This is a genomic window from Niveispirillum sp. (genome assembly GCF_052437035.1).
Classification (GTDB): Bacteria; Pseudomonadota; Alphaproteobacteria; order Azospirillales; family Azospirillaceae; genus Niveispirillum.
In genome coordinates, this window is sequence record NZ_JBQVOH010000015.1 from 1 (window position 1) to 93,507 (window position 93,507).

90 protein-coding genes, 1 pseudogene and 1 riboswitch are annotated in these 93,507 nt (G+C 68.3%); of the genes and pseudogenes, 41 read left to right on the forward strand and 50 right to left on the reverse strand.

Features of this window, described 5'->3' with window-relative positions; genetic code table 11:
- Both ACT6Q8_RS23660 and lpdA read left to right on the forward strand, forming a co-directional pair.
- Positions 1-658: hypothetical protein (locus ACT6Q8_RS23660; protein WP_444739437.1), on the forward strand; the 658-nt coding region annotated here is incomplete at its 5' end.
- A 190-nt stretch (positions 659-848) separates the two neighbouring features.
- On the forward strand, positions 849-2,252 hold the full coding sequence (gene lpdA / locus ACT6Q8_RS23665; protein WP_444739438.1) for a dihydrolipoyl dehydrogenase: 1,404 nt from the start codon (positions 849-851) through the stop codon (positions 2,250-2,252).
- Positions 2,253-2,340: 88 nt separating this feature from the next.
- On the opposite strand, the gene ACT6Q8_RS23670 is transcribed toward lpdA, so the two are convergent.
- Both ACT6Q8_RS23670 and mutS read right to left on the reverse strand, forming a co-directional pair.
- Positions 2,341-4,167, reverse strand: coding sequence for a methyl-accepting chemotaxis protein (locus tag ACT6Q8_RS23670; RefSeq protein ID WP_191558417.1), 1,827 nt, complete (start codon positions 4,165-4,167; stop codon positions 2,341-2,343).
- A gap of 86 nt (positions 4,168-4,253) precedes the next feature.
- Positions 4,254-6,875, reverse strand: a complete 2,622-nt coding sequence (gene mutS / locus ACT6Q8_RS23675) for a DNA mismatch repair protein MutS (RefSeq protein WP_444739439.1) — start codon at positions 6,873-6,875, stop codon at positions 4,254-4,256.
- Between the two features lie 161 nt (positions 6,876-7,036).
- Positions 7,037-7,177: riboswitch (cobalamin riboswitch) on the forward strand.
- 165 nt (positions 7,178-7,342) lie between these two features.
- Here mutS and ACT6Q8_RS23680 point away from each other — a divergent pair.
- Complete coding sequence (locus ACT6Q8_RS23680; RefSeq protein WP_444571599.1) at positions 7,343-9,166, forward strand: TonB-dependent receptor plug domain-containing protein; 1,824 nt, start codon at positions 7,343-7,345, stop codon at positions 9,164-9,166.
- On the opposite strand, the gene ACT6Q8_RS23685 is transcribed toward ACT6Q8_RS23680, so the two are convergent.
- The 3 genes from ACT6Q8_RS23685 to ACT6Q8_RS23695 all read right to left on the reverse strand — a co-directional run bounded on the left by ACT6Q8_RS23685 (position 9,150) and on the right by ACT6Q8_RS23695 (position 11,449).
- Positions 9,150-10,070 (reverse strand): aldo/keto reductase, encoded by a 921-nt coding sequence (locus tag ACT6Q8_RS23685; RefSeq protein ID WP_054764355.1) that lies wholly within the window; start codon positions 10,068-10,070, stop codon positions 9,150-9,152. The two genes, ACT6Q8_RS23680 and ACT6Q8_RS23685, sit on opposite strands and share 17 nt — an antisense overlap.
- A gap of 90 nt (positions 10,071-10,160) precedes the next feature.
- Positions 10,161-10,796: a maleylacetoacetate isomerase gene (gene maiA, locus ACT6Q8_RS23690; RefSeq protein WP_444571598.1), complete on the reverse strand. Its 636-nt coding sequence runs from the start codon at positions 10,794-10,796 to the stop codon at positions 10,161-10,163.
- Positions 10,796-11,449: a fumarylacetoacetate hydrolase family protein gene (locus ACT6Q8_RS23695; RefSeq protein WP_152949214.1), complete on the reverse strand. Its 654-nt coding sequence runs from the start codon at positions 11,447-11,449 to the stop codon at positions 10,796-10,798. Before ACT6Q8_RS23695 ends, maiA begins: the two co-directional genes overlap by 1 nt.
- 137 nt (positions 11,450-11,586) lie before the next feature.
- On the opposite strand from ACT6Q8_RS23695, the gene ACT6Q8_RS23700 reads away from it, so the two are divergent.
- From ACT6Q8_RS23700 to ACT6Q8_RS23710, 3 genes are all read left to right on the forward strand, one after another.
- Entirely contained in the window at positions 11,587-11,931 is a 345-nt protein-coding gene (locus tag ACT6Q8_RS23700) for a DUF883 family protein (protein ID WP_054764358.1), read from the forward strand.
- Positions 11,931-12,341 (forward strand): hypothetical protein, encoded by a 411-nt coding sequence (locus ACT6Q8_RS23705; RefSeq protein WP_054764359.1) that lies wholly within the window; start codon positions 11,931-11,933, stop codon positions 12,339-12,341. Before ACT6Q8_RS23700 ends, ACT6Q8_RS23705 begins: the two co-directional genes overlap by 1 nt.
- A 114-nt stretch (positions 12,342-12,455) precedes the next feature.
- Positions 12,456-12,635 carry a DUF1328 domain-containing protein gene (locus ACT6Q8_RS23710; RefSeq protein WP_008262305.1) on the forward strand — a complete coding sequence of 60 codons (180 nt, stop codon included), beginning with the start codon at positions 12,456-12,458 and terminating at the stop codon, positions 12,633-12,635.
- A gap of 100 nt (positions 12,636-12,735) precedes the next feature.
- Here ACT6Q8_RS23710 and ACT6Q8_RS23715 read toward each other — a convergent pair whose 3' ends face one another.
- Genes ACT6Q8_RS23715 through ACT6Q8_RS23725 form a run of 3 tightly spaced genes read right to left on the reverse strand, consistent with a single transcriptional unit; the run spans position 12,736 to position 14,876 of the window.
- Positions 12,736-13,587 (reverse strand): metallophosphoesterase family protein, encoded by an 852-nt coding sequence (locus ACT6Q8_RS23715; RefSeq protein WP_182713767.1) that lies wholly within the window; start codon positions 13,585-13,587, stop codon positions 12,736-12,738.
- Positions 13,587-14,564, reverse strand: a complete 978-nt coding sequence (locus ACT6Q8_RS23720; RefSeq protein ID WP_444739440.1) for a diacylglycerol/lipid kinase family protein — start codon at positions 14,562-14,564, stop codon at positions 13,587-13,589. Before ACT6Q8_RS23720 ends, ACT6Q8_RS23715 begins: the two co-directional genes overlap by 1 nt.
- Positions 14,565-14,609: 45 nt before the next feature.
- Complete coding sequence (locus tag ACT6Q8_RS23725; protein ID WP_183216454.1) at positions 14,610-14,876, reverse strand: hypothetical protein; 267 nt, start codon at positions 14,874-14,876, stop codon at positions 14,610-14,612.
- Positions 14,877-15,009: 133 nt separating this feature from the next.
- On the opposite strand from ACT6Q8_RS23725, the gene ACT6Q8_RS23730 reads away from it, so the two are divergent.
- The 3 genes from ACT6Q8_RS23730 (at position 15,010) to ACT6Q8_RS23740 (ending at position 18,184) form a co-directional block, all read left to right on the forward strand.
- Positions 15,010-15,351 carry a YMGG-like glycine zipper-containing protein gene (locus tag ACT6Q8_RS23730; RefSeq protein ID WP_054764362.1) on the forward strand — a complete coding sequence of 114 codons (342 nt, stop codon included), beginning with the start codon at positions 15,010-15,012 and terminating at the stop codon, positions 15,349-15,351.
- 112 nt (positions 15,352-15,463) lie between these two features.
- Positions 15,464-15,904: an OmpA family protein gene (locus ACT6Q8_RS23735; RefSeq protein ID WP_054764363.1), complete on the forward strand. Its 441-nt coding sequence runs from the start codon at positions 15,464-15,466 to the stop codon at positions 15,902-15,904.
- A 51-nt stretch (positions 15,905-15,955) separates the two neighbouring features.
- Complete coding sequence (locus ACT6Q8_RS23740) at positions 15,956-18,184, forward strand: protein-disulfide reductase DsbD family protein (RefSeq protein WP_444571595.1); 2,229 nt, start codon at positions 15,956-15,958, stop codon at positions 18,182-18,184.
- Positions 18,185-18,212: 28 nt separating this feature from the next.
- Here ACT6Q8_RS23740 and ACT6Q8_RS23745 read toward each other — a convergent pair whose 3' ends face one another.
- Together ACT6Q8_RS23745 and ACT6Q8_RS23750 are read right to left on the reverse strand one after the other, a co-directional pair.
- On the reverse strand, positions 18,213-19,016 hold the full coding sequence (locus tag ACT6Q8_RS23745; RefSeq protein ID WP_444571593.1) for a hypothetical protein: 804 nt from the start codon (positions 19,014-19,016) through the stop codon (positions 18,213-18,215).
- Between the two features lie 79 nt (positions 19,017-19,095).
- Entirely contained in the window at positions 19,096-19,572 is a 477-nt protein-coding gene (locus tag ACT6Q8_RS23750) for a hypothetical protein (protein ID WP_444571592.1), read from the reverse strand.
- 128 nt (positions 19,573-19,700) lie between these two features.
- Here ACT6Q8_RS23750 and pgi point away from each other — a divergent pair, with 128 nt between their 5' ends.
- Entirely contained in the window at positions 19,701-21,308 is a 1,608-nt protein-coding gene (gene pgi / locus ACT6Q8_RS23755) for a glucose-6-phosphate isomerase (protein WP_444571591.1), read from the forward strand.
- Positions 21,309-21,311: 3 nt separating this feature from the next.
- Here the strand turns inward: pgi and ACT6Q8_RS23760 are convergent, their stop codons facing one another.
- The gene (locus ACT6Q8_RS23760) at positions 21,312-21,881 is read right to left on the reverse strand and encodes a DUF1826 domain-containing protein (RefSeq protein ID WP_444571590.1); all 570 of its coding nucleotides are present in this window, start codon (positions 21,879-21,881) and stop codon (positions 21,312-21,314) included.
- A 96-nt stretch (positions 21,882-21,977) separates the two neighbouring features.
- On the opposite strand from ACT6Q8_RS23760, the gene zigA reads away from it, so the two are divergent.
- Positions 21,978-23,198 (forward strand): zinc metallochaperone GTPase ZigA, encoded by a 1,221-nt coding sequence (zigA, locus tag ACT6Q8_RS23765; RefSeq protein ID WP_444571589.1) that lies wholly within the window; start codon positions 21,978-21,980, stop codon positions 23,196-23,198.
- Positions 23,199-23,248: 50 nt separating this feature from the next.
- Here zigA and ACT6Q8_RS23770 read toward each other — a convergent pair whose 3' ends face one another.
- Positions 23,249-23,674: a hypothetical protein gene (locus ACT6Q8_RS23770; RefSeq protein WP_183216438.1), complete on the reverse strand. Its 426-nt coding sequence runs from the start codon at positions 23,672-23,674 to the stop codon at positions 23,249-23,251.
- A 275-nt stretch (positions 23,675-23,949) separates the two neighbouring features.
- Here ACT6Q8_RS23770 and groES point away from each other — a divergent pair, with 275 nt between their 5' ends.
- Both groES and groL read left to right on the forward strand, forming a co-directional pair.
- Positions 23,950-24,237: a co-chaperone GroES gene (gene groES / locus ACT6Q8_RS23775; protein WP_152949225.1), complete on the forward strand. Its 288-nt coding sequence runs from the start codon at positions 23,950-23,952 to the stop codon at positions 24,235-24,237.
- Between the two features lie 137 nt (positions 24,238-24,374).
- A complete protein-coding gene (groL, locus tag ACT6Q8_RS23780; RefSeq protein WP_054764371.1) occupies positions 24,375-26,021 on the forward strand; it encodes a chaperonin GroEL in 1,647 nt (548 codons plus the stop codon).
- Positions 26,022-26,120: 99 nt separating this feature from the next.
- Here the strand turns inward: groL and ACT6Q8_RS23785 are convergent, their stop codons facing one another.
- Entirely contained in the window at positions 26,121-26,861 is a 741-nt protein-coding gene (locus ACT6Q8_RS23785; protein ID WP_054764372.1) for a glycosyltransferase family 2 protein, read from the reverse strand.
- A gap of 75 nt (positions 26,862-26,936) precedes the next feature.
- Here ACT6Q8_RS23785 and ACT6Q8_RS23790 point away from each other — a divergent pair, with 75 nt between their 5' ends.
- The 3 genes from ACT6Q8_RS23790 to ACT6Q8_RS23800 all read left to right on the forward strand — a co-directional run bounded on the left by ACT6Q8_RS23790 (position 26,937) and on the right by ACT6Q8_RS23800 (position 30,041).
- Positions 26,937-28,640 carry an ArnT family glycosyltransferase gene (locus ACT6Q8_RS23790; RefSeq protein ID WP_054764373.1) on the forward strand — a complete coding sequence of 568 codons (1,704 nt, stop codon included), beginning with the start codon at positions 26,937-26,939 and terminating at the stop codon, positions 28,638-28,640.
- The gene (locus ACT6Q8_RS23795) at positions 28,637-29,551 is read left to right on the forward strand and encodes a hydroxymethylglutaryl-CoA lyase (protein ID WP_054764374.1); all 915 of its coding nucleotides are present in this window, start codon (positions 28,637-28,639) and stop codon (positions 29,549-29,551) included. The genes ACT6Q8_RS23790 and ACT6Q8_RS23795 overlap by 4 nt, the downstream gene beginning before the upstream one ends.
- A gap of 67 nt (positions 29,552-29,618) precedes the next feature.
- The gene (locus ACT6Q8_RS23800) at positions 29,619-30,041 is read left to right on the forward strand and encodes a hypothetical protein (protein ID WP_054764375.1); all 423 of its coding nucleotides are present in this window, start codon (positions 29,619-29,621) and stop codon (positions 30,039-30,041) included.
- A gap of 179 nt (positions 30,042-30,220) precedes the next feature.
- Here ACT6Q8_RS23800 and ACT6Q8_RS23805 read toward each other — a convergent pair whose 3' ends face one another.
- From ACT6Q8_RS23805 to trhA, 3 genes are all read right to left on the reverse strand, one after another.
- Complete coding sequence (locus tag ACT6Q8_RS23805; RefSeq protein ID WP_054764376.1) at positions 30,221-30,583, reverse strand: hypothetical protein; 363 nt, start codon at positions 30,581-30,583, stop codon at positions 30,221-30,223.
- Positions 30,580-31,197, reverse strand: a complete 618-nt coding sequence (gene phaR, locus ACT6Q8_RS23810) for a polyhydroxyalkanoate synthesis repressor PhaR (RefSeq protein ID WP_409613000.1) — start codon at positions 31,195-31,197, stop codon at positions 30,580-30,582. Before phaR ends, ACT6Q8_RS23805 begins: the two co-directional genes overlap by 4 nt.
- 86 nt (positions 31,198-31,283) lie before the next feature.
- The gene (gene trhA / locus ACT6Q8_RS23815) at positions 31,284-31,997 is read right to left on the reverse strand and encodes a PAQR family membrane homeostasis protein TrhA (RefSeq protein WP_054764378.1); all 714 of its coding nucleotides are present in this window, start codon (positions 31,995-31,997) and stop codon (positions 31,284-31,286) included.
- A 157-nt stretch (positions 31,998-32,154) separates the two neighbouring features.
- Here trhA and ACT6Q8_RS23820 point away from each other — a divergent pair, with 157 nt between their 5' ends.
- Complete coding sequence (locus tag ACT6Q8_RS23820; RefSeq protein ID WP_182713780.1) at positions 32,155-33,330, forward strand: acetyl-CoA C-acetyltransferase; 1,176 nt, start codon at positions 32,155-32,157, stop codon at positions 33,328-33,330.
- A 191-nt stretch (positions 33,331-33,521) separates the two neighbouring features.
- On the opposite strand, the gene ACT6Q8_RS23825 is transcribed toward ACT6Q8_RS23820, so the two are convergent.
- Positions 33,522-35,126: a M20/M25/M40 family metallo-hydrolase gene (locus ACT6Q8_RS23825; RefSeq protein ID WP_054764380.1), complete on the reverse strand. Its 1,605-nt coding sequence runs from the start codon at positions 35,124-35,126 to the stop codon at positions 33,522-33,524.
- Positions 35,127-35,273: 147 nt separating this feature from the next.
- Complete coding sequence (gene htpX, locus ACT6Q8_RS23830; protein WP_444571588.1) at positions 35,274-36,260, reverse strand: zinc metalloprotease HtpX; 987 nt, start codon at positions 36,258-36,260, stop codon at positions 35,274-35,276.
- A 93-nt stretch (positions 36,261-36,353) separates the two neighbouring features.
- Between htpX and ACT6Q8_RS23835 the strand changes: the two genes are divergently transcribed.
- The gene (locus ACT6Q8_RS23835; protein ID WP_444571587.1) at positions 36,354-36,611 is read left to right on the forward strand and encodes a DUF1674 domain-containing protein; all 258 of its coding nucleotides are present in this window, start codon (positions 36,354-36,356) and stop codon (positions 36,609-36,611) included.
- Between the two features lie 60 nt (positions 36,612-36,671).
- Positions 36,672-37,511 carry a hypothetical protein gene (locus ACT6Q8_RS23840; RefSeq protein WP_444571585.1) on the forward strand — a complete coding sequence of 280 codons (840 nt, stop codon included), beginning with the start codon at positions 36,672-36,674 and terminating at the stop codon, positions 37,509-37,511.
- Here the strand turns inward: ACT6Q8_RS23840 and pyrF are convergent, their stop codons facing one another.
- Positions 37,512-38,243 (reverse strand): orotidine-5'-phosphate decarboxylase, encoded by a 732-nt coding sequence (gene pyrF, locus ACT6Q8_RS23845; RefSeq protein ID WP_444571584.1) that lies wholly within the window; start codon positions 38,241-38,243, stop codon positions 37,512-37,514. It lies immediately after the preceding gene.
- 88 nt (positions 38,244-38,331) lie between these two features.
- Between pyrF and ACT6Q8_RS23850 the strand changes: the two genes are divergently transcribed.
- A complete protein-coding gene (locus ACT6Q8_RS23850) occupies positions 38,332-39,027 on the forward strand; it encodes a MarC family protein (RefSeq protein ID WP_054766783.1) in 696 nt (231 codons plus the stop codon).
- A gap of 4 nt (positions 39,028-39,031) precedes the next feature.
- Here the strand turns inward: ACT6Q8_RS23850 and ACT6Q8_RS23855 are convergent, their stop codons facing one another.
- Entirely contained in the window at positions 39,032-39,442 is a 411-nt protein-coding gene (locus ACT6Q8_RS23855; RefSeq protein ID WP_152949231.1) for a metallopeptidase family protein, read from the reverse strand.
- A gap of 128 nt (positions 39,443-39,570) precedes the next feature.
- Here ACT6Q8_RS23855 and ACT6Q8_RS23860 point away from each other — a divergent pair, with 128 nt between their 5' ends.
- Positions 39,571-41,943, forward strand: coding sequence for an ATP-binding protein (locus ACT6Q8_RS23860; protein WP_444571583.1), 2,373 nt, complete (start codon positions 39,571-39,573; stop codon positions 41,941-41,943).
- Between the two features lie 14 nt (positions 41,944-41,957).
- On the opposite strand, the gene ACT6Q8_RS23865 is transcribed toward ACT6Q8_RS23860, so the two are convergent.
- Entirely contained in the window at positions 41,958-43,184 is a 1,227-nt protein-coding gene (locus ACT6Q8_RS23865) for an NAD(P)/FAD-dependent oxidoreductase (protein ID WP_444571581.1), read from the reverse strand.
- Positions 43,185-43,247: 63 nt separating this feature from the next.
- Between ACT6Q8_RS23865 and greA the strand changes: the two genes are divergently transcribed.
- A complete protein-coding gene (greA, locus tag ACT6Q8_RS23870) occupies positions 43,248-43,727 on the forward strand; it encodes a transcription elongation factor GreA (RefSeq protein WP_152949234.1) in 480 nt (159 codons plus the stop codon).
- A gap of 6 nt (positions 43,728-43,733) precedes the next feature.
- Here the strand turns inward: greA and ACT6Q8_RS23875 are convergent, their stop codons facing one another.
- The 12 genes and pseudogenes from ACT6Q8_RS23875 to ACT6Q8_RS23930 form a co-directional block, all read right to left on the reverse strand.
- Positions 43,734-44,147, reverse strand: a complete 414-nt coding sequence (locus tag ACT6Q8_RS23875) for a helix-turn-helix domain-containing protein (RefSeq protein WP_444571580.1) — start codon at positions 44,145-44,147, stop codon at positions 43,734-43,736.
- Positions 44,148-44,169: 22 nt separating this feature from the next.
- Complete coding sequence (gene lnt, locus ACT6Q8_RS23880) at positions 44,170-45,822, reverse strand: apolipoprotein N-acyltransferase (RefSeq protein WP_444571579.1); 1,653 nt, start codon at positions 45,820-45,822, stop codon at positions 44,170-44,172.
- A 4-nt stretch (positions 45,823-45,826) separates the two neighbouring features.
- Entirely contained in the window at positions 45,827-46,288 is a 462-nt protein-coding gene (gene ybeY, locus ACT6Q8_RS23885; RefSeq protein WP_444571577.1) for an rRNA maturation RNase YbeY, read from the reverse strand.
- Positions 46,285-47,271 carry a PhoH family protein gene (locus ACT6Q8_RS23890; RefSeq protein WP_444571576.1) on the reverse strand — a complete coding sequence of 329 codons (987 nt, stop codon included), beginning with the start codon at positions 47,269-47,271 and terminating at the stop codon, positions 46,285-46,287. Before ACT6Q8_RS23890 ends, ybeY begins: the two co-directional genes overlap by 4 nt.
- Complete coding sequence (gene miaB / locus ACT6Q8_RS23895; protein ID WP_444571574.1) at positions 47,271-48,689, reverse strand: tRNA (N6-isopentenyl adenosine(37)-C2)-methylthiotransferase MiaB; 1,419 nt, start codon at positions 48,687-48,689, stop codon at positions 47,271-47,273. The genes ACT6Q8_RS23890 and miaB overlap by 1 nt, the downstream gene beginning before the upstream one ends.
- Positions 48,690-48,808: 119 nt before the next feature.
- A pseudogene (locus tag ACT6Q8_RS23900) lies at positions 48,809-49,219 on the reverse strand (Fur family transcriptional regulator); the annotation flags it as partial.
- A 27-nt stretch (positions 49,220-49,246) separates the two neighbouring features.
- Positions 49,247-49,690, reverse strand: coding sequence for a ribosomal protein S18-alanine N-acetyltransferase (rimI, locus tag ACT6Q8_RS23905; RefSeq protein WP_444571572.1), 444 nt, complete (start codon positions 49,688-49,690; stop codon positions 49,247-49,249).
- The gene (gene tsaB / locus ACT6Q8_RS23910; protein ID WP_444571570.1) at positions 49,687-50,367 is read right to left on the reverse strand and encodes a tRNA (adenosine(37)-N6)-threonylcarbamoyltransferase complex dimerization subunit type 1 TsaB; all 681 of its coding nucleotides are present in this window, start codon (positions 50,365-50,367) and stop codon (positions 49,687-49,689) included. The genes rimI and tsaB overlap by 4 nt, the downstream gene beginning before the upstream one ends.
- Before the next feature lie 82 nt (positions 50,368-50,449).
- Positions 50,450-50,857, reverse strand: coding sequence for a helix-turn-helix domain-containing protein (locus ACT6Q8_RS23915; RefSeq protein WP_054764395.1), 408 nt, complete (start codon positions 50,855-50,857; stop codon positions 50,450-50,452).
- Positions 50,858-50,902: 45 nt separating this feature from the next.
- Complete coding sequence (locus tag ACT6Q8_RS23920; RefSeq protein WP_444571569.1) at positions 50,903-51,484, reverse strand: helix-turn-helix domain-containing protein; 582 nt, start codon at positions 51,482-51,484, stop codon at positions 50,903-50,905.
- A 58-nt stretch (positions 51,485-51,542) separates the two neighbouring features.
- Complete coding sequence (locus ACT6Q8_RS23925) at positions 51,543-52,103, reverse strand: NifU family protein (protein ID WP_444571567.1); 561 nt, start codon at positions 52,101-52,103, stop codon at positions 51,543-51,545.
- A gap of 45 nt (positions 52,104-52,148) precedes the next feature.
- Positions 52,149-53,678: a helicase HerA-like domain-containing protein gene (locus ACT6Q8_RS23930; RefSeq protein ID WP_444571566.1), complete on the reverse strand. Its 1,530-nt coding sequence runs from the start codon at positions 53,676-53,678 to the stop codon at positions 52,149-52,151.
- 110 nt (positions 53,679-53,788) lie between these two features.
- Here ACT6Q8_RS23930 and ACT6Q8_RS23935 point away from each other — a divergent pair, with 110 nt between their 5' ends.
- The 3 genes from ACT6Q8_RS23935 (at position 53,789) to ACT6Q8_RS23945 (ending at position 60,670) form a co-directional block, all read left to right on the forward strand.
- A complete protein-coding gene (locus ACT6Q8_RS23935; RefSeq protein WP_054764399.1) occupies positions 53,789-54,913 on the forward strand; it encodes an AI-2E family transporter in 1,125 nt (374 codons plus the stop codon).
- A gap of 354 nt (positions 54,914-55,267) precedes the next feature.
- Positions 55,268-60,124 (forward strand): NAD-glutamate dehydrogenase, encoded by a 4,857-nt coding sequence (locus tag ACT6Q8_RS23940; RefSeq protein WP_444571564.1) that lies wholly within the window; start codon positions 55,268-55,270, stop codon positions 60,122-60,124.
- Between the two features lie 78 nt (positions 60,125-60,202).
- The gene (locus ACT6Q8_RS23945; RefSeq protein ID WP_152949247.1) at positions 60,203-60,670 is read left to right on the forward strand and encodes a universal stress protein; all 468 of its coding nucleotides are present in this window, start codon (positions 60,203-60,205) and stop codon (positions 60,668-60,670) included.
- A gap of 515 nt (positions 60,671-61,185) precedes the next feature.
- On the opposite strand, the gene ACT6Q8_RS23950 is transcribed toward ACT6Q8_RS23945, so the two are convergent.
- Together ACT6Q8_RS23950 and timA are read right to left on the reverse strand one after the other, a co-directional pair.
- On the reverse strand, positions 61,186-62,148 hold the full coding sequence (locus tag ACT6Q8_RS23950) for an MltA domain-containing protein (protein WP_444739441.1): 963 nt from the start codon (positions 62,146-62,148) through the stop codon (positions 61,186-61,188).
- A gap of 161 nt (positions 62,149-62,309) precedes the next feature.
- Positions 62,310-62,951, reverse strand: a complete 642-nt coding sequence (timA, locus tag ACT6Q8_RS23955) for a TIM44-related membrane protein TimA (RefSeq protein WP_152949249.1) — start codon at positions 62,949-62,951, stop codon at positions 62,310-62,312.
- A 188-nt stretch (positions 62,952-63,139) separates the two neighbouring features.
- Between timA and secB the strand changes: the two genes are divergently transcribed.
- Entirely contained in the window at positions 63,140-63,652 is a 513-nt protein-coding gene (gene secB, locus ACT6Q8_RS23960; RefSeq protein ID WP_152949250.1) for a protein-export chaperone SecB, read from the forward strand.
- Between the two features lie 75 nt (positions 63,653-63,727).
- Here the strand turns inward: secB and dnaQ are convergent, their stop codons facing one another.
- From dnaQ to ACT6Q8_RS23985, 5 genes are read right to left on the reverse strand one after another with little or no spacing between them, the layout of a single operon-like run.
- On the reverse strand, positions 63,728-64,456 hold the full coding sequence (gene dnaQ / locus ACT6Q8_RS23965) for a DNA polymerase III subunit epsilon (RefSeq protein ID WP_054764405.1): 729 nt from the start codon (positions 64,454-64,456) through the stop codon (positions 63,728-63,730).
- Positions 64,457-64,462: 6 nt separating this feature from the next.
- The gene (gene coaE / locus ACT6Q8_RS23970; RefSeq protein ID WP_444571562.1) at positions 64,463-65,113 is read right to left on the reverse strand and encodes a dephospho-CoA kinase; all 651 of its coding nucleotides are present in this window, start codon (positions 65,111-65,113) and stop codon (positions 64,463-64,465) included.
- Complete coding sequence (locus ACT6Q8_RS23975) at positions 65,110-65,940, reverse strand: shikimate dehydrogenase family protein (RefSeq protein ID WP_444571560.1); 831 nt, start codon at positions 65,938-65,940, stop codon at positions 65,110-65,112. Before ACT6Q8_RS23975 ends, coaE begins: the two co-directional genes overlap by 4 nt.
- On the reverse strand, positions 65,937-66,533 hold the full coding sequence (locus tag ACT6Q8_RS23980) for a Maf family protein (RefSeq protein ID WP_444571558.1): 597 nt from the start codon (positions 66,531-66,533) through the stop codon (positions 65,937-65,939). The genes ACT6Q8_RS23975 and ACT6Q8_RS23980 overlap by 4 nt, the downstream gene beginning before the upstream one ends.
- Positions 66,530-67,414: a pyruvate, water dikinase regulatory protein gene (locus ACT6Q8_RS23985; protein WP_054764409.1), complete on the reverse strand. Its 885-nt coding sequence runs from the start codon at positions 67,412-67,414 to the stop codon at positions 66,530-66,532. The genes ACT6Q8_RS23980 and ACT6Q8_RS23985 overlap by 4 nt, the downstream gene beginning before the upstream one ends.
- Before the next feature lie 508 nt (positions 67,415-67,922).
- Between ACT6Q8_RS23985 and hemE the strand changes: the two genes are divergently transcribed.
- The 11 genes from hemE to ACT6Q8_RS24040 all read left to right on the forward strand — a co-directional run bounded on the left by hemE (position 67,923) and on the right by ACT6Q8_RS24040 (position 78,298).
- Positions 67,923-68,945, forward strand: a complete 1,023-nt coding sequence (gene hemE / locus ACT6Q8_RS23990) for a uroporphyrinogen decarboxylase (RefSeq protein ID WP_444739442.1) — start codon at positions 67,923-67,925, stop codon at positions 68,943-68,945.
- Positions 68,942-70,003, forward strand: a complete 1,062-nt coding sequence (gene hemH, locus ACT6Q8_RS23995; RefSeq protein ID WP_444571554.1) for a ferrochelatase — start codon at positions 68,942-68,944, stop codon at positions 70,001-70,003. The genes hemE and hemH overlap by 4 nt, the downstream gene beginning before the upstream one ends.
- Positions 70,000-70,467, forward strand: a complete 468-nt coding sequence (locus ACT6Q8_RS24000) for a CopD family protein (RefSeq protein WP_054764412.1) — start codon at positions 70,000-70,002, stop codon at positions 70,465-70,467. The genes hemH and ACT6Q8_RS24000 overlap by 4 nt, the downstream gene beginning before the upstream one ends.
- A 362-nt stretch (positions 70,468-70,829) precedes the next feature.
- Entirely contained in the window at positions 70,830-72,086 is a 1,257-nt protein-coding gene (gene rho / locus ACT6Q8_RS24005; RefSeq protein WP_321208085.1) for a transcription termination factor Rho, read from the forward strand.
- A 43-nt stretch (positions 72,087-72,129) separates the two neighbouring features.
- Entirely contained in the window at positions 72,130-72,354 is a 225-nt protein-coding gene (locus ACT6Q8_RS24010; protein ID WP_152949258.1) for a DUF6489 family protein, read from the forward strand.
- Between the two features lie 39 nt (positions 72,355-72,393).
- Positions 72,394-73,707 (forward strand): tRNA uridine-5-carboxymethylaminomethyl(34) synthesis GTPase MnmE, encoded by a 1,314-nt coding sequence (mnmE, locus tag ACT6Q8_RS24015; protein ID WP_444571553.1) that lies wholly within the window; start codon positions 72,394-72,396, stop codon positions 73,705-73,707.
- A 120-nt stretch (positions 73,708-73,827) separates the two neighbouring features.
- Positions 73,828-75,708 (forward strand): tRNA uridine-5-carboxymethylaminomethyl(34) synthesis enzyme MnmG, encoded by a 1,881-nt coding sequence (gene mnmG, locus ACT6Q8_RS24020; RefSeq protein ID WP_444571551.1) that lies wholly within the window; start codon positions 73,828-73,830, stop codon positions 75,706-75,708.
- Between the two features lie 14 nt (positions 75,709-75,722).
- The gene (gene rsmG, locus ACT6Q8_RS24025; protein WP_444571549.1) at positions 75,723-76,340 is read left to right on the forward strand and encodes a 16S rRNA (guanine(527)-N(7))-methyltransferase RsmG; all 618 of its coding nucleotides are present in this window, start codon (positions 75,723-75,725) and stop codon (positions 76,338-76,340) included.
- Positions 76,321-77,142 carry a ParA family protein gene (locus ACT6Q8_RS24030; RefSeq protein WP_156314139.1) on the forward strand — a complete coding sequence of 274 codons (822 nt, stop codon included), beginning with the start codon at positions 76,321-76,323 and terminating at the stop codon, positions 77,140-77,142. Before rsmG ends, ACT6Q8_RS24030 begins: the two co-directional genes overlap by 20 nt.
- 89 nt (positions 77,143-77,231) lie before the next feature.
- On the forward strand, positions 77,232-78,068 hold the full coding sequence (locus ACT6Q8_RS24035; protein ID WP_444739443.1) for a ParB/RepB/Spo0J family partition protein: 837 nt from the start codon (positions 77,232-77,234) through the stop codon (positions 78,066-78,068).
- 26 nt (positions 78,069-78,094) lie between these two features.
- Positions 78,095-78,298: a hypothetical protein gene (locus ACT6Q8_RS24040; protein ID WP_444571546.1), complete on the forward strand. Its 204-nt coding sequence runs from the start codon at positions 78,095-78,097 to the stop codon at positions 78,296-78,298.
- Positions 78,299-78,313: 15 nt separating this feature from the next.
- Here ACT6Q8_RS24040 and holA read toward each other — a convergent pair whose 3' ends face one another.
- From holA to ACT6Q8_RS24060, 4 genes are all read right to left on the reverse strand, one after another.
- Positions 78,314-79,366, reverse strand: coding sequence for a DNA polymerase III subunit delta (holA, locus tag ACT6Q8_RS24045; RefSeq protein WP_444571545.1), 1,053 nt, complete (start codon positions 79,364-79,366; stop codon positions 78,314-78,316).
- Positions 79,363-79,842: an LPS assembly lipoprotein LptE gene (gene lptE, locus ACT6Q8_RS24050; RefSeq protein WP_444571543.1), complete on the reverse strand. Its 480-nt coding sequence runs from the start codon at positions 79,840-79,842 to the stop codon at positions 79,363-79,365. Before lptE ends, holA begins: the two co-directional genes overlap by 4 nt.
- Positions 79,842-82,406, reverse strand: coding sequence for a leucine--tRNA ligase (leuS, locus tag ACT6Q8_RS24055; RefSeq protein ID WP_444571542.1), 2,565 nt, complete (start codon positions 82,404-82,406; stop codon positions 79,842-79,844). Before leuS ends, lptE begins: the two co-directional genes overlap by 1 nt.
- Before the next feature lie 99 nt (positions 82,407-82,505).
- Positions 82,506-82,958 carry a DUF3576 domain-containing protein gene (locus ACT6Q8_RS24060; protein WP_183216381.1) on the reverse strand — a complete coding sequence of 151 codons (453 nt, stop codon included), beginning with the start codon at positions 82,956-82,958 and terminating at the stop codon, positions 82,506-82,508.
- A gap of 319 nt (positions 82,959-83,277) precedes the next feature.
- Between ACT6Q8_RS24060 and ACT6Q8_RS24065 the strand changes: the two genes are divergently transcribed.
- On the forward strand, positions 83,278-83,709 hold the full coding sequence (locus tag ACT6Q8_RS24065; protein ID WP_444739444.1) for an NtrZ family periplasmic regulatory protein: 432 nt from the start codon (positions 83,278-83,280) through the stop codon (positions 83,707-83,709).
- Here ACT6Q8_RS24065 and ACT6Q8_RS24070 read toward each other — a convergent pair.
- Positions 83,699-84,355, reverse strand: coding sequence for a thiamine phosphate synthase (locus tag ACT6Q8_RS24070; protein WP_444571541.1), 657 nt, complete (start codon positions 84,353-84,355; stop codon positions 83,699-83,701). The two genes, ACT6Q8_RS24065 and ACT6Q8_RS24070, sit on opposite strands and share 11 nt — an antisense overlap.
- Here ACT6Q8_RS24070 and ACT6Q8_RS24075 point away from each other — a divergent pair.
- Both ACT6Q8_RS24075 and ACT6Q8_RS24080 read left to right on the forward strand, forming a co-directional pair.
- Positions 84,354-85,094, forward strand: a complete 741-nt coding sequence (locus tag ACT6Q8_RS24075; protein ID WP_409613066.1) for a YggS family pyridoxal phosphate-dependent enzyme — start codon at positions 84,354-84,356, stop codon at positions 85,092-85,094. The genes ACT6Q8_RS24070 and ACT6Q8_RS24075 overlap by 2 nt on opposite strands.
- Positions 85,095-85,156: 62 nt before the next feature.
- Entirely contained in the window at positions 85,157-85,843 is a 687-nt protein-coding gene (locus tag ACT6Q8_RS24080; RefSeq protein ID WP_054764424.1) for a response regulator transcription factor, read from the forward strand.
- Positions 85,844-85,864: 21 nt separating this feature from the next.
- Here the strand turns inward: ACT6Q8_RS24080 and yczE are convergent, their stop codons facing one another.
- Positions 85,865-86,551 (reverse strand): membrane protein YczE, encoded by a 687-nt coding sequence (yczE, locus tag ACT6Q8_RS24085; RefSeq protein ID WP_444739445.1) that lies wholly within the window; start codon positions 86,549-86,551, stop codon positions 85,865-85,867.
- A 9-nt stretch (positions 86,552-86,560) separates the two neighbouring features.
- On the opposite strand from yczE, the gene yczR reads away from it, so the two are divergent.
- A complete protein-coding gene (gene yczR / locus ACT6Q8_RS24090) occupies positions 86,561-88,045 on the forward strand; it encodes a MocR-like transcription factor YczR (RefSeq protein ID WP_444571539.1) in 1,485 nt (494 codons plus the stop codon).
- Positions 88,046-88,132: 87 nt separating this feature from the next.
- On the opposite strand, the gene ACT6Q8_RS24095 is transcribed toward yczR, so the two are convergent.
- From ACT6Q8_RS24095 to ACT6Q8_RS24110, 4 genes are all read right to left on the reverse strand, one after another.
- Positions 88,133-90,850, reverse strand: coding sequence for a TonB-dependent receptor (locus ACT6Q8_RS24095; RefSeq protein ID WP_444571537.1), 2,718 nt, complete (start codon positions 90,848-90,850; stop codon positions 88,133-88,135).
- A gap of 132 nt (positions 90,851-90,982) precedes the next feature.
- Positions 90,983-91,780 carry an exodeoxyribonuclease III gene (locus ACT6Q8_RS24100; protein ID WP_152949271.1) on the reverse strand — a complete coding sequence of 266 codons (798 nt, stop codon included), beginning with the start codon at positions 91,778-91,780 and terminating at the stop codon, positions 90,983-90,985.
- Between the two features lie 256 nt (positions 91,781-92,036).
- Positions 92,037-92,735, reverse strand: a complete 699-nt coding sequence (locus tag ACT6Q8_RS24105; protein ID WP_287396833.1) for a LolA family protein — start codon at positions 92,733-92,735, stop codon at positions 92,037-92,039.
- Positions 92,736-92,922: 187 nt separating this feature from the next.
- Positions 92,923-93,507: DNA translocase FtsK (locus ACT6Q8_RS24110; protein WP_444739446.1), on the reverse strand; the 585-nt coding region annotated here is incomplete at its 5' end.

The following is a 93,507-nucleotide window of genomic DNA, read 5'->3' on the forward strand; positions in this document are numbered from 1 at the left end:
GTCGAACAACATCGACGCGGGTCTGGAATACTATCTGAAGCCTCTGGGCGTGATCTCAGTCAACGCCTTCTACAAGGACCTGTCGGACTACCGGTTCACCCTGAACACGGCGACGCCCTACACGGACCCGACCGCCCCGACGATCACCCAGGCCGTCTACACCGAGGCCCTCAACGCCCCCGACGGCCACCTGGCGGGGGTGGAGTTCAACTGGCAGCAGACCTTCGACTTCCTGCCGGGCTGGGCGTCGGGCTTCGGCGTATTCGCCAACTACACGATGACGGATGCGGAGATCAAAACCGCCGCCAGCTACGCCGGGCGCAACACCTTCACCCTGCCGGGCCAGTCGGACACGATCTACAACGCCGCCCTCTTCTACGAGAAGGCCGGGTTCAGCGCCCGCGTCTCCTACACCCACCGGTCTGACTTCCTGGAAGCCATCGACGCGACCCGTCCGGGCCTGGACCTGTGGGTCGAGGGCCGCGGCCAGCTGGACTTCACCTCCAGCTATGACTTCGGCAACGGGGTGGAGGTGTTCGGCGAGGCCAAGAACCTGACCGACAGCGCCGGCGTTCGCTACTACGGCTCCAAGGAGCGGACCTACGAGTACGAGAAGTTCGGCTACAACGTCTTCGTCGGCGTCCGCTTCAAGCTCTGATCGACCGAGAGCGTTGGACAGGAGAGGGCCGGGCGGCGACACCCGGCCCTTTTTGTTGCCGAAGGCCAAACCCGACAGGCGAGCGCGCAACGGGTTTCTGGCGATCGACGGTTGACCCCGGCGGGCCAGGGCTTAGGTATCGGCCGCGCCTTCATCTCCCGCGCGCGCGATCCATCCCGAGGACACTCCCATGGCTGAAGCTTCCTACGATGTCGTCATCATCGGCGGCGGGCCGGGCGGCTATAATGCCGCGATCCGCGCGGGCCAGCTGGGCCTGAAGGTCGCCTGCGTCGAGATGCGCGACACCCTGGGCGGCACCTGCCTGAACGTCGGCTGCATGCCGTCCAAGGCCCTGCTGCACGCCTCGGAGCTGTTCGAGGTGGCTAACAAGGAGTTCGGCACGCTGGGCATCGACGTGGGGACTCCCAAGGTCAACCTGCCGCAGATGATGAAGCAGAAGGCCGAAAGCGTCACCGCCCTGACCAAGGGGATCGAGTTCCTGTTCAAGAAGAACAAGGCCGACTGGATCAAGGGCAAGGGCAAGATCGTCGGAAAGGGCAAGGTCGAGGTGACCGCCGCCGACGGCTCGGTCCAGACGGTGGAGGCCAAGAACATCGTGATCGCCACCGGCTCGGAGCCCACTCCGCTGCCGGGCGTCGCCTTTGAAGCGGGCAAGGTGATCGATTCCACCGGCGCCCTGTCCCTGCCGGCCGTGCCCAAGAAGCTGATTGTGGTCGGCGCCGGCATCATCGGCCTGGAGCTGGGTTCGGTCTGGCGCCGCCTGGGCGCCGAGGTGACGGTGGTCGAGTTCCTGGACCGCATCACCCCCGGCATGGACACCGAGGTCGCCACCGCCTTCCAGCGCACCCTGACCAAACAGGGCATGGCGTTCAAACTGGGCGCCAAGGTCACGGCCGCCAAGTCGGGCAAGGACGGGGTCGAGCTGACGGTCGAGCCCTCGGCCGGCGGCGCCGCCGAAACCCTGAAGGGCGACGTCGTCCTGGTCGCCATCGGCCGCCGGCCCTATACGGACGGCCTGGGTCTGGAGACCATCGGCGTCACGCCGGACAAGCGCGGCTTCATCGACCATGATCACTTCAAGGTCGCCGACGGCGTCTGGGTGATCGGCGACGTGACCCATGGCCCGATGCTGGCGCACAAGGCGGAGGAAGACGCGGTCGCCGTGATCGACACCATCGCCGGCAAATACGGCCACGTCGATTACGCTCTGGTCCCCAGCGTGGTCTACACCTTCCCCGAAGTGGCCTGGGTCGGTCAGACCGAGGATCAGCTGAAGGCCGCCGGCGTCGCCTACAAGAAGGGCAAATTCCCCTTCACCGCCAACAGCCGCGCCAAGATCAACCACGAGACCGACGGCTTCGTTAAGGTTCTGGCCGACGCCGCGACGGACAAGGTGCTGGGCGTCCACATCATGGGCCCCCAGGCCGGCGAAATGATCCACGAAGCCGCCGTCACCATGAGCTTCGGCGGCGCCTCGGAAGACATCGCCCGCACCTGCCACGCCCACCCCACCCGTTCGGAAGCCGTCCGTCAGGCGGCCATGGACGTCGAAGGCTGGATGATGCAGGCCTGATCCGGCTCCGATCGACCTCTCAGTCGATGCGACGAGGCCCGCCCGGAGGCTCCGGGCGGGCCTTTCATTTGCGCCTGTTCGATCCCGCTCAGGCGGCCCAGACCGTCCGTTCGTCCTGAGCGTCGCCGTATGGCGCCCCGTCGCCCAGACGGAAGCGCGACACCAGTTCGGCCAGCCGTTCCGCATCCTGGCTGAGCGCCTGGTTGGCGGCGGTGGTCTGTTGGACCATGGCGGCGTTCTGCTGGGTGGTTTGGTCCATCTGGTTGACGGCCGTATTGACCTCGGCCAGCCCCTCGGCCTGCGCCTTGGCCGAGGCGGCGATCTCGCCGGCCAGCTGGTTGATTTCGGCCACCTGGCCGATCAGGGCGGTCAGGGCCGCACCGGTCTGGGACACCAGTCGGGCGCCTTCGCCGACGCTGGCGCTGGAGGCGGCGATCAGGTCTTTGATCTCCCGCGCGGCCTCCGCCGACCTTTGGGCCAGGGCGCGAACCTCTGAAGCCACCACCGCGAAACCGCGACCGGCCTCGCCCGCCCGCGCCGCCTCGACCCCGGCGTTAAGCGCCAGAAGGTTGGTCTGGAAGGCGATTTCGTCGATCACCCCAATGATCTGCCCGATCCGACCCGAGGTCGCCTCGATCTCGCCCATGGCGGTTGTGGTCTCGGCGATGATCTGCTCTCGCGTCGCGGCGCCGCTCCGGGCCTCGGCGGTGATGTCGGCGGCGGACCGGGCGCCTTGCGCAGTCTTGCGCACCGTGACCGTGATCTGGTCCAGAGCGGCGGCGGTCTGTTCCAGGGCGGCGGCCTGTCTTTCGGTGCGGCGCGACAGGTCGTCGGTCGCGGTCGTCACCTCCGATGTTCCCGCCCGCATCGCCTCAACCAGGTCGATGATGTCGGCCATGGTCGCCGCCAGGGTGTCCACGGCGGCGTTGTAGTCGTCCTTCAGCTGGCGGCTGCGCTCAGCGAAGTCTGCGGTGATCCGGTGGCTCAGATCGCCGCGCGCCAGGGCGGACAGGCCCTCCCCGAGGGCTGCGGCGACCCGGGCGTCTTCCTCGGCCAGACGATCCCGCTCCGCCTCTCCCGCCTCTCGCGTCGCGCGGGCGGCCTCACGCATGGCCTCGGTCTCGGCTTCCGTGGCCTTCTGGCGCACGGCGGCCTCGCGGAAGGCGACCACCGCCCGGGCGATTTGGCCGATGTCGTCCTGACGGGCCGCCCAGGGCGCGTCGAAGTCGGTCCGGCCCTGTCGCAGGGCCTCCATCCGATCGCAAAGCGCCTTCAGGGGCGAGAACATGCGGCGAGAGGCGAGCAGGCAGAGCGCCACCCCTATCAGGGCGGCGATCAGGCCGCATAGGACGAGGGCCGAGATGACCTGGTTTACCGGGGCCATGAAGTCGGCCTTGGGGATGCCGACGTACAGCACGCCGATGGTCTGACCCGAAGCGGTCTTGATCGGGTCGTAGGCGACGAAATAAGGCTTGCCCAGAATGTCCGCCTGACCGCGATAGGGTTCGCCCGCCTTCAGCACCGCGTCATAGACGGGGCCGGGCTTCAGCCGAGTGCCCACGGCGCGGGAGCCGTCATCCTTGACCACATTGGTCGTCACCCGCAGATCGTTCAGGAAGACGGTCGCGGTTCCCCCGACCAGGGCCTTGATCCGGTCCACGGGCTCGACGAAGTCGTTCATCGGAGTCGATCCGACATACAGCCTGCCGTCGCGCGCCGTGAAGCCGTCGCCGTAATCGGCCAGCACGTCCCAGGCGACCCGCATATTGGCCTCCTGACGCTCGGCGGCCTGGGCCTCAGCGTCGCGGGTCAGCAGGACCGCAGCGACGGCCGTCAGCACCAGGGTCAGGACGCCGAGGGCCGTAATGACCATCAAGGCCGTCTTGCCGGAAAGGGAAAGCGCGCTGGGCTTCATGGCCGATCCTCAGCGATTCGGTCTGGCGGACCACGACTGTTACCGAACAGGGTCTAGATTTCTATCCCTGGCAAGGGCCGACCTTCTCAATCAGCCAGGCTCTTCAACCTGTAGAGCGTCTCCAGAGCCTCGCGCGGCGTCAGGGCGTCGGGGTCCACCGCCTGCAAGGCCGCCTCCAGCTTGGAAGGCGCGCGCGGCGGCTCCGGCTCGGCCACGGCGAACAGCGGCAGATCGTCCAGGCGGGCCGCTGCCGCCTTCTCCCCTTCCAGCCGCTCCAGCACCGCCTTGGCCCGCGCCACCACCGCGGCCGGCGCCCCGGCCAGCTTGGCCACCTGAACGCCGTAGGACCGGTCCGCCGCCCCCGGCGCCGCCTCGTGCAGAAAGACCAGGTCGCCGTTCCACTCCTTGGCCGTCATGGACAGGTTGCAGACGTGGTCCAGCCGCGTCTCCAGCTGGGCCAGCTCGTGATAGTGGGTGGCGAACAGGGTGCGGGCGCGGTTGACGTCGTGCAGGGCCTCGGCCGTGGCCCAGGCGATGGCCAGGCCGTCATAGGTCGCCGTGCCCCGGCCGATCTCGTCCAGAACCACGAAACTGCGCGGCGTGGCCTGGGTCAGGATGGCGGCGGTCTCGACCATCTCCATCATGAAGGTCGACCGCCCCCGCGCCAGGTCGTCGCCGGCGCCGACGCGGCTGAACAGCCGGTCGACCACGCCCAGACGCATGGCGCGCGCGGGCACGAAGGCCCCGGCCTGGGCCAGGATCACCAGAAGGGCGTTCTGGCGCAGGAAGGTCGATTTACCGGCCATGTTCGGCCCGGTGACGATGGCCAGCCGGGCGCAGTCCGATCCAGACCCGTCCAGCCGCGCATTGTTGGGCGTATAGGGATCGCCGGCCGCCTTGACCGCCGCCTCGACCACCGGATGCCGCCCGGCCTCGACCGAAAAGACCAGACTGTCGTCCACCACCGGCCGGGTCGCCCCGGCCTCCTGGGCCCATTCCGCCAGGGCCGCATGGGCGTCCAGCTCCGCCAGGGCTTCGGCGACTGCTTGCAGCGGCTGGGCCAGGCGGGCGACCTCGCGCCGCCAGCCCTCGAAGGTCTCGGCCTCGATGGCCAGGGCGCGGTGACCGGCCTGGCTGATCCTGGCGTCCAGTTCCGACAGTTCGACGGTGGTGAACCGCACCTGGCTGGCCAGGGTCTGGCGGTGGATGAAGGGACTGTCCGGCCCGGCCCGCAACAGGCCCTCCGCCGCCTTGGCCGAGGTTTCCAGGAAATAGCCCAGGACGGCGTTGTGCTTGACCTTGAAGGGTACGCCGGACTCGGCGACCGCCCGCGCCTCCAGATCGGCGACCACCCGGCGGCTGTCGTCGCGCAGGGTGCGGGCGGCGTCCAGTTCGGGCCGATAGTCGGGGCGCACGAAACCGCCGTCGCGGGCCAGATGCGACGGCTCGTCCACCAGGCCGTCGATCAGATCGGCCTTCAGCCGCGACACCTCGGGCGACAGGCTCAGACGATCCAGGGCCAGGGCGATGCGGCGCGGCCGGCCGGTGAGCGGGTCCACCTGACCGATGAACAGGCCCGCGATCCCCTCGGCGACGGACAGGCCCACGCGCACCGCCGCCAGATCGCGCGGACCGCCGCGCCCCAGGGCCAGCCGTCCGACCGCCCGCGCCACATCGGCCGAGGCCTTCAGCCCGTCGCGAAGGGCGCGCCGCAGATCGCGCCGCTCCAGCAGCCATTCGACCGCGTCGAGCTGTTCATTGATCGCCAGGGGGTCGCGCAGCGGCCGGGCGATCCGTTCCGCCAGGGCCCGGGCCCCGCCCGAGGTGACGGTGCGGTCGATACAGGCCAACAGCGAGCCTTCGCGTTCGCCCCTCTGCGTCCGGTCGATCTCCAGACTGGCCCGGGTCGCCGGGTCGATGGCCAGAAACCCGCTCTCGCCCAGACGGCGGGGCGGGGCCAGGGCCGGAACCTTGCCGGCCTGGGTCGTCTCCAGATAGGCGGCGATCAGGCCGAGCGCCGAGACCTCGGCCTCCTCGAAGGCGCCGAATCCGTCCAGGGCCGCAACCCCGTACAGCCGCTCGACCCGCGTCCGCGCCGCCTGGGGCTCGGCGATGGCCGAGGCCAGGGCCTGAACCACGCCGCCGGACCCGTCCAGGGCGTCCCGCGTCGTCGGGTCGGAATAGATGCGGTCAGTGACCAGGACCTCGGACGGGCGGAAGGCGGCGAGCGTCGCCCCGAGATCCTCCAGCGCACAGGCGACGCTGTCCACCGCGCCGGAAGACAGTTCGACCACCGCCACGGCCGCGCGACCCTTGCGCACCGCTGCGGCGGCCAGCCGGTTGGCGCCGCGCGCATCCAGCAGACTGTCCTCGGTCAGGGTGCCGGGCGTCACCACCCGCACCACGCCGCGCTGGACCACGGCCTTGCCGCCGCGCTTCTTGGCCTCGGCCGGGTCTTCCAGCTGTTCGCAGATGGCCACCTTGTGACCCAGGCGGATCAGCCGGGCCAGATAGCCCTCCATGGCGTGGACCGGCACCCCGGCCATGGGGATGTCCTCGCCCTGGTGCTTGCCCCGCTTGGTCAGGGTGATGCCCAGAGCCGCCGCCGCCACCTCGGCGTCCTTGAAGAACAGCTCGTAGAAGTCGCCCATGCGGAAGAACAGGATGGCGTCCGGCTGTCCGGCCTTGGCCGTCAGATATTGCGCCATAAAGGGCGTCGCGCCCTCAAGCGAGGCGGCGATGTCAGGCGGGTGAGAGACAGGGGCGTTCATGTTGCGACAGGGTGACGGATCGCGTCCTGGCGCTCAAGCCCGTTGACCGGCTCTTGCACAGGCTTGTCGCCCCTGCGATAGGCCGGATCAGGCGGTTAAGGGAACACGGTGTGACGCCGTGGCTGTGCCCGCAACTGTAGGCGGCGAGAGCGTCGTCCGTCCGGGGTTCTTCACCTCGGCGCCACTGGGTGACTGGGAAGGCGAGGACGGCGGTTTATGACCCGCAAGCCAGGAGACCTGGCCGCCGACGTCGCTCGCTCCTGTCCGGGACCAGACAGAGGCGCGGTTTCTCCGTGGAAGCGACCCGATCTTGCGTCGTCCCGACCTCGCGGCCGGGCGGATCGGCTCGCTGGTCACGACCCTGCGCGCGCATTCGCCGGGCCGATACGGGGACATCGCTCACAATGAAGCGCTCCATTCTTCTGTCGACGGCGGCCATGGCCGCCGTCATCGCCGCACCTGCTCTCGCCGATGAGGCGACCCAGCTGGACGAGGTCGTGGTCACCGCCACCCGCCTGCCCGCCATCGTCGCCGAGACGCCCGGCGCCCGGGTCATCGATTCCAGGATCATCGAGCAACGCGGCGCCGTCTTCGCCGCCGACATCCTGTCCGACGTGCCTGGCCTGTCGGTGACGCGAACAGGGGCCTTCGGCGGGATCGCCCAGGTCCGCATGCGCGGCGCGACGCCGGGCAAGACCCTGGTGCTGGTGGACGACGCGCCGGTCAATGATGCGGCCGAACCGAACGGCGCCTATGACTTCTCCAGCTTCGAACTGGCCGACATCGACCGGATCGAGGTGCTCAGCGGTCCGCAGTCGTCCCTGTGGGGATCGGACGCCATCGGCGGGGTGATTTCCTTCACCACGCGTGAAATCGACGGCGTTCGCGCCGAGGCCGAGGCCGGCAGCTTCGACACGGCGCGCGGTCGTCTGTCGGCCGGCGTCGCCAATGAGACCTACGCCTTCAGCGCCTATGTCTCGCGCTTCCAGACCGACGGGATTTCGGCGGCGGACAAGGCGGACGGCAATCCCGAGACCGACGGCTTTCGCAGCACGACCCTGGGCGCCAAGGGCCGCTATGTCCTGTCCGACGCGGTCAAGGTCGAAGGCGCGGCGCGCTGGAACGACAGCCACGCCGACATCGACGGCTTCCCCGCGCCTGACTATGTGCTGGCCGACACCGGCGACGCCCAGGACAGCGAACAGTGGTCGGGCTTCGGTCGGGTGACGGCCCAGGCTTTCGGTCTTGATCATCAGTTCAGCATCTCGGCGTCCGATCTGGAGCGCACCTCCTACAGCGACGGCTTCGGCTCGACCTTCAGCGGCGACCGTCAGGCCTACCGCTGGCAGGCGGACGGTCAGGCGCAAGGCGTGGACTACGCCTTCGGCGTCGAACGCAACGAGGCCTCGGCGGCCCTGTCGTCAGGTCTGTCGCGCGACCTGTCGATAACCTCGGTGTTCGGCGTGGCCCGGTATGACGCCGGCCCGCTGAACCTGAGCGGCGGATTGCGGTACGACGACACGGACGATTTCGGCTCAAAGACCACGGGGCGGATTTCGGCGGCCTATGATCTGGCCGGCGGCTTCATCCTGTCGGGCGCCTATGGCACAGGCTTCAAGGCCCCGACCGTCAGCCAGGCGGTGTGCGACTATTGTTTCGCGCCCCAGCCGTGGCCCGCGCTGAAGCCGGAGACGGCCGACAGCGTCGAGATCGCCCTGGGCTGGGCCTCCGCCGGCGGTCGGTTCGAGGGACGCGCGACCCTGTATCGGCTGAACGTCGAGGACCAAATCACCTATTCCGCCGGCCGCTACGTCAACGTCGCCAAGACGCGGTCGGACGGGCTCGAGCTGGAAGGCCGCGCGCGCCTCGGCGCCGGTTTCGACCTGACCTTGGCCTACGCCTGGACCGACGCTGCGGACCGCACCACGGGCGCCCGGCTGCTCCGCGTGCCCGAACACGCCGGTTCGGCGACCCTGGGCTGGACGGGGGATCGCCTGTCCGGCGCCCTGACCGTGCGGGCGGAAGGCGATCAGGACGACTCTGGCGGCTTTTCCACAGTGGTCCGCGAGAGCTTCGTCACGGCCAATCTGAACGCGGCCTACGCTTTGACGGACAAGGTCGCCCTGACGGCGCGGATCGAGAACCTGGGCGACGAACACTATCAGCAGGTGTTCGGCTATGGAGAGCCCGGCCGGTCGGCCTATGTCGGGGTCAGGCTGCGCTACTGATCAGGTTGCGGGCGTCGGCGGCGAAGGCCGCCGGCGCCTCCAGCGCCAGTTCCGACCAGTCCAGGTCGGGACCGGGCGCATGGGCGGCCGCCAATATGGCGCGCAGCTCGGCGGCGGAGGCCACGCTGGCCACCACCCGGTCCACCGCCTCCAGAGAAAAGGCGTAGGCCAGGGCGGCCTGCATCGGATCGCAGCGCCGTTCCGCCAGGCGCCGTCGGATGCGCGACAGGGCCTGATCATAGCCGGTCAAATGGGCCGGAAGATCGTCGCCGGGGGCGAACAACAGGCCGCCGGCGAAGACCGAAGACAGGTGGACCTGGGCCCCCAGGGCCTTGATCTCATCCAGAATTCCCTCGGCCGCCGCGCGCTGATCCAGAAGATTGCAGGCGACCTGAACCACATCGGCCTCCAGGCGCCGGGCTAGGAGGACGGGTCCGTCCTCGACCGTGGCGCAAAAGCCGATGCTGCGAAACAGGCCGCGGGCCTTCAAGGCCTGCAGCCGGTCCCAAAGGGCCCGCCCCTCGGCGCCGGCCAGGTCGGCGGGATTGTTGACCAGCAGGGCCTCGCCCCGCGGCAGGCCCAGACGTTCCAAGGAGCGGCGCGCCCGCGCCTCAACCCGATCCAGTCCTTCGCCCAGGCCGACGGTGCGAACCGTGACGCGGAAGGGGGAGGGGAAGGGCCAGGCCTGGCCCAACAGCCGTTCGCCGTCGCCGGTCGGCTTGGTCGCGATCACCTTGACCCCCGCGTCCGCTCCCGTCTGCAACAGGAAACGCATCGCGTCCTCGCGGGCGCCCGACGGGGCGGCCATGAGGGGCTTGGCGGCGCGCTCGGGCTCGGTCACCACGGCCAGGGCCAGGCGATCGACCGGCGATGGCGCCGAGGGAGAGGGTGGGGACTGCGTCACCCCCCGATCATGCCCCCCAAAGCTTAAGGGAGGTTGATCAAGACCTTACGCGAGTCTTACTCATCGACCGCCGATATGGGTCGGGCGCGCTCAGCCGTCGGCGTCGGGCTGCCGGTCCGGGTGGGCCGCCTGAAAGGCCGGATGGGCCTGGGCGGCGGCCTCGACCGCCACAAGGCGCGGCCAGGGCGTCAGGGCCAGATTGAACCGCCGCGCCGAATAGAGCTGTGGAATCAGATAGCAGTCCGCCAGTCCGGGACGATCGCCGAAACTCCAACCCGCACCGTGGCGCGCGACCAGGACCTCCAGAGCGTCGAAGCCCGGCGTAATCCAGCGCCCCGCCCAGGCGTCGACCGTCGCCTGATCGGCGCCGAACTCCTGACGCAGGGCGGTCAGGACGCGAAGATTGTTCAGCGGATGGATGTCGCAGCCGATCAGGGCCGCCATGGCCCGGACCTGGGCGCGGTCCTGGGCGTCCTTCGGCAACAGGGGCGGCTCGGGATGGGTCTCCTCCAGCCATTCCAGGATCGCCGGGCTTTGGGTCAGGACCGTCTCCCCCTGCTGCAAGGCGGGGGTCATGCCCTGGGGATTGATCGCCAGAAAGGCGGGGGCCTTCTGTTCGCCCTTGCGCAGATCAAGGGCCGCAGTCTGATAAGCCAGTCCCTTCAGCCCCAGGCCGATGCGGACCCGATAGCTGGCGCCGGACCGCCAATAGCCGTGCAGGATCATCAGACGATCTCGAAGCTCAGGGGCGCCAGACCCTCGATGGCGACCGCCACCTTGTCGCCGCGCACGATCGGCCCGACGCCGGACGGGGTTCCGGTGAAGATCAGGTCGCCCGGCTGAAGCGTCCAGAGCCCGCCCGCCGCCGCGACGATCTGGTCCGGGTTCAGGATCATGTCGCTGAGGACGCTGGATTGGCGGGTTTCGCCATTGACGGTCAGGACGATGGACCCGTCCGGGTTCGGCAGGGCGCCAAGGGTTATGGCGCCGCAGGGCGCCGACTGATCAAACCCCTTGGCGGCGTCCCAAGGGCGACCGGCCGCCTTGGCCTGGGCCTGCAGATCGCGTCGGGTCAGATCGCACCCGGCGGCCCAGCCGACGATCCGCCCGCCTTCGCCGATGGCCGCCACCAGCTCGGCCTCATAGTGCAGCTGGGCCGTCGCGGACGGGTAGGCCGGATCGGCGCTGTCGGTCACCACGGCGTCGGCCGGCTTCGAAAAGAAGAAGGGCGTCTGCTTCTCCGGATCCGACCCCATTTCTCGCGCATGGGCGGCGTAGTTCTGGCCCACGCACAGAATCCGCCGCACGGGAAACCGTCGCGCATCGCCGATGATCGGCAGGCTGGGCTGGGGTCGGGGCTCGAACAGAAAGGCGGTCATGGCGCCAATCTAAGGCGCCGGGACGGAGGTGACGAGGCCTTCACCGACATTGGCGACGACGGAACCTCGACAGGGGTGTGGCGTTGGCAGACGGGGTTCCCTATTCTAATGCCAAGCTTGAAACTGGAGCGCGCATCATGGCCACCACCAAGGCTCGAGAAGACATCAAGGCCGATCTGAAGACCCTGAAGGAGGATCTGAAGGCCGGCGCTCGTGAAGAAACCCAGCGCCTGCGCGAAAAGGCCGAGGAGGCCGAGGCCCGCCTGCGCGCCAAGAGCGAGGAAGTGCGCGAACAGGCCCGCACCTATTACGACGCCGCCCGCGTTCGGGGCCGCGAATATTACGACGACGCCGCCGAGCGCCTGGACGAAGCCCAGCGCTATGTCGTCGAACGGGTGCAGGAACGTCCGCTCCAGTCCACGGCCATCGCCCTGGGCGTCGGTCTGGTGCTGGGCATGCTGCTGGCCGGTCGCCGCCGCTGATGTTCAAGGGCATCCTCAAGCGCGCCGTGGCGACCGCCGTGGTCGCCGCCAGCGTCTTTTTGGCCGTCATCTTCCTGGGCGTCGCTGTGTTCTACGCCCTCCAATTGATGACCACGCCCTTGGGCGCGGCCGCCATCACCTTCGGCCTGTTCGCCTTGACGGCCCTGATCGTCGCCCTCGTCTTCCTGAAGCGCGCCGAAGGGGACGATGAGGACGAGGAGGAGGAGCCGGAGGGTCTGGCCGGCAAGATCCTGCATATGGTGCGCGAGCGCCCTGTCATCGGGGTGGTCGGCGGACTGGGGGCCGCCTTCCTGCTGCTGCGCAATCCCGCCCTGGCCGCGATCGTGGCCGGCATGGTGGCGGACCGCAAGATGGAGCATCGCGGCTACGGCCGTCGCCGGCGGCGATAGTCTTTCCTTTCTCTGTCGCGGGCGGAACGCCCCGCGACCGGGAACGTTGATCCACCGACGGACGAACGGCTGCGAGGCCGCCGTCGGAAACATCAACGCAGGAGAGCTAAACCCATGATTCGCTGGGCAATTATCTTCCTGGTCGTGGCTTTGATCGCAGCCGTTCTCGGCTTCGGCGGCATCGCGAACTTCTCGTTCGAGATCGCCAAATTCATCGCCGTGATCGCCATCATCCTGTTCGTCATCGCCCTTGTGGCCGGCGGACTTCGCGGACGCGGCGCGCCTCGATTGTAAAGGGCGTCGAGCTTCAAAACGGAAAGGGCCGGAACGCGAGTTCCGGCCCTTTCTTCATGCCGAGGTCCTTATGGGCCGTGGCCGAGATGGAAGGGCGGCGTCAGACCGCCGCCTTTTCCAGCATGCCCGGCGCGTTCGGATCGGGCGCCGTCGCCGCGCGGCGGGTGTCCTGCCGACGCGGAAGCCTCCACACCTGATGCGGCCTGTAGGCCGCGCCGTCCCAGGCCAGGGCGGTGACCGTGATGGTCTTGGCGTCCCAATCCACCTGATTGAAGCCGGGCGGCGATCCCCGCTCCCGATGCGACAAGGTTCCGCAACCCACCGCATAGGAACAGCGATCCGCCAGGTCGATCGCCAGGGCGAAGGGCACATGGACATGGCCCGTCATGATCAGATCCACGCCCGCCTCGGCGAAGATCAGCGCCGCCTCGTCCCCGCGCTTGACCTCACCGGTCATCGGCGCCCCGATCATCTCGATCAGCGGATGGTGACAGGCGAGGATGCGCAGCGCCCCGATCGGCGCCTGCCGCAGGGCCTCGGCCGCGCGCCGGGTCTGGTCCAGATCGATGACCCCCTTTGACCAGTTGGGCCGGGCCTGCCAGCCGCGTGCGGTGACGACGCCGCGCACCATGACGGTCTCATTGCAGAACTGGCCGTCGTGGGCGGGAAACCCGGTCGCCGTCTCGAACGCTTTCCAGGGATGGAACAGCCTTGCGACCGCGTCCCAGTAGGGGACGTCGTGGTTGCCGACGATGACGAAGCGCGGCTCGGGCATGGCGCGCATCCAACGACCCGCCGCCGCGAACTCCTTGGGATAGCCCTTCTGGGTGATGTCGCCTGTGATCAGGACCAGGTCGTTGGGCGTGGCGTGGGCGTATTCCAGGGCGGCGGCGACCGCCCCCTTGTGCTCACATCCGAAATGAACATCGGAAAACTGGAGAATACGCCCCATTACAGACTGTCCTCGGCGGCGGGGGGTTTGGGCGCCAGGGCGCGAAACGCCTTGGGAATGAACCGCACCGTCGCCTCGGGGCTCAGAAGAAGGGGTTCGCCGTCGATCACGGCGGGAATCTTGGACCGGGCGCGGACGTCGATCCGCTTGGCGGGGCGGGTCGAGACCGCGGGATCATGGCGCCAGTCGCTGAACAGGGCCGTCGCCGCCAGACGGAAGGCCTGGGTGGCGTCCGACGGATCCAGCGCCGCCGCCTCCAGCCCCGTCGGCTCCTCCATCGCCTTGGAGATCATCGGACTGATCAACACCAGGGCTTCGGCGCGGCGACGGCCGCCGCCGTCCAGGCTGAACCTCAATCGGCCGGAAAAGGCTCGCTTCAGCGCCCGTCGAGCATAGGCCCAGGCCAGTCTCAGCTTTCCGGTCCGCATCGCCTCCCGCGCCGGGGCCCACAGGGCCGGCGACCCCAGGATGGCCGCGCAGTAGAAATATTCCCCGCCGACCTCGCCGCCGGACACCGTCTGGGGCTCGCCCTCCTCCAGGGCGTGGCGCAAGGCCGCCTTCCAATCGCCGGTGCCGTAAAGCGCCTTGGGCAACATGTTCATGGTGCCGCCGGGCAGGGGGGCGATCATCGGACCGTCCGGCCTGGCCTTGGCCGCCACCGAACGGGCCGTGCCGTCCCCGGCAAGAACGAAGATGACGTCGGGCGTTGCGGCGAAGGCGTCGGCGATGGCCTGGTCGAAGCCGCCGCCTTGCAACAGCACGACCTGGCTCTCCACCTCATAGTCGGTCAGGATCGCCTCGACCTCTGCGACGGCGCGCGGTCCGACGCCGCCTGACAGCGGATTCACCAGAATGACCAACCGCTTCAGCGACGCATGAGGCGTCAGGACGCGGCCCGCGCCCGGGCGCTGCCCGCCCGCCCCTGTGTCGGGCTCAGAGCTCAGGATGTCGGTCATGTCGGGCCGAACGCCTGCCAAGCCGAGCCGTTCCCCTCAGTGTGGTGCGGACGTCGCTTTGACGCTTCAGCGGCTGGGGCTGGGCGTTCGGTCGATCAAGGCCTGCCCGTGGGCCCAGGCCGTCGCGATCCATCCGTCCATGGTCCGGCCGGCGGTCTCGACTGAACCCGCCCTGATCGACAGAACCAGCGTCAGGGCGCCGATCAGGGCCAGCAGAACCAGAAGGGTGTTGACCAGGGACGCCGCCGAGACTCTGCGTTTGCGTTTGCGAGGCCGCGACCAGATCGGTCCCTCGGCGCCGGTCGAAGCCCGCGTGAGTGTGGAAAATCGCATCGTCCTGCCCCCATAAGCTTGACTGCCGTGCGGCGATTTTAGCCGCTTCAGCGGAACAGTGATAGACAAGGGAACCGGTGCGGGAGTCCAGCGTTCTCGTATTCGGGGCGAACCCAGGATAAAGGAATTCACCATGAACAAGGCCATCATCGCCATAGCCGGCGCCGGTCTTCTGGCTTCGGCCTGCGCCAGCGATCCTTACGGCGGCACCAACCAGACGGTGCGCCAGGGCGCCATCGGCGCGGGCCTCGGCGCCGTGGCGGGCGCGGTCATCGGCAACAATGTCGGCGGCGGCAATGCGGCCACCGGCGCCCTGATCGGCGGCGCCCTGGGCGGTGCGGCCGGCGCGGTGCGCGGCTCTCAGGCGGACCGCAACAACCAGCAGCGTTATCGCGACAGCCAGGGTCGCTACTACTACTGCTACGACAACCGCCAGGACGAATGCTACTGGGACAATGGCCAACGGCGCTATTGAGCCTCAGGGTTTCTGAACGGACGTGAGACGGTTCGCGTCCGTTCAACCGGGCGGCTCGTCGGCGACGGGCCGCCCTTTTTGCGTCTGCAGACGCACAACCGAGGGGGACGGTATGAGATATCTGACGATTTCGGCATTGGGTTTGGCTGCGGCCGTGTCGGCCTGCGCCACCGCGCCTTCGCGAGACGCAATCGTGACGGGGGAATCTCCGTGCGCGCCGGTGCGGTTCGACATCTATTTCCGTGAAGGCGAGGCTCGGCTTACGCCTGCGGCCGATCAGGCGATCACGGCGGCGGCGAATGTGCTGAAGACCTGCGACGTTCGGCGGGTCCAGGTGCTGGGCCTCGCGGACGCCACGGGCGGGTCTGCGGCCAACCTCAGCCTCTCTCAACAGAGGGCGCGGTCCGTGGCCCAGGCCTTGAACACCGCCGGCCTGCCCGCCCCCGTCTTCGACGTGGCCGCCGCCGGGGACGTCGGCGCAGTCACGACCGAGGGCGCTGCCGAGCCGTTGCGCCGCCGCACCGAGGTGGCGATCGACGCCCATCCTCGCTGATCCCGTAAAGGCGCCCTGACAGGGGCGGTCTCCCGGCCTAAAAGGCCGATCATGCGCCTTCTTTTCTCCATCCTGTTCAAGGCCGGCGAGCCCCGCGACGGCTCCAGATTCGGGGTGCGCCTGCTGCTGGTCTTGAACCTGGGCCTGCTGCTGGGCCTGGCCTGTCCGGCCCTGGCCCAGGTCCGAAGCCAAGCCCCCGTCGAGACGGGCGCTCAGGGCGCGCAGAACATCCGGGCGGAACTCATTCCTCTGACGCGCTGGGCGGCGCCGGGCTCCACCGCCGTGGTGGCGGTGCGACAGCAGATCGCCGAGGGGTGGCACACCTATTGGCGCAACCCCGGCGATTCCGGGGGCCCCACCACCCTGAACTGGCGCCTTCCGCCGGGGGTCGAGGCCGGCGACATCGTCTGGCCCCTGCCGACCCGCCAGCGGCTGATGAGCCTGGTCAACTACGGCTATTCGGGCGAGGTCTATCTGCCCGTGCCGATCGAGATCCCGGCCTCGGCCCGACCCGGCACCACCCTGCCCCTGGTCGCCGACGCCCTGCTTCTGGTGTGCAGCGACCAGATGTGCGTGCCGGTGCAGATGAGCCTGAGGCTGGACCTGCCGATCCGGGAGGGGGCGCCGCCGCTGGACCCGGATCACGGCCGGGCGCTCCAGGCCGTGCTCGAGGCCGCGCCACGCCCTGCGGGGATCGAGGCGCGCGCCGCGCTCGAGAACGGCGTCCTGACCCTGTCGGCGGCGGGCGGACCGCTGGCGGAGATCATGGGCCGCGCGCCGGGCGTGACCCAGGCCTATTTCTATCCCTACGACAGCAGCGTGATCGACCATGCGGCGGCCCAGTCGGGCCAGGCCGGCCCCCGGGGGCTGAGCCTGACCCTGACTCCCGGGGCCGATCTGAAGGCTCAGGGCCTGACCCGGCCGGTGTCCGGCGTCCTGGCCACCGACGCCGGCGCCTGGGAGATCACGGCCCAGCCCGGTCCCCCCCTGCCCGGAACGGCCGGCGGCGCGGCCCTCAGCGGCGAGGCCGCCCCCCCCGCCGAAGGGGCCGGCGCGGGCTTGATCCTGCAGTCGATCCTGTTCGCCTTCGTCGGCGGACTGATCCTGAACCTGATGCCCTGCGTCTTCCCCATACTGGCGATGAAGGCCGCCGCCCTGGCCGTCTCGGCCCATCAGGCCGGCGAGGCGCGGCGCGACGGCCTGCTGTTCCTGGCCGGGGTCCTGTCCAGCTTCCTGGTCCTGGCGGGCGTCCTGCTGATCCTGCGCGCGGGCGGCGAGGCCATAGGCTGGGGCTTCCAGCTTCAGTCGCCGGCGGTGATCGCGGGCCTGGCCCTGCTGATGCTGGGCGTCGGCCTGAACCTGTCGGGCGTCTTCCATGTCGGGGCAGGACTGCAGGGGGCCGGCGCCGGTCCCCTGTCGCGGCTGCCCGGCGGCGTGGGGGCCTTCTTCACCGGGGTGCTGGCCGTGGTCGTCGCCGCCCCCTGCACCGCCCCCTTCATGGCCGCCGCCCTGGGCGCAGCCCTGCTGGCGCCCTGGCCCGCGGCCCTGGCGATCTTCCTGATGCTGGGCCTGGGCCTGGCCCTGCCCTATGTGGCGATCAGCCTGTCGCCCGGCCTGTTGCGACGCTTCCCCCGGCCGGGGCCGTGGATGGAGCGGCTGAAGGCCCTGCTGGCCTTCCCCATGTACGGCGCGGCCCTGTGGCTGGTCTGGGTCTTTTCGCGCCAGACGGGGCCCGACGCCCTGGCCCTGGTCCTCGCTGCGGGCCTGACGCTGGCCTTCGGTCTGTGGCTGTCCGGTATGAACCAGGCGCGCCGGGCCCAGGGCGGGACCGCCGTGGTCAGCGCCGTCGCCGCCGCCCTGGCCCTGCTCCTCGCCGTCGGTTTCGCCGCTCTGGCCGCCACCCGGCCGCCTTCAGCGGCGGCGGCCGAGACCGGTTCCCTCACAGCCGCCCCCTGGTCGGCCGAGGCCGTCCGCGCCGCCCAGGCGGCCGGCCGGCCGGTCCTGGTGAACTTCACCGCCGACTGGTGCGTCACCTGCAAGATCAACGAGCGCGCCGCCCTGTCCTCGCCCCGCGTCGCCGAGGCCCTGAAGGCGTCGAACGCCCTCTATCTGGTCGGCGACTGGACCCGCCGCGACGACGCCATCAGCCGTGAACTGGAGCGTCACGGCCGCTCGGGCGTGCCCCTGTATCTGTTCTATCCCGCCGCCGGCGGCGAACCCCGCATCCTGCCGCAGTTGTTGACCGAGGGTGTGGTGGTCGAAGCGCTGACGGGACGGTGAAGACGCGGCGAGCGTCGGATGCGGCGGCTCAGTGGCGGATGACCAGCGTCCTCCGGATCTCGACCGCCTCCAGGCGGTCGATGCCCTTCAGCACCACGATCCACGACTGGCCGTCCGGAGGCGTGCTGTCGAAATGGACCTCGGCCTCGGGCCAGCGGTCGTCGACGACCGGCTGCATCTTTCGAACCCGCACCCGGCCCTCGGTCGGCTCTTCCTGATAGACGGTGTTCTTCAGCCGAACGCCCAGCAGCCGATCCAGCGGCAGGTCGGCCAGGGCGCGTCGCGGATCAGCGCAATCTTCCGGCTTGTCCGAACGACACGACAGGGCGAACCCCAGTTCGTCGGGGCCGGCGGCCCGCGCCATCGCCCGCGTCAGCCGGTCGAGCATTCGCAGGGTCGGTTCAAGCTCGCGCTCCGGGGCGCCGATCCAGCCGCCCTCTGACAGACACCCCGCATCAGAGGCGAGGTTCGGATAGGTCGGGGCGTAGAAGACGACGGTCTGAAAAGGCGTCAGCGCCAGCGGCGTGTCGTCGGCCGCCTCCTCGCCCACGCGCGGCGCCCCGGCCGAGGCGACGTGGGAGGTGCGGCGGCACAGGCCGTCCGAATGGACGCTCGGGCGCTCGTCGAAGCGAATGAAATAGCTCTGACCCGGAAGCCACTGTCGCCGGACGAGGCCGCCCTCGATCCGCGCCGCCGTCTCCGGCGGCAGTATCCGCTGCGCCAGGGCGACCGGCTCGGCCCCGCGCACTGCGCCGAGCGGAACGGTCGCGGATTCGACCATTGACGCGGCCATTGATGCGGCAACGGCGATCAGGGGCGCAAGACCAGCCATGGGGACTCCGGAAACGGTTTCCCCCAGCCTGCACCCGCACCGTCACCCCCGCAACCCGCAGAGGTCGGGGTTTCGCTCGCTAGACTTCAGGCTGAGGCGGGGCGGTGATCACTTCGACATTGTCGTTCAGCAGATAGGACAGGTCCGACAGGGCTTCGGCGCGGGCGGCGGGGGTGGCGGCGGCCTGAACCGCCTCAACCTTTTTCGGCATGTCCTCGGAAATGCCGCGCAGGATGCATTTCAGGTCCCCGTCCGTGCCGCGTTCCTTCAGGATCAGATGGCCCTGCATGTCCAGGGCCGCCAGCTGTTCGGCCTGGGCCTTGAAGCCGGCGAAGGCCTGGCTGGTGAAGAAGCCGGCCTCGTCCGCAGCCTTTGACGCCGCCCAGCCGTCGACCATCGCCTTCAGCCTCCCGGACCGGGCCACGATGTCGGCGAACAGGGGCTCGGCCGCCACGGACACGGGGGCGCCGGCGGCCGCAGCGGGCTGATCGGCCGCCAGGGCCACGGCGGGATTGGACAGGGTCAGGGCGATCGTGAGAGCAAGGCCGCAGGACATGGGTGACTTCCTGTTTCAGCGTCGGCTAGGACGTTGAACCGGCATACGCTCGACCCGTAAACGAGTGTTTACCTTCCTTGTCTTCCCAAGACTTCCGCTCCCCAGACTTCGCCTCCCGAGGACGACCGATGACCCGCAAAGACGCCTGGACCGCCTTCGACGCCGCCGCCGAAACGGCGGGCAAGACCCGTATCGTGGACCAGTTCGCCGCCGATCCCGGTCGTCTGGCGCGAATGTCGGTCGAGGCGGCGGGTCTCTATCTGGATCTGTCGAAACAGAGCTGGACCCGGGACGCCTTCGAGGCCTGTCTGGACCTGGCCCACGCCTGCGACGTCGAGGGCCGTCGCGCCGCCCTGTTCGCTGGCGAGGCCGTCAACCTGACCGAGGGGCGGGCCGTGCTGCATCCGGCCCTGCGGGCCCCGGCCGGCGCCGACTTCAAGGCCCTGGGCGAGCCGGTCTCGGCCGAGGTGGACGCCGTGCGGGCCGATATGAAGGCTTACGCCGAAGCTGTCCGCTTTGGCGCCGAGGCGGGGGCGACGGGCAAACGGTTCAAAGCCATCGTCCATGTCGGCATCGGCGGCTCGGACCTGGGGCCGCGCCTGGTCTGGGACGCCCTGCGGCCGCTGGAGCCGTCCATCGACCTGCGTTTCGTCGCCAATATCGACCCGCGCGACATGGCCGAGGCCCTGACCGGCCTCGATCCCGAAACCACCCTGGTCGTGGTGGTGTCCAAGACCTTCACGACCCAAGAGACCCTGGCCAACGCCGAGGCCGCCAAGGCCTGGCTGACCGCGTCCCTGCCCGCCGAGGGCATGACCAAACATTTCATCGGGGTGACGGCGGCGCCGGACAAGGCGGCGGCCTTCGGCTGCGGCCGCACCTTCGCGTTCCGGGACTGGGTCGGCGGGCGCTATTCGCTGTGGTCGGCGGTCAGCCTGTCGTGCGCCATCGCCCTGGGCTGGGAGGTGTTCGAGGCCATGCTGGCCGGGGCTGCGGCCATGGACGATCACTTCGTCTCGGCCCCGCTGGAGCAGAACGCCCCGATCCTTCTGGCCCTGGCCCAGGTGTTCAACGTCGACGGCCTGAACCGGCCCGCCCGCACCGTGGCCCCCTACGCCCACGCCCTGCGCCGCCTGCCCGCCTTCCTGCAACAGCTGGAGATGGAGTCGAACGGCAAGCGGGTGCATCGCGACGGCGCGCCCGTGACGCGCCAGACCTGCCCCGTCGTCTTCGGCGAGCCCGGCACCAACGGCCAGCACGCCTTCTTCCAACAGATCCACCAGGGCCCCAAGATCGTCCCGGCCGAGTTCGTCATCGTGGCCAAGACCCACGGAGACGCGCCGGAATCCCCCCTCTGGTCAAACGCCCTGGCCCAGGGTCAGGCCCTGATGCTGGGCAAGACCACCGAAGCCGCCAAGGCGGAAGGCCTGGCCCAGGGCCTGTCGGAGGAAGAGGCGACGCGTCTCGCGACCCACCGCACCTTCACCGGAAACCGCCCCTCGACCGCCATACTGATGGACCGTCTGACGCCCCAGACCCTGGGCGCCCTTCTGGCCCTCTATGAGCACAAGACCTTCGTCGAGGGCGTGATCTGGGACATCAACAGCTTCGACCAATGGGGCGTGGAGCTGGGCAAGGTCCTGGCCAAGGCGATCCTGAAGGATGTCCACGCCGGCGGCCCCTCCGCCGATCTGGACCCTTCGACGGCCGGCCTGATGACGCGGTTGATGGGCTGACGCTCAGGCCGGCGCGGCGTCGATCGTCAGGACGCGCCGGGGGGTGCGTCTCCCGGCCGGCGGCGAGCGGTGCAGGACCACCGGCAAGTCCGGCCAGGCCTCCCAGCCCGGCGCCGTGCCCTTCATGACGGCGACGTCGCCGGGATGAAGCGTGCGGACCCGGCGGCGCGTGCCGATCTTGCGTCCGTCCAGATCCTCGCCGATCTCGCCGGCGAAGGCCCATTCGGGCCCCGGCCCCTCATAGGCGACGATCAGGCGCACCGGAACGGCGTCCTGGTGGAACCGCGGGCAGGCGCGCCGGGTCACGGTCTCCCACCGCGCGCGCCAGGCGTCGTATCCGCTGATCGCCGCCACAATCTCCGCCAATCCCTCAATATCCTGCAGCAACCATTCGGGCGCCGGGCCGGACGTGGCGATCCAGCGCCCGTCACAGTCGGCGGTGAAGTCCGCCGGGGGTAAGGCGTCCGGCGGCATGGGACTGGGCCGCGACCAGATCGCCATCCGCACCTGCGGCTCGAACAGGGTGGTGAAGACCGTGGGCGCCTGCCCCTGGACGACTGCGCCGACCGCCATGGAAAACCTTGCTGACTGTGCATGTTATAATATAACGTAACTCTCACAGTCGCCGGGCTGTGGTCAAGCTCGGCGCAGCAGCCGTGGAGCGCCGTCATGTCCGAGTTCAAGACCCTGCCCGTCACCGTCCTGTCCGGCTTCCTCGGAGCCGGCAAGACGACCCTGCTGAACCACGTCCTGGCGAACCGCGACGGGCTGCGGGTCGCGGTCATCGTCAACGACATGAGCGAGGTGAACATCGACGCCGCCCTGGTGCGCGACGGCGGCGGGGCGGACCTGTCGCGGACCGAGGAACGGCTGGTTGAGATGTCCAACGGCTGTATCTGCTGCACCCTGCGCGAGGACCTGCTGATCGAGGTCGGCAAGCTGGCGCGCGAGGGTCGGTTCGACTGCCTGCTGATCGAATCCACCGGGATATCCGAACCCATGCCGGTCGCCGCCACCTTCGACTTTCGCGACGAGGACGGTTTCAGCCTGTCGGACCTGGCCCGGATCGACACCATGGTGACGGTGGTGGACGCCTTCAACTTCCACCGCGACTATCCCTCGACCGACCGGCTGAAGACTCGCGGCGAACATCTGGGCGAGGACGACGAACGCACGATCGCCAATCTGCTGATCGACCAGATCGAGTTCGCCGACGTCATCGTGCTGAACAAGTGCGATCTGCTCGATGCGACCCAACTCGGGACGCTGAAGGCGATGATGGCCCAGTTCAATCCGCGTGCCCGGATCATCCAGGCAGTGCGCGGCGCCGTGCCCCTGGATCAGGTCGTCGGCACGGGCCTGTTCGACATGGAAAGGGCGGAACAGGCGGCCGGCTGGTCCCAGGCCCTGCGCGGCGAGGTGACGCCCGAGACCGAGGAATACGGCGTCTCAACCTTCGTCTACAGGGCGCGCAGACCCTTTCATCCCCGGCGCTTCTATGACCTGCTGAACCGTGAATGGCCCGGCGTCTGGCGCTCCAAGGGCTTCTTCTGGCTGGCCAGCCGGATGGACTATGTCGGTTCCTGGAGCCAGGCCGGGGCGGTGACCGAACATGAATGGGGCGGACTGTGGTGGGCCTCGGCGCCGCGCGAGCGCTGGCCCGACGACAACGCCGAATGGCTGAAGGCGATCGAGGCCGTCTGGCGACAACCCTATGGCGACCGTCGTCAGGAGATCGTCCTGATCGGCAAGGACATGAACCGCGATCTGCTGACCTCCCTGTTCGACGCCGCCCTTTTGAGCCGGTTCGAGATGGAACGCGGACCCAAGGGCTGGGCCAGGCTGGAGGATCCCTTCCCGCATTGGGACCCGCGTCGGGACGCGGCATGACAAAAGGGGCGTCTTGATAAGGCGCCCCTTCTGAATTTCACGTCCGCAGTCTACCAGCGGCGATCGTAGCGATAGTCGCGGCGCTCGTCGCGCCGGTCATAGCGCTGGTCGCGGCGCCAGTCGCGATAATCACGGCGCTGCTCCCAGCGCGGATCGCGGCTGTTGATGCCGTGTTCGCGCTCCCAGTGACCCTGGTTCCGGTAGCAGCGGCCGCCGCGGTAATAGCCGCAGTCCGATCCGCGATTGGACGAGGCTGCCGCGCCCAAGGCCGCGCCGGCCAAGGCGCCGCCCGCAATATAGGTTCCGTCGCCATTGCCGTAGACGGCGCCCGCCAGTCCGCCGACGGCGGCGCCGATCAGGGCGTTGCGGGCGGTGTCGTCGCGGTCACGCGACTGGGCCGAAGCCGGGGCGGCGGTCAAGGCCAGGGCGGCGGCGGGGGCGACGACGGCGGCGGTGATTTTCAACAGCTTGGACATGGTCCGTCTCCTCTGAATCGCCTCGCGTCTTCCGGGGATCGCGAGCGTTGAGGTGGTTTTAGCGCGCGCCGTTTGAACGGGTTCGGAGGCCGTGGTTCATCGCGCGTTCATCCGTCGCGGAAGTTTCACACGCGGCGGCGCTTGACGCCCCGCCGCCCTCTGACTAACTCCCGCTCGCGTTAGCACTCTCCGTGGTCGGCTGCTAAAACGGCGGTCGCGGAGAGGCTGACCCATTGTTCAAATCGCCCCATTCGGGGGATCAAGGGAGACAACCGATGGCGTTTCGTCCGCTCGGCGACCGCGTGCTGGTCAAGCGCGTTGAAGAAGAATCCAAGACCAAGGGCGGGATCATCATCCCCGACACCGCCAAGGAAAAGCCCCAGGAAGGCGAAGTCGTCGCCGTCGGCCCCGGCGCCCGCGACGACTCGGGCAAGGTCAACGCCCTGGAGCTGAAGACCGGCGACCGCATCCTGTTCGGCAAGTGGTCGGGCACGGAAGTGAAGATCGACGGCGAAGACCTGATCATCATGAAAGAGTCGGACGTGCTTGGAGTGCTGAGCTAAGGCTCAGCCCTCAGTGGCGAGTGATCAGTGGCGAGTGGCGAGCAGGTTTCCGGACGAAACCGCCGCCGTCGCCCCAATCTCAGATCCTCGCCACTCGCCACTAACCACTCGCCACTCACACAAAAGGAGCTGCCCGCATGGCCGCTAAAATCGTACAGTTCAACACCGACGCGCGCGACAAGATGCTGCGCGGCGTCAACGTCCTCGCCAACGCCGTCAAGGTGACCCTGGGTCCGAAGGGTCGCAACGTCGTGATCCAGAAGTCCTTCGGCGCCCCGCGCTCGACCAAGGACGGCGTCTCGGTCGCCAAGGAAATCGAGCTGGAAGACGCCTTCGAGAACATGGGCGCCCAGATGATCCGCGAAGTCGCTTCGAAGACGAACGACAAGGCGGGCGACGGCACCACCACCGCGACCGTTCTGGCTCAAGCCATCGTGCAAGAGGGCCTCAAGGCCGTCGCCGCCGGCATGAACCCGATGGATCTGAAGCGCGGCATCGACAAGGCCGTCGGCCTGGTCCTGGAAGAGGTCAAGACCAACTCCAAGCCCGTTTCCAACAACTCGGAAATCGCCCAGGTCGGCACCATTTCGGCCAACGGCGACTCCGAAATCGGCGAGCTGATCGCCCAGGCCATGGCCAAGGTCGGCAATGAGGGCGTGATCACCGTCGAGGAAGCCAAGACCGCCGACACCACCGTCGACGTCGTCGAAGGCATGCAGTTCGACCGCGGCTATCTGAGCCCCTACTTCATCACCAACGCCGACAAGATGGAGGCCGTTCTCGAAGAGCCGCTGATCCTGCTGTTCGAGAAGAAGCTGACCTCGCTGCAGGCCATGCTGCCGATCCTGGAAGCCGTGGTGCAGTCGGGCCGTCCGCTGCTGATCATCGCCGAGGACATCGAAGGCGAAGCCCTGGCCACCCTGGTGGTCAACAAGCTGCGCGGCGGCCTGCGCGTCGCCGCCGTCAAGGCGCCGGGCTTCGGCGACCGCCGCAAGGCCATGCTGGAAGACATCGCCATCCTGACGGGCGGCCAGGTCATCTCGGAAGACCTGGGCATCAAGCTGGAGAGCGTCACGCTCGACATGCTCGGCAAGGCCAAGAAGGTCTCGATCACCAAGGACGACACCACCATCGTCGAAGGCGTGGGTGAGAAGGCCGACATCGAAGCCCGCGTGGCCCAGATCAAGCGCCAGATCGAAGACACCACCTCCGACTACGACAAGGAAAAGCTGCAGGAACGTCTGGCCAAGCTGGCCGGCGGCGTCGCGGTTCTCCGCGTCGGCGGCTCGACCGAAGTCGAAGTGAAGGAAAAGAAGGACCGCGTCGACGACGCCCTGAACGCCACCCGCGCTGCGGCTGACGAAGGCATCGTTCCCGGCGGCGGCATCGCCCTGTTGAAGGCCTCCAAGATCCTGGCCGACGTCAAGGGCGACAACGCCGACCAGAACGCCGGCATCGCCATCATCCGTCGCGCCCTGCAGGCCCCGATCCGTCAGATCGCCGAAAACGCCGGCGTCGAAGGCTCGATCGTGGTCGGCAAGGTGCTGGAGAACAACGACGCCTCCTTCGGCTTCAACGCCCAGACGGAAGAGTACGGCGACCTGGTCAAGATGGGCGTCATCGACCCCGCCAAGGTCGTCCGCACGGCCCTGCAAGACGCCGCTTCGGTGGCCGGCATCCTGATCACCACGGAAGCCGCCGTCGCCGACGCCCCCAAGAAGTCGGGCGGCGCCGCCGCTCCTGACATGGGCGGCATGGGCGGCATGGGTGGCATGGACTTCTAAGTCCAAGCCTTCCGACGCTGAAATGCAGAAGGGCGGGACCGCGAGGTCCCGCCCTTTTCTATTGTCGCGCCCGTTCTGTGAGCGTCTGGATTATCGCGCTCAAAATTCGGAGATCGCCCCCGGCCGGCGCGACCGGCTCTTCAGCCACATGACGCCCAAGAGATCGGCGAAGGCGACCTTCAGCCGGCCCCAGTTGGTGTATTTCGACCGGCCGGTTTCGCGGTGGCGGTGATCGACGTCCAGATACTGGTTTCGGTAACCCTCGCGGATCATCAGGGCCGGCAGATAGCGGTGGATGTGATCGAAATAGGGAAGCCGCAGGAAGACGTCGCGGCGAAAGGCCTTCAGCCCGCAGCCGGTGTCGTCGGCGTCGTCGCCCAGCAGTCGACGACGGATGCGGTTCGCCCAGACCGAGGCTTGGCGTTTGGCGGCGCTGTCCTGGCGCTTGGCCCGTCGCCCGCCGATCAGACCGACGTCTGCGGGGGCCGCAAGCAGGGCGTCCACCAGCCGGGGCGCATCGGCCGGCGGGTTCTGACCGTCGCCGTCCATCGTCACCACCACCGATCCCCGCGCCGCCAGCACCCCGGTGCGCACCGCCCGGCTCTGGCCCGCATTGGTTCCGTGGGCCAGAACCCGCAAGGTCGGCAGTTCGGCCATGGCCGCCTTCAGCTCGGCCAAGGTCGCGTCCCTGGAGGCGTCGTCGACGAAGATCATTTCATAGGACCGGCCGGCGAAGGCGGCCGCGATTTCACGCGCCAGGGGCACGGCGGCGCCGGCCTCGTCGTGAACGGGAACCACGACGGAGATCTGGGGCGCGTCAGGAGCGATTTGGGCGGTCATGCCGCTCCATAGACGAGATCGACGGCTTAGGGGAGACGGCTGACGCCGGCCCGGTCCCCGTGTAAGGAGTCTCTCATGAAGAGCTTCGATCTGGATCGCCGCATCGCCGGCTGGAGAGGCCCCCTGCTGGCGGCCCTGTTGACGCTGGTCGCCGGCCTGCCGGGCCTGCTGCTCCTGCCGCCGCTGGATCGGGACGAAAGCCGCTTCGCCCAGGCCACCGTCCAGATGCTGGAGAGCGGCGACTATGTGGACATCCGCTTCCAGGACGAGCCGCGCTGGAAGAAGCCGGTCGGCATCTATTGGCTGCAGGCCGCCGCCGTCGCCCTGACCTCGGACCCCGAGGATCGCGAGATCGCCCCCTATCGGATCCCCTCTCTCCTGGGGGCCATGCTGGCCGCCTGGGCTGTCGCCTGGGCGGGTTCGGCCCTGCTGGGCGCGCGCGTCGGCTTCTTCGGCGGCGCGATCATGGGGGCGACCTTCCTTCTGTCCACCGAGGCCGGGATCGCCAAGACGGACGCCATGCTGTGCGGCGCCACCACCCTGGCCATGGCCGCCCTGGCGCGAATCTATATGGCGACCCGAGCCGGGGAACGACCGATCCGGCCCCACAAGCTTCTGTTCTGGCTGGGCCTGGGGCTGTCGATCCTGATCAAGGGGCCGATCGGCCTTCTGGTCGTGGCCCTGGCGATCCTGGCCCTGTCGATCTGGGACCGCGACGTCCGCTGGCTGGGCCGGCTGGGCTGGGGCTGGGGCCTGCCGCTGGTGGCCCTGATGGTCGGCCCCTGGGCGATCGCCATCACCATCGCCACCGACGGGGGCTTCTGGCGCGAAGCCATCGGCGGCGACCTGGCGCCCAAGATCGCCGGGGCCCATGAAAGCCATTCCGGCTTCCCGGGAATGTATGTGCTTCTCGCGCCCCTGCTGTTCTTCCCCTCGACCCTGCTGCTGCCGGCCGCGGTCGCGACCGGCTGGTCCCGTCGGGCCGAGCCGGCCATTCGCTTCCTGGTCTGCTGGCTGGTTCCCGGCTGGCTGATGTTCGAACTGGCCCCGACCAAGCTGTGGCACTACACCCTGCCGACCTTCGGCGCCCTGGCCCTGTTGGCCGCCGCCGCCCTGGCCCGGCCGATCGGCAAGGTCTCGCGGATCACCGGCGCGGTCCTGGCGGTGTTCGCCGCCGTCCTGATCTGCGGCATCACCGTCTATGGCTTGACCGTCTACGGCACCTCGACGGCCCAGACCTGGGCGGCCCTGACGGTCGGTTCGGCCCTGGCGGCCGCAGCCGTCGGCGGTTTTCTGCTGCTGAACCGGGCGCCGGCGGCGGCGCTCGTCGCCTCCCTGGCCTTTGGGATCGTGGCCCACGCCGCCCTGTCGGGCACGATCCGGCAGCTGCGTCCCCTGGCCATCGCACCTCGGCTGGAAAAGACCCTGGAGGCGGCCGACCTGCATCCCCGCCAGGGCCGCACGCCCGGACCGGTCGCCATCACCGGCTTCCATGAGCCCAGCTTCGTCTTCCTGACCGGTCGGGACACGGATCTGACGGACGCCCAAGGCGCCGCCCGCGCCCTGGCCGAAGGGCGGCCGGCCATCGTCGAAGGGCGAGACGCCGACGCCTTCCGCGCCGCCGCCGGGCGGCTGGGTGTGGCGGGCCGGGCGGTCGGCGTGGTGCGGGGCTACAACTATTCCGCCGGAGACGAGGTGAGCCTGACCGTCTATGCGCCTCCGCCCCGCACGGCGGAGCCTGCGACGCAAGCCGCCCCCGCGACGGCGGCGACGCGATGAGCCGCCTCATCCAGATCGTCGAGGTCGGGCCCCGTGACGGGCTTCAAAACGAAAAGGCCGTGCTGGACCCCGCCGTCCGCGCCGAGCTGGTGCGGCGGCTGGAGGCGGCCGGAGCCCGGCGGATCGAGGCCGTCTCCTTCGTCCATCCTAAATATGTGCCGCAGATGGCCGGGGCGGAAACGGTGATGGCGGCCCTGCCTCACGAAGCCGGACGCAGCCGCATCGGTCTGGTGCTGAACGGCCGAGGCTATGATCGCGCCCTGACCACGGCCGTGGACGAGGTCAATGTCTCGCTTTCCGCCACCGACGGCTTCGGCCTGAAGAACCAGGGCCTGGCCGTCAAGGACCAGCTGGCTATGCTGGGCGAGATCGTCGCCCGCCGTCACAACAGCCAGACGTCCGACGTTGTCCCCTCTCTGTCGGCGACCCTGTCATGCGTCTGGGGCTGTCCGTTTGACGGAGAAGTCTCGGTTCAGCAGGTCGGCGACCTTGTGGGGGCGATCGGCGCCTTGGGCGTCGGTGAAATCGCCCTGGCCGACACCATCGGCGCCGGAGATCCCTGGGCGGTGACGCGCAAGGTCGAGGCCGCCCGCCGGGCGGCGCCGGAGGCGCGCCTGCGCCTGCATTTCCACGACACGCGCAACACCGGCCTGGCCAACGCCTATGCCGGCGTGGAGGCGGGGGTGGACGTGTTGGACGCCTCGGTCGGCGGCATCGGCGGCTGTCCCTTCGCGCCCGGCGCCACCGGAAACATCGCCACCGAAGATCTGGTCTATATGCTGGAGCGCGCGGGTTTTCAGACCGGCTATGATCTGGACGCCCTGATCGAAACGGCGCGCTGGATCGGTGCGGTGCTCGGCCGCCCCGCCCCGTCCGCCCTTAGCCGGGCAGGCGGCTTTCCCCGCAGGTGACGAACGGACGCAATAGGGTTAATCAGACTTAAGAAGCGCAGCCGTTGCGCCGGGGAGAGGAGCCGCCATGCTGATCGCCATACCCCTGCTGCTGATCCCGGTGGTCCTCTACAATATCGTCGTGCTGTTCGGCGCAGACGGAAACGGCGGCATGAGCCAGGCCGACGCCCTGCTGCGTGATCCGCTGTTCTCCATTCCCATGGCGTCAGGGGCCCAGTGGAATGTGGGCTCGGGCGACCTGATCCTGTTCGTCGGCCTGATCCTGCTGTTCTTCGAACTGGTGAAATCGACGTCGAGCCAGAGGGTGGCCATCGTCAATCACGCCCTGTCGATGGTCCTGTTCATCATCGTCCTGGTCGAATTCCTGCTGATCCGCGGCTTCGCCACCTCGACCTTCTTTCTGATCGTGGTGATGATCCTGCTGGACGTGCTGGCCGGCTTCATCGTGACCATCATCGCGTCGCGCAAGGATTTCGACCTAGCCAACTGACGGCCGGTGCGCGGGGCGGCGAAAAGACGATTTAGGAAAAGGCGGTGAAGATCAGCGCCACGACGGCGACGTCGAAGACCTTGGCGGCGAGGCTGAGGGCGGCGGGCATGGCGTGTCCTGGCGGAGGCGTTTCGATACGCCTTCAGCAAGTTCCGTGCCGCCCGACGCCTAACGCCCGATCAGACGTCGGTCTTGGACGCGCGCCCGACCGGCGGCCGTCGCTCGGCCTCGCCCGAATACTCAGCCCCCAAATAGGCGGCGCGCGCGGCGTTCAGAACCGGAGGACCGCCCTTCAGGCCGCGCCTTTGCCCCTTCTGGCCCATCTGCTGGGCCACAAAGGCCGCCGCGCCGGGTTCGCCGGCCGTATGGACGGCAGGTCTTGCCGAGGACCCCGTTGCAGCCTCGGCCTCAGCCTCGGTCAGCGGCGCCGGGACCAGGGCCTTGGCCGCCGCCTGCTGAGCGCGCCGTTCGCGCTCGCGCCTTTCACCTTCGCGGCGATCCACGCGCTCAGGTCCGCTGACCGCCTGGATCCGATCGGTCATTTCGGCTTGGACTCGGCGAGACGGTCGATCTGGGCGCGCATTTCGTCCATCTGGCGGCGCATCTCCTCCAGGGCGTCGCTGTCTGCGGCCGCCTTGGTTTCCGCCGCCGGCGGGGCGGCCGGCTCGCTTCGGCCATAGCCGAAGCCGGGGAACATCTGCATCGCCCGTTCGAACACGGCCATATTGGTCTTGGCCGCCTCCTCGATCAGGGTCGCGCCGGCGCCGGCGCCGAAGGCCCGGCTCATCTGACTGGCGAACTGCTCCTGCTGACGGCTGAAGTTGGTCAGGGACATTTCCAGATAGGAGGGCAGAACGCCCTGCATCGAGCCGCCGTAGAAGCCGATCAGCTGACGCAGGAACTGGACCGGCAGCAGGGCCTCGCCCCGGCTTTCCTCTTCGAAGATGATCTGCGTCAGGATCTGGCGCGTCAGGTCGTCGTTGGTCTTGGCGTCATAGACGACGAACTCGGTCCCCTCGCGCACCATGGCGGCAAGGTCGTCCAAGGTCACATAGGTGCTGCTGCGCGTGTTGTAGAGACGCCGGTTCGCATACTTCTTGATGACGACCTGATCGCCTTCGCCGGTCTTTCCGCCCTTGATGTTTTCGTCAGCCACGCTTGTTCTCGCGATTTTGCAACGCGCCACTATCGTCCGTTGCGGCGCGAAGCGCTAGAGGCTGATCCCAAGCGCGCCGTAAGGCCTCAGTGGCTCATCGCCGGAGCCAGGACGACCCCGACCAGGACGGCCGTCCAATGCACCGTCGCCCCGGTGACGACGAAACCGTGCCAGATGGCGCGGCGGAACGGCACCTTCGGGCTGATGAAGACCAGCACCCCGGCCGTATAGATCAGCCCGCCCAGAACCAGCAGGGCCAGGGCGACGGGGTGGACCGTCTCCACCATTGGCTTCAGAGCTGCGACGGCCAGCCAGCCGAAAACGACATAGACCGCGCTCCAGAACCGGTCGGATATGCGCGGCGCGAACAGCTTCACCCCGGCGCCCACGAAGGCCAGGGTCCAGATCAGGGCGGTGAAGCCGATCGACCAGAGACCTTCGAACCTCTGGGTGGTGAAGGGGGTGTAGCTGCCGGCGATCATCAGGAAGATGGCCGCCTCATCCAGGCGGCGAAGCACCGGACGGGCCGCGCACGGGTTGGTCCAGTTATACAGGGTCGAGGCGGTCAGCATGCCGATCAGGCACAGGGCGTAGATGGCCGTGGCCAGAACGCCTCCGACCCCCGTATAGACCCCTGCCAAGCCCGCCAGAACGACGCCGCCGACGGCCGCCAGCATCAGACCCACCGCATGGACCCAGAGGTCCGCCAGCCTTTCGGCCCGGGTCTGATAGTGCTCGATCATGTCCAGCTCGTCCGGCGTGCAGACATGGGTGACAAGGCGTTTCAGCGTTCCCAGCATGGCCAATCAAATCCAAGATCGCCCCTATCGTTCCGACAGAATGCGCCGTCAGGATGACGAAGGACTGAATCCGGCGCGGTGTTTCGTCCGCTAGGTGACGAAGCCGCCCATATGCGGCAAAAGAGCCACTCGATAATTCCGCAGAGAGTGAAATCCCATGACCGAGGTCGTCATCGTCTCCGCCGCCCGCACCCCCGTCGGGTCGTTCCTCGGCGCCCTGTCGTCCTTGCCCGCCTCCAAGCTGGGCGAGATCGCCATCAAGGCGGCGCTGGAGCGGGCCGGGGTCGCGGGTGATGAGGTGGACGAGGTGATCCTGGGCCATGTGCTTCAGGCTGCGGCCGGCCAGGGCCCGGCGCGTCAGGCGGCGGTCGGCGCCGGCGTGCGCCAGTCCGCCCCGGCCTGGAGCCTGAACCAGATCTGCGGTTCCGGCCTGCGGGCCGTCGCCGTCGCCGCCCAACAGATCGCCCTGGGCGACGCCGGGATCGTGGTCGCCGGCGGACAGGAGAGCATGAGCCAGGCGCCCCACGCCCAGCAGCTGCGCACGGGCCACAAGATGGGCGACGTCGCCCTGATCGACACCATGATCAAGGACGGGCTGTGGGACGCCTTCAACGGCTATCACATGGGCCAGACCGCCGAGAACATCGCCGACAAATGGGGCATCACCCGCGAGGCCCAGGACGAGTTCGCCCTGGCCAGCCAGCACAAGGCCGAGGCGGCGCAGAAGGCCGGCAGATTCGCCGAGGAGATCGCCCCGGTGGTCATCCCCGGCAAAAAGGGCGACGTGGTCGTGGACCAGGACGAATACATCCGCCACGGCGCCACCCTGGAGCTGATGCAGAAGCTGCGTCCGGCCTTCGCCAAGGAGGGCAGCGTCACCGCCGCCAACGCCTCGGGCCTGAACGACGGCGCCGCCGCCCTGGTGCTGATGAGCGCCGAAGAGGCGAAGGCGCGCGGGCTTGAGCCCCTGGCCCGCATCGCCGCCTCCGCCACCGCCGGGGTCGATCCGTCGATCATGGGCACGGGGCCGATCCCCGCCTCGAAGAAGGCGCTGGAAAAGGCGGGTTGGACGGTCGCGGATTTGGACCTGATCGAATCCAACGAGGCCTTCGCCGCCCAGAGCCTGTGCGTGGTCAAGGAGCTGGGCCTCGACCCGGCCAAGGTCAACGTCAACGGCGGCGCCATCGCCATCGGCCACCCCATCGGCGCCTCGGGCGCGCGCATCCTGACCACGCTTCTGTTCGAGATGAAGCGGTCCGGCGCGAAGAAGGGCCTCGCCACCCTGTGCATCGGCGGGGGAATGGGCGTGGCCATGTGCGTGGAGCGGGGGTGACCTGAAACTTCCTTCTCCCTTTGGGAGAAGGTGGCCGCGAAGCGGACGGATGAGGGACAGGCGGTGCGCCAAGTCGCACCCACCGAACCCTCACCCTTCGGCTGCTTCGCGCCGCCCTTCGGATCGCACAAAGACGACGGCTCCGCCGCCGTGTGCTCAAGCCCTCTCCCGCCGGGAGAGGGAGTCCAACTTCAGTCCGCCGGATATTCGAAGGGATCGGTCGGCGTCGGCTCGGTCGGCAGGGGCATGCGCGGCAGGGGCTCGTCGCGGTTGGCCGCGTTCAGCAGGAAGCTGGCCAGGATAATCGCCGCCTGACGCATGTCCTCCGGCTTCAGGTGGTCATAGCTGTCGATACTGGTGTGGTGCAGGCGACTGGAATAGTCGAGCGGGTCCTGAATGAACTGATACCCCGGCACGCCGACCGTCTGCATATAGACGTGGTCGGTGCCGCCCGAAGGGCGCAGGGACACGGTGGTCGCCCCCATGCTGGCGAAGGGCGCAAGCCATTCCTGGAAGATCGGGACTGCGGCCACATTGCCCTCGGCGTTGATGCCCCGAATCTTGCCCGAGCCGTTGTCCAGGTTGAAATAGGCGACCAGATCCCGATAGCCTTCGCGCGGCTCGATCGGCCAGCGGCTGCGCCAGGTTCGGTTGTTCGGCAGGTTCGCCAACGCTGGATCGTTCGAGGGCGCGCGAGTGGCCAGATGCCTGTCGACATAGGCCAAAGAGCCCAGGATGCCCTGTTCCTCGCCGCTCCATAGGGCGAAACGGATGGTGCGTTTGGGCCTCACGTTCAGGGTCTTAAGGATGCGTGCGGCCTCCATGACCACTGCGCTGCCGGCGGCGTTGTCCACCGCTCCGTCCGAAGCGACCCAGCTGTCCAGATGGGCGCCCGCCATGACGTATTCGCTGGTTCCCCCGCTGCCGGGGATGTCGGCCAGGATGTTGTAGGCGTTGACGTCCTCGTCATGGAACTGGACCTCGCTCATCAGTTCCAGCGTGGGCGGCGTATCGGTCAGGGCCAGTCGGGCCAGACGACGATAGTCCTCAGCCGCCAGCTCCATGCCCGCCAGCTTGGGCGTCGCGCCGACCTGATAGGTATAGCCCGTGCCGTGCAGCAGGCCGCCGTCCCGCTGGGAAATCCTCACCCAGGCCAGGGCGCCCTGTTCGACCAGGAAGGCGTCGAGCCGCGCCGCGAAATCGGCCGTCTTCAGCTGACGCTCGATCGCAGCGGGCGAATACTGGGGTTGGACATAGGTGTTGCGCTCGGCCAGCTCGGCGCTGGTCCAGCGTTTGAAGGCCGGCTCGGTCGGTTCGGACCCCGTGCCGGGCTGGGACAGCATGACGATCTTGCCCGACAGCTTGCCCCGCCATTTGTCGAAATCCTCGACCTTGGAGATCGGCGCCACGATGACGCCGCCGCTGATCACCCCGTTGGTCGAAGGCGTCCAGGCCACCGGAATGGCCCTCAGGTCCAGCGGCCGCGGGGCCGTCATGCGGGCGCTGGAGCGGACGATGGACCAGCCCCGCCCGAACTCGAACCCCTCGGCCCGGACGTTCGACAGGCCCCAGTCGCGGAACTGCTGCTGGGTCCAGCGTTCCGCCTCTCGCATCTGCGGCGAATTGGTCATTCGCCCGCCGATCCGGTCCGTCAGATAGGCGGCCGTCTGCATCACCTGGCTGTGGTTCAGCCCCTGGTCGATGATGCCGTTGACGGTGGTCCGGTTGACGGACTGGGCCGCGACCGGCGTGGCCAGAAGAGCGGCGGCGGAAACGAAGGCGAGCAGACGCGACATAGGACCCCCTGATTGGCTTAGAGCATGATCGTTTCGGACGGAACCGCTTCGCGGTTCCGACAGAAGCGTGAATCATGCTCTCGCTTCAATCTGCTATCTGACGGAATCCTCGACTGAAGTGCAAATCCAAAAGGCCCGGCGCGACGCTCAACCCCAGGGACCGCGCGGCTCGGCCGGGGTGGCGGGCACGCCGGTGGTCAGGCGCCGGGGCGTCGCGGGGACGGCCGAGAGCGGAACCGCCGGGGCGGACGCGGGCGCCGTCTGGCGCGGCCGCATCCCCATCTTCGCGCCCAGCTCCACCAGAGCCCGAACGCGATTGCCGGTCGCCGGGTGGGTCGAGAACAGATTGTCCGCCCCGCGCCCGGCCAGGGGATTGATGATGAACAGCTGTCCGGAGGCGGGATTGCGCTCGGCCGTCGGATTGTGGATCCGCTTGGCGTAGGCCTCGATCTTTTGCAGGGCCGAGGCCAGGGCGTGAGGGTCATTGGCGATCTCCGCCCCGACGCGATCGGCCTCATATTCGCGGCTGCGCGAAATCGCCATCTGCACCAGGCCGGCCGCCATGGGCGCCAGGATCATCAGGGCCAGGGTTCCGATCAGACCACCCGGCCGCTCGCGGTCGTCGCCGCCCTGGAAGAACAGGGCGAAGTTGGCCAGGGCGGCGATGGCCCCGGCGATGGTGGCCGTCACCGTCATGATCAGGGTGTCGCGGTTCTTCACATGGGCCAGCTCGTGCGCCATCACGCCGCGCACCTCGTCGCGGGTCAGCATGTCCAGAAGACCGGTGGTGGCGCAGACGGCCGCGCGCTCCGGATTGCGGCCGGTGGCGAAGGCGTTGGGCTGGTCGCTGGGGATGATGGCGACCTGGGGCTGGGGCAGGCCGGCGTCGCGCGCCATCTGGCGCACGTCGGCGACATAGTTGCGGACCACCGCATTGGGATGCTGCTCATCGACCGGCTGGGCCCGGTACATCTTCATGACGATCTTGTCGGCGTTCCAGTAGCTGAACAGATTCATGCCGCCGGCGAAGACCAGGGCGATCGCCATGCCGGTCGCGCCGCCGATCAGATAGCCCAGCCCCCCGAAGAGCGCCGTTAGGGCGGCCAGAAGAATGAAGGTCTTCAGATGGTTCATCGTCGTTCCGTCGCCGTCGGCGGCTTTTTGTGGCGTCGCGGCTTTGATCGACTATTTGAGGCCATGAGCCACCGTCCTCAAGGGAGCCGACCTGTGACCGAACATCCCACCCCCGATCCGGCCGAAGCTGCGGCGGAGGATGGGGAAACCCCCGCCTTCAACCAGTACGTCCCCCACGCCACGCCCGAAAGACCGCTGAGCACGGTCGCCCGCCGCGCCCTGCTGGAGGCGGCCGAACGCCGCATGGCCGAGGAGGGCGCGGCGGCCGCAACCGAATACGGCGGTCCGACGGGGCCTGAACCGACCCGCTACGGCGATTGGGAGAAAAAGGGTCTGGCCGTCGATTTCTGACGGGCGCCGACGGCGCGACAATTGCCGAGACAAGACTCAAGTCAAGGAGTCTGTCCCGCAATGACACAGCCCATCATCGCCGCCGCGTCTGCGGTCCTCCTGCTTTCCGCCGCACCCGCTCTGGCGGGCGGTCCTTCAGGCGCTCACGGCGGCGGCTGTGGAGGCTGCGGCGGCGGGCATCAGGGCGGACACCCCGGCGGCGGTAATTACGGCGGCGGCCACAACAGCAACGTCAATGTGAACGTGAATGCGAATGCGGGGGCCAACGCCTCGGCCTACGCCGGGGCTTCAGCCTATTCGGCGATCAACGCCCGCGCCTATTCCCAGTCGTCCAGCTTCAGCCGTCACGGCGGAGGCGGGGGCGGGGGCGGGGGCGGGGTGGTCTATGTCGGCGGCGGCTATGCCGAGGGCGGCGCCGTCGGCGGGGGCTATGCGTCCGCCCCGGCGGTGGTCTTCGTGGGGCCTGCGCCCGTCAGCGCCCCTGTCGGCTATCCGGTCTATGGCTTCGGTCGCGACTATATCGGCTGGCGCCCCTATCGGCCTCAGCCGCCGATCGACTGCGGCTGCCGCCCGCCGTATCCCGGTCACGACCGCGAGATGCGCTACGAGGATCGGCGCGACCTGAGCCGCCGAGACGCCTATGAGGCGCACGTCTACGAAGAGCGCGCCTATGAAGAGCGGGCCTATGAGGCGGGCGGCTATTATAGGGAGGAAGGGTCCGTTCCGGCGCCGACGCCCTATGTCGAATACCCGCCGATCTACGGGGAGCCTGAACCCCTGCCGCCGCCTCCCCCTCCGCCGCCGACGGACTATTACGGCGACCTGCCGCCGCCCGGCAATGTTCCGCCGCAAGCCCCGCCCCGCCAGTACTACGCCCAGGAACCGGGCGAGCGCGGCTGATCAGATCAGGGCGATGCTTTCGGCGACGGCCAGGGCGGCGGCGCGGGGGTCGGCCGCCGCCGAGATCGGCCGGCCGATCACCAGATGGGTGGCGCCGGCCTGAAGCGCAGCCTCGGGCGTGGCGGCGCGGGCCTGATCGTCCAGGGCCGACCCCGCAGGCCGAACGCCGGGCGTCACGATCAGAAAGTCGGGCCGGCCGGCGGCCTGTGCGATCTCGCGCACCCGGGCCGCCTCCTGCGGGCTGGAGACCACCCCGTCGATCCCCGCCTCAAGCGCCTGCCGCACACGCAGCTCCACCAGTTCGGCCGGCGACAGACTGTGGTCGTCCGCCGCCAGATCCTCGGCCGTCAGGCTGGTCAGAACGGTCACGCCCAAAACCTTGAGCCCTGATCCGGCCACGCCCCGCGCCGCCGCCGCCATGACCTGGGGCCGGGCGTGGACGGTCAGGAGGTCGCAACCCGAGGCCGCCAGATTCGCCGCCGCCTTTTCGACCGTCGCGCCGATGTCGTGCAGCTTCCAGTCCAGAAACACCTTGCGGCCCTCGGCCTTCAGGTCGCGCGCCAGCTCCATGCCGCCGACGGCGAACAGCTGCAGTCCGATCTTGTAGAAGCCCGCCGCATCCTGAACCCGCCCGACCAGGGCGGCGGCCTCTGCGACCGTCGGCACGTCCAGGGCGCAGATGATCCGTTCGTCGGGACCGCGATTGGGGGCGACGGTTTGGACCTGGGTCATCGACGGACTCGCACTGAGCGGCTATGCCGGGACGCTGAAGGTGCGTCGGCGCGGCCGGCGTGTTGAATTTCAAGAGCGAGGCGAGGCGATGAACGCGGTCGATCTGGGTGTCAACCTGTTCGTGACCCTGTTCGCCCTGTTGGACCCGATCGGCAATCTGCCGATCTTCGCCGCCGCGACCGCCGGGGCCACCCTGCGTCAGCGGATCTCGGTCTCGGCCCTGATCTGCCTGTTCGCCATGCTGTTCCTCAGCTTCTTCCTGTTCACGGGCCTGGGCCTGCTGCAGTTCTTCGGCATTTCCCTGGCGGCCTTCCGCATCGCCGGGGGCATTTTGCTGCTGTTCCTGGGGCTGGACATGGCGCGCGGGGACTTTCTGGCGATGTTCGCCGACAAGGACGCCTTGAGCGACAGCAAGGATGTGCGCGGCTACGCCCGCCGGCGGTTCCAGCGTCTGGTCGTGCCCTTCGCCATCCCGCTGATGATCGGTCCGGGCGCCATCTCGGCCGTGATCATCAATGCGGGCGAGGCCGCTCAACTGGGTTACGCCGGCATGGCGGGCTCGGTCGTCGCCATCGCCGCCGCCTGCGTCGTCTCCTGCATCTGTTTCGCCCTCACCGGCTATCTGAGCCGGGTGCTGGGCGAGGTCGGCATGGCCATCATCGTCAAGGTGCTGGGCCTGATCCTGTGCGCCCTGGCCATCCAGTTCATCCTGCTGGGCCTGGGCGAAGCCATCCCCGGCATGATCTCCGGCGCCGTGACCACCCCCTACCCCGCCGCCTCCTGACGATTCAGTCGGCGGCGTCCTCGATGGCGTGGATGTCGTCGTCGGACAGGCCGAAATGATGGCCGATCTCGTGGATCAGAACATGGGCGATCAGTTCGGCCAGGCCCACGTCGCCGCGCTCGCACCATTCGTCCAGTATGGGGCGGCGATACAGGAAGATCCGCGAAGGCTCCGGCGCCGGCCCCAGACTGTCGCGCCGCCCGATGTCCACGCCGTAATAGAGGCCGGTCAGTTCGAAGGGGTCTTCGATCTCCATCTCGGCCAGGGTCTGTTCGTCGGCGAAGTCGTCGATGCGGAACACCACCTCCCCCGCCGCCGCCCTGAATTCGGCCGGCAGGGCGTCGAAGGCCTGACGGGCCAGACGCGCGAAATCGTCCAGAGAGGGGGCGAAAAGGTCGGGAGCGGGCTCTGTCATCCGTCCGCTATCGCCCCGGTCGGCGGGGCGCGCAACGGGGCGCGATGACGCGATCGGAGGGTCTGACTTTTTCGTGCTGCATTGAGGTATGGTAAAGGCGAATCAGGGCGCGGGACCCAAGGACAAGAATGGCCGAGGCCGACATCGCCTATGTCGCCACTGCAGGCGCAGCCGGACTGGCCTTGGGTGTCAGCGCCTGGGCCTTGCGGCTGCGCGCGCGTCTGAGCGCCGCCGCCGCCGCCGCCGAGCGGGACCGTGACGCCGCCCAGGCCGATCTGAGCCGCCACGACAGCATGTTGCGCGCCTTCGACGACGTGAGCCTGGCCTTGACGGCCGAAGGCGAGGCGAGCGGCGCGCCCATCGGCCCCGCCGAACTGATCGCCCGACTGACCGCCTCGGACGCCGCCGTGGGGTCGGGCATGGATCAGGGCGAGGCGGGCCAGGCCATACTGACGCGGCTGAGGTTGAGCCATGCGGTTTCGATCGAGGCCCTGGTCGAGGCCGGAAAGGCGTTCGAGAGCCTGATCGACCTCGGCGACATCGAGCCTTGGCGCGTCGAAGGCCGGGTCGCCGGCGGGGTCGCCTGGCTGCGCCTGTCGCCGGCGTCCCGCGTGGTGCTGACCGGAGCCGATGCGACCGAGAGCGGCCTGTCTCTGCTGTGCGACGCCTCGCCGATTCCGACCTGGATCGTGGACGGCGCCGGACGACTGGCCTGGGCCAACCGCGCCTGGTTGAGCGAGCTCGGCGCCCAGTCGGTGGATGAGGTGCTGGACAAGGGCCTGTCATTCGACCGCGGGGCCGACGCCCTGATCGCCGAGGCGGGCCGGCTGGGGCTGCGTCAGGAAGGGTTCCGCTGGACGACCGGCGGCGGCCATCGCCGGGCCTGGCGGATCATCGCCGAACCGGCGGCCGGCGGCGCCGTGACCGCCTTCGCCATCGAGGTGACGGAGGCCGAAGAGACCCGCGACACCCTGCGCCGCCACGTCGACGCCCACGACGAGACGCTGAACCACCTCGCCGATGCGGTCGCCATCTTCGGCCCCTCCAAACGCCTGGCCTTTCACAACACCGCCTTCCAGACCCTGTTCGACCTGGACCCCGCCTGGCTGGACGAACGGCCGACCCATGCCGAGCTGCTGGACCGGCTGCGCCAGCGCCGCCGCCTGCCGGAGGTGGTGGACTACGCCGGATGGAAGGCCCGCGAACTGGAATTCTACGGCGCGTCCCAGGCCGCGCCGGACGACAGCTGGTCCCTGCCCGACGGGCGGACGCTCCGGGTCGTGCGCCAGCCCCATCCGCTGGGCGGCATATTGCTGATCTTCTCGGACATCACCGACGAACTGAATCTGCGCAGCCGGTTCAACGCCCAGATCCAGGTGCAGAGGGCGACGCTCGACAAGCTGAACGACGCCGTCGCCGTCTTCGGCTCGGACGGACGGCTGCGGCTGCACAATGAAGCCTTCGAAAGCTTCTGGCGTCTGCCCAGCGATCGGATCGCCGCCTCGATCGACTTCGACGCCCTGGCCGAACTGTGCAAGGCCGTCCTGCCCGATCCGGCCCTGTGGCTGGGATTGAAGGCCCGCGTCGCCGATCCGGACCCCGAAAGCCGCATCGCCATCTCGGGCGAGGGGCGCACGATCGACGGCCGCATCGCCGCCTGGCAGACCCGCCCCCTGCCGGACGGCGCCACCCTGGTCGCCTTTTCCGACGTGACGGCCCGTCGGGGCCTGGAACAGGCCCTGGTTCAGCGCGAACAGGCCCTGGCGGAAAGCCAGGCCTTGAAGCGCGAGTTCGTGGGCAATGTCTCCTATGAACTCCGCACGCCTTTGACGACGATCGTCGGCTATTCCGAACTGCTGGAGACGATGGGCGATCTGCCCGAGCGCAGCCGCCAGCATGCGGGCGCCATCCGCGTCGCCGCCGTCCAGCTGGCCCGCTCGATCGACGACGTTCTGGACATGGCCCAGATCGACGCCGGCGAGATGGAGCTGTCGCTGGGCGACGTCCGGGTCTGCGACCTGCTGAACGAGGCGGCCGAAAAGGTCCGGCCCAAGGTCGAGGGGCGCGGCGCCGTCCTGACCGTCGCCTGCGCCGCCGATCTCAGCCCCATTCGGGCCGACGAGCACCGGATCGGCCAGGCCCTGGATCATCTGCTGGAAAACGCCGCCCGCGCCGTTTCCGAAGGCGGGGCCGTCACCCTGACGGCCGAGGCCGGCGCGTCGGAGGTACGGCTGACCGTCTCCGATACGGGGCGCGGCATCCCCTATCATTTGCAAGCCCATGTGTTCGATCGCTTCGTCCGGCGCGAGCGGGGCGGACCGGGCGTCGGCCTGGCCCTGGTCAAGGCCCTGGTCGAACTGCACGGCGGCTGGGCCGAGGTGGAAAGCGAACCCGGAAAGGGCGCCGCCTTCATCCTGCATCTGCCCTATGGCGCGGCCACCACCGCCGCCCCGCCCGAACTGCAGCTGGATCAGCCCCAAGCCGCCGAGGCGGCCGGCTGAGCCGGAGCCGTCTCTCAGCCCTTCGACCCCAACCAGTCGAGCAGGCCGCGCGCCGCCGCGACGCCTGAGGCGAAACTGGCCTGAAGCAGATAGCCGCCGGTCGGCGCCTCCCAGTCCAGCATCTCGCCCGCGACGAAGACGCCCGGCCTGGCGATCAACATCGAGCGGGCGTCCACCGCCTCCAGCGCCACCCCGCCCGCCGTGGAGATGGCCCGGTCCAGCCCTTGGAACCCTGTCAACCGAACGGGCGCGGCCTTGATGCGCTGGGCCAGGCTGAGCGGATCGGCCGGCAGGGAACCGGTCTCGCGCAGGAGGGCGACGGCCGATGGGTCCAGTTTCACCGTCTTACGCAGGTGGGTGGCCAGACTGGCCTTGGCCCGCGGCCGCGCCAGGCGCTCCGCCAGCTGTTCGACCGTCAGGCCGGGCTTCAGATCAAGGTGGATTTCGACCTGACCGTCGGCCTCGATCGCCTCACGCAGGGCCGCGGACAGGGCGTAGATCGCCCCGCCTTCCAGTCCATAGCGCGTGACCATGACCTCGCCCGGCACCGTTCGATCCCTCAGGCGGACCGAGACGGGCTTCAGGGGCCGCCCGGCGAACCGCGCGCGAAAGGCGGCGGACCAATCCACGTCAAAGCCGACGTTGGCGGGGCGGAAGGGGGCGACGGCCACCCCTTGGGCCTCCAGCCACGGCTTCCAGTCGCCGTCCGACCCCAGACGCGGCCAGCTGGCGCCGCCCAGGGCCAGGACGACGGCGTCAGGCCGCACTCGCCGCTCGCCGTCAGGCGTTTCGAACACCAGATCCGGCCCCGACCAGCCGATCCAGCGCGACCGCGTGCGGATTTCGACGCCCAGCCCTTCCAGCCGCGCCAGCCAGGCACGGAGCAGGGGCGAGGCCTTCATGGCGCGCGGGAAGACGCGCCCGCTGGAACCGACGAAGGTCGGCTGGCCCAGGCCCTCGACCCAGGCGATCAGATCATCCGGCCCGAAGTCGGCGATCCAGGCCCTCGCTGTTTCAGCCGCCGGACCGTACCGGCTCAGAAAGCGCTCCATCGGCTCCGAATGGGTCAGGTTCAGACCGCCGCGCCCGGCCATCAGCAGTTTTCGCGCCGGAGACGGCGTCTGTTCATGCACCACCACCTTCAATCCGGCCTGGGCCAGGTGCTCGGCGGCCGTCAGGCCGGCCGGTCCGGCGCCGATCACATGGATGGCGGGCTCGGCTTGGCGGTCGGAGTGGGTCATCGCCCCGCTTTGCCCGCTCACCGCGACGCTGGCTATAGGGGGCGGGATGGTTATGTTCGGCCGATGAGCGTCGCCTTCACCCGAGAAGAAGATCTGGAAGCCACCGCCGCCGACCTGGCGGACCGGCCGATCTCGCCCCACCCCAACCTGGTCACGGCCGAAGGCCTGGCCCAAATCGAGGCCGAACTGGCCTCCGCGCGCGCCGCCTACGCCGCCGCCCAGATCAAGGGGTCGATCGAAAGCGATCGGACCGCCATGGCCCGCGCCACCCGCGATCTGCGCTACTGGTCGGCCCGCAGGGCGTCGGCCCAGCTGGTGGAGCCGGGCGAGACCGACGGGCGCGTTCGTTTCGGAGGCTCGGTCTGCATCGAGCGCGACGACGGGCGGTCCCAGACCTGGCGCATCGTCGGCGAGGACGAGGCCGATCCCGCGAAGGGCTCGGTCAGCCATGTGTCGCCGCTGGCCCGCGCCGTTCTGGGCCGGCGCATCGGCGACGAGGTGGTGGTGGCGGGCCGGACGGTGGAGATCACGGCCGTCGGCTGACCGCCTTCAGCTCTGCTTTTCGGCGGCGTCTCCCAGCATCTCGCGGATCATGTCCAGGATCAGCTTCTGATTTCGCAGGGGCAGATGCGGCGCCAGACGGGCGATCTCGACACTGTGTTTGGTCATCCGGGGCTCGTGGTCGAAGGCGGGCGCCTCCTCCTCGCCCACGCCGGCCTGGGCCACGCGAAAGCCCGAAAAGAAGTAGGGAATCTCCACCTTCATGAAGTCGGCCATTTCGAACAGTTTCGAGGCCGAGACGCGGTTCGTGCCCTTCTCGTACTTCTGAACCTGCTGGAAACTGACGCCCAAGGCGCGCGCCAGGGCGCTTTGGGTCAAACCCAGGCCCAGACGCTTCTCCTGAACGCGGCGGCCGACGTGGATATCGACGGGATGGGGCTCCTCGAGTTTTTCGCGCGCCATCCCGATTCCCCTCGTCCCGCTGTCAGCCCCTAAGGCGAAGCCTAGTGGGAGAGGTCAACGGCCACAAGCCGGGACGGCGGCCGGCGAAAAGGGAAATCGCCAGGGCGGCCAGAAGACCCGCGAAAAAGAACGCGTCGCCCCATCGGCCGTAGGGGGTCACCGCCGTCGGGCGCGGCAAGGGCGCATCGATCACCCCGGCGACGCCGGGATCAAGCCTTTGATTCTGAACGATCCGGCCCCAGGGATCGATCATGGCCGAGATTCCCGTCGGCGTGGCTCGCGCGATGGGCAGGCCGGTCTCGATGGCGCGATAGCTGGCCAGGTTCAAATGCTGGCGCGGCCCGGAGGTCGCGCCGAACCAGGCGTCGTTCGAGGCGTTGACGATCCAGTCGGGACGCCCGTCCGCGCCGGGCGTGAAGCCGGGATAAAGGCTTTCATAACAGATCAGCGGCTGGACCGGCGGAACGCCCGGAACGCGGATGGGCGCAGGAATGGGCCCGGCGGAGAAATCGCTCGGCATGTGAACCAGGCTGCGAAGCCCGACGGCCGTCATGATCGAACCCAGCGGCAGATATTCGCCGAACGGCACCAGCCGATGCTTGTCATAGACGGCGGCGATCCGCAGGCCCGGCCCGCCTTCGTCCACCAGGGCGAACAGGCTGTTGTAATAGCGGGCGCCTTCAGGCGCCGAAGGGTCCGCCTCGCCCCGCGCCAGCCCCATCAGCAGGGTTTGGCCGGGGCGCAGGGCGTCCGCCATGGCCGTCGCGTCCGCCGAGACGAAGACGTCATTGGCCGAGGCCGGCAGGGCGCCCTCGGGCCAGACCACCACGTCGGGCGTTCGGGCCGCCGGCCGAGCCGACAGGGCGACATAGCGATCGACGATGGAGCGATAGGCCTCGGGCGACCACTTGGTTTCCTGTTTGACGTCGGCCTGGACCAGACGGACCACCGTGTCGGTGAACCGCAACTCGGCCTGGGCCAGCCGCGCGGCGCCGAAGAGGCCGACGGCGGCCAGAACCAGAAGGCCCGACCCCGCCGAGATCAGGCGGCCGCGCGCTGCGCCGGGTCCGATCAAGGGCGCCAGGGCGGCGGTCGAGGCCACCGTGATCAGACTCAATCCATAGACCCCGACCACCGAGGCGAACTGCGACATGCCCCCGCCCGCCCGCCAGGTCGCGCCAGCCGGGTTCCAGGGAAAGCCGGTCAGCACATGGCCGCGCAGCCATTCGGCGGCGCAGAACAGGGCGGCGAACAACAGGACCCGGACCACGCCGATCGGGGCGAACCGACGATAGAGGGCGCAGGCGGCGCCCCAGAACAGGCCTAGGCCGGCCGGCAGTAGGCTGGCGGCGAAGGGCGCCATCCAGGCCTGTTCCGGATTGACGAAGAAGGCCTCGGCCACCCACCAGCAGCCGATGAAGAAATAGGCGAAGCCCGCCAGCCACCCCATCCAGAAGGCGCCGCGCGGGGTGTCCGACCGTTCCGACAGGATCATCAGCAGCGGATAGCCCAGGAGGCCGACCAGCACCCCGAACGGCGGATGGGCCAGGGCCGTCCCCGCCCCGGCCGACAAGGCCAGACCGATGCGGATCAGACGCCAGGTCCAGGCGCGACGCTTCTCGGGAAGGGCGCGAACGCGAGCGGCGAAACGGTCGAGCGCGGCGTCGGGAAACATAGTGTCAGTCCTGCCCCTCTACAGAGACATCAGCGGCATAGGGGTCAGCGACGCCCAGTTCGGCCAGGATCTCGCGCTCCTCGGCCTCCATCGCCTCGGCCTCGGCCTCGTCCTCGTGATCGCGGCCCAACAGGTGCAGCACCCCATGGACGACCAGATGGCTCAGATGGTCCGACAGGCTCTTGCCCTGAACGTTCGCCTCGGTCGCGCAGACGCCATAGGCCAGGACGATGTCGCCCAGGTGGGGCGCGGCGTTCTCGGGCGCGGGAAAGGACAGGACATTGGTCGGCTTGTCCTTGTCTCGGAATCGGGCGTTCAGCGCCCGCACCGCCTCGTCGTCGGTCAGCAGGACGACGATGTCGCCCGCCACGGCGCCCAGGGCCGCCGCTGCGGCCCGTTCCGCTGCGGCTGCGACATCCGGCAGGGCGGCGGTCCAGGCCTCGGCCTCGATTTCGATGTCGATCATTCGGCGTCTTCAAGGTCCGGGGTCGGTCGGGACCGGGCGGCGTCGGCGTCATAGGCGCGCACGATCCGCTCGACCATGGCGTGGCGCACCACATCCTCGGCCGCGAACCGCAGGATGCCGACGCCCTGGACCCCGTCCAGAATCCGCAGGGCATGGGCCAGGCCGGAATCGCGGGGGTTCAGCAGGTCGATCTGGGACGGGTCGCCCGTCACCACCATCCGCGCCCCCTCGCCGAGACGCGTCAGGACCATCTTCATCTGCAGACGCGAGGTGTTCTGCGCCTCATCGACGATGACGAAGGCGTGGCTGAGGGTTCGGCCGCGCATGAAGGCGATGGGGGCGGCCTCGATCTCGCCCTTGTCGCGACGGCGCTGCACGTCCTCGGCGCCGAGGATGTCGTTCAGCGCCTCCCAGATCGGGGCCAGATAGGGATCGACCTTCTCGTTCAGGTCGCCCGGAAGGAAGCCCAGCTTCTCCCCCGCCTCGACCGCAGGGCGGGTGATGACCAGCCGGTCCACCTGGCCGCGCCGCAGCAGGGAGGCGCCGTAGGCGGCGGCAAGGAAAGTCTTGCCCGTGCCGGCCGGACCGACCCCGAAGCTGAGCTCGCAACGGCCCAGCATGTCGACATAGGCGGCCTGGGCCTTGGTCTTGGGCACGATGGCGCCGCGCTTGCCGCCCGGCAGGGAGACGCCCGCGGCCGCCAGACCCGGCGCGCCCTTGCCGCCGCGCGCCTGACCCAGGGCGGCGCGTACATCGGCCTCTGTGACCTCGGCCCCCAGGGCGGCGCGCTTGGCCAGATCCTCGATCACGCGGCGGGCGTCGGACCGGTCGCGCGTGCCCCCGTTGACGGAGACCCCGCCGCCCGGCGCCTCGACCAGAACCTTGAAGGCGTCCTCGATCAGGGCGACGTGACGACTGTTCGGTCCGATCACAGCGCGCAGCTCGGCGTCGTTCAGCGGAACGAACTCGGAATCTCTCGCCACTAGGCCGCCTTTTCTGTCTTGCCCGTCGTCCCGGAGGCGACAAGCCGGCCCGTCAGACTGTTCTGCTGGCCGGAAATGATTTCGACCGGAACGATCTGGCCGATCAGATGATCCGCATCATCGACATGGACCGACTGGAGATAGGGCGAGCGACCGATGGCCTGGCGGCGATCGGGATGGCGGCCCTTGCGGTCGAACAGGACATTCAGGGTCCGGCCCGCCTGGGCCTGGTTGAAGGCCGTCTGCTGTTCCGTCACTAGGTCAATCAGCCGGTGCAGCCGTTCCTTGGCGACCTCGGGCTCGATCTGACGGCCCATGCCGGCGGCTGGGGTGCCGGGACGAGGCGAATACATGAAGGCGAAGGCCGAGGCGTATCGGACCTGGCGCACCAGATCGAGCGTCTCCTCGAACTCGCGATCCGTCTCTCCGGGGAAGCCGACGATGAAGTCGCCCGACAGCGCCATGTCGGGCCGGGCTTCGCGGATGCGGGCGATCAGATCGAGGTAGGTCTGACGGCCGTGCTTGCGGTTCATCAGCCGCAGGATGCGGTCCGAGCCCGCCTGAACCGGCAGGTGGAGATAGGGCATCAGGGCGTCCAGATCGCCGTGGGCGGCGATCAGGTCGTCCGACATGTCGTTGGGATGGCTGGTCGTATAGCGGATCCGGTCCAGGCCGGGGATCTCGGCCAGGGCGTAGGCCAGTTCGGCCAGGCTGGACTTGCGCCCATCCGGCCGCTCGCCGTCATAGGCGTTGACGTTCTGGCCCAGCAGGGTGACCTCGCGCACGCCGCGACCGGCCAGCTGTCGCGCCTCTTCCAGCACCGAGGCCAGGGGCCGCGACCATTCTGCGCCCCGCGTATAGGGCACCACGCAGAAGGTGCAGAACTTGTCGCAGCCTTCCTGCACCGTCAGGAAGGCGGTCGGCCCCTCGCTGAAACGGGCGGCCGGCAGGGCGTCGAACTTGTCGTCCGGGGCGAAGTCGGCGCCGATCCGTTCGCCCCGAGCCCGCGCCGTGCGGGTCAGAAGCTCGGGCAGCTGATGATAGGCCTGGGGGCCGACGACGATGTCGACCGCCGGCTGGCGTTTGATGATCTCCTCGCCCTCGGCCTGGGCGACGCAGCCGGCGACGGCGATGGTCATGTCGCCGCCCGTCTGGCGCTTGAGGTCGCGCAGTTCGCGGATCTTGCCGAGCTCGGAATAGATCTTCTCGGCCGCCTTCTCGCGGATGTGGCAGGTGTTCAGGATGACGAAGTCGGCCGCCTCGACCTCCTCCGTCACGGCATAGCCCAGCGGTCGCAGCACATCGGCCATGCGCTCGCTGTCATAGACGTTCATCTGACAGCCGTAGGTCTTGATGAACAGCCGCTTGGAGGGCGTGTTCTGCGCGGCCTCGGCTTTGGGAACCAGGGTCTCGGTCATGTCGGGCTTATGATCGCCCGCACCGGCGAGGACAAGACCGGGTTTCAGCCCGCATCCACGTCTTCGGGCGCCACGCGCGCGGCATGGCGTTTGAAGATGAGCCCTTCACGCTTGGACGGTTCGGCGCCGTCGATCGGGACGCCGTAAAGCTCCAGCTTGTGGCCGATCAGTTCGAACCCCAGCCGTTCGGCGATCTCGGACTTCAGCTTTTCGATCTCGGCGTCGAAGAATTCGATCACCTCGCCGGTCTTAGTGTCGATCAAGTGATCGTGATGGTCGTCGCCGGCCTCTTCATAGCGGCTGCGGCCGTCGCCGAAGTCGTGCTTCTCGACCACGCCCGCCTCTTCGAACAGGCGCACGGTGCGATAGACGGTGGCGATCGAAATATGCGGGTCGATCGAGGAGGCGCGGCGGTACAGCTCCTCCACATCGGGGTGGTCTTCCGCCGAGGAGAGCACCCGGGCGATCACCCGGCGCTGTTCGGTCATACGCATGCCGCGGTCGGCGCAGAGTTTTTCAATCCGGTCCATAGGCCTAGAATAGGGGCTCAGGCCGCTTCAGGGAAGCGGCGCCTTGTCCGGATTCATCGCAAGATCGCGTCCCAGCACCAGGGCGTCGGTTCGACCGCCGTCGGGCCGCGCATAATAGGCCTTGCGTCGCCCGATCGGGCGGAAGCCGGCGCGGTCGTAAAGGGCGCGGGCGGCCGCATTGTCCTCGGCCACCTCCAGAAACAGGCGCACGGCCCCGGCCTTGGCGGCGGCGACGGCCGCCTGACCGACCAGTCTCCCGCCTAGGCCGGCCCGCCGCGCCTCAGGCCGCACCGCCAGGGTCAGGATCTCGGCCTCATCCAGCACGACCCGGATCAGGATGAAGCCGTCCGGTTCGACCACCGCTAAGACGCCGGGCTGGGCCAGCAGGACGGCGAACTCGTCCCGGCTCCAGGGCGCCGGAAAGGCTCGCGCATGCACGGCGGCCAAGGCGGCGGGATCGGGACGGATCATGGCGCGGTCTGGCGGGGCTGTCCCGGCAGACGGGTGGGCGGCGCCGCATCGGGCGCGCGCAGATACAGGGGCCGGGGCGGATGGGCGGCGGGATCGACTGACCGGGTCAGCCGAGCCAGGGCCGTCGGCGCGGGGGCGACGACGGGATCGGCCGAGGCCAGGCTCAGCTCAGGATAGGCTTCGCTCAGAAGACCGGCCCCGCTGCCGACCGCCTGAACCTTCGTCTCAAGAGCGGCGATGCGGTCTGCGGCCGCCTCCAGGGGCAGGGCCTCTTCCGGGCCGAGGGCCCGGCCGTCCGAGAAGAATTTGGCGTAGACCTGACCCCGCCGGGCGTCGATCAGGGCCGCGACCGGGACGCCCGCCGTCGCCAGGGGATCAGCCAGGGCGTCCAGCGTGGACACCCCCACGACCGGCCGCCTCAGGGCGGCGCCCAGACCCTGGGCGAAGGCCAGGCCCACTCTCAAACCGGTGAAGGAGCCCGGCCCGACCGTGACGCCGATCCGATCAAGACGATCGAAACCGCCCCCCGCCTCGGTCATGACGTCGCGCACCAGACCGCCCAATCGTTCCTGGTGGCCCTTGGCCATCGGTTCGAACCGCACCGACAGGGGCCGGTCGTCCTCAAAAACCGCCGCCGTACAGGCGCCCAGCGCCGTATCAATGACCAAGAGTCTCATGCCGGCCTTCTAGAGGCTGACAGGCGGATGGGAAATCGCTTTGCGGCCTCAACCCGCCCTCAGCCGCCGCTCAGACCGTGCGTCAGGCCGCGCGCGACAGAACCTCGACCAGCTGCGTCAGGGCCTGTCTTACGGAACGGTCCTCAATGGCGGCGAAGCCGGCGGCCATGGCCAGGCCTTCCGGCGTGGCGGCGAGGGTTCGCATGATCGAGAGGTCGGTCGGCTCGCCGGCCTCCGCCCGCGCCGGAAAGAAGGCGCTGATCGGCATGGACAGGGCGATCGCCAGATTGTGCAGCCGGGCGGCCGATATCCGGTTCTGCCCGCCTTCGTACTTCTGCACCTGCTGGCAGCTGACCCCCACCATCTCGCCCAGCGCCGTCTGAGACAGGCCCAGGGCCTGACGCCGAGCGGCGATCCGCGCCCCCACATGCAGGTCCACAGCCTCGACTGAGCGGGCGTTCCGACGGGGAGCGGCGGGGCGGCTGTTCATGGCTCGAAGATGGCGCAACCTGTCCGGGTATGCAACCTTTTCGTTTCATGGCTCGTGGCGCGCCGTGACGAGGCAGAGCTGCGCCACCCGGCTGGGGTCGATGACTTCCTTCCCTTCCAGACCGCCGACGCCCCGCACGTGCAGGCCGTCGGCGGCCGAGCGATCAAAAATGCGCGCCAGCCGCTGACCGTCGGTCGTCAGGATTACGCAGCCCTGCCCCGATCGCGGCTGACCCGGACGATAGTCCAGAACGACGCCGCGGTCGGCCCAGGGCGACAGGGCGTCGTCAGTCACTTCAAGGCGATGGGTCTGAGGGATGGACGCGCCGGAGAAGGCGCGACCCCGCGCTTCGAGACCGGCTGCAGGACCGGCCGGCGCCGCGTCCGGACCGCCGGCCGCCAGCAGAGCCAGGGCCTCGGGCGTGGAATCCAGGGCGCCGGTCAAACGCCTCTGGACATCCGGCCGAAACAGGCCCGGCCGACGACCGGCCTCGTACAGGCCCCAACCCTGGCTGGTCATCTCCAGTCGAGCGCCCGCCTCGGCCTGGGACAGGCCGCGTTGGCGACGCAGGGCGGCGAGCGCCTCGCCGAGACGGAGAACATGAGGATCAGGGACGAAGCGCGCCATCAGAAGTTAAAGATGGCGCCTCCTTGCACGTCTGGCGATAATTTAAAGCGGGATCGCCCTAGATCGTCTGCTCGACCCGCGTCACCTCAGGCACATAGTGGCGCATCATCTGTTCGACCCCCGCCTTCAGGGTGGCGGAGGACGACGGACAACCCGAACAGGCGCCGCGCATCCGCAAGGACAGGACGCCGGTGGCCTCGTCGAAGGAATCGAACAGGATGTCGCCGCCGTCCTGGGCCACCGCCGGGCGGATGCGGCTGTCCAGCAGGGCCTTGATCTCGGCGACGATCTCGCTGTCGGCCTCAGCGTTCTGATCGGCTTCGCCAGCCTGACCGCGCGTCAGGGGCGCGCCCGAGACGAAATGGTCCATGATGACGCCCAGGATCGGCGCCTTCATCTCCGACCATTCCGGCCCGGAAACGCTGCGGACGACGGAAATATGGTCCGCGCCGAACAGGACGGCCTCCACCCCCTCCAGCTCGAACAGGGCTTCGGCGAGCGGCGAGGCGGTCGCTTCGTCGATGGTGCGGTATTCCAGCGTAGCCGACGGCGAGACCTCCCGGCCGGGCAGGAACTTCAACGCATTGGGATTGGGCGTGGGCTCGGTCTGGATGAACATGGGCCGGAGATGCGCACGACGCCGACGGCTTGCAAGTCTTAAACGCTAACGCCGACGCAGGCTTCCCAGAACGCCGCGCAGCAGTTCGCGGGTCAGGGTCGATCCGGCCGTGCGCAGCACGGACTTGGTCAGGGCCTCCATCGGGGTCTGCCGATTGGATGTTCGCTTGCGCCGCGCCGGCGCCGGTCGGACATCGTCCCCGTCATGGTCCTGGGCGGCCCCTGCTCCCCCCTTGACCCGGCCTTGGGCCTTGAGATCCGCCTGGACCTCGGCCTCCCGTTCGACGGCGGCGTGGCGGGCGGCGAGCACTTCTTCAGCGGATTCGCGGTCCAGGACCGGCTCATACCGGCCCTGGACCGGGCTGGCGGCGATTACGGCGGCGCGTTCGGCCTCGGTCGCCGGCCCCAGCCGCGAGGCGGGCGGCCGGATCCTTGTGCGGGCCACGACCGTGGGCGCGCCCTTGTCGTCCAGAACCGAGACCAGGGCCTCGCCGACCCCCAGGGCCTGGATGGCTTCGGCCGTGTCGAAGGCGGGGTTGGGGCGGAAACTCTGGGCCGCAGCCTTCAGCCCCTTCTGTTCGGACGGCGTATAGGCGCGCAGGGCGTGCTGGATGCGATTGCCCAGCTGCGCCAGGACGCTGTCAGGAATATCGGCCGGATTCTGGGTGACGAAATAGACGCCGACCCCCTTGGACCGGATCAGCCGCACCACCTGTTCGACCTTCTCCAGCAGGGCGCGCGGCGCGTCGTTGAACAACAGGTGGGCCTCGTCGAAGAAGAAGACCAGACGCGGCTTCTCCGGGTCCCCGACCTCCGGCAGCTGTTCGAACAGTTCCGACAGCAGCCACAGCAGGAAGGCCGCATACAGACGCGGACTGTTCATCAGCCGGGTGGAATCCAGCACATTGACCTGGCCCCGGCCGTCCAGGCCGACGCGGATGACGTCCTCCAGCTTCAAGGCCGGCTCGCCGAAGAAGGCCGCGCCCCCCTGCTGTTCCAGCTGAAGAATCGCCCGTTGAACGGCGGCGATCGAGGCTGGGGCGACATGGCCGACCTCGCGTCCGATCCGCTCGGCGTTCTCCCCGACATAGGCCAGAAGGCTGCGCAGATCGTCGATGTCCAACAGGAGCAGCCCCTCCTGATCGGCGACGTGGAAGACCACCGTCAGCACGCCCTCCTGGACCTCGTTCAGGTCCAGCATCCGCGCCATCAGCACCGGGCCGATCTCGGAGACCGTCGTGCGGATCGGATGGCCCTTTTGACCATAAAGATCCCAGAAAACCGTGGGCGCCGCGGACGGGGTCAGGGCCAGGCCCATGTCGGCGGCGCGGGCCAGCAGCTTTTCGTTCGGCGTCCCGATCTGGGAAATCCCCGACAGGTCGCCCTTCACATCGGCGCAGAAGACCGGGACGCCCGCGTCCGAAAAGCCCTGGGCCAGGATCTGCAGCGTCACCGTCTTGCCGGTTCCCGTCGCCCCGGCGACCACGCCGTGGCGGTTCGCCCGATGGAACAGAAGGGCCTGGTACTGGCCTTCGTCGGACTGGCCAAGGAAAAGACCGGCGGGGGTGTCGGACATCGAAAGGTCTCCAGAAGCGGGACGAAGGTCTAGCGCAGTCGCGAGCGGGTCGGAACCGCCGCCTTCAAGGCCGGTTGACGGCGTTCTTCGCCCCACCGACAAGGGTGGCCATGAAGAGCCCCATCACCATGCAGTCTTCGGCCGTTTCGCGAAACGCCCTGGTCTTGATCGCCACCGTCGCGGCCGGTGCGGCCCTCTACTGGCTGCGCGACATACTGACGCCCCTGGCCATGGCCGTTTTCCTGTTGATCATGATAGACGGGGTCAAGCGGTCCGTGGCGGCGCGCACTCCTTTGAACGACCGCTGGGCGGGGACAGCGGCCCTGCTGCTGGTGGTCCTGGCCTTCTTCGCCTCCATCGCCATCATCGTGAACGGCGCCGCCGGCTTCTTCGGCGAGGCGTCGGGCGTATCGCAGAACATCGGGCCGCGCATCGACCAGATCATCCGCGACGTCTACGCCCTGATCCGGCTGAACAATCCCCCCACGGCCCAGGACCTGATCAACGGCGTCGATCTGCGCGGCTATCTGACCTCCGTGGCCTTTCAGGTGCAGGGCATCGCCTCGGGCGCCTTCTTCGTCCTGGTCTATCTCGGTTTTCTTCTGGCCTCGCAGATCGGCTTCCGGCGCAAGATCATCGCCATGTTCCCCCACAGGCATCAGCGCGACGAAGCGATCGCGGTGTTCAACCGCGTCCGCGGCGGGGTCGAGGGCTATCTGTGGGTCCAGACCGTGACCGGGGCCCTGATCTGCGCCGCAGCCTGGATATTGATGCGGGCCGTCGGGCTTCAGAACGCGGAGTTCTGGACCTTCGTCATCTTCATCGTCGGCTTCATCCCGGTTCTGGGCGGGGCTGTGGCGGGTCTGGCCCCGCCCCTGTTCGCCCTGGTGCAATTCCCCAGCTACTGGCCGGCGCTGATCCTGCTGGTGGGGCTTCAGACCATTCTGTTCATCGTCGGCAATCTGGTCCAGCCGCGCATGCAGGGCGACAATCAGAACATCGACCCGGTGGTGGTCCTGCTGGCCCTGGCCTTCTGGGGCAAGCTGTGGGGCGTGGTCGGCATGTTCCTGTCGACCCCGCTGGCCGTGATGGCCATGGCGATCCTGGCCGAGTTCAAGGGTTCGCGCTGGATGGCCGTCCTGCTGTCGGGCGACGGCGAACCCTATGCGGACGAACACAAGACGGCGCATCACAGGCGGGGCTCATTCTCCAAGGACGACGCTGACGAAGCCTGAGGCCGCCGTGCGGCGTCAGGCCGCAGAAAAACCTGTGACGCCGGCCTCTTGAAACCCGCCCCGGACCGCCCATCTCAGCCTCAACGCCGCGGCCATCCCCCCTCCGACCGCGGCCGAGCGAGGCCGACGCCCCTCCCCTCCCCATGCGTCGGTCCGCGCAGGCCGCCGAGTTCCCCCACTCGGCGGCCTTCTCGTTTGCGGCGCCGCACAACCCTTCCAACCTGAACGCTGTTCATGAGAATCTTCGCCCCTCAGGGGCTTCCCGAGCGATCAGTCCTGGCCTAGTCAGCGGTGTGGCGCTGCGTCGCGCCAGCCCCCAGCGGCCCCGGCCGCGTCGCCCGAGACTGGAAGTCCATGACCGCCCTCGATCCGCGCTCTGCAACGGTTCAGCCGATCACCCCGGCCCTGCTGGAAGCTTCATTCGCGCGGATTCTGGGAACCAGCCCCGGCGAGGCGGAGCGCTCCTTCCTGGCTCAGGCGCACGAGGACTACGCCGCCGACGAAACGCCGGAGCTGGACGGCGAGGATCTGGCCGCCCTGCTCGCCGCCTCCTGGCGCGCCGCCGGCGACTATCCGGCCGGCTCCCCGCCGCTGATCACCGTGGGGCCGTTGTCGGGCGCCGACGGCCAGGCCCTGGACTATGACCTGGTCCGCATCGTCCAGAACGACGCCCCCTTCCTGGTGGACAGCGTCATGGGCGTCCTGGCCGAGGCCGGGGTCTCTGTGCGCGCCCTCTTCCACCCCGTCGTCGCGCTGGACGGACGCCGACTGTCGGTCATCATCCTGGTCATCGATCCCGTGCCCCAGGAACGCCGCGACGCCCTGGGCGAGGGCCTGGCCCAGAGCCTGAGCGACGTCCACGCCGCGGTCGAGGACCACGAGGCGATGGCCGCCCTGATGCGCCAGGCCGTGCAGAGGTTGGAAACCACTCCGCCCGCGGTCGATCCGGCCATACTGGAAGAAAACATCGCCTTCCTGAAATGGCTGAAGAGCGACCATTTCGTCTTCCTGGGCGCACGCGACTACGACTATCCGCGCGGGGCCGACGGCGACTATGAGGCCGAGGCCCCCCTGAGCCAGTCGGGCGCCGGCCTGGGCATTCTGGCCGATCCGGAACGCACTGTTCTGCGCCGCGCCTCCGAACCGGCCGTCCTGACGCGCCAGATGCGCCGCCAGCTGGACTTCAGCGACCCCGTCACCGTGGCCAAGGCCAACGCCCGTTCGCGGGTCCACCGCCGGGCCTATATGGATTATGTCGGGGTCAAGCGGTACGGGCCGGACGGCAAGGCGACCGGCGAAACCCGGTTCGTGGGCCTGTTCACCTCCGAGGCCTATGACCGTCTGGCGACCGAGACCCCGCTGATCCGCCGCAAGGTGGCCAACGTCCTGTCGCGCGCCGACAAGGCGCCGGGCAGCCACAATGAAAAGCGGCTGAAGAACATCCTCGACAACTATCCGCGCGATGAGCTGTTCCAGATCAGCGAGGACGAGCTGCTGTCCATCGCCCTGGGCATTCTGCACCTCTACGACCGGCCGCGCATCCGCCTGTTCACGCGCCAGGATCCGTTCGACCGCTTCGTCTCGGTCCTGTGTTTCATTCCGCGCGAGAAGTTCGACGCCTCGGTGCGCGAACGGATCGGCCAGATCGTCGCCCGCGCCTGGGGCGGACGCGTCTCCGCCTGGTATCCCCAGCTTTCGGACGCGCCCCTGGTTCGGGTGCATTTCATCATCGGCGTGACGCCCGGCGAACATCCGGTTCCCGATGCAGCCCAGCTGGAACAGGATGTGGCCGAGGCCGGTCGCAGCTGGATCGAACGGTTCGAAGCCGCCCTGCGGCGGGCCGAGGTGGCTGATGTCGAGGTCGGCCCGCTCAGCGCACGCTGGGCTCGCGCCTTCGGGGCCGCCTATCGCGACCGCTATGACGCCGATGAGGCGGCGGTCGATCTGCGTGAGATGGATCGGCTGAACGCCACCGGCCAGGTCGGCGCCGGCGAGCCCGTGGCGGTCCGGGCCTTCCGCAATCTCGACGACAGTCCGCTTCAGTTCCGTTTCAAGCTTTATCGTCGCGGCCCCTCCGTCCCCTTGTCCGACGTCCTGCCGATCATGACGGACATGGGCCTGAAGACGCTGGAGGAATACGGCTATTCCATCCGCCCGATGGGCGAGGAGGAGATCCACGTCCATGAATTCCTGATGGAGGATCCGCGCGGCGAGGATCTGGTCTTCGCCGACGTCAAGGGGCCGTTCGAACGCGCCTTCGCCGCCGTCTGGAGCGGCCTGACCGAGAGCGACGGCTTCAACCGACTGGTGATCGAACTGGGGATGGAGTGGCGCGAGGCCGCCCTGATCCGCACCCTGGCCCGTTATCGTCAGCAGACCGGTCTGGACCCGTCCCAGGCCGTGCAGGAAGAGGCCCTGCGCGAATATCCCGAGGTGTCGCGCGCCCTTTTGGCCCTGTTCAAGGCCAAGTTCGAGCCGAACGGCGCCGCCGTGGAGACCCGCCAGGAGACCGTCGACGCCCTGACGGCCCAGATCACCGCCCTTCTCCAGGCGGTGAAGAGCCTGGACCACGACCGCGCCCTGCGTCGCATCGCCGCCCTGATCGGCGCGATCAAGCGCACCAACTACTTCCAGCAGGACGCTGACGGCCTGCCCAAGCGGCACATCTCGATCAAGATCGCCTCCAGCGAGCTGGAAGACCTGCCCCTGCCCAAGCCCTATCGCGAAATCTTCGTCTGGGCGCCGCACGTCGAGGGCGTGCACCTGCGCTTCGGCCCGGTCGCGCGCGGGGGCCTGCGCTGGTCGGACCGTCGCGACGACTTCCGCACCGAGGTCCTGGGCCTGGTCAAGGCGCAGCAGGTCAAGAACGCCGTCATCGTGCCGGTCGGCTCCAAGGGCGGCTTCTATCCGAAGCAACTGCCCCGCACGACCGACCGAGAGGCTGTTCAGGGCGAGGCCATCCGCGCCTATCGCACCTTCCTGTCGGGCCTTCTGGACATCACCGACAACATCGCCGCCGACGGCGCGGTGACCCGTCCGGCCCATGTGGTCGCCTGGGAGCAGGACGATCCCTATCTGGTCGTCGCGGCCGACAAGGGCACGGCGACCTTCTCGGACATCGCCAACGGCGTCTCGGCGTCCTACGGCTTCTGGCTGGGCGACGCCTTCGCCAGCGGCGGTTCGATCGGCTATGACCACAAGGCCATGGGCATCACCGCCCGCGGCGCCTGGGAGGCGGTGAAGCGCCACTTCCGCGAACTGGGCAAGGACATCCAGACCGAGCCTTTCACAATGGTCGGCGTCGGCGACATGTCCGGCGACGTCTTCGGCAACGGGGCCCTGCTGTCGAAGGCGACCAAGCTGGTCGCCGCCTTCGACCATCGCGACATCTTCATCGACCCGGATCCCAACCCCGAAGTCAGCTGGGCGGAGCGCAAACGCCTGTTCGACCTGCCGCGCTCGTCCTGGCAGGACTATGACAAGGGCCTGATTTCGGCCGGCGGCGGCGTCTTCTCCCGCTCGGCCAAGTCGATCCAGCTGACGCCGCAGATCAAGGCGGCCCTGGACATCGACGAGGACCAGCTGGACCCGGTCAGCCTGATCCGCGCCATACTGAAGGCGCCGGCCGAGCTGCTGTATCTGGGCGGGATCGGCACCTATGTGAAGTCCGCCGCCGAGACCGACGCCCAGGTCGGGGACAAGGGCACCGACGCCCTGCGGATCAACGCCGACGAACTCAGGGTCAAGGTGGTGGGCGAGGGGGCCAATCTGGGCTTCACCCAGGCCGGGCGGATCGTCTTCGGTCAGAACGGCGGGCGCATCAACACCGACGCCATCGACAATTCGGCGGGCGTGGACACCTCGGACCACGAGGTCAACATCAAGATCCTGGTCGGCTCGGCCGTCACCAACGGCGTCCTTCCGGCCGAGGAGCGGACCCCGCTGCTGGCGTCGATGACCGAAGAGGTCGGGCGCAAGGTCCTGGCCCACAACTACGACCAGACCCTGGCCCTGACCCTGCAACAGGCGGAAGGTCCCGGCGCCCTGGACGCCCAGCAGCGCTTCATGCAGAGCCTGTCGGCGCGCGGCAAACTGGACCGCAAGGTCGAGGGCCTGCCCTCCGACGCCCGCATCAAGGAGATGATGGCCTCGGGGATTCCTCTGGCGCGGCCCGAGCTGGCGGTCCTGACCGCCTACGCCAAGCTGGAACTGTCCGAAGAGATCGTGGCGTCCCAGGCGCCCGAGGATCCCTTCTTCGAGCAGATTCTGGTGCGCTACTTCCCCGACGCCCTGGCCCGGTTCGAACCGCAGATGAAGAGCCACCGTCTGCGGCGCGAGATCATCGCCACGGTCCTGTCGAACGAAGTGGTCAATATGTGCGGCCCGACCTTCCCGGACCGCCTGCGCGGCTCGGCGGAATGCGACACCACCGCCCTGATCATCGCCTTCGAGGCGGCGCGGCGCATCTTCCGGCTGGATGAGGCCTGGGACGCCGTCTCGAACCTGGATCTCAAGATTTCCGCCGAGGCGCAGACGGCCCTCTATCGTGAGATCGCCGTGGTCCTGCGCCGCCAGACCTTCTGGCTGGCGCGCCGCGCCAAGAACGGCGCTTCGGTCCAGGCGCTGATCGACCGCTATCGCCCCGTCGCCGACGCGCTCCAGGCCGAGGGCGCGCCGGTCCTGTCCCGTTTCGAACAGGGACGATTGGACGAACGGGTCAAGACCTTCGCCGACCACGGGGCGCCGGAGGATCTGACCCGGCGGATCGGGGTGATGCGGCCCTTGGTCGCCGCCGCCGACATCGGCGACATCGCTCAGGAGACGGGCTGGCCGGTCGCCGCCATGGCCCGGCTCTACCACCAGGTGGGCGCCGCCTTCGATTTCGACCGGCTGCGCGCGGCCGCCGGCTCGATCCCGTCGGTCGATCATTTCGATCGCCTGGCCGTTCGCCGCCTGATCGAGGATCTGATGACCGAACAGGCGACGCTGACGCGCGCCGTGGCGCGGGCGTCGGACGCTTCGGTGGGGATCAGCGAAGACGCCGCCGAAGGGGCCGTCGACGCCTGGATCGGCTCGAAACTGGCGGTGGTCGAGGGGGTTCGCGCCTCGGTGGACGAGATCGAACAGTCGGGCGCAGGCTGGACCTTCGCCAAGCTGACGATCGCCAACGCCACCATTCGCGACCTGGCCTCCGCGGCCGGCAAGGGCTGAACCGGCTGCGGCCGAGACTTGACGAGGGGGCCGCATCCCGGCCTCCTCCGTCAGGGAAAACCGGCTGGGGAGGCCGTCATGCCGAGAAAATTCCTGGTCGTCGTCGACGACAGTCCTGAGTTCGAAGCCGCCCTGCGCTTCGCCTGCCGGCGGGCCAAGTCCACCGGCGGGCGGGTGGTCATGCTGCGTGTCCTGGCGTCCCACAGCGACGCCCACTGGTCCGGCGCGCGCGAGGAGATCGAGCGGCAGCAGCGCGAAGAGGCCGAGGCCCTGCTGAACCGGCTGGGCGAGGAGGCGATGGAGCGGTCGGGCGCGCCGCCGGTCTTCCTGATCGAGAAGGGCGAGCCCCAGGCGGCGATCAAGAAGGTCGTGGGCGACGATCCGGACATCAAGATCCTGGTCCTGGCGGCGGGATCGGGCTCACGCGGCCCCGGCCCCCTGGTCTCCGCCATATTGAAACAGGGCGCCCATGTAGGGGGCCGCAAACTGCCCGTCACCATCGTCCCCGGCGAACTGACCGAGGCGGAGATCGAGGACCTAGCCTAGCGCCAATCTAGGAGAAGCGCCTCGGACGTTGAAGACTCTATTCCATTGAGTGTCGGTCTTCCTTCCCGCGTCAGCGGAAGGGAAACCGTCTGGCGGCGGAACGCCGATTGAGGGTGGGTTCATCACAACGGGGCACGACGAGGTCACGGCGAACACGGCGCGTTCCGATGGCGTCGTGACCGCTGTGAATGCGCCGTGCTCGCCGTGATGAACCCGGTCGCCGCATTAAGGCCCTCTGACGCGGGAAGAGCGGCTCGGCGCGATTTCCGCCTCAAGGCCGCACCAATTCAGAGACTTGCAGATCCGATCGAGGATCTGCCTGGCGCCCCTTCAGCCGCACCTATAATGGCGCGTCGGTCTTTGACATCGCCAAGAGGGCAGAGCGCGTCCGACGCCGGACAGTCCGGTCGGTGTCCGACAGTTTCTTCATGGAAATCAAAGGCCGTCGGACAGATCGGACACATCGGACACCTTTTTTCGAGCCGACGGACCGCCTAGGCCGAAGCGCGGCGTCCTCAGCCCTTGGGGATCAGCCGCCACATATGCAGGGGATGGCGCACCGTCCCGGCCTCGGCGCCGGCGGCGTCTCCACGACCCATATAGAGGTCGGCCCGCACCGGGCCGCGAATGGCCGAGCCCGTATCCAGGGCCATGGCCAGACCGCGATAGGAGGTCGTGGCGCCGCGCAGATTTCCGCCGTCCGCCTCCAGCCAAACCAGGTCCCCGTAGCGCCACTGGGACGGATCGACCGCCACCGCCCGGCGCTCGATCAGGGGCAGGCCCGCCGCCCCGGCGGGATGGCCGTCGTCGTCGGGGTCCAGCCGGAAGAAGATGTAGCGGGGGTTCAGGGCCATGACGGCCTGGGCCTCGGGCCCGCGATGGTCGGCCAGCCAGGCGCGGATCGCCTCTCCGGACGTGCCGTTTTCCGGCAGCAGGCCTTGGCGCGCCATCGGCCGGGCGATGCCGACGAAGGGACGGCCGTTGTCGCCGGCGTAGGCGGCGCGGACGCGGGTTCCGTCCTCGAAGGTCAGATAGCCGGAGCCCTGGATCTGGAGGAAGAAGAGGTCCTCGGCCCGCATCCAGGCCAGGGCCTGATCGGGGCGGGCGTCGGCTTCGATGGCCGCCCGGTCGCCGGCGGCGCGGGGATCGGCCGGCTTGGCCAGGACGGGCGCCGAAAACTCCGCGTCCGGGGCGCGGCGCGCCGAATATTCCGGAGCGAAATAGGCGGTCAAAAGGCCGGGACGCCCGTCTGAGGTCTGCGCCGGGACCGCGCTGAAACGGGCTTCGAAAAAGGCCCGCGCGTCGGACGGAGTGACGGGAGCGGCCGCCATGGCCTGAGCGCGGCTGCAGACGGCGCGGCCGGCCGCATCCCGCGCAGCGGCGCAGCCGCCGACATAGGCGCGAAAGGCCGCCAGATGATCCTCGTCGTTCCAGCCGGGCAGCACCGCCGGGCTGACGCCGTCGGCGGGGCTGGGCATGGGCAGATAGGGGCGGGGACCCGACTCAGTCTCCGAGGGCCGGGACGCCGGCGGCGTCTGAGGAAGTGGCGGGGTGATCGCCGGCCCCGTGGAGCAGGCGGCCACCGCCAGCAGGGGCCACAGACGCGCCGTCCGCCAGCCGAGCCGGCGCGAGGCCGACATCAGGCGCTGGCCGGCTCGACGCGGGCCAGGACCCAGTTGGGATCGGCGGCGCCCAGGCTGCGTTCGAAGGTCCAGTGTTCGGCGGTGCGGCGTTCCTCGACCAGGGGCTCGCCGGTGACGGAATCGGCGGTCTCGCCCGAGGCCTTGGTCACACGGCTGCGCAGTTCGGCCAGGAAACGGACCTTGGCTACGGCCTTGTCGCCCTGAACCGTGGCGCCTTCCAGATCGGCGCGGGGCGGGAAGAGGAATTCGACCGTTTCGGTCTCGCCTCGGGTCTCCCGCGCCCCTATGCCGGCCTCGAACGAGGCCATGACGGTCGGCGTCAGAAGGGGTTTCAAGGCGGCGCGATCGCCGGCGGCGTATCCGCGCACGATGGTCTCATACGCTTGACGCGCCCCTTCCAGGAACCGGTGCGGATCGAAGGCGGGATCGCGCGCCTTCAAACCCGCAATCGAGGCCAGAAGGGCGGCGTCCAGGGCCGGCGTCTTCGACGCCTCAGGGGCAGTCGGGCTGGGCGGGGCCAAGGTCTTGGCGTCCTCCTGCGGCTGTCGCCCCACCTTCTTGCCCAGCACATTGTAGAGCTGGAACAGGACGAAGGCCGCGATGACGGCGAAGATCACGATCTGGAACTGGACCGGCAAGGGGACTTCCTGAATGTCGGCGCGCGAAGGAGAAGGCGCGAGGGAGACGATTAGGGGCTGATATAGGAGGAAGCAAGGCGCGGCGCGCCCCCCGGCGCAGGTGCGACATTGCGGCCGGCCGCCCCGACGTGTTAGTCGCGGCGCCTTATTCCGGCCCTATCGGCCCTTTTTCGCAATCGAACACGCCCATGACCGACGCCGCTCCGCCCGCCGACACCCCCGCACCGGCCCAGCCTCAGCAGGGTCAACCCGCAGGCCCCGGCTTCCGCATCCTGGCCCAGTATGTGCGGGACTTTTCGTTCGAAAACCCGCGCGCCCCGGAATCCCTGCGTATCGACGGCAAGCCGGCGATCGACCTGGGCGTCGAAATGTCGGCCCAAGGCCGCCCCGACGGTCTGTTCGAACTGGACCTGAAGCTGTCGGTCAAGGCGACCCACGAGAACCAGGCCGTCTTCCACGTCGAACTGGTCTATGGCGGTCTGTTCCAGCTGGCGAACGTCCAGGAGCAGGACATTGAGCCCTTGCTGCTGATCGAATGCCCCCGTTATCTCTTCCCGTTCGCCCGCGAAATCATCGCCCGCGCCACGGCCGACGGCGGCTTCTATCCGCCCTTCATGCTGGACCCGATCGACTTCGCCGCCATCTATATCGCGCGCCAGCAGCAGATCGCCCAGCAGCCGGTCGAGACCGGCCAGGCCTGAGCCGAACCCAAATTGACGAGGGAAGGGCGGTCCTCAGAGGGGCCGCCTTTTTCGTTTCGGCCGAGGCGCGTGGAATCAGGCCGCCGCCTCTTCGTCGGCCCCGACGCCGTAGGCCGCCCAGAGCGACCGGTCCTTCAGGGTCTCGGCCAGGAAGGCTAGATGGTCCGCCTGCTCCTCCGGCGTCGAACGCGGAGCCAGGGGGCGGGGGCGGGGGCCGTAAGCAGCCGCTTGAACAGCGCCGGTCGCGCCGCGGCTCGCCGCCGGGGTCGACGACAGGTCCAGCACCCGCTCCTTGCCGCCGCGCAGCTCCAGATAGACCTCGGCCAGCAGACGGGCGTCGATCAGGGCGCCGTGCAGGGTCCGCTCGACCAGGGACACCTTGAAGCGCTTGCACAGGGCGTCCAGCGAGTTGGGCATGCCCGGGAACCGGGTCTGGGCCAGTTTCAGGGTGTCGATCCAGCGCGCCTCGCCGGTGATCGGCCGGCCGCAGCGCGCATATTCGAAGTCGATGAAGTTGCGGTCGAAGGCGGCGTTGTGGGCGATCATCGGGGCGTCGCCGATGAATTCGATCAGATCGTCGACGATCTCGTGGAATTTGGGGGCGTCCTTGACCTTCTCGTCAGTGATGCCGTGGACGCGGATCGCGTCCGGCGGGATCAGCCGCTCGGGATTGACGAACCGGTGGAAGGTGCGGCCCGTCGGCAGCAGATCCAGCAGTTCGATACAGCCGACCTCGATCAGCCGGTCGCCCGTCTTGGGGTCGAAGCCGGTGGTTTCGGTGTCCAGAACGATCTCGCGCGCCATCGCGCCTTAATGGCCCCGTTCGTCAGACGGTGAAAGAGCCCCCGCGCGGCGACGCGGAGATATCCACGCCGGATCCAGCACGGTCTGAACCACGGCGGCGACCTCGGCTCGGGCAGGCTCCAGACCGTGGCCGGTGTCGATAACGAAGTCGGCGCGGGCGCGTTTTTCCGCGTCGGGCAGCTGGCGGGCCAGAACGGCCTCGAACCGGTCGCGGGTCATGCCGGGGCGGGCCAGAACCCGTTCGGCCTGGACCTCCGGATCGGCGGTGACCACGACCACGGCGTCGACATGGGCGTCGCCGCCGGTTTCAAACAGCAGAGGAATGTCCAGGACCGCCAGCCTGACCCCCATGGCCCTGGCCGCCGCCAGATCGCCCGCCCGGCCCTGGGCCACCAGGGGATGGACGATGGCTTCCAGCCGCCGAAAGGCGGTTTCGGCCCGCCCCAGGGCCTCGGCCAGACGGGCGCGGTCCACGGCGCCGTCCACGACCACGCCGGGAAAGGCCGCGCCGACCGGCTCGACCGCAGCTCCGCCCTGCGCATAGAGGCGGTGCACGGCGTCGTCGGCGTTCCAGACCACGGCGCCGAGGTCCGCGAACATGGCGGTCGTCGTCGACTTGCCCATGCCGATGGAGCCGGTCAGGCCGAGCAGGATCATGCCGTCTGATCCAGATGGGCCGTCAGCAGGGCGCGCAGATCCAGCGGCGGGGGCGGTCGGCGGAACAGGGCCTGGAACGACGGCGCCGCCTGGCCGATCAGCATGGCCAGGCCGTCGACGGTCGGCAGACCCCGCGCCCGCGCCGCCGTCAGGAAGGGGGTGATAAGGGGCTTGTAGGTCATGTCCATCATCACCGTGCCGGGGGCGACGGCGTCGAAATCGAAATCCGGCTGGACGCTGAGGGCGTTGATGACCAGGGCGGCGCCGTCCAGGGCCTCAGACGCGGCCATGACGCGGACCGAGGCGCCGAGATCGGCCGCCAGGGCCTCGGCCCGGTCGCGCGAGCGGTTGACGATCCGAACCTCGGCGCCCGCCTCGACCAGGGCGCCGGCCCCGGCCCGCGCCGCGCCGCCCGCGCCCAGGAGGACGACCGGACGGCCCTTCAGCGCCAGATCCGGCGCCTGCTCCTTCAGCCCCAGCATCAGGCCGACGCCGTCCGAACTGTCGGCCGAGACCCGGCCGGCGTCGAAGGTCAGGATGTTGGCGGAGGCGGTCAGCCGGGCCGCCGCCGTGGCCTGGTCGGCCAGGGCGAAGGCCTGTTCCTTGAACGGGGCGGTGACGTTCAGGCCCTGGATCAGACCGGCCCGGCCGGCGGCGACCAGGGCCTCGAACCCCGCCGCATCGGCGGGGGCGAAGGGGACATAGGCGCCGTCGATGTCCCCGGCCGCCAGCCAGGCGTTGTGGATGACGGGGCTCAGGGAATGGGCCACCGGCTTGCCGGCGATGCCGGCGACCAGGGCGGCGCCGGTAATGCGATGACGGCTCATGCGGACAGGACCCCGACGCGACGCAGCTCAGTCAGGACCGGCCAGAGCGGCAGGCCCAGGACGGTGAAATAATCGCCGTCCACCGCCTCGAACAGCTGGGCGCCCAGTCCCTCCAGCCGATAGGAGCCGACACAGGCCAGCAGGGCCTCGCCCTCTGCGGCCAGATAGGCGTCCAGAAAGGCGTCGGAGAAGTCGCGCATCCGCATCTCGACCGTGTCCACGCCCGACCAGACGATCTCGCCCTTTATCGCCAGGGCGGCGCCGGAATGGAGATGGTGGGTGCGACCACGCATCGATTCCAGCCGCGCGCGGGCGGCCTCGAGCGATTGGGCCTTGGAGACCAGCCCCCCGTCGAAGGCCAGGGTCTGGTCCGAGCCGAGAACCCAGGCGGTCGGATCGTCGCGCGAGACCGCCAGGGCCTTGGCTTCAGCCAGACGCACCGCGAGGGCGGCCGGGTCCAGATCGGTCGAGGCGGCCTTGATCGCCGCCTCGTCCACATCGGCGATGCGAATTTCGAAAGGCACGCCGGCGTTTTCCAGCATGGCCCGGCGGGCGGCGCTCTTGGACGCCAGGATGAGGGTCTCGGCCGTCACCAGCTGGTTCCGATCTTATGGGTGCGGTGCTCGCTTAGCAGATTGGTGATGGCGGCCGCCGTCTCCTCCACGGAACGCCGGGTGACGTCGATCGTGGGCCAGCCTCGCCGAGCGAAAGCGCGCTTGGCCTTGATCGTCTCCTCTCGAACCGCGTCCTGGTCCGTATAGCTGGACGACTGGTTGGCGTTCAGGTTTTCGATCCGGTTGCGGCGGATCTGGACCAGCCGGTCGGGCGAGACGGTCAGGCCGATGACCAGGGGATTCTTCAACTGGGTCAAGCGCTCGCCGTCCTCCTGGCCCGGCACCAGGGGCACATTGGCCGCGCGGATGCCGCGATGGGCCAGATAGATGCAGGTCGGAGTCTTGGACGTTCGGCTGACGCCGCACAGCACGACGTCCGCGCCCTCCAACTGCTCCAGGGTGCCCTGACCGTCGTCATAGGCCATGGCGAAATCGAGCGCGGCGATCCGATTGAAATAGTCGTGATCCAGAGCATGCTGCGCCCCTACGCGGGTCGAGAGGGCCGCCGCGCCGAGATAGCGGGACATGGCCCCGACGAGGGGGTCAAGGGCGCCGATCTGGGGCATTTCCAGCCGGCGACATCCCTCCTCCAACTGCTCGCGCAGCTGGCGGTCGACCAGGGTATGCAGCACCACCCCCGGCGCGGCCTCCACCTCCTGCAGAACCCGGTCCATCTGCTTTTCCGAGCGGACCAGGGCGTAGATATGTTCGATCGGGATGACGCCGTCGAACCGCGCCGTCACCGCCTTGGCCATCGCGTTCAGGGTCTCGCCGGTCGAGTCCGACACCAGATGCACGTGAAAATAGGTGGCCAGGCGGGCAGGGCCGGGGCGGGCGGCGGCGGGTCGCGCAGGACTCATTCGGGGATCGTCTCTCTGTTGAAGGACGGGTCGCGCCCTGGGGATGGCTGGGGACCGTCCGGGCGTTTCTCTCCTTAGACCCAGACGGCGACGGCGGCGAGCGGGGATGAGGGTGGACGACGAAAACCCTCCGGCCCCGGTTCATCCCAAGGCGGAAAACCGTTTTCCGCCTCTTTGTGGAAAATCCTAATGAAGGGTTAACACCGGTTTACCTCGTTCACAGGCCGAACGCCCCGCAAAGCCTTTGCCGTTAAGGTTTCATTAGGGATTGTCCACCGGCCGTATAATCCTGTTCCGCATCCCCGAAGGCGCCTGGAGGCGCGTGGATATCCGCTTTTGTTCCGCCACAGCCGCCGCATTCATCCCCGCCGTTCCACCGCCCTACCTGCCACTACGAATCTTTTAATTCTTAACTTGATTAGGGATTGAGAGCGGGGGGCTGTGACCTTAATCGTCCGGCATGACCGATCCGACCCAGAACGCCGTTCAGACGCCCCAAGAGGCGCCGATGATGATTCGGGCTCTCCGAGGAGAGACGCTGGATCGACCGCCGGTCTGGTTTATGCGTCAGGCGGGACGGTATCTGCCCGAATATCGCCGGCTGAGGGCCGAGGCGCCGGATTTCATCAGTTTTTGCCTGAACCCGGAGATGGCCGCTGAGGCGACGCTCCAGCCGATGCGTCGGTTCGGCTTCGATGCGGCCATCGTATTCGCCGACATCCTGCTGATCCCCCAGGCCCTGGGTCAGGACGTGTGGTTCGAGGCGGGGGAGGGACCGCGTCTGGGCGCCATGCCCATTCCGGGGCGGATGATGGAGTTGGCCGCCGGGGCGGGCGAGCATCTGTCCGCCGTGGGCGAAACCCTGTCGATCGTGCGCGCGGCGCTCGAGCCGGAGCGGGCCCTGATCGGTTTCGCCGGCGCGCCCTGGACCGTGGCCACCTATATGCTGGACGGCGAAGCCCGGACCATCGGCAAGGGCGAGCGGGCGGCGGCGCGGACCTACGCCTATGCCGATCCCAGGCGGGTGGATGAGACACTGGAGGTACTGGTCGAGGCGACGGCCCGGTATCTGAAGATGCAGGCCGACTCCGGCGCCCAGGTGCTGAAGATCTTCGAGAGCTGGGCTGAGGGCCTGCCCGACGATCTGTTCGAAAGGCTGGTCCTGAATCCCCACCAGGCGCTTGTGAAGCGCACGCGGGAGTTGGGCGTCACCGTGCCCCTGATCGGTTTCCCGCGGGGCTCTGCAGCCCTGGCGGAGCGGTATGCCCAGGCGGTCGAGGTCGATGCGGTCGCCCTGGACACCGCCTGTCCGCTGGAAGTCGGCGGACGGGTGCAGCAGATCAAGCCGATCCAGGGCGCGCTGGACCCCCTGCTGCTGCGCGCCGGGGGCGAACTGTTGGACCGCCGGGTGGATCAGCTGATGGAGGCATGGGGCCAGGGGCCGTGGGTGTTCAACCTGGGTCATGGCATATTGCCCGACGTGCCCATCGACCATGTCGAACAGGTTCTGAAAAGGATCGGCGCCCAATGACCCAACCCTTGCCGGGCCGCCGCATCGCGGTGGTGCTGTTCAATCTGGGCGGACCCGACGATCAGGCTTCGGTGAAGCCCTTCCTGTTCAATCTGTTCAATGATCCGGCCATCATCGGCCTGCCGGGGATCGTGCGAACGCCCCTGGCGAAGCTGATCTCCAGCCGGCGGGAGGCGAGCGCCCAGGCCAACTACGCCTTGATGGGAGGCGGGTCGCCCCTGCTGCCTGGAACCCGGCTGCAGGCTGAGGCCCTGGAGGCGGTGCTGAACGCCCGGTTGGCCGGGGACGAGGTCCGGGTCTTTATCGCCATGCGCTACTGGCGGCCGCTGACCGATCAGACGGCGGTCGAGGTGGCGGCCTTCGCGCCCGACGAGGTGGTGCTGCTGCCCCTCTATCCGCAGTTCTCGACGACGACGACCCAGTCCTCGCTGAAGATCTGGAACGAGACCTATGCCGGGTCGGGCATCAGCCGGACGGTCTGCTGTTATCCTCGCGCCGACGGCTGGGTCGAGGCCCAGGCCCAGGCGATCGCATCCAAACTGGATGAGGCGGGCGACGGACCGGTGCGGGTGCTGTTCTCGGCCCACGGCATCCCGGAGAAGTTGGTCAGCGGCAAGGGCGACCCCTATCAGGAACAGGTCGAGACGACCGTCGCCGCCGTGGTCGCCGCCATCGAGCGCGACCGGGGCCCCATCGACCATGCCCTCTGCTACCAGAGCCGCGTCGGACCGATGAAATGGCTGGGGCCGTCCACGCCTGAGGCGATCGAACAGGCCGGCCGCGACGGGGTCGGGGTGGTCATCACCCCCATCGCCTTTGTCTCCGAACACATCGAGACCCTGGTCGAGCTGGACATCGAATACGGCGAACTGGCCCATGATAAGGGGGTCAGGCCCTATCTGCGCGCGCCGGCGGTCGGCACTGCGCCCGTGTTCATCGAGGCCCTGGCGGCGGCGACGATCGACGCCCTGGGCCGCACGGGGGTCGCTCCCTTCGGTCTGGGCTGTCAGACGGACTGGAAGGCCTGTCCCTGTCGTAACGAAAGGAGCGCAGCGTGAACCTGTACGATCTGGCCCGGGGCCTGCACATACTGGCGGTGATCGCCTGGATGGCGGGTCTGCTGTTCCTGCCGCGGCTCTATGCTTATGACGTCGAGCAGAACGCCAAGCCCGAGCCCCTGCGCGGCGAGATGCAGGCCCTGCTGAGGCTGTGGCAGACGCGGCTGCTGCGCATCATCCTGAATCCGGCCATGATCCTGGCTTGGGGCTTCGGCCTGTGGCTGATCCATATCGACGTCTCGGCGCGGGGGGCGGCGCTTCTGGCCGAGCCGTGGATGGTGGCCAAACTGATCGGCGTCCTGCTGTTGAGCGGCTGGCACGGCTTCCTGGCGGCGCAGCGCAAGAAGATCGCGGCGGGGACGTCGAAATATTCCGGCAAGTTCTGGCGGATGACGAACGAGGTCCCGTTCGTCCTGGCCATCATCATGGTGCTGTCGGTCACCACGGAGTGGACGTTCGGGTGAGCGGCTCCGCTTGACCTGACCTCTCGCCTGTGGTTCCGCTGGTGGTGAACCGTTCGGTCCGTCCAGCGGTCCCTCTCTTTTCGCGACGCCCGCCGGTTCGACCAGCGGGAGACCGTCGTGCCCCCCTTCGGCCGAAAGGCCAGACATTTCCAGAGACCTGACGCCGTGCGGTTCCGTGCGCGCGTCCGCGAGCCTGTATCATGACCGACGTCACCGACACTCCCGAGACCGAAATCGAGGCCGAAGCCCCGACCCATCACGGCGCCGCGCATGAGGCCGGCGAGGCGGCGGGCGCAGACTCGGGCGTGGACACTACGGCGGACGAGGATGAGGACGGCGAGCCCGTGGTGCCGAACGGCCGGATCACCCTGGCCGAGTTGAATGAGAAGACCCCGGCCGACCTGGTCGCCTTCGCCGAACAGCTGGAGGTCGAGAACGCCTCCAACCTGCGCAAACAGGATCTGCTCTTCGCCATCCTGAAGGCCCTGGCTGAGGAAGAGGTCGAGATCATCGCCGACGGCGTGTTGGAAATCCTTCCCGACGGGTTCGGCTTCCTACGCAGCCCGGACGCCAACTATCTGCCCGGCCCGGACGACGTCTATGTGTCGCCGTCCCAGATCCGCCGCTTCGGCCTGCGCTCGGGCGATACGGTCCACGGCGCCGTGCGGGCGCCGCGCGAGGGCGAGCGCTATTTCGCCCTGCTGAAGGTCGACACCATCAATCTCGAAGACCCTGAGATGGTGAAGACCAAGGTTCTGTTCGACAACCTGACGCCCCTCTATCCGGAGGAGCGGCTGCACATGGAAATCCAGGATCCGACCCTGAAGGACCGTTCGGGTCGGGTCATCGACATCGTCGCCCCCCTGGGCAAGGGCCAGCGCTGCCTGATCGTGGCGCCGCCAAGGGTCGGCAAGACGGTGATGCTGCAGAACATCGCCAAGTCGATCGAGCGGAACCACCCGGAGGTCTTCCTGATCGTCCTGCTGATCGACGAACGGCCGGAAGAGGTCACGGACATGCAGAGGACGGTGAAGGGCGAGGTCGTGGCCTCCACCTTCGACGAGCCGGCCACGCGCCACGTCGCCGTCGCCGAGATGGTGATCGAAAAGGCCAAGCGCCTGGTCGAGCACAAGAAGGATGTGGTGATCCTGCTGGACTCCATCACCCGCCTGGGCCGGGCTTACAACGCCACCGTCCCGTCGTCGGGCAAGGTTCTGACCGGCGGCGTCGACGCCAACGCCCTGCAACGGCCCAAGCGCTTCTTCGGCGCGGCGCGGAATGTGGAGCAGGGCGGGTCCCTGACCATCATCGCTACGGCCCTGATCGACACCGGCAGCCGGATGGACGAGGTGATCTTCGAAGAGTTCAAGGGCACCGGCAACTCGGAAATCGTGCTGGACCGCAAGGTGGCCGACAAGCGCATCTTCCCCGCCATCGACGTGTTGAAGTCCGGCACCCGCAAGGAAGACCTGATCACGCCGAAGGACCAGCTGGCCAAGACCTACGTGCTGCGCCGCATCCTGAATCCGATGGGTCCGCAGGACGCGATCGAATTCCTGCTCGACAAGCTGCGTCAGTCGAAGAACAACGCGGACTTCTTCCAGTCGATGAACACCTGATCCGTCATCTGATGGTTTCACGTGAAACAGGAGGCACGGCGGCATGAAGGTTCAAATCGAGATCGATTGCACTCCGGCGGAGGCGCGCGCCTTTCTGGGACTGCCTGACGTCGCCCCGCTGAACGAGGCCATGGTGGCCGAGATGACCAAGCGGATGGAAGCCAATGTCGCCGCCATGCAGCCGGACGAACTGCTGAAGACCTGGACCAGTTTCGGCCTTCAGGCGCAGGATCAGTTTCGGCGGTTGATGGAAGCGGCGGTGAAGTGAGCCACAGGTTTCTCCGCAGTTGGAGAAGCCCCTGAGACCATGACCCAGGACACCATCTTCGCCCTCGCCACCCCGCCCGGCCGAGGCGCCATCGCCGTCTTGCGTCTTTCGGGGCCGGCCGTCGCGCCGACGCTGAAAGCCCTGGGCGCGGGGGGACTGAAGCCGCGGCTGGCTGCGGTCCGGGATCTGAATCATGATGGCGTCGCCATTGATCAGGCCCTGGTCCTTCGGTTCGTCGGGCCCCATTCCTACACAGGCGAGGACGCAGCCGAACTTCATCTGCACGGCGGCCGGGCGGTGGTCGAAGCGGCCAGTCGCGCCCTGATCGCCTTGGGACTGCGACCCGCCGAGCCGGGTGAGTTCACCCGCCGCGCCTTTCAGAACGGCCGGATGGATCTGGCCCAGGCGGAGGCGGTGGCCGATCTGATTGATGCGGAGACGGCGGCCCAGGCGAGACAGGCTCTGGGTCAGCTGGACGGGAGGCTTAGCCAAACCTACGCCGGTTTCCGCCGCGACCTGCTGAAGGCCCTGGCCCTGGTCGAGGCCGAGATCGACTTCCCCGACGAGGAGGTGCCGGACAATCTGGCGCGGACGGCGGGGCCAGTGCTTGAGCAGCTGGCGCGCGATCTGCATCGCGCCGTCGAGGATGGGGCGCGGGGAGAGCGCGTTCGGGACGGCTATCGCATCGTGCTGATCGGTGAGACCAACGCCGGTAAGTCGTCGCTGTTCAACGCCCTGATCCAGCGCGAGGCGGCGATCGTCACGCCGATCGCCGGGACGACGCGCGATGTTCTGGACGCCGAACTGGTGATCGGCGGCTATGCCGTCACCCTGTCTGATACGGCCGGATTGAGAGACAGCGACGACCCGGTAGAGGCGGAAGGGGTTCGGCGCGCGCGGGCGCGCGCAGAGGGGGCGGATCTGAGGCTATGGGTTCGAGCGCCCGGCGATGTGGAAGGCGTGGCGGCGGACTATGTTCGGTCGGGTGATCTGATCGTGGCCAATAAGAGCGACCTCGCATCGGCCGATATCCGCTCCCAAGGCTGGGATCAGATCGCCGTAAGCAGTCATACCGGCGCGGGCCTGGGCGAGCTTCATGACTGGATCGCCGCGCGATTGGAGCGGGATCTGTCGGGGGCGGACTTCCCGGCGATCACGCGCGAACGTCATCGGCTGCGGCTGAGCGAGGCTCTGGCGGACGTACGGACGGGCCTGGCGGCGCTGGAGGTCTCTCCCGAAATGGCGGGCGACGATCTGCGCCGCGCCGCGCAAGCCCTTTCACGCATCACCGGCGAGATCGGTGTCGAAGAGGTGTTGGGCGAGGTGTTCTCGACCTTCTGCATCGGCAAGTAATACCGGTGTTTCACGTGAAACACCGTAAGTAGGACTACGTTCAGCGAACCCTGTCGTCACCGTCGCTCGCGCTCGCGCTCGCCTCTGGCGAAATCTGCTGTTTTGGCCTATGTGGCGCGCATGATCCCCACAAGCAACTATTCGTTCGACGTCGTTGTCATCGGCGGCGGCCACGCCGGCTGTGAAGCGGCCGCCGCCTCTGCGCGCGCGGGGGCCCGAACCCTGCTTCTGACCCAGAAGTTGGAGACCATCGGCGAAATGTCCTGCAACCCCGCTATCGGCGGCCTGGGCAAGGGGCATCTTGTGCGTGAGATCGACGCCATGGACGGGATCATGGGCCGTCTGGCGGACGCCTCGGGGATCCAGTTCCGGCTCCTGAACCGGTCCAAGGGCGCCGCCGTCCGGGGGCCACGCAGCCAGATCGACCGACGCCTGTATCGAGAAGCCATGCAGGCGGAGCTGGCCCAGACGGCGAACCTGACGCTGATGGCCGCCACGGCGGAGCGGCTGATCCTGGACGGCGAGCGCGTTGTGGGCGTCATTACCGGAGCGGGGGAGAGGATTGGGGCCGCCGTTGTCGTCCTGACGACCGGAACCTTCCTGAACGGCGTCATTCATCGGGGCGATGAGCGTATTCCGGCAGGCCGGCACGGCGAGGCGCCGTCGACGGGTCTGGCCGTTGATCTGCACGCCGCCGGCCTGACCATGGGCCGGTTGAAGACCGGCACGCCCGCGCGACTGGATGGGCGGACCATCGCCTGGGACCGGCTGGAGATGCAGGAGGCCGACGAAACCCCCAGCGCCTTCTCCTTTCTGACGGATCGGATCACCGTTCCTCAGATCGCCTGCGGTGTCACCCACACGACCGAACAGACCCATCGCCTCATCGCTGAGAACCTGGGTGAGAGCGCAGTCTATGGAGGGCGTCTGTCCGGGCGCGGCCCCCGCTACTGCCCCTCGATTGAGGACAAGGTCGTGCGGTTCGCCGACAAGACCAGCCATCAGATCTTCCTCGAACCGGAAGGCCTGGATGACCCGACCGTCTATCCCAACGGGATTTCAACCTCCGTATCCGAAGCCACCCAGAAGGCCTTCCTGCGGACCATCCCCGGTTTGGAGACTGTTGAGGTCTTCCGTTACGGCTATGCGATTGAATACGACTATGTCGATCCGCGCGAATTGACGGCCGCTCTTGAGGTCAAGAAACGACCTGGTCTCTATCTGGCCGGCCAGATCAATGGGACGACCGGATATGAGGAGGCGGCGGCTCAGGGCTTGATGGCCGGCCTGAACGCCGCCCGAGCGGCGGCGGGGCAGGACGCTGTGATCCTGGGTCGTGACCAGGCCTATATCGGCGTCATGGTCGACGACCTGGTGACGCGCGGCGTCACCGAGCCCTATCGCATGTTCACCAGCCGGGCCGAATATCGTCTGACGCTGCGGGCCGACAATGCGGATCAGCGGCTGACGCCGCTGGCGATGCAGTTGGGGATCGTCGGCTCCGACAGGGCCGCGCGCTTCTCGGACAAGGCCGACGCCATGGCCTTGGCGAGCCGTGTTTCACGTGAAACGCTTTTTACGCCGAAAGAGGCCAACGCCCTGGGCATTCCCGTGAACGCCGACGGCCGTCGCCGCTCCATGCGTGAACTGCTCGCCTTTCCGGGCGTCACCCTGCAACAGTTCATGCCGACCATCCCAGCCATTGCGGACTGGACCCCTGAAGTTCGTGAGCAGGTCGAAATCGACGCCGGATACGCCAACTATCTTGATCGCCAGGCGATCGACGCCCAGGCCCTTCGCTCCGAGGAGGATTTGATCCTGCCGGTCGATCTCGACTATGGCGTCGTCGGCAGCCTGTCCAATGAGGTGCGCGAGAAGCTCAGCCGCATCAGGCCCCGCACCCTCGGCCAGGCGGGGCGTATTGAGGGCATGACGCCGGGCGCCCTGACGGCCCTGCTGGCCCATGTCAAAAAGTCGCCCAAGGTCGAGGCGGTCGCCTGATGCTGGAAGGGGAGATGGCCGCCTTCCAACGCAAGGCCGGCGCTTCAGATGCGCAGATGGCCGATCTGGAGGCCTTTCGCCTGCGGTTAGGCGAGGCGAACGCGGTAATGAATCTCGTTGGGCCGGACAGCCTGCCGGATTTTTGGAACCGCCACGCCTGGGACAGCGCGCAACTGCTGCAGACGGCGCCCTCGGCGCGTTGTTGGGCGGACCTCGGCGCGGGCGCGGGTTTTCCCGGCGTGGTCCTGGCGATCATGCTGAAGGGACGATCGGACGCCCGGGTTTGGCTGATCGACAGCTTGGGGAAACGTTGTCGGTTTCTGCAGGAGGCGGTCGATGCGTTCGCCCTGCCCGCCACGGTGATCAACGGCCGGGCGGAGGATCAGACCCTAAAATGCGACGTGGTGACCGCTCGCGCTGTGGCCCCGATGGAGCGGCTGCTGGGTTATGCACAGCCCTATTTTGAAAGGGGTGCACAAGGTCTGTTCCTCAAGGGGGAAAGGGTCGAATCCGAGTTGATCGAGGCCCGTAAATCCTGGCATTTCGAGGCTGAACTGGCCCCGTCGCAAAGCGACCCGCGCGGCCGCATCGTGACCGTCCGGAGTGTTCGTCGTGCCCGTTCCAAGCACTAACAAACTGCCTGCCCGCGTACTCGCCGTCTCCAACCAGAAGGGCGGCGTGGGCAAGACCACGACCGCGATTAATCTGGGAACCGCCCTGGCCGCTATCGGAAAGCGGGTCCTGATCGTCGATATGGACCCCCAGGGCAATGCCTCCACCGGCTTGGGCGTTCCACGTGAAACACGGCGGGTCACCATCTATGATGTGGTGGTGGATCAGCGCTCTATCGAAGACGCCGCCGTCCAAACCACTGTTCCGGGGCTCTGGATCGTCCCTGCCGATGCGGACATGTCTGGGGTCGAGATCGAGTTGAGCCAGGCGGATCGGCGATCCTATCGCTTGAGGGACGCTCTTCGGCAGCATGACGACGGCCCTACCGCGTATGACTATGTGCTGATCGACTGTCCGCCGTCGCTGAACCTGCTGACCCTGAACGCCATGGCGGCGGCGGATGCGGTTCTTGTGCCGCTCCAATGCGAGTTCTTTGCGCTTGAAGGGCTCAGCCAGTTGATGCGGACCATCGACATGGTCAAACAGAGCCTGAACCCGTCTCTCGAAATCCAGGGGCTGGTGCTGACGATGTTCGATCGGCGGAGCGCCCTGTCGGGCCAGGTCGCCAATGACGTGCGCGCCCATTTTGGCGACAAGGTCTATGACAGCGTCATCCCGAGAAATGTTCGGGTCGCCGAGGCGCCGTCGTTCGGAAAGCCCGCCCTGATCTATGACCTCAAATGCGCCGGCAGCCAGGCCTATCTGCGCTTGGCCAAGGAAGTGGTGAAGCGTGAACGCCAGCGCCAGAAGCTGGCCGCCTGAACGGCCGCTACACGCCTGATTAGAAGAAGAAACGGAACAGTATTTTGGCTGAACGACAAAGAGGTCTGGGCCGCGGCCTGTCGGCCCTGATGGGCGAGACCATTGAAGCGCCGACGGCGCTCAACGCCGCCGTGCCTTCGGGCGTGCAGCGCGTGCCGATCGAGAGTTTGAAGCCCAATCCCGATCAACCGCGGAAAATCTTCACCCAGGAACAGCTGGATGAACTGACGGCCTCCATCCGTGACAAGGGGGTGCTTCAGCCGATCCTGGTCCGCACCCATCCGAAGGAGGAGGGGGTCTGGCAGATTATCGCCGGTGAGCGCCGCTGGCGCGCTTCCCAGGCGGCCCGGCTGACGGAGGTGCCGATCGTCGTCCATGAAATGGATGACGTCGAGGTTTACGAAGTCGCCATCATCGAGAACGTCCAGCGCGCCGATCTGAATCCGCTGGAAGAAGCCGACGCCTATCGGATGCTGATGGAGCGGTTCGGCCGCACCCAGGATCAGGTCGCCGGCATCGTCGGCAAGAGCCGCAGCCATGTGGCCAACACCCTGCGTCTGCTGCAACTGCCTGAAGAAGTGCTGTGGTATGTGCGGAACGGCAAGTTGACGGCCGGCCATGCCCGCGCCCTGGTGACGGCGCCCAACGCCGGCGCCCTGGCCGAGCAGGCCTATAATGAGGGGCTGAACGTTCGCCAGGTCGAGGCCCTGGCCCGCCGCGCCGCCGAGGGCCCCAAGCCGGTCAAGGCCAAGCCCGCCCCCAGCGAGGAAGGAACCGCCGACGTCGCCGCCTTGCAACAGGATTTGGCCGACGCCCTGGGCCTGTCCGTTCAGTTGAACGACCGCGCAGGCAAGGGCGAGCTGACCATTCGCTACGGCTCTCTGGAACAGCTCGACGACCTGTGCCGTCGATTGATGCGCGGCTGAGCCTCGCGATGTGCTAGACAGGCGGAATGACCGACAATGTTCCGCCGCCAACCGCCGCCGAAAATCTGAAACAGGCGCTGGCCGCCAAGAAGGCGCGCCGGCAGGGCGGAGCGGGCCAGGGTTTCGCCGGTCCAGCCAGCGCGCCGTCCGCCGGCGACGAGCGCAGCGTGGCTGCCCGCAACACGGCCCTGGCCAAGCCCGCCTTCCGCAAAGCGTCAAAGCGAGGCTGAGCCGCACCAGCCCCGTCAAAGCCCCAGGCGCTTAGCCCGTCCGGCGATCTCCAGCAGCAGGCGTTCGGCGATCAGCTGGTCGGGCATGCCGGTCGTCTTGGTGGCGACGTCGGCGGTGTTGACGCTGTCGAGCACCTCGTCCAGCGCCTCCAGACGCCAGGCGCGGGCCTGACGCAGCATCTCCGCCTCCTGTTTCCAGAAGACGCCCGCCGCCTTGGCCGCCTCCTTGGCGCCGGCGCCGTTGGCCTGAAGAATATTGATCCGCCGCAGCCGCCCCAGATGCAGGGCGGCGGACCGGACCGCCAGGACCGAGGATTCGCCCTCTGCGAAGGCGCGACGCAGACCCGCTTGAGCCGGACCGGGCCGCCCGCCGAAGGCCTGAAGCGCGGCGTCGGACAGGGAGGCGTCCGGCTCGACCCCCAGATGCTGGTCCAGAAGCTCGCTGTCGATCGTCCGGCCGGAACCGGGACCGATGAACAGGGCCAGGCGTTCGATCTCCTGGCGCATCAGACCCCGCTCACGCGGCAGGCGGGCCACGAAACGATCGAGGGCGTCGGGCGTCAGCCCCACCTTGTCGGCCGCCAAGGCCTCGCGGGTCATGCGGGCGACGTCGCCGGTCTCGTCTTCATAGCAGACGATGCCGACGGCGCCGGCCTCCTTCTCGGCGGTCTTGCGCAGGGCGGAGTCACGGCCCAGCTGGTCGGCCTCGACCACCAGCATGGCGTCGGGATTATAGCCGCCCTCGGCATGGATCTTGACGGCGGCGGCCACCGCCTTGTCCACTCCGGGTTTCAGCGCCGACAGCCGGATCCGCACCAGACGGCGCCCGCCCATCAGGGACATGGCCGTCAGGGCCTCTTCCAGCCTGCTTTCGTCGCTGTCGATGTCGCTGTCGGTCAGGACGGTGACGTTGAAAGGGTCGTTCAGGTCCGGGGTGATCGCCCTGCACAGGATCTCGGCCCGTTCGGCGACGCCCGACCGATCCTTGCCGTGGATCACCGCTGCTCGGATCGCCGGATCGGGCGCCTTCAGAAAGCGGTCGATTTCGGGGCGTTTGGCCAGAATCACCGGTTCGACAGGGCCTGCATCAGGTCCAGCCGGATCAGACGCGCCAGTTCGGCGGCCGCGCGTTCTTCACCGTCCTGCTGGGCGGCGATCGCGGCATAGGGCTGGTCGTCGGCGGCGTAGGTGGTGGTGACGGTCTCCACCCCGGTCGCGGGCGCGCCTCCAGCGACGGGCGTAAGGGTCCAGGTCGCCTTGACCGTCAGCTCATAGCGGGTGGCGGTGTCGTCGATCCGGCGCCCCAGGGGCCGCCGGTCCTGTTCGACACGGGTCGTCAGCCGGTAAAGCGGCGCTGCGGACCGATCCCAGGCCAGGGCGTCCTCCAGCTGTTCACGCAGGCGATAGCCCAGTCGGTCGTCCTGGGCCGTCACCGCGATCCGGCGCAGGGGCGAGCCCACGCCCGGCTCGGCGTACATGGGCGTAAAGCCGCAGGCTGCGAGCGCCAGGACGCTTAGTAGGGCAAGGCTGGTTGGGACGCGCATCAGCCGGCCACCAGATTGACGATCCGATCCTTGACCACGACGATCTTCTTCACGCTCAGACCCTCCAGACGCGCCTTAACCGTCTCATCGGCCAGAACCAGGGCCTCGACCTCGGCCGGCTCCATGCCGCGCGCAACGCGGATTTCCGCCCGACGCTTGCCGTTGATCTGGATGGGCAGAACCACCTCGTCGTCGGCCGCGAGCGCAGCGTCCCACACCGGCCAGGGCGCGTCCAGAACCATCCCGTCCTCTCCCAGCCGGGTCCAGCACTCCTCGGCCAGGTGGGGGGTGAAGGGGGCGATCAGGCGCGCCAGGGCCGACAGGGCCTGACGCTTGGCCTCGCCGCCGCCCTGGACGCTGTCGCGCACCGTGGCGACGAAGGCGTACAGCTTGGCGATGGCCGAGTTAAAGCGGAAGCCTTCGACGCCCTCGGACACGGCCTTGATGGCCTTGTGGGTCTCTCGCAGCAGTTCGGCGTTGGCCTTGTCCTCGCCGACGAAGCCGGGGTCATAGGCGTCGAACAGGCTCCAGGTCCGCTGCACGAACCGGCTGGCGCCCTCGACCCCGCCCGGCGTCCATTGCACGTCCCGCTCGGGCGGGCTGTCGGACAGGACGAACAGACGCCCGGCGTCCACCCCGTGGCTTTCCAGGATTTCCTGAGGCGCGACGACGTTCTTCTTGGACTTGGACATCTTCTCGATGTCGCCGATCGAAAGACGCGCGCCGTTCGACAGGCGGGTGGCGACTCGCTGGCCGTCGATCGTCTCGATGCGGACGTCGGTGGGTTCGACCCAGCGCGGCTTTCCGACCTCGTCCTGGCCTTCGAAATAGGTCTCGTGGACCACCATCCCCTGGGTGAACAGGCCCGCGAACGGCTCCTTCACCGCCAGCATGCCGGCGTCCGACAGGGCGCGGGTGATGAACCGGGCGTACAGCAGGTGCAGGACCGCGTGCTCGACCCCGCCGATATACTGATCCACCGCCAGCCAGCGGTTCGCCGCCTCGGTGTTGATCGGCTCGGCCGCCTTCGGGTCGGTGAAGCGGGCGAAATACCAGCTGGAGTCGACGAAGGTGTCGAGCGTGTCGGTCTCGCGCGTCGCATCCTGGCCGCACGACGGGCATTTGACGTGTTTCCAGGTCGGATGGCGGTCCAGCGGATTGCCGGGCACGTCGAAGGTCACATCCTCGGGCAGTTCGACCGGCAGCTGATCCGCCGGAACCTCCACCGGGCCGCAGGACGGGCAGTGGATGATCGGGATGGGGCAGCCCCAGTAGCGCTGGCGTGACACGCCCCAGTCGCGCAGCCGATAGATGGTCGCGCCCTGGCCGGTCCCGGCCGCCTCGACGCGGCGGATCGCCTCGGCCTTGGCGGTTTCGATGTCCAGTCCGTCCAGGAAGTCGGAATGGAAGATGGAGCCGGGGCCTGTATAGGCCTCGTCGCCCACGGCGAAGTCGTCGCCGGCGCCCTCGGGGCGGACCACCGGGATCACCGGCAGGTCGTATTTGCGGGCGAAGTCCAGGTCGCGCTGGTCATGGGCCGGGCAGGCGAAGATGGCGCCCGTGCCGTATTCCGACAGGATGAAGTTGGCGATCCAGACGGGGATTTCGGCGCCGGTGAAGGGATGCAGAACCTTCAGACTCGTGTCCCAGCCGATCTTTTCGGCCTGTTCGATCTCGGCCTGGGAGGCGCCGCCCTTGCGGCATTCGGCGATGAAGTCGGCGACGCGCGGATCGGCCTCGGCCAGTTGCTTCGAAATGGGGTGATCCGGGGCCAGGCCCAGGAAGCTGGCGCCGAACAGGGTGTCGGGCCGGGTGGTGTAGATTTCGACGCCGGTCTCGTAACCGGCGGGGGCTTGGCCGGAGAAGGCCCAGGTCATCTGCAAACCCTTGGAGCGGCCGATCCAGTTCTCCTGCATCAGCCGGACCTTCTCGGGCCAGCGATCCAGGGTCTTCAGCCCGTCGATCAGGTCGTCGGCATAGTCGGTGATGCGCAGGAACCACTGGTTCAGCTTGCGCTTCTCCACCACGGCGCCGGAACGCCAGCCGCGCCCGTCGATCACCTGCTCATTGGCCAGGACTGTGTTGTCGATCGGGTCCCAGTTGACCACCCCGTCCTTGCGATAGACCAGACCGCGCCGATACAGCTCCAGGAACCAGGCCTGCTGCTTGCCGTAGTATTCTGGATCGCAGGTGGCGAACTCGCGCGACCAGTCCAGCGACAGGCCCAGCAGCTTCAGCTGGTCCCGCATCTGGGCGATATTGTCGTAGGTCCAGCCCTTGGGGTGGATGCCGCGTTCCATGGCCGCATTCTCGGCCGGCATGCCGAAGGCGTCCCAGCCCATCGGGTGCAGGACGTCATAGCCTTGCGCGCGCTTGGACCGCGCCACCACGTCGCCCATCACATAGTTGCGGGCGTGGCCCATGTGGATGTTGCCCGACGGATAGGGGAACATCTCAAGCACATAGTATTTCGGCCGGCCGGTGTCCTTGGTCACAAAGGCGGCGGCTTCGGCCCAGCGGGCCTGCTGGCGGGGTTCGGCGGTCTTGGGTTCGTAACGGGCCACGGTCGTCCTGAAGTCAAAAGGGCGCTGCCGCCCTCCCGGCTCACTAGCCCGAAGGGCGGTAGCACCTAAATGGAAAGCTAAAGCAGGCGTTAGCCTGCTTTAGCCCGCATTAGACAGGTTCAGCTGGCGCGCCTTGGTCAGGATGGCGTTTTCCAGGTCCGCCTCGGTCTGGGCGGCGACCGGAGCGGCGGTCCACTGACCGTCGGCGCCCTTGATTTCCTTGGTCACGGTCACGTTCAGCGCATCGGCGCGCAGGCGAGTGTCCAGGATGAAGACGGTGGCCTTGAAACGCTCGTTCGGCGTCTGGGGGTTGATGTACCAGTCATAGTTGATGACCCCGCCCCACGGATCGGCGGTCAGCAGGGGCATGAAGCTGAGGGTGTCCAGCGAGGCGCGCCAAAGATAGCCGTTGACGCCGATGCCCTGCTGGACGTCCGTCTTGGCCTTCTTCTTGCCGTTTCCGACAAAGGGGAGGCTGGAACAGGCGCTCAGGGCCAAGCCTGAGACCAAGGCGACAGCGACGCCGCGAACCAGGGCCTTGTTGAGGCTCATCAAGGAAGTCTCCGTAAACTCAGGGACGTGAAGGCCCTCGCCCCCACGCGCGCGCGGCGTCGCTCTGACGGTCTGCGCCGTTGCGCTGTTCTATAACACGGGCAAAAGGGGCGATGACAAGGCGAACTCGGCCGTGAGACGTCGCGGGAGCGGTCTCGCGGCGGAGGAGAGGACGGTTTTGGCCAGAATCTCGTGACGCTTGAGCCACATCGCGGTGCAACAATGCGGAGGAACCCCGCCCCGGCGCCAACGTTGCGTTGACCGGAAGCGCCCCCGGTGTCTAATCGCGGCGTTCACGGCCCAAAGCGCCGGGGCAGGGTTGAAGGCGTCGCCGTCGGCGGCGTTCGAAGGGTTTGGAATGCGTTTCGGCGGTTTCTCGGCTGGACTGGTTGCGGCGACGGCTGTGCTTGCCGCCACGCCTGTGCTTGCGCAGAGCGCAGCGTCACGCAGTTCGAGCCTGTCCCTGTCGGAAGCCCAGTCGGCTCAGCGCCACGCCCCCGCGCAGCAGCGTCGCGGCCTGCGTCTGAACGACAGCGGACGCTGGGCCCTGGATTTCAATCTGAACCAGCCTGTGGGCCGCGAGACGGACTGGGGAGACGTCGAAGCCGGCGCCTATTACCGGCTCAACGACCGTCTGCGCGTCGGCGCCGCTGCGGCTGTGGCCTCGCCGGAGGCTGATCCTGCGCGAGCGCCGGAAACCAGCGCCCGCACCCAGCCCCGCGTCCGTCTGGAAACAATCTTTAAGTTCTGACGCCGCCGAAGGCGGACTGGATCGTCTCCACCGCCGCCAGGCCGCAGGCGCCCGATCCCGTCAGCAGCGCAACCCGGTCCGGACGCAATCCACCCAGGGCGTAAACCGGAACCCCGGCGCGTTGGACCAGGGTTTTGAACGCCGCCGCCCCCAGGGCCGGCTTGGTCGCCGACGCGCCCCCAGCCGGAAAGATCGGCGACAGGATCAGGGCCTCCACCCCCGAAGCCGGCGGTTCGGCCCCGTGCCAGGCCGCCGTCAGCCGCCAATCCGGGCGCCGTCTTCGCTCATCGGCGGCGCGATCAGCTTCTCTCTCCGGCAGATGCAGGCCGTCGGCCGATACGGCGTCGGCGAGATCGGCGTCCTTTCCGACCAGAAGTTCAACCCCGGCCTCATGCGTCACGGCGCGCAGGCGACGGCCGATCTCGACCGCCTGATCGGCGCCGAAGGCGCGATAGACCACGGCCGATCCCGGCGGCAGGCGGGCCGCCGTCTCCCAGGGGCGGGGGGTGCGCGCCGGGTCGGTGAAGAACAGCAGCGGCGGCAGACGCGCCGCCGCCGGGCTGACAGCGGCGGCGGCGCGGTTTAGAGCGGTGGCCGCATCCCAGAGCATGCGCGCATCGTCGCTGTAACCGGCCGGCAGGATCATGACCTCTTCTTCTCCCGCTTCGGCGTCTCCGTCCACCGATCCCGCCGCAATCTCCGACAGGCTGGCCGTCGTCCGCGCCCGTATCGCAGAGGCCTGCCGGGACGTCGGGCGCGACCCCGAAACCGTCGTTCTGACCGCCGTCTCCAAGACCCAGCCGCCGGGGGCCGTCGCGGCCATGAGGGCGGCGGGCCAGAGGGTGTTCGGCGAAAACCGAGTGCAGGAGGCCCAGGGACGTTGGGCCGAGGGCCTGTACGGCCGCCCCGGCGGAGTGGAACTGGAGCTGCGTCTGATCGGGCCGCTCCAGACCAACAAGGCCGAAGACGCCGTGGCCCTGTTTGACGTCATCGAGACCCTGGACCGGGAGAAGCTGGCGCGGACCCTGGCCGAGGCTGCGGCGAAACGGGGCCGATCGCCTCGTCTGCTGATCCAGGTCAATACGGGGGCCGAGCCGCAGAAGGCCGGCGTCCTGCCCGACGCCGCCGAGGCTCTGATCGCGACGGCGCAGAAGACCTATGGGCTGACGGTCGAGGGGTTGATGTGTATTCCGCCCGCCGATGAGCCGCCTGAACCCCATTTCCGGCTTCTGGCGCGGTTGGCGGAGGACAATGGCCTGTCGGTCCTGTCCATGGGGATGAGCGGCGATTACGAGACGGCGATCCGCTGCGGCGCGACCCATGTCCGGGTGGGAACGGCGTTGTTCGGGGAACGAAAACCATCCGAAACAGTCTCTAGGCCGTAACTCGACGTGAATTCGCACCCCCAAGCCTTGGCGCGGGGGCCAAGCCTCGCCATTGTCTGTCCATGCCCACGCCCAAGACCATCCTGATCATCGATGACGACGACGACCTGCGCGAGGCCTTGGCCGAGCAGTTGAATCTGCACGAAGAGTTCAAGACCCAGCAGGCCTCGACCGCCGCGGACGGCGTTCGTATGGGGCGCGAGATCCGCGCAGACCTGATCCTGCTGGACGTCGACCTGCCCGACATGGACGGCCGCGAGGCCTGCCGCCTGCTGCGCAAGGACGGGGTCTCCACCCCGGTCATCATGCTGACCGCCCAGTCCGCCGACGCCGACGCCATTCTGGGCCTGGACGCGGGCGCCAACGACTATGTCACCAAGCCCTTCCGGTTCGCGGTCCTGCTGGCCCGCATCCGCGCCCATCTGCGCAGCCACGAACAGTCGGAAGACGCCGTCTTCTCCATCGGCCCCTATGAGTTCCGGCCCGCCGCCAAGGTTTTGATGGACGCCAAGGGCAAGAAGGTGCGGCTGACGGAAAAAGAGACGAACATCCTGAAGTATCTCTACCGCGCCGGCGCCAAGCCCGTGTCGCGCGAGGAGCTGCTGACCGAGGTCTGGGGCTATAACGCCGGTGTCACCACCCACACCCTGGAAACCCACATCTATCGCCTGCGCCAGAAGATCGAGCCTGAGCCGGGTCAGGCCAGGCTTCTGCTGACCGACGCGGGCGGTTATCGGCTCCAGCCCTGAGGGGTTCCGAACAAGGCGCCGTTAGGCTGGACGCGTCGGTTTTCCGCCAGGAAGCGTTTTCCGCCCGTCCTCCTTTCCGACCGTGAACGCCGGAAGGAAGATCTGGACCAGCGGGCCGATGGCGAGGGCGTAGAGGATCGTCCCGACCCCGACCGAGCCGCCCAGGGCCCAGCCGGCGGCGACGACGGTCAGTTCGATGGCGGTCCGCACGGCCTTGATCGGCCAGCCGGTGCGGGCGACCAGACCTGTCATCAGGCCGTCGCGCGGTCCTGGACCCAGGCCCGCCCCGATATAGGCGCCGCTCGCCACGCCATTCAGCACGATCCCCGTCGCCAGGAACAGGCTCCGAACCGGTAGGACCGGGTCCGCCGGAATGTATCTCAGCGCCAGGCCGGCGACCGAGCCGATGACCAGAACATTGGCGATCGTGCCTATTCCCGGCTTCTGGCGCAGCGGAATCCACAGCAGCAGCACGGCCATACCGATCAGATTGACCACCATGCCGAAGCCGAGACCGGCCGGTTCGGCGAATCGTTCGAAAATGCCCTGGCTCAGGACGTCCCAAGGGTCGAGACCCAGATCCGCCCTGACGATCAGGCCGATGGACAGGCCGTAAAGGCTCAGGCCCAGGAAGAGTTGGATCAGGCGGCGGGTCATGAGCGGCGTTTCGCCTAAACTGGCTTTGGAAAAAAGGTCCAGTTCTGTCATTCTGGCCCCATGTCCTCGCGGTCTATCGGTACAGCCTCTCTGATCCGCCACCTGGGCGCTTGGCGCGCGCCGGGCGCCGGCCCGGCCTACCGTCAGTTGGCCGGAGCGGTCAGACTTTTGATCCTGGACGGACGGCTTCCTCTGGCGGCGCGACTGCCGGGAGAGCGCGAAGCGGCGCAGGCGCTGGGTTTGAGCCGTACGACCGTGTCGGCCGCCTATGGACGACTGCGGGATGACGGGTTTCTTACAGGGGGACGCGGCGCCTCGGCGCGGACCAGCCTGCCGGGTGAGGCGCCGACGGGCGGCTCGCGCGGCCTTACTGAAGCCAGAACCTCTTCCCGCGCGGACGAGGTCCTCGACCTGACCGCCGCCGTCCTGCCGGCCGATCCCAGCGTTCACGCCGCCTATGTCCGGGCTCTGGAGCGGCTGCCGACCCGTTTGCCGGGCCACGGCTATGAGGCCTCGGGGGTTGAGGCCCTGCGCGAGGCGGTGGCGGCCGCCTATCGGCGGCGCGGCTTGCCGACCTCGCCCGCCCAGATCCTGATCACCCACGGGGCTCACAATGGACTGGTTCATCTGCTGCGGCTGATGGTCAGGCCGGGTCAGCCGGTCGTCTTCGACCATCCCACCTATCCGCAGGCGCTGGACGCCATTCTCGCGGCCGGCGCGCGTCCCACGCCGGTCGCCCTGCCGGACGACGCCGGGGCGGGAGCGGGGACTGAGGGGTGGGATGTGGAGGGTCTGATCGCCGCCTGTCGGACCAGTGGCGCGCCCCTGGCCTATCTGGTCCTCGACCATCACAATCCCACCGGGCGGATGATGCGGGCGGCGGATCGGCTGCGGCTTCTGGCGGGGCTGAAAGGGTGCGAGACTCTGCTGGTGCTGGATGAGACCTTGGTGGAGCTGACCCTCAGCGGCCCGCCTGCCCTGACGGCCTCGGCGGTCGATGCGCCGCGTGTCGTGCGCCTGGGCTCCCTGTCCAAGAGCGTCTGGGGCGGGTTGCGCATCGGGTGGATTCGCGCGGACCGGGCGGTGATCCAGCGCCTGGCCCAAAGCCGCGCCAGTTTCGACCTGGGCGCGCCGATCCTGGAGCAGCTGGCGGCGGTCGAACTGCTGGGCGACGGCGGCGCCGGTCTGGCGGCGCGACGGCCTCTGCTGCGAGCGCGACGCGACCATCTGCGGATGCGGCTGGCGGAACGGCTGCCGGAGTGGGTCTGTCCCCGGCCGGCGGGCGGCCTGTCCGTCTGGGCGCAACTGCCGGCGCCGATCAGCTCGGCCCTGGCGGTCCAGGCGGCCGAGCGCGGCTTGAGATTGGCGTCCGGTCCGCGCTTCGGCGTGGACGGCGCTTTCGAACATCGGCTGCGATTGCCCTATACTCTGCCGGAGCCTGTTTTGGACGTGGCGGTCGAGCGATTGGCTCAGGCGGCCGAGGCGCTGGAGCGCAAGACACGGCCGGTTTCCGCGCCCCCGCCCCGTCGCGTCGCCGTCTATTGAAGGCCCGGTTCGCCTATCCGGAAACGATAGAGGGCGGCGGATTTACTCCGCCGCCCTCCTGAGCGTCAATCGACTGGGCCCGAAGGATCAGAAGGTGGCGTTGACGCTGACCTGGAAGACCCGGCCGGTTTCCAGATAGCCGCCCTTGCGGTCGGGCGAGACATAGCGTTCGCCCGCCCCGACGGTCGACCAACGGGTCGGTTCGTCGGTCAGGTTGCGGACCGCAGCCCCCACTTCCAGTCCGGGCGCCAGGGTCAAGGCCACGCCCAGGTTCAGCTCCTTGGACGGCTGGATGTAGATGTCGGGCTGGCTGTCCTGAACCGTGTCCAGGCGACGACCAGTGTAGTTGTACCAGAGGCTGGCCCGCACCGGCCCATGCTCATAGCCGGCCTCCAGATTGTACATCAGCTCGGGCGCCTGGGGCAGGTCGCTCTTGCGGATGTCGGTCGAGGAGAGGCGGTATTCGGCCTCCGTCTGCTGATAGGTCAGGTTCCCGCCCAGCGACAGGCCGTCCATCCAGCCGTCGACCGGCAGGACATAACGACCGCCCATTTCGATCCCGGTGGCGGAGCCGCCCAGGCCGTTGAACGGCTTGATCAGGATGACGCCGTCGCTGGTCTTGCTCGTGCCCGTCCGCAGGGCGGTCGGCACGACGACATTGTCCAGATCCTTGTGGTAGACGGCCAGTTGCAGGTTGGAGCCGACGGCGTACCATTCCAGACCCAGGTCATAGCTCCAGCCCTCAACCGGTTTCAGATCGGGGTTGGGCTGGCTGATGCTGATGACGGCGTTGGTGACGGGGTCGCGGCTGACGGTGGTCGGACCCGCCAGCTGGCTGCCCGCGGGCCGGCTGTAGCTGGAACGCGCGGCCGCCCGCACCACCAGGGCGTCGCTGGGACGCCAGGCGGCGATGACGCTGGGATCGACATGGTCGTAATCCCGATCTGCGGTCGCGAAACGGGCGCCGTCGGCGTCCTTCACGAAGAAGCGGGCTTCGAAGTGGTTGTCCTCGTAGCGGACCCCCGGCGTGATCTCCAGGGCGCCGCCGGCCAGTTTCAGGGTGGCGGCGGCGAAGGCGGCCGTCCGGTCTTCCCGGCTGTCCGACAGGCCCTGGTTCAGCTTCTCTTGCGAAACCACCACGGTCGAGCCGTACAGATCGCGTTCGTTTTCGACGAAGCGGCGATCGACCAGCTTCACCGGGCGCACCGTGCCGTGGTCCATGAAGTCGGTGATCAGGCGGCCGGGCGTCGCGCCGATCGACGGGCCGTCCACGGTTCCAGCCTGCAAGGACGTGCGGAAACGGTAGCGGGTGTCGTCCGGGGCCAGGCTGCGGCCGTCCTGATCGGCCGTCTCGTACAAGCCGCCGACCGAGGCGCTGGCGAGCACGCCGGAACCGGCCCAGGTCAGGTCGCCCTTCACCGTCTTCTTCACCTCCGACAGATAGCCGTAGCCCTGCTGGACATAGATCTGGCTGGGACGGTCCTGGCTGGCGACATAGGCGGTCGCGCCGGCCGACAGCACCGGCATGGGCCAGCGAGGGTCCGACAGGTCCAGCTTCAGCCCTTCGGTCGAGGCGCCGGTATTGCCCGTCGCGCCGTTATAGGCGACGCCTCGCCAGGCGGCCTCGATCGTATTGGGCGAGTCCAGACGGCCGTCGGCATAGGCGGCTTCCAGCGAGGCGGTGAAGTCGCCGAAGCGCAGCTTGCCCCCCGTCTGGACCGACAGCAGCTCCTGTTCGACGTCCTCGACGCGGAAATAGTTGGCCGGATTGATGCCGTAGGGCGTGTAGTCGCCGGCGGCGTTGTAGTTGGCGCCGCCAGGATTGGGATTGGTCTGGCCCGAGGTCCGCTCGCTGCGAAGCCCCGTCTGGTTCATCGTATTGGTGTTGGTGTAGGTCGCATAGTTGACCCGGGCGAACAGGTCCAAGGGCTGGGTGCGATAGTCCAGAGAGGCCGTGGCGCCGTAGCGTTCCACCGTGGAGTTGAAGAAGTTCCACTGAAGACCGTCCGCCGACAGGGCGTTCTCATTCTCGCGGGCCGAGCCGACATTGGCCCTGGAAGTCTTGTAGTCGTTCTGAACAGCGACGCTTTCGGCGGCGCTGTCCTTCTGCTCGTAATAGGCGGAAGCATAGACGCCCAGGCGACCGTCGGCGAAGCGACGCGCCATGTCCACGCCGACTGCGCCGCCCAGGCTGTCCTGACCGCGATCCTCGGCCAGTTCGGCCATCTGGCCGACGGCGCGCAGGCGCAGCATCTGGTCACCGAAGTCGAAGGCGGTCGGCGTGACCAGATTGACGATACCGGCGATGGCGTCGGCGTCGAGCGTCGCATCCGGCGTCTTTTCGATGCCGATGGTCTGGATGGCGAAGGGGCTGAACAGGTTCAGCGAGATCGAGCGGCCGCCGGCCGTCTGGGGCAGGCGCAGGCCGTCCAGCGTATAGGCGTTGAAGCTGGTGTCGAAGCCGCGGATGGCGACGTATTGGGCTTCGCCGGTGGCCGACTGGTTGCGGCCCTGGTCCTGACTGACCGACACGCCGGGCAGGCGCTTGGCCAGGTCGGCGATGGTGGTTTGGGGGTTCAGGCTGACGTCGCCGACGGCGATGGCGTCCACGACGCCGGTCGCCTGGCGTTCCTCGACCAGAACCGTCTGGGCGCGCCGGGCGCCGGTCACGACGATCTCTTGCAAGGTGGCTGGGCCGGTAGCGGTCTCGGACTGGGCCCAGGCCGAACCGCCGGCGCAGAGCGCGGCGAGGCTGCAGGAAACGCCGAGAAGGGCGCGCCGAGTGGACGAACCTGAAATGGTCATTGGAAATCCGATTAATGAGGCCGCGCCCCCATGGGCGGCGCGGGCTCCTTAGTGCGGGTCAATGACAGGCTGCCTAAAGCTATGCGCCTGAAAGGCTAAGCTTGTGCGACGCTTGTGGGACAGTTGTCGGGGTCAGACGGACAAATCGACCGTCACCGGCGCATGGTCGGACGGCCGGTCCCACTCGCGGACGTCATCATGAATCCGGGCCGTGTCCTTGATGACGGCCGGGGTCAGGCCGGGCGAGGTCCAGATATGATCCAGGCGCAGGCCGCGGTTCGACTTGCGGAAGTCGGCGGCTCGATAACTCCACCAGCTGGCCAGCTTCTGCGGTTCGGGGAAACGGTCGCGCAGCACGTCGGCGAAGCCGCCTGTAGCCTGAAGTCGGTTCAGCACCTCCACCTCGATCGGCGTGTGGCTGACGATCTTGGACATGTAGCGGTGGTTCCACACGTCGCCCTCGCCCGGTGCGATGTTGAAATCGCCGGCCATGACCAGGGGGCGAGACCGATCCTGTCGGGCGACGATCTCGGTCAGCTGTTCGTAGAAGTCGAGCTTGTGATCGAACTTGGGGTTCAGCGTCCGGTCGGGCACGTCGCCGCCGGCGGGAATGTAGAAGTTCTGAACGTCGATCCCGGCGACCCGGGCCGAGACGCAACGGGCGTGGCCCAGTTTGCAGACCTGGAAGGTCTCGCTGTCCTCAAGCGGCAGGCGGCTGGCGATCGCCACCCCGTGCCAACCCTTCTGGCCGGCGACACGCATATGAGGCAGGCCCATCTCTTCGAAGGCGGCGCGCGGGAACTGATCCGTCGTGCATTTGATCTCTTGCAGCATCAGAACGTCGGGAGCCCGTTCGGCGACGAACCGGGCGACCTGATCGATGCGCAGGCGGACGGAGTTGATGTTCCAGGTGGCGAGGCGAAGGGTCATGCTTCGCTTTAACAGGCCGCGCTCCGGAAGAACCACCCAGAAAAAAGGCCCGGCCTCTGCGGGCCGGGCCGATCCAGTTTCGTCTCTCTCGCCGCCGGGGAGGGGGATGCATCCGGGCGGTAGAGCGGCCGCCGCCGCTCTGTGTTCTAGATGTCACGACCGAAGGAAAAGGTCAAATTGTCACATTTCTCGCTTGGCCGTGATTCTCCGGCAACGGACGGATACCGGTGATTCGCGACTCCCGCTCGCACAGGCGCTAATTCCGACCGGGTCGGCGGGTGGGGTCTCGCAGTTGGAACAGGCTGGCCGCCAAGCCGGAGGCAGGCTGAAGCGAGGTCAGCTGAGTGCGGGTCCGCGATCCCTGGGCGTCGGAAATGGTCCATTCGTGCAGGCGGATCGGATCACCGGCGAAGGCCAGAACCACCTGGCCGTCGTTGGGCCGATTGGCGTCGCGGGCGGTGATGGCGAAGGCGCCGGACTGCATCCGCGTGACGCGGTCGATCCGGACGCCCTGGTCCAGCCGCACATTGCGCGCAAGGAAGGTCGAAAGGGGCGTTCGTCCCAGCGGAACCTGCTGGAAATTGTTCAGTCGCGGGTCATAGCGTTTGACGTTGTAGCCGTCCGACACGACCAGCAGGCCGGCCGGATTGGTGTATTCGAACCGCATCTTGCCGGGGCGCTGCAGATAGAAGCGGCCCTCGCGGCGCTGTCCGCCCGGACCCGTCTCGACGAACGTGCCCTGGGCCGAGGTCAAGCCTTGGAGATAGGTCTGGGCCCTTTGAACCACCGCCCGATCCTCGGCCGATAGATTGGATTGGGCCTGGGCCGCGTCGAACATCCCCAGGGCGGCCAAGCCCGTCACAAGTCCGGCGCCCAGCAGCAGGGCGCGGCGTTGCGAATCGACGGGGGCGTCGATCGGGGCGGCGAGGCTCTCGGCGACGGCGGTGGTGGTCATGAAGTCAGTCTCCCGTTCGGGATGGTCAGCGATGCCGCCGTCTTGCCCGATCGGCTTGGCGTCGGAATGACGCGAGCCTGACCATATTCCGGCGCTCCGATGAAGCCCTGTTCATCGAAATGCTGAAGCTTGGATGCGACGGCGGGTCAGACAACGGCTCGAAGGCGCAGCCGTTCCTCGGCTTGGCTCACACCATCGGCGGCGGGCCGGCCAGGACATCGCGCTTGCCGGCGTGGTTGGCGGGGCTGACCACGCCTTCCTGCTCCATGCGCTCGATCAGGGAGGCGGCGCGGTTGTAGCCGATCTGCAGACGACGCTGGACGTAGGAGGTCGAGGCCTTGCGGTCGCGGGTCACGACGGCGACGGCCCGGTCGTACAGATCGTCGCCCCCGCTCCCATTTGGGCCGCCGTTTCCACCCTCGTCGAAGCCGCCGTCCCCGTCGCCGTCCGGTTCGTCGGTGATCAGGTCCAGATAGTCGGGCTCGGCCTGGGCCTTCAGGTGTTTGCAGACGTCCTCGACCTCCTTGTCGTCGACGAAGGGGCCGTGCAGGCGGGTGATGCGTCCGCCGCCGGCCATATAGAGCATGTCGCCCTGGCCCAGCAGCTGTTCGCCGCCCTGTTCGCCCAGGATGGTCCGGCTGTCGATCTTGGAGGTGACCTGGAAGGAAATCCGGGTCGGGAAGTTGGCCTTGATGGTGCCGGTGATGACGTCGACCGACGGGCGTTGGGTCGCCATGATCAGGTGGATGCCGGCGGCGCGGGCCATCTGGGC

Coding starts and splice junctions, on each gene's coding strand:
- ACT6Q8_RS24080 (WP_054764424.1), top strand. CDS start 85,157: ATGCCCACGCCCAAGACCATCCTGATCATCGATGACGACGACGACCTG.
- ACT6Q8_RS23875 (WP_444571580.1), bottom strand. CDS start 44,147: ATGGCGCGCGAAAAACTCGAGGAGCCCCATCCCGTCGATATCCACGTC.
- ACT6Q8_RS23865 (WP_444571581.1), bottom strand. CDS start 43,184: ATGACCCACTCCGACCGCCAAGCCGAGCCCGCCATCCATGTGATCGGC.
- lpdA (WP_444739438.1), top strand. CDS start 849: ATGGCTGAAGCTTCCTACGATGTCGTCATCATCGGCGGCGGGCCGGGC.
- ACT6Q8_RS23680 (WP_444571599.1), top strand. CDS start 7,343: ATGAAGCGCTCCATTCTTCTGTCGACGGCGGCCATGGCCGCCGTCATC.
- ACT6Q8_RS23940 (WP_444571564.1), top strand. CDS start 55,268: ATGACCGCCCTCGATCCGCGCTCTGCAACGGTTCAGCCGATCACCCCG.
- ACT6Q8_RS24060 (WP_183216381.1), bottom strand. CDS start 82,958: ATGAGCCTCAACAAGGCCCTGGTTCGCGGCGTCGCTGTCGCCTTGGTC.
- ACT6Q8_RS23820 (WP_182713780.1), top strand. CDS start 32,155: ATGACCGAGGTCGTCATCGTCTCCGCCGCCCGCACCCCCGTCGGGTCG.
- ACT6Q8_RS23855 (WP_152949231.1), bottom strand. CDS start 39,442: ATGACAGAGCCCGCTCCCGACCTTTTCGCCCCCTCTCTGGACGATTTC.
- ACT6Q8_RS23860 (WP_444571583.1), top strand. CDS start 39,571: ATGGCCGAGGCCGACATCGCCTATGTCGCCACTGCAGGCGCAGCCGGA.
- coaE (WP_444571562.1), bottom strand. CDS start 65,113: ATGATCCTGCTCGGCCTGACCGGCTCCATCGGCATGGGCAAGTCGACG.
- ACT6Q8_RS23840 (WP_444571585.1), top strand. CDS start 36,672: ATGACACAGCCCATCATCGCCGCCGCGTCTGCGGTCCTCCTGCTTTCC.
- mutS (WP_444739439.1), bottom strand. CDS start 6,875: ATGGCGCAATATCTGACGGCCAAGGCCGGACAGCCGGACGCCATCCTG.
- groL (WP_054764371.1), top strand. CDS start 24,375: ATGGCCGCTAAAATCGTACAGTTCAACACCGACGCGCGCGACAAGATG.
- ybeY (WP_444571577.1), bottom strand. CDS start 46,288: ATGATCGACATCGAAATCGAGGCCGAGGCCTGGACCGCCGCCCTGCCG.
- ACT6Q8_RS24010 (WP_152949258.1), top strand. CDS start 72,130: ATGAAGGTTCAAATCGAGATCGATTGCACTCCGGCGGAGGCGCGCGCC.
- ACT6Q8_RS23930 (WP_444571566.1), bottom strand. CDS start 53,678: ATGTCCGACACCCCCGCCGGTCTTTTCCTTGGCCAGTCCGACGAAGGC.
- ACT6Q8_RS23785 (WP_054764372.1), bottom strand. CDS start 26,861: ATGACCGCCCAAATCGCTCCTGACGCGCCCCAGATCTCCGTCGTGGTT.
- ACT6Q8_RS23945 (WP_152949247.1), top strand. CDS start 60,203: ATGCCGAGAAAATTCCTGGTCGTCGTCGACGACAGTCCTGAGTTCGAA.
- ACT6Q8_RS23670 (WP_191558417.1), bottom strand. CDS start 4,167: ATGAAGCCCAGCGCGCTTTCCCTTTCCGGCAAGACGGCCTTGATGGTC.
- ACT6Q8_RS24070 (WP_444571541.1), bottom strand. CDS start 84,355: ATGATCCTGCCGGCCGGTTACAGCGACGATGCGCGCATGCTCTGGGAT.
- hemE (WP_444739442.1), top strand. CDS start 67,923: ATGATGATTCGGGCTCTCCGAGGAGAGACGCTGGATCGACCGCCGGTC.
- secB (WP_152949250.1), top strand. CDS start 63,140: ATGACCGACGCCGCTCCGCCCGCCGACACCCCCGCACCGGCCCAGCCT.
- dnaQ (WP_054764405.1), bottom strand. CDS start 64,456: ATGGCGCGCGAGATCGTTCTGGACACCGAAACCACCGGCTTCGACCCC.
- rimI (WP_444571572.1), bottom strand. CDS start 49,690: ATGATCCGTCCCGATCCCGCCGCCTTGGCCGCCGTGCATGCGCGAGCC.
- ACT6Q8_RS23770 (WP_183216438.1), bottom strand. CDS start 23,674: ATGTCCAAGCTGTTGAAAATCACCGCCGCCGTCGTCGCCCCCGCCGCC.
- lptE (WP_444571543.1), bottom strand. CDS start 79,842: ATGCGCGTCCCAACCAGCCTTGCCCTACTAAGCGTCCTGGCGCTCGCA.
- ACT6Q8_RS24035 (WP_444739443.1), top strand. CDS start 77,232: ATGGGCGAGACCATTGAAGCGCCGACGGCGCTCAACGCCGCCGTGCCT.
- ACT6Q8_RS23925 (WP_444571567.1), bottom strand. CDS start 52,103: ATGTTCATCCAGACCGAGCCCACGCCCAATCCCAATGCGTTGAAGTTC.
- mnmG (WP_444571551.1), top strand. CDS start 73,828: ATGATCCCCACAAGCAACTATTCGTTCGACGTCGTTGTCATCGGCGGC.
- ACT6Q8_RS24100 (WP_152949271.1), bottom strand. CDS start 91,780: ATGACCCTTCGCCTCGCCACCTGGAACATCAACTCCGTCCGCCTGCGC.
- ACT6Q8_RS23715 (WP_182713767.1), bottom strand. CDS start 13,587: ATGGGGCGTATTCTCCAGTTTTCCGATGTTCATTTCGGATGTGAGCAC.
- trhA (WP_054764378.1), bottom strand. CDS start 31,997: ATGCTGGGAACGCTGAAACGCCTTGTCACCCATGTCTGCACGCCGGAC.
- pgi (WP_444571591.1), top strand. CDS start 19,701: ATGACCCGCAAAGACGCCTGGACCGCCTTCGACGCCGCCGCCGAAACG.
- ACT6Q8_RS23950 (WP_444739441.1), bottom strand. CDS start 62,148: ATGCCCAGCCCCGCCGACGGCGTCAGCCCGGCGGTGCTGCCCGGCTGG.
- yczE (WP_444739445.1), bottom strand. CDS start 86,551: ATGACAGAACTGGACCTTTTTTCCAAAGCCAGTTTAGGCGAAACGCCG.
- ACT6Q8_RS23805 (WP_054764376.1), bottom strand. CDS start 30,583: ATGACCGATCGGATCCAGGCGGTCAGCGGACCTGAGCGCGTGGATCGC.
- ACT6Q8_RS23745 (WP_444571593.1), bottom strand. CDS start 19,016: ATGGCTGGTCTTGCGCCCCTGATCGCCGTTGCCGCATCAATGGCCGCG.
- greA (WP_152949234.1), top strand. CDS start 43,248: ATGAGCGTCGCCTTCACCCGAGAAGAAGATCTGGAAGCCACCGCCGCC.
- ACT6Q8_RS23705 (WP_054764359.1), top strand. CDS start 11,931: ATGTTCAAGGGCATCCTCAAGCGCGCCGTGGCGACCGCCGTGGTCGCC.
- ACT6Q8_RS23795 (WP_054764374.1), top strand. CDS start 28,637: ATGAGCCGCCTCATCCAGATCGTCGAGGTCGGGCCCCGTGACGGGCTT.
- ACT6Q8_RS23700 (WP_054764358.1), top strand. CDS start 11,587: ATGGCCACCACCAAGGCTCGAGAAGACATCAAGGCCGATCTGAAGACC.
- ACT6Q8_RS23800 (WP_054764375.1), top strand. CDS start 29,619: ATGCTGATCGCCATACCCCTGCTGCTGATCCCGGTGGTCCTCTACAAT.
- ACT6Q8_RS23850 (WP_054766783.1), top strand. CDS start 38,332: ATGAACGCGGTCGATCTGGGTGTCAACCTGTTCGTGACCCTGTTCGCC.
- groES (WP_152949225.1), top strand. CDS start 23,950: ATGGCGTTTCGTCCGCTCGGCGACCGCGTGCTGGTCAAGCGCGTTGAA.
- ACT6Q8_RS24105 (WP_287396833.1), bottom strand. CDS start 92,735: ATGACCACCACCGCCGTCGCCGAGAGCCTCGCCGCCCCGATCGACGCC.
- yczR (WP_444571539.1), top strand. CDS start 86,561: ATGTCCTCGCGGTCTATCGGTACAGCCTCTCTGATCCGCCACCTGGGC.
- ACT6Q8_RS24075 (WP_409613066.1), top strand. CDS start 84,354: ATGACCTCTTCTTCTCCCGCTTCGGCGTCTCCGTCCACCGATCCCGCC.
- ACT6Q8_RS23735 (WP_054764363.1), top strand. CDS start 15,464: ATGAGATATCTGACGATTTCGGCATTGGGTTTGGCTGCGGCCGTGTCG.
- ACT6Q8_RS24040 (WP_444571546.1), top strand. CDS start 78,095: ATGACCGACAATGTTCCGCCGCCAACCGCCGCCGAAAATCTGAAACAG.
- pyrF (WP_444571584.1), bottom strand. CDS start 38,243: ATGACCCAGGTCCAAACCGTCGCCCCCAATCGCGGTCCCGACGAACGG.
- maiA (WP_444571598.1), bottom strand. CDS start 10,796: ATGATCCTGCACGGCTATTGGCGGTCCGGCGCCAGCTATCGGGTCCGC.
- ACT6Q8_RS23750 (WP_444571592.1), bottom strand. CDS start 19,572: ATGTCCTGCGGCCTTGCTCTCACGATCGCCCTGACCCTGTCCAATCCC.
- ACT6Q8_RS23740 (WP_444571595.1), top strand. CDS start 15,956: ATGCGCCTTCTTTTCTCCATCCTGTTCAAGGCCGGCGAGCCCCGCGAC.
- ACT6Q8_RS23790 (WP_054764373.1), top strand. CDS start 26,937: ATGAAGAGCTTCGATCTGGATCGCCGCATCGCCGGCTGGAGAGGCCCC.
- ACT6Q8_RS23695 (WP_152949214.1), bottom strand. CDS start 11,449: ATGACCGCCTTTCTGTTCGAGCCCCGACCCCAGCCCAGCCTGCCGATC.
- tsaB (WP_444571570.1), bottom strand. CDS start 50,367: ATGAGACTCTTGGTCATTGATACGGCGCTGGGCGCCTGTACGGCGGCG.
- ACT6Q8_RS24095 (WP_444571537.1), bottom strand. CDS start 90,850: ATGACCATTTCAGGTTCGTCCACTCGGCGCGCCCTTCTCGGCGTTTCC.
- ACT6Q8_RS23975 (WP_444571560.1), bottom strand. CDS start 65,940: ATGAGCCGTCATCGCATTACCGGCGCCGCCCTGGTCGCCGGCATCGCC.
- ACT6Q8_RS23760 (WP_444571590.1), bottom strand. CDS start 21,881: ATGGCGGTCGGCGCAGTCGTCCAGGGGCAGGCGCCCACGGTCTTCACC.
- htpX (WP_444571588.1), bottom strand. CDS start 36,260: ATGAACCATCTGAAGACCTTCATTCTTCTGGCCGCCCTAACGGCGCTC.
- rsmG (WP_444571549.1), top strand. CDS start 75,723: ATGGCCGCCTTCCAACGCAAGGCCGGCGCTTCAGATGCGCAGATGGCC.
- lnt (WP_444571579.1), bottom strand. CDS start 45,822: ATGTTTCCCGACGCCGCGCTCGACCGTTTCGCCGCTCGCGTTCGCGCC.
- ACT6Q8_RS23730 (WP_054764362.1), top strand. CDS start 15,010: ATGAACAAGGCCATCATCGCCATAGCCGGCGCCGGTCTTCTGGCTTCG.
- ACT6Q8_RS23915 (WP_054764395.1), bottom strand. CDS start 50,857: ATGAACAGCCGCCCCGCCGCTCCCCGTCGGAACGCCCGCTCAGTCGAG.
- ACT6Q8_RS23825 (WP_054764380.1), bottom strand. CDS start 35,126: ATGTCGCGTCTGCTCGCCTTCGTTTCCGCCGCCGCTCTTCTGGCCACG.
- zigA (WP_444571589.1), top strand. CDS start 21,978: ATGTCCGAGTTCAAGACCCTGCCCGTCACCGTCCTGTCCGGCTTCCTC.
- ACT6Q8_RS23935 (WP_054764399.1), top strand. CDS start 53,789: ATGAAGAGCCCCATCACCATGCAGTCTTCGGCCGTTTCGCGAAACGCC.
- ACT6Q8_RS23985 (WP_054764409.1), bottom strand. CDS start 67,414: ATGAGTCCTGCGCGACCCGCCGCCGCCCGCCCCGGCCCTGCCCGCCTG.
- ACT6Q8_RS23710 (WP_008262305.1), top strand. CDS start 12,456: ATGATTCGCTGGGCAATTATCTTCCTGGTCGTGGCTTTGATCGCAGCC.
- miaB (WP_444571574.1), bottom strand. CDS start 48,689: ATGACCGAGACCCTGGTTCCCAAAGCCGAGGCCGCGCAGAACACGCCC.
- ACT6Q8_RS23725 (WP_183216454.1), bottom strand. CDS start 14,876: ATGCGATTTTCCACACTCACGCGGGCTTCGACCGGCGCCGAGGGACCG.
- mnmE (WP_444571553.1), top strand. CDS start 72,394: ATGACCCAGGACACCATCTTCGCCCTCGCCACCCCGCCCGGCCGAGGC.
- hemH (WP_444571554.1), top strand. CDS start 68,942: ATGACCCAACCCTTGCCGGGCCGCCGCATCGCGGTGGTGCTGTTCAAT.
- ACT6Q8_RS23920 (WP_444571569.1), bottom strand. CDS start 51,484: ATGGCGCGCTTCGTCCCTGATCCTCATGTTCTCCGTCTCGGCGAGGCG.